This is a genomic window from Marinomonas mediterranea MMB-1 (assembly GCF_000192865.1).
Classification (GTDB): Bacteria; Pseudomonadota; Gammaproteobacteria; order Pseudomonadales; family Marinomonadaceae; genus Marinomonas; species Marinomonas mediterranea.
The window spans coordinates 2709542-2824884 of sequence record NC_015276.1 but is presented as its reverse complement, the minus strand read 5'-3'; the positions used below and the strand labels follow the sequence as shown (position 1 = coordinate 2824884).

The following is a 115343-nucleotide window of genomic DNA, read 5'->3' as shown; positions in this document are numbered from 1 at the left end:
AGTCCATACGTCGATGAGCGCGAGATAGATAATTGGGATTTATCGTCCGCTAGGGCAAACTCAGCACGAAAGATTATTGAGGAGGGGGGCGTCAGTGATAAGAGAATGGCGCAAGTGATCGGCTTGGCAGACAGCATTCCGTATAATCGATTTGATCCAACCAGTGCTGAAAATCGACGTATCAGTATTACACTTCTCACGGATGATGCTTACAAAAGAATGCTTGATATTAACCGGCGGAATTTTGGTGATCAATTCAACCAAAATGATTTGCATCTATCGCCAGAAGATGTCTTTTAAGTAAGAAGAGTAAGTAAGAAGAGCACGGCCTCCCTGATGCTTAAGGGAGGCCGCTAAGATATACAAAGCTGTTATCGTTGGGTTAAGTGTTGAAAAACTTAAAACGCATCGTTATCTCTAATGGATTGTCTGACCCGCAGGTAGCTTTCAAATCTATGAGCGGAAATCTTACCCTCTTCGAGCGCTTGTCTTATGGCGCACCCAGGCTCTTTTTCGTGTGAGCAGTCTCTAAATCGGCAATAACCAAGATGGGGGCGAAACTCAATAAAGCCTTCTAACAACTCGTCTTCCGATATATGCCACAAGCCAAACTCTCGAATTCCAGGGGAATCTATTAAGTCGCCTCCTGATGGCATGTGGAAAAGTCGCGCCGTCGTCGTCGTATGAGTGCCTTTCTTTCTTTTTTGTGACAGCTCACCAACACTGATTTCAATGTCGGGTAGCAAGGTGCCGATCAGAGAGGACTTTCCGACGCCAGATTGACCGACGAAAACGCTGACTTTATCTTGAAGGAAATCGTATAACTCAACCATTCCTTGGTCGCTTTTTGTGGATGTACGAATGATTCGATAGCCTAACTCTTCATAAGTTGAAAGCAAAGAGCGTAACTCAGGTTGTTTGTCATCGTCGATTAGATCGCACTTGTTGAGTAATATAACGGGCGGTATTTCGACGGTTTCAGCAGCAACGAGGTATCGGTCAATTAAGTTTGCATGTGGAACCGGTTCTGCGGCAATAACAATGACAATGTTGTCGATGTTGGCTGCAACAGGTTTAAGACGGCCATGCATATCAGGGCGCTGAAGTAGCGTGTTTCTGTCCTGTTTAGCGACAACAACCCCACCTTCGGTATGTTTTGGTCGCCAAACGACTTTGTCGCCTGTGACAAGCTGACCTAAGTTAGCTCGAAGGTTACAGCGTGTAGAGACGCCCGAATATGGCGCAAGTGTTCCTTCCACTTCGACTTGAGTGCCAAAATGAGAAATGACAATGCCCTCTGTTTCCGGCCCTAAGTCAGAAGATTGTAGCGTCTCTTCTGCTTTATCTGCTCGCTTTTTAGTGCGTTCAGCACGCTCTTTTTGAATTCTTTCTATTCGCCAAGTTTGCTGTTTAGTAAGTTTTCGCTTCGACATTCTAATTTTATGCCCATAATATTTGGCGCATAGATTATAATGCTTAGCATTGATAATAAAGGACTTCGGCAATCTATGAGCTATAGCGAAGAAAATTTAGTGTGGATTGATCTGGAAATGACCGGACTTGATCCAGAAATGAACACAATTATTGAAATTGCGACCATTGTTACTGATAAACATCTCAATGTATTGGCTCAAGGGCCAAATTTGGTTGTTCATCAAGACAAGGGGGTGATGGATGCGATGGACGAGTGGTGTACGACACATCATGGGCAGTCCGGGTTAACACAGCGTGTATTGGACTCTGCCATTACGATGGAGCAAGCGGAGCAGGAAACGATCGCGTTCCTTGAAAAATACTTACCAGCGGGGAAATCCCCTATTTGTGGTAATAGTGTTGGACAGGATCGTCGTTTCTTATACAAATACATGCCTCGTTTAGAAGCATTTTTTCACTATCGGTATATTGATGTGAGCACGCTTAAAGAGTTGGGGCGTCGTTGGAAACCCGAAGCGCTCGATGGATTTACGAAAACGGGCGCGCATTTGGCGTTGGACGATATTTTGGAATCGATTGGTGAATTGAAACATTACCGGAAAACGTTGTTTGGTATGGAATAACGTTTGTTCCGTTTTAACGCCAAGCTAAAATGCTTGGCGTTATCAAAATAATACGCCGCGCTTGTGTCATTCCTTCCTACTGGTTATATCCAATGAAAAATATATCAGAGCTGCTAACCCCTGTTTTCGATTTGCCTTCTATTAGAGCAATAGAGCAAGCTTCTTTTTCTTCGGAAGGGGGTAGTTATCCGATGATGGAGCGGGCGGCACGCGTATTATTTCATCATATCTCTAGACGTTTTAAAGAAGTTCAGACATTCACTGTGCTGTGCGGTTCTGGAAATAATGGTGGCGACGGTGCTCTGCTTGCTGTTTTGCTTGCGAATGCTGGGCTAACGGTAAGGGGATTGGATTTAGCATCGAAAGAACGTTCAGGAGACGCAAAAAAAGCGTGGGCGGCTTTGCTGGCATCTGATGTCGAAGTCTTTGTGTCGAACACTCTTGATGACGACACCTGCTTTAACGGAGTAATAATCGATGCGATGCTTGGGATCGGCGGCAGCGCTTTTTTAAGCGGAGAGTTTGAAAGAGTATGTCGCTGGGTCAATAAAAGTCGTCAAAGTGGTGCAAGAGTCGTTGCAGTCGATTCTCCAACGGGGCTAGATGTTGCAACAGGTTTGGCTGATCCAAATACTGTTGTCGCGGATGTGACCGTTACTTTTATCCGAGATAAACAGGGTTTCTATATTAACCAAGGATTGGTTTGTGTTGGTGAGGTGATCTGCGAGCGTCTGGAAAGCGTAGATTTATTGGCTGAGAAGGGCGATAAATTAGTAGGAGCGGTGGGGGCTTTATGGTTTGAAGCTTCCGATGTTAGATTGTTGTCGCCGTGTGCTCGATATCCTGTTTCTCATAAGGGGAGCTATGGGCATATTTCTGTCGTTGGCGGTGATGATGGTTATGGCGGTGCTGTGATCATGGCAGCGTCAGGCGCAGCGAGAACAGGAGCGGGTACCGTCAGTGTATTAACGCGCGATAATCATATCGCTCCTGTGCTAGCTCGAATACCATCTGTTATGGCTGTGACGCCAGATGGTGAGGATATTAAAGGAACGCTGCGGAATCTAGATTCCGTATTGTTGATTGGTCCAGGGCTTGGTCGAAAGCAATGGGGCGAAGCGTTGTTTCAGCAAGCGTTAGAACTCACACATCGCAAGGTATTGGATGCTGACGCTTTGCATTGGCTGTCACTCAATCCAATAGCATCATTTCGTGGTTTGGTGGTACTTACACCGCATGTGGGCGAGGCGGCTAAATTACTTGATACGACTCCAGATGGGGTTAGCGGGGATTTGATCGGTTCGGCGAAGGCTCTTAGCCAACGATATGGTGCCATTGTCGTGCTCAAAGGTGTATCAAGTGTTATCTCTGCGCCTGATGGACGTACGGTGATTGCAGGGCGTCCTTGTCCCGGTTTGGCTAAAGGCGGTTCGGGAGATGTGTTAAGTGGCATGGTGTCCAGTTGTTTGGCTTATTACCAGAACCCATTTGAAGCGGTGGTTATCGCGGTCGCTTGGCATAATGTCGCGGCGCAAAAAGCGTCTCAAGAATTGGGAGAGATACATATGCAGCCTTATGAGCTATTGGATTATTTGCGGTTGTCATAATCAGTGTGACTGCTTACGAATGTAATATTACTTAAAATATGCTTGGTTAACGTCTTTTGAACTAATAATGTTCAAAAGCAATAAACTTCAAATTATCAAGCTTTAAAATACTAGGCCGCAAAAATACGAATATCAGGCTTTAAACTGACAATAATGACGGAAGCGTTCGCGCATCGGTGTGCGTAGGAAAGGTAAAATATGATGGTTGAAAAAGAGATATACGGCGAAGAGGCAATGGAATTGTTTGGTGAGCAATTGGCTTCTAGTTTTCAAGAAGGTGGTGTTGTTCATTTAAATGGTAACCTCGGGATGGGCAAAACAACGCTTGTGCGTGGCCTCTTAAGAGGGATGGGTTATATCGGACCGGTTAAAAGTCCCACATACACAATCGTCGAACCTTATGAATTAGAGGTTGCTGATGTGTTTCATTTTGATCTATATCGAATTGGTAATGCTGAAGAGCTTGAGTACATGGGGATCCGCGATTACTTCAAAGAGGGGGCGCTTTGTCTTATTGAGTGGGCTGAAATGGGGGAAGGGGTGCTTCCAGAGCCTGATGTAGTGATTCATTTGGCGCTTTTGCGTCAGGGCAGAAAGGTGGTGGTAGAGCCGAAAACTGCGCATGGTGAAAAAAGCGTTAATGATGCGCTAAAGCAAGCGGGCTAAAACAGTACGAGATTTAAGGCGTTGAGCTATTTTTTCTCAAAGGTTATAGTGTGCAGATATAGTGGCTAGCCTTTTGATATGTATAATACTTTTCGCATTAAATCTGTTGTTTGTTTCGTACTGGCGTTGTTTTTCTCAATGTCGGTCTATAGCGCTTCTGTTAAAGATATTCGAGTTGCTCAGCAAGATGGGCTGACTCGTCTTGTATTTGAGCTAGATTCAGAGGCGAATCATCGCCTTTTTTTGCTTTCTAGTCCTGATAGGGTTGTGTTAGATCTTGAGTCGATCGGCTCTCTCTCAAGTAATGTCAGCAAAAATCTTTCGAAACTCTCCTCGGATATGATGCGCCGACTTCGATATGCTAAGCGCGATCAAGGTGCGAGGTTTGTCATTGATTTAAATGGCAAGGTTAAAGCGAAAAGTTCCGTCCTCTCCAAAAATGCTAAATACGGCCCCAGAATACTCGTTGAGTTAGAGTATGGTAAAAAGAAGCCTGTTAAGGTTATAAAAAGTGTATCGACCATTGAAAACGCCAAACGGGATATTGTTGTTGTTATCGACCCGGGTCATGGTGGAAAAGACCCTGGCGCATTAGGTAAATACAAAGTTCGAGAAAAAGACGTTGTCTTATCAATTGGTAAAGAGCTCGCTAAGCGAATTAATCAGGTTAAAGGTTTTAAAGCGGTTTTAACGCGCTCGACAGATGTCTATCTAAAATTACGTCAACGAACTAAGGTTGCACGTGAAGCAAATGCCGATATCTTAATCTCTATTCATGCCGACGCCTTTACGAAATCAAGTGCGCGTGGTGCGTCTGTCTGGGCGTTGTCTCTCGGTGGTAAAACGTCTGAGATGGGGCGTTGGCTAGCACAGCAGGAACAATCGTCCGACTTGGTTGGCGGTATCTCACTTGATGACAAAGATCAGTTGTTGGCAGAAGTATTGCTCGATATGTCGATGAATTCGACTATTCAAATGAGCCTAGATATTGGCGAGTCAGTTTTAGCGAAAATGACGCGCGTTGCTAAGCTGCATAAAAATACGGTTCAGCAAGCTGGTTTTGTTGTTCTCAAGTCTCCTGATATCCCTTCTTTATTGATTGAAACAGGGTTTGTTTCAAATCCGACAGAGGCTAAAAACCTTTCTAGTCGAACCTATCGTAAAAAATTAGCGCAAGCGATCTCAAAAGGGGTGATTGATTCATTCTCATCTAATCCACCTGAAGGGACGTATCTTGCATGGAAGCAAAAGCGAAAAGTAGGTCATACTTACACGGTTAGCAAGGGAGATACCCTTTCTGAAATTGCTAGGCGTAATCAGGTTTCGCTAAAAGCACTTCGCGCGGCCAATACGCTTAAAAATGACGTGATTTGGATAGGGCAAAAGCTTAAAATCCCCGCTAGCTAATCGATTCTAAGCACGCTATCGTGATTTGTTCTAATACTCTGTTCCCGTATTAGGCACTATTTTTTGTAATCGTCATGAATCAAACTATTTATATTTACTTAGTGCTTATGTTCAATGCTCAGGTTGAGCGGTGCTTGCATCGCTTTCCCTAATTGACCTTCTATTAGTTTTTCAAAACTCTAAAAAACAGCATATGTTTTCGATATTAGGACCTAAAAATGGCCAGAATTAATTTGCTCTCCCCTAGGCTGGCGAACCAAATAGCGGCTGGTGAGGTGGTAGAGCGCCCTGCATCTGTCGTAAAGGAGCTGCTGGAGAACAGCTTAGATGCAGAGGCGACTCAGCTTGACGTTGATATCGAGCAAGGTGGCGTTCGCCGCATGAAAATTCGAGACAATGGTCGTGGTATTGTTAAGGACGATCTTTCTCTGGCGATGAGCCGACATGCGACGAGTAAAATTTCGACATTAGATGATCTTGAGGCTGTTCAGACCCTTGGTTTTCGGGGGGAGGCACTGGCGAGTATTAGCTCTGTTTCACGAATGCATCTCACGTCAAAGGCGTATGGCGAGGATGAGGCGTGGCGTGTTGAGGCAGAAGGCAAAGATATGACCACTGCCGTTCGACCAGCATCGCACCCGGATGGGACCACAATAGAGGTTCGGGATTTATTTTTTAATACGCCCGCTCGTCGCAAATTTTTAAGAACAGAGAAAACAGAATTTAATCACTTAGAGGAAGTTGTTAAGCGACTTGCTCTAAGTCGCTATGATGTGGGCTTTCGGCTCAGTCATAACGGAAAGCAAGTGTATGATTTACGACCAGTAACTGACCAGCTTCATGCTGAGCATCGCTTGGGTACGTTGTTAGGTAAGAAATTTATTGAAAATGCCCTAACGATTGACGTGGAGGCTGCGGGTCTTCGATTGTGGGGATGGATTGGTTTGCCCACTTTCTCTCGATCTCAGGCTGATCTTCAATACTTCTTTGTGAATGGGCGTGTGGTTCGGGATAAGTTGGTTGCCCATGCAGTAAGGCAAGCTTATCGAGATGTTCTTTATAATGGGCGGCATCCAACGTTTGTCCTGTATTTGGAATTGGATCCTGCGACGGTTGATGTGAATGTTCACCCTACCAAGCATGAGGTGCGCTTTCGGGATGGCCGATTAGTGCATGACTTTCTTTTTAGTCGTATCCATAAAGTCATTGCGGATGTTAGGCCCGAGAGTGGTGAGGCGCCGACTCAAATAGGAGGTGCGCCTGATGCAGAGGTTGCATCCATGCCCACTCAGCAATCGCGTATGGCATTTCAACGTGAGCCGCAAAGTGCTGCTGGTGGCGTCCCGTGGGGAGCGCCAAATAATAATCCAGTCGGAGGGGAGCAGGTTCGAGGACAGCTAGAGGGTTTGAGGCAATTAAATGAAAATGCGAATCAAGCACTCGGAGTGGTTGGAGGCGGTGAGATTCCTCAGGGAATAGACCCGCTTACCGGCGAGATACTTGAGTTAGCTTCTAATTCCTCTATGCCCCGTGTGGAGACTGAACAAACTTTCTATCGTCAAGAAGGCGATAATGGTCGACGTTTTGAGGAATTGGTGTCGGAAAGCGATGCGCATGATATGCCTCCTCTCGGTTATGCTGTCGCTCAAATTCACGGCGTATACATACTCGCAGAAAGTAGTGTTGGTTTGATTGTGGTCGATATGCATGCTGCACATGAGCGTATCGTCTATGAGAGGATGAAAAACGCGTTTTATGCGAAAAGCGTTCCGAGTCAGCCTTTGTTGGTGCCGATTAATGTTACGGTCTCTCAAAGTGAGGCTGATCTTGTGGAAGACAGTCAGTCTGTTTTCGAAGCGTTTGGTTTTAAAGTCGAGCGCACCGGTGTTGAAAGTGTCATGGTGCGAGAAGTGCCGATTATTTTGATCAATGGCGATGTTGAAAATTTAGTGCGTGATGTTGTTAGTGATTTAACGGTCAATGGCGCGACCGACTTATTGGAAGCGCGGGCGAATGAACTAATGGCGAGTATGGCCTGCCATGGTGCGGTGAGAGCCAACAGGAAGTTGACCATCGCTGAGATGAATAGTCTTCTTCGAGATATGGAAGTGACCGAACGAAGTGGTCAGTGTAATCATGGACGTCCAACGTGGACTCAATTAAGTATGTCTGACTTAGATAAATTGTTCTTGAGGGGGAGATAGCGTGGATAAGCCGAGTGTTGTTTGTTTGATGGGGCCGACTGCTTCTGGAAAAACGGGCTTAGCAGTTGAACTTGCAAGTCAGCACAATTACGAGATTATTAGTGTCGATTCGGCATTGGTTTATCGAGGAATGGATATAGGGACCGCAAAACCGGACCAAGAGACGTTGCGTATTGCTCCGCATAGGCTTATCGATATTATTGATCCAATTGAATCTTATTCCGCGGCGGACTTCGTACAAGATGTAGTGAAAGAAGTGTCGGATATCGTAGCGGCAGGGAAAAAGCCGCTCTTGGTTGGTGGAACCATGATGTATTTTAATGCTTTGCAAAAGGGATTGGCGGAGATGCCGCAAAGCAATGAGGCTATAAGAGATGAAATTGAGCAAGAAGCTCGGGATTATGGGTGGGAGCACTTGCATAAAGAGCTGTCACGTATTGACCCTGAGTCCGCTAAAAGAATACACCCAAATGATCCCCAGAGACTTCAGCGTGCACTTGAGGTCTATCGTGTATCTGGGAAAACGATGACAGAATTGTGGGCGAAGCAAGAACCACAAAAGTTGCCATTTAATATGATTAATCTGGCGGTTATGCCAGATGAACGTAGTATTTTGCATAGACGTATTGAAGAGCGCTTTCATCAAATGATGGACCTCGGGTTTTTGAATGAGGTTGAGGATCTATATCAGCGTGGCGACTTGACGTTGGAGTTGCCGTCGATTCGATGTGTCGGTTATAGACAACTTTGGCAGTATTTGGAGGGTGAAGATTCTCTCGATGATGCTATTTTTAAGGGGATAGTGGCAACTCGACAGCTCGCTAAAAGGCAATTAACTTGGCTTAGAGGGTGGGAAGATTTGGCTATTTTTGACAGTTTATCTAAAGATCTTGTTGGACAGACCTTGAAATACTTAGAAAGCAGGATTATATAAGGGAAATTGAGAGAGAATTGGTGTACTATCTACTATATTGTTTTACCAAGAATTAAATTCTAATTATTTCGCAAGCTTAAGGAGATACCGATGTCAAAAGGGCAATCACTACAAGACCCTTATTTAAACGTTCTACGCAAAGAACGAGTGCCAGTTTCAATTTTTTTGGTAAATGGCATTAAATTGCAGGGACAGATTGAGTCATTTGATCAGTTCGTGATTTTGTTGAAAAATACTGTTAGTCAAATGGTATACAAACACGCTATCTCTACCGTTGTCCCTTCCCGTACAATCCGTATACCGTCTACTGATCAGGCGGAAGATGCGGCTGAATAGTTTGACTGCACGCAGTTGAACTGAGGAAAGAGAATTTGTTTTTTGAACGCCCTGATAGTGGTGAAATTGCCGTTTTAGTTCATATCGATTTTTATGATCAGGCAGAAAAATATGGGCCGGAAGAGTTTATAGAGCTTTCTATATCTGCTGGTGCTGACCCTGTTGCTGTTGTAGTAGGGTCGCGACAGCGTCCAGACCCCAAATACTTTATCGGCTCAGGTAAGCTTGAAGAGATAAAAGACATTGTGCTTCGAGAAGAAGCGCAAGTCGTTCTTTTTGATCATGCTTTATCTCCTTCCCAAGAAAGAAATCTAGAAGCTCACCTTAATTGTAGAGTGCTTGATCGTACTGGATTGATTCTCGATATCTTTGCTCAAAGAGCTCGAACTCATGAAGGTAAATTGCAGGTTGAGCTAGCCCAACTCCAACACATGTCGACTCGCCTTATTCGAGGCTGGACTCACCTTGAAAGACAGAAGGGTGGGATTGGTATGCGTGGACCAGGTGAAACTCAGCTTGAAACAGACCGACGTCTTTTGCGAGAACGTATAAAAACAATCCAGAAACGTTTAGATAAAGTTAACTCTCAAAGGGATCAGAGCAGACGTTCACGATCTAGATCTGCAATGCCAACGGTGTCTCTGGTTGGTTATACAAATGCTGGAAAGTCGACGTTGTTTAATAAAGCGACAGGTGCAGAAGTGTATGCTGCTGATCAGCTGTTTGCGACGCTAGATCCTACGTTGAGGCGATTAGAGGTAGAGCAAATTGGTTCTGTTGTGTTAGCAGATACCGTTGGTTTTATCCGTCAGCTTCCGCATAGGTTGGTTAAAGCGTTTCAAGCGACGCTAAAAGAATCATCTGAAGCCGATTTGCTACTTCACGTTATTGATTGTGCTGACATTGCTCGTGATGACAATATCAAAGAAGTGGATGCTGTGCTTGAGGAAATTGGCGCTAGTGAAGTGCCAACTTTGAAAGTTTTTAATAAAATTGATGCACTTGCGACGGGCGAGCCTCGTATAGATAGAGATGAAAACGGAAAACCTTATCGCGTTTGGGTTTCCGCAAAAGAAGGTTTAGGTATTGACCTTTTGCAGCAGTCTATTGCGGAGTTGGTAGGCGAAGATATTATTAACGATAAATTGATAATTTCTTCGGACCAAGGTCGATTTAGAGCTATGCTGTTCGAGCAGGGTGCTGTTCGGTCAGAGGAGTATGATGAGCATGGGCGATCTGTATTGGAGGTCTCCTTGCCGAAAAAAGATTTTATGCAGTTGCTTGCTAGAGCAGGGATCTCTGAAGAGCAAGTAATGGCGGCTTAAAAGTAGTCAGAAAAACTCAGTGGTATAGTGAGCGGAACGGACTGCTTTTTTTGATATAAAAATAACTTTACGAATTATCATTAGAACCATTATGGAGATGTATTATGGCCTGGAATGAACCGGGTAATAACGACAATGACCCATGGAATCCTGATAAGAATCGCAACTCCCAGCAGGGTGGGCGAGATCAGGAGCCCAATAACGACCCTTGGGGGCGTCCAAACGGTGGTAAAGAACAATCACCACCAGATTTGGATGAAGCGTTTCGCAAGCTTATGGATATGCTTGGGGTTAAAAAATCTAATCGCGGGGGCGGTTCGTCGGGCGGCGATGGCGGCTTTTCTGGTAAGGTGAGCGGTGGTTTACTGGCGATCCTTATTATTGGCTTGCTCGCTGTTTGGGCTGCGTCCGGCGTTTATCAGGTTGATCAGCAAGAACGTGGTGTGGTGCTTAGATTAGGTAAATACCATAGTACGGTGATGCCTGGTCTACACTGGAACCCTCCTATGATTGACAGCGTTTCTAAGGTAAACGTCACTAAGGTACGTTCTCATGATCACAAAGCGTTGATGCTTACGGTAGATGAGGCAATCGTTGAGGTCGGCGTATCGGTTCAATACTCTGTAGAGAACCCGAAAGATTTTCTTTTGAATGTTCGTACCCCCGAAGAGTCTCTATCTCAAGCTGTTGAGAGTTCATTACGTCACGTGGTGGGTAGCTCTGAGATGGATCAGATTTTAACGGAAGGTCGTGAGTTATTGGCAACGGAAGTTAAGGTTAGATTGCAAGACTATATAAATGCATATGGTACTGGCTTGCTGATCTCCAAAGTGAACGTTGAAAATACGCAGGCACCTGAGCAAGTTAAAGAAGCGTTTGATGATGTTATCAAAGCGAAAGAAGATGAGCAGCGTGTTCGAAATGAAGCTGAATCTTATGCAAATGGTATCATTCCTGAAGCGCGTGGTAAGTCTCAGCGTATTCGTGAAGAAGCTGAGGCGTACCGATCTGAAGTTGTTGCTAGAGCTGAAGGTCAGGCAGATCGTTTTGATCGTTTGTATCAAGAATATGTTAAAGCACCTGCAGTAACTAAGCGAAGATTGTATCTTGAAACGGTTGAGACGATCTATAAAGACGCAAATAAAGTTGTAATCGATGATGATGGCGGTAACAACATGATGTATTTGCCTTTGGATCAAATTCTTAAAAACCAAAACTCGGCAAACCCTATCTCAGGTAGTTTAAATTCTGATGACATTAGCAGCTTAACAGATCAAGTGTTAAACGAGTTGCGTATGCGTCAGGGTTCGTCGGTTCGTAGGGAGGGGAGAAACTAATGAAAGGTTCATCTTTCGTAGTATTATTAGTCGCATTGTTAGCAGTGTTGATTGGTTCGCAGACTCTCTATGTGGTTAAAGAAACAGAGCGCGCGGTTGTTCTGAAATTCGGTGAGATTGTCGAGGCGGATGTTCAGCCTGGTCTTCACTTTAAAATTCCGGTGATGAACGATATTAAAAAGTTTGATGCCAGAATCTTAACGATGGATTCGCGACCTCAGCGTTACCTAACATTGGAGAAGAAAGCTGTAATTGTTGATTCCTATGTTAAGTGGAAGATTGCGAATGTTTCTAAGTTCTATCAGGCGACGTCTGGTGATGAATTTGTTGCAAACCGAGTCTTGTCATCTCGTGTAGACACAGGTCTTAGAAATCAGTTTGGTGAGCGTACTATGCACGAAGTTGTGTCTGGCGAGCGTGACGAGTTGATGACAGAGTTGCGAGACAACCTAGATGAAGTCGCTAAAAATGAACTTGGTATCACGATTGTCGATATCCGTGTTAAGAAAATAGACTTGCCGCCTAATGTAAGTGAGTCTGTTTATCAGCGTATGCGCACGGAGCGTGAGCGTGAAGCACGTGAGCATAGATCGAAAGGTCTAGAGCTTGCAGAGGGTATTCGAGCGGATGCAGATCGCCAGAAGGTCGTTTTGGAAGCAGAAGCTCAACGTGATGCTGAAATGATTCGAGGTGATGGTGATGCGCAAGCTGCTGCTGTATACGCTAAGGCGTATACGCAAGATCCAGAGTTCTTCGAATTCTATCGTAGCCTTCAGGCTTACCGAGAAAGTTTTAGTAAAAAGGGCGACCTATTTTTGCTAAAACCGGACAGTGAGTTCTTTAAGTATCTGAATGGCGTTGATGGTGTTACGAAATAGCATGTTAATGTAATTTGAATCGCGTTTCTCCTGTTCGTTGTTGGGAGAAACGTGATATTATTATGCAAACCGGGTATAGCCCGGTTTTTTAATGGTCATAATAAAGAGAGTCTATGCAGGAATTGTTGCAGTCGCTACTCGTCGGAATCAGTTTATTGTTGATTGCGGAGGGTATTTTGCCGTTTATAGCGCCAAATATATGGCGTGAAATCATGGTGAGAGCGGTCGCGAGTTCTGATATGAATTTGCGCATCATAGGTGCTGTTAGTATGTTCCTTGGGTTGATGCTCCTTTTATTGACTCGAAGCTAAGAGGATACAATTTAATGGCACTAGCGGATCGTTGGTTACTTCCGGATGGAGTAGATGAAGCTCTTCCTGAGAAGGCGGCGCAAATTGAACACCTTAGAAGAAGTCTGCTTAACCTCCATGAGAGTTGGGGTTATAAATTAGTCATTCCCCCCCTTATTGAATATTTGGACTCGCTATTAACTGGCGCTGGTTCTGATCTTGAAATTGAAACCTTTAAAGTAATCGATCAGTTGTCGGGTCGCCTTATGGGGATACGTGCGGACTTTACTTCTCAAGTGGCTCGTATTGATGCACATTGCTTGAAAGAAGAAGATATACAGCGCCTAAGCTACAGTGGTAGCGTGCTTCGTACCGTTCCAGCAGGTCTTGATGGTACTCGAAGCCCTATTCAGCTTGGTGCAGAGTTGTATGGGCATGGCGGTCTAGAAAGTGATCTAGAAATTTTATCGCTGATGCTAGAAACATTGCGTGTTGCTGGGCTTGAGAAGCTTGTGCTTGATATCGGCCATGTTGATATTGTCCGTGGTGTGATTGAAGCAGCAGGCTTGAGCGAGGCCGATCAAGTTAAGTTGAGTGAATTGTATAAGGCGAAGGATTTGCCTGAGTTAGAGGTTTTTGTAGCTCAACTAAATGCAACTGATAGAGTTAAGTCTTGGCTAACAGCATTACCTCGCTTGTGTGGTGGTGTTGAGGTGTTGGCTAAGGCTAGTAGTGTATTGGATGGCGTTAGTAAATCTGTTTCTGATGCGATTGATATGCTTAATCGTGTTGTAGAAGTGGTGAAATCGCGTTTCCCTCAAATCGGTCTGCATTTCGATCTAAGTGACTTGGTTTCTTATAGTTACCACACTGGTTTAGTGTTTGCCGCTTATCAACCGGGACATGGTAATGCCATTGCGCGTGGTGGTCGATATAATAATATCGGTGAAGTGTTTGGACGCTCTCGTCCTGCTACTGGTTTCAGTACTGATCTTAAAACCTTGGTGTCTTTGTCTCAGCCGAATGTTGAGCAAAAATTACGTGTTTTATCGCCAGTGGTTAGTAGTGCTAAATTGTGGGATAAACTGAACAAATTGCGTCAAGAAGGTTATCAAGTAGTAGAGCAGCTTGACGATGATGTTCGTGTTGAAAAATTTGATTTTCAGCTTGTAGATGTCGATGGAGATTGGCAACTGCAAGCGGTAAGTAAATAGATTTTTGTATAAGATTATTCTTAAGTGAGACCTTTAAAAATGGGTAAAAATGTCGTAATTCTGGGCACTCAATGGGGTGATGAAGGGAAGGGTAAGGTAGTAGACCTTCTTACTGAAGATGTTGCTGCGGTTGTTCGATTCCAAGGTGGTCACAATGCTGGTCATACACTTGTTATCGACGGTAAGAAAACCGTTCTTCACCTTATTCCGTCTGGCATCTTGCGCGATGGTGTTCAATGCATTATCGGTAATGGTGTTGTTCTTTCTCCAGCTGCGCTTAAAAAAGAGGTGGACGAACTTCTTGAGCAAGGTATTCCGGCTGTTGAGCGTCTAAAAGTAAGTGCAGCGTGTCCTCTTATTCTTCCGTATCACATCGCTCTAGATCAGGCGCGTGAAGTTGCTAAGGGAGAGAAAAAGATTGGTACAACAGGTCGTGGTATCGGTCCTGCGTACGAAGATAAAGTAGCGCGTCGTGCAATTCGTGTTGGTGATTTGCTTGATCGCGAGCGCTTTGAGAGTAAGTTGAAAGAGAACCTTGACTACTACAACTTTATTCTCGAAAACTACCATCAAGCGTCTCCTATTTCCTATGATGAAGTGTTTGCAGAAGGCCTAGAAATGGCTGAGTTTCTTCGTCCTATGGTCGCAGATACGATTGGTTTATTGCATGATCTGCGTAAATCAGGTGCGAACATTATGTTTGAAGGTGCACAAGGCTCGTTGTTGGATGTTGATCATGGTACTTATCCATATGTTACATCCTCTAATACAACGGCTGGTGGCGCGCCTGCTGGCTCCGGTTTTGGTCCACTTTACTTAGATTATGTTCTCGGTATTACAAAAGCTTATACAACGCGCGTAGGTTCTGGGCCTTTCCCAACCGAGCTATTCTGTGATAATGGACAACGTTTGGGTGAGCGTGGGCATGAGTTTGGTGCGACAACGGGTCGATCTCGTCGTTGTGGTTGGTTTGATGCGGTTGCGTTACGTCATGCAGTTCAAATTAACTCTGTATCCGGTATGTGCTTAACGAAGCTAGATGTATTAGATGGCTTTGAAACGATTAAGGTATGCATAGGCTATACTGATCTAGAAGGTAAGCCTGTTGCTGGTTCGCTTGTAGACAGTGAGGGCTATGAGCAAGCGAAACCTGTCTATGTAGAATTGCCTGGTTGGACTGAGTCTACTGTTGGTGCTGAAAGCTTTGATGTGTTGCCGAAGAATGCACAAGACTATATTAAGTACCTAGAAGAGCAAGTGGGTGTGCCGGTTGATATTATCTCGACTGGTCCTGATCGTAATGAAACGATTGTTATGCGAGACCCATTTAAGCAGTAAGCTTACTTGCTATTTTCTTTTTAGAGTTTTAAGTTCTTTAAAAAAGCCCAGTTCACTAATGAACTGGGCTTTTTTTGTTGGGGTGTTCCGTCCTGAAATAGGTTTACACCTAGGAGACCTATTTTAGGACGAGACAGGGGGGTGGGGTGCGAAGTGTGCTTTATAGCTATCGCAATTTTAGAGCAAACTCTGCCACTCGTTTGCCTTGAGCTTCGCAAAGAAGTTGCTCATCGAGGGTAAGGTTGCTTTCACTGGTTGACTTCGCAAGATGGCTCGCGCCATATGGCGTGCCCCCGCTCATTGTTGAGATGAGTGATTTGTTTTTATATGGTAAGCCAAGCCATACCATACCGTGGTGAAGTAATGGTGTCATGATGGATTGGATTGTCATTTCGTGGCCACCATGCATGCTGCTGGCGCTGGTAAATGCACCAGCAGGTTTGTCGCAAAGCTGTCCGCTCATCCATAGAGTGCTTGTTTGATCTATTAGATGCTTAACTGGTGCGGCCATCGAGCCAAAGTAGGAGGGTGATCCGATAAGTAAGCCTGAACAGCTTGCAATGTCGTCGAGCTCGACATACGGGTGGCCAGACTCAGGAAGTTCAGCATCGATTTGCTCACTGGTCACCGATATATTGGGTATCTGTCGTATTCGAGCTTCGATGTTGCCTACTTTATTGACGCCTCTGGCGATGTATTTAGCCATGCTTTCTGTTGATCCATGGCGGCTGTAATAAGTTATTAGAATGTAAGGAGTTGTCATTTTCTTAGCTAAAATAATTCCAAGACTTGTTCTGGTGGTCGCCCAAGTGCTGCTTTTCCATTGTGAACAACGATTGGGCGCTCAATGAGCTTAGGGTTTGAGGCCATCGCTTGGATAAGCTTGTTGTTATCATCTTCGTTTTTTAGATCAAGCTCTTTATAAATGCTTTCTTTCGTTCTCATGAGGTCGCGTGGTGCGAGATTAAGCATGTCGAGCAGTTTTTGGATGTCGACTGGGCTTGGAGGTGTCTCTAGGTAAAGCTCAATTGAAGGGGTGATGCCTTTCTCTTCTAGTAATTTCAGTGTTTCTCTGGACTTGGAGCATCTTGGGTTGTGATAGATTGTTGTCATGCGTCTCTCTTTGAATTGTAGTGTGGTTCTTAATGGTCGTCTATTGGTCGCTTTTGTTTCCGAACAAAATTGGCGCTTAGTAGTTATAGCCAATGCTTAGGTGGGTGAAGTTGATACCACTGTTTTCGTCGTAAATATCGTTGTTGGAATAGTGTTGAAAGTGAAGCGATATTTCCCATTGATCTTTTTTTCCTAATTGCCATCCAGCGCCTAGATAGTTATTGAACTGCAATGGGCCGCCCATTTCTTTGTCGCTGATGTTTTCGTTTGACATGATAGATAGGCCGATGCCTGTGTCAATAAAGTCGAAAATAGGGAGGTCGTCGCCGCTCCATCGAAAGACTGGCAATAGGTCGACGACATTGCTCGTATCCGCATGTGAGAGGCTGAAACCATCTTGCCATTTGGAGTAGCCAATTTGGAGGCTGGGCGTTATTTGAAAGTCATCGGATAGATAGGTGGACTTTTCAGCATACCAGCGGGCTGAATAACGCAAAAACAGTACATCACCGCTCGTGCCTGATTCAACGAGCATTGTGTCTGCATTTAGTGCGTTGGTTAAATAAGCTGCTGTTGTTGCGGCGATCATTCCTGATCGCCATAGTGCTGTTTCATTGGCCATTACCTGCGTTGTTACACTGCTGGTGATGGCGAAAAACAATCCAATCTTAGTTAGCTTGAAGGACCTTTCTAATAAATTTAACTGCTTCATCTTTGGGTACATCTTCACCTTCGCCGGTTTTTCGGTACTTATATTCTAAAGAGTTGTTTTTTAATCCTTTGTCACCAACAACGAGGCGATGCGGGATTCCTAATAGCTCACAATCTGCAAACTTAACACCTGGACGTTCTTTTCTGTCATCAAGTAGGACATCTATTCCGAGCTGTTTTAGTTCGTTGTACAAGTGATCGCACTCGTCTCGAACGGCCTCTGACTTATCGTAATTCATTGCGATAATGGCAACGCTAAACGGTGTAATGCTCTCAGGCCATAGAATGCCTTTGTCATCGAAGTTTTGTTCTATTGCTGCAGCGACGATACGAGAAACTCCGATACCGTAGCACCCCATCCACATGGTTTGTGCTTTGCCATTCTCATCTAGTACAGAGGCTCTGAGTGCTTCTGAGTATTGTTGACCTAGCTGGAAAATATGACCAACTTCAATGCCACGTTTTATGACGATATGACCTTCTCCATCGGGTGATGGGTCGCCTTCTACGACATTTCGAATGTCCTTTGTTTCGAAATCTGTTATGTCTCTGTCCCAGTTAAGGCCTGTGACATGATAATCATCCTTGTTTGCACCAGCGCAGAAATCGGAAATTACAGCGGCTGAACGATCAACAATGACCCTTATGCCTTTTTCTTTCAACCCCTGTGGCCCAATAGAACCTGGTGTGCAACCAATTGAATCAACGATGTCTTGTTCGGTGGCAAACTCAAAAGGCGATAAAACGCCGTCAATTTTTTCAACCTTAACTTCATTGATGTTGTGGTCGCCGCGTAGAACAAGTGCCACGATGGTTTCGCTTTCGTCGGGACCTTGACCTTTAACAAGCATCGTTTTGACTGTTTTCTCCACAGGAAGTTTCAAGTAATCGGCCACTTTCTGGATTGTTTTGCAGTCAGGCGTAAACTCTTCCGAAACTTCTTGTGTCGGTGTGTCTGGTGATTTTTTGGAGCAAACTGCCTCAGCAAGTTCGACGTTAGCAGCAAACTCTGATGAGTCACTGAATGCAATATCGTCTTCGCCGGATTGTGCTAACACGTGAAACTCATGAGAGTACGCGCCGCCGATGCTTCCTGTGTCGGCTTGAACTGGACGATAGTCGAGTCCTATGCGATCAAATACATTGCAATAAGCTTGATGCATTACGTCATAAGTTTGCCGCAGAGAATCTGAGTTTGAATGGAAGGAGTAAGCGTCTTTCATGATAAATTCACGAGAACGCATAACGCCAAAGCGTGGTCGAACTTCGTCACGGAATTTAGTTTGTATTTGAAAGAAATTGATAGGAAGCTGTTTGTAGCTGGTCAATTCGTTACGCGCAAGCTCAGTGATGACTTCCTCATGTGTGGGGCCTAAGCAGTAGTCGCGATTATGGCGGTCTTTCATGCGTAGAAGCTCAGGGCCGTATTTTTGCCAGCGTCCCGATTCTTCCCAAAGTTCGGCTGGTTGTACACCAGGCATCATAACTTCAAGTGCGCCAGCTTTTTCCATTTCGTCACGAACAATATTTTCCACCTTTTTTAAAACGCGTAATCCGGTGGGTAGCCAAGTATATAGGCCTTTTGATATTTGGCGGATCATTCCGGCCCGAACCATAAGTTGGTGGCTGGTAACAACTGCATCAGTTGGTGCATCGCGAAGTGTGGAAAAAAGGTAATTGCTAGCTCGCATGATATTATTTATCTTCTCTTAAAATTCTGTAAATTAGCCCGCAAAGCGAGGTTCAACTAAGCCGGTTGCGTCTACGTTTAAAGCAAAAATTCCACCGGCGTTCGGGAATTGCTCTAGTTCCTCGTCACTTTGTGCTGCCCTGCAAGTTGTAACATATAAGGTTTTCATGTCTGGCCCGCCAAATGCACACATTGTTGGAAATGTTGCGGGGACGGGGTATTCTGCCAAAATCTGGCCTTCAGGGCTAATTTTTACGACTCTTTGCCCTTGATATAGTGCAGACCAGTAGTTGCCTTCTGTATCCATCGCAGCGCCATCTGGGCGACCTTTTCCTCTTGGGAATTCGATGAACGCCTGTTTGTTTGAAGGCGTACCAGTTTCAACGTCGTAATCAAATTTATAAACAACGTGATTTGGCGTATCGGAGTAATACATAGTCGTATTATTTGGTGAAAATGCTAACCCATTTGAGGTCCAGGCAGCCTGATCTAAAACAGTATTGGAACCATTTGAAAATTGATGTAGGGCGCCCAGAAATGCATCTTTGGGTGCGTACATGGTCCCTGCAAGGAAGCGGCCTTTTGCGTCGCAGCGCCCGTCATTGAATCGCGTTGTGCTCTGATCGTAGTCGGCTTTCCAGTAAGTCGAAAGCGGCCCGTCGAAAGAGTCAAACGTATATATGCCCGAACGAAATGCAGCGATAAATCCACCGTCATTAGTTAATGAGAAGCAGCCGATCTCTTCATCGAATTGTCTAGACTTTGTTTTATTCGTCTCTGGGTGGAACGCGTTTAATGTAAATGAATCGATATCAACAAAGTAAAGTGTTTGGGATTGTTCATCCCATCGAGGACATTCAGCAAGTTTCGCTTTTGCATCCAAAACGCATTGCATCTCAGGCATACTGACTCCAAGTTCTCTGAGTGAAAAACTATTAAAGGTGCTATAGTGCTTATGAAAGACAGTGTTGTAAATAGGTAAGTAGAAACATGTTTGAGCTTGATGAAAGATTGGCGAACGATTCAGTGCTGGTTGGGCACTTATCTTTGTGTGAATTGAGAGTGATTAATGATGCTCAATTTCCATGGTTTATTTTAGTGCCAACAAGAGCTGGGATAAGTGAAATCTATCAGTTAACAGAGGAAGATCGTGCCAGTTTGATGGCAGAAAGTTGCCTATTGGCGGAGGCAATGCATGACTCTTTTTCCGCCGATAAGCTAAATATTGCCGCCATTGGTAATAAAGTGTCACAGCTTCATCTGCATCACGTAGCTCGATTTGAATCTGATGCTTGCTGGCCAGAGCCAATTTGGGGGAAATTACCCTCAATTCCGTATGAAGAATCAGAGTTGGCTAACATTTTGCAAAAGATTAGAACATTGCTAGAGAGTCATTTACGAGTGACCGAAGCTAGCGGAGAACTTTATTATTAAACTCAGTTTCGAGATTCTTATAGTTACCTAAATAGTTGCCTAAATCTTCTTCACGATGGGTATAGGGACGAGATATATGAATATGCGTCGACGAAAAAAAGCAATAAGCAAAGTTATTAAGCTGCTGAACTTAGCAACCTCATCTAATGTTACCGAAGCACAGATGGCGTTACGTCATGCTGAAGCGTTAATTCATCAAAACGGCTTAAATCAGGGGGAAATCCCAGGTCATCAGTTGTGTGATCGGATGATGCTTTATAAGGTGAGTTGGAACGGTAATCCTCTGCATGCGCGCGCTAAAGAAGATGTGGCTCGTTGTTCTGCTGGATCTGTATATTCTCGTCGATTTTCTGAAAAGCCGTTTGACTCCGGTCGATCTTACGCTAACGCCAAAACAATTTTAGACGATGTTGCTGAGGTCGAGCTCACTGAGGGCTTTGAAGACGCTGACGATTGCGGGAGTGATGAGTCTTCCAGAATGACTAAAGGCGATCAATACAAAGAGAATATCAGTGTTGCGGATGGCGTTAATCGCGATCAGGATAAACTTTTTGATGCGCATATTCACTGTTATCTGCAAATCGTTGAGAATCTGAACGCGTCAAATACTCAGACGTTTGAATCGACTGAACATGATGTCGAAGATGTGCAAGCTCAAATGAAAGAGACTTTAAGTAACGAAAATATGGAAACGATTATTGTGGACGACATTGTTAGCGGTCCTAAAGAAAACGTTAGCAAACCTAAGGAAAGTGGCACCAGTAAGGGCTTTACCTATGATGACGTTAGTGCTCAACCTCATGATAATGTGATCGATGCAGCCAGTGCGTTTCGAGCTCAGGCTGCGAAATTTCAAGATACACTTCGCAATCAGTACTCTTCCAGCAATCCTGACCTTCCGTTTGAAGAAGACGAATATTGGAACAAGGTGAGTGATCGTTTGTTGGACTTCGATGAAGTTTCTGTTCTAACGTCCATGGAGGAAATTGGAACCCAGCTTACGTTGGCGAAAGAGTTGTTATCTCAAAAAAGAAATGAACGAGCTGAAATTGAGCAAGAAGAGCTTCAAGAGCGAGCTGAGCGAGCGCGTATCGAGCAAAGCTTTGAGGAAGCAATCGAACGAGCATTTAGGGCTCGAGCGAAAGCCTACGAAGCGTGGGAAGCGAGTCAGAATGAAGTGCGGATGACTTCATTGCGTGCGGAGCAAGAAGCTCAGCAAGGCTTTGAGGAATTACAGTCGAAGCTAGATGAGCAACGTAACTCTTATAAGCAACATCTTCAGTTAAAAGAAGATTATTGTGCTGCTAAGATTATGCATGAGTTAAGGAATGCGCTCTCAAATGCCGCTAAGGGTGGTGAGGCTGCTATCAATGCGTACGATAAAGTAACCGAGTTGTTGCATGAAAACGCGTTATCGTTGCGCGATTTAGAGTTCTCAGACATCAAGAATAAGAGCTTGTTTATCCGTCTATTGGAGCGAGAGACCGCGCTTATTGAAAATGTAGATGAGCGTGAGCGTTACACTGAAGAGATGCTTGATAAATTCTTGTTGGTAAGTCGAGCGGCGAAAGAAAATAAGTTTTCTGAAAATCCAGTGCAGCAAATAGAGCGATTGCTGAAAAGTGTTGCTTCGTCCAATCAATATGAAGGTCAAAAAATAATCGAGCAGTCGATCCGTTTGATGGAGCAATATGGTGTCAGCGTTAAAGATTTGGATTATGGGTGTATCGCCAAATATTCCGTTTTTGTTCGGTTAATAAATTGGGAAGCTGAGCAGATTTCGTCATTAAAAGAGCGTGAGAAGTTTACTGCGTCGATTTTAGAAGAATACGTTCAATATTCTGTCGCAGGGCCTACGTTGAATGAAGATTTGAATGGTACTTCCAATAATAAATAACGATTCTCGTTTTTATTTATAAGTGATGAAAAGCCTGTTCTCCTTGAAAACGGGCTTTTTTGTGTCGAAAAATGGTCATTTATCTCGTGAATGGGCTATATTTCTTCTGAAAATTAAGTGCAGCTCTTTCTTTGCTGCGATGCATCTTTTACCATTCTCGCACTAAAATAAACATGATACTCAGCAGGAGAGAGGCATGAGCATTATTAAAGAAGATGATCTGATAGATAGCGTTGCGGACGCATTGCAGTTTATCTCTTATTACCATCCTATCGACTTCGTTAAAGGCGTTCATGACGCTTACGAACGTGAAGAGAGCCAAGCAGCGAAAGATGCAATGGCTCAGATTTTAATTAATTCACGTATGTGTGCTGAAGGGAAGCGTCCAATCTGTCAGGATACTGGGATCGTTACGGTTTTTGTTAAAGTCGGTATGAATGTCCAGTGGGAAAGCACTAAGAGTGTGACGGATATGATCAACGAAGGTGTGCGTCGAGCGTATTTGCACCCTGATAATGTTTTGCGTGCCTCTATCTTGGATGATCCAGCAGGTGCACGTAAAAATACCAAAGACAATACGCCAGCCGTCATTCATATGGAGATTGTTCCTGGCGATACGGTAGAGGTTCATGTTGCTGCAAAAGGCGGCGGTTCGGAAAACAAATCCAAGTTGGCAATGCTGAACCCTTCCGACTCAATTGTAGAGTGGGTTAAGAAAACCGTTCCTACAATGGGAGCTGGTTGGTGTCCGCCAGGTATGTTGGGTATTGGTATTGGTGGTACTGCTGAAAAAGCGATGGTCATGGCGAAAGAATCCTTAATGGAGCCAATCGATATTCATGAGCTTAAAGAGCGTGGACCACAAAATAAAGTAGAAGAGCTGCGTTTAGAGATCTTTGATGCCGTTAATAATCTTGGTATCGGTGCGCAAGGCTTGGGTGGTCTGACGACCGTTCTTGATGTGAAAATCATGGATTATCCGACTCACGCCGCATCTTTGCCTGTTGCAATGATTCCTAACTGTGCGGCAACTCGTCATGCGCATTTTGTATTGGATGGAACGGGTGCGGCTGATCTAACACCTCCTTCTTTAGACGATTGGCCAGATATTACCTGGGAAGTCGGCGAGTCTGTGCGTCGTGTGAACTTGGATGAGATTACTCCTGAAGAAGTTCAAAAGTGGCAACCTGGCGAGACCGTTTTGTTAAACGGCAAAATGCTAACTGGGCGTGATGCCGCTCACAAAAAAATGATTGAAATGATGGCAAATGGCGAAGAGTTGCCAGTTGACCTAAAAGGCCGATTTATTTATTACGTTGGCCCTGTTGATCCAATTAAAGATGAAGCAGTGGGGCCAGCGGGTCCGACAACGTCTACCCGCATGGATAAGTTCACGCACACGATGTTGGAAAAAACGGGCTTGCTAGGGATGATAGGTAAGGCGGAGCGCGGTCCGGTTGCAATCGAGGCAATTAAAGAGTTTGGTGCGGTCTATCTCATGGCAGTAGGTGGCGCAGCTTATTTGGTCTCTAAAGCGATTAAAAAAGCCGATGTGGTAGCATTCCCAGAGTTGGGTATGGAAGCGATCTATGAATTTGATGTTGTTGATATGCCTGTAACGGTTGCAGTGGATTCTAAAGGAACATCTGTTCACCTTACTGGGCCAGCTGAGTGGAAAGCTCGTATCGAAGCGCAGACGATCGAAATTAAATAATCGTTTTTCGTGTTTTTGAGTGTTTAAAAAGCGTGGCCTTTGGTCACGCTTTTTTTATGAATGCTAGAAAATACATAATAAATTTTTCCTTAATCGTAAAGACATTGAAAAGGAGGCTCGGTTTTTGATTTGACTGGGTTACCATGGTCTTTACATTTGAATTGTAAAGAAGAAAGGGTTGCGCCCATGGTTAAATTATTATTAGCGGATGATGATGCTCGCTTATCGGAGCTGGTTAAAGAGTACTTTGATGGTGAAGGTTACGAAGTAACGCATGCATGGAATGGGCGAGAAGCACTTGATTGCATGGCTATGGAAATGCCTGATATTGTGATTTTAGATGTGATGATGCCTGAGCTGGATGGCTTTGACACATTGAAACATATTCGCGCAAAAAGCAGTGTCCCAGTCATTATGTTAACGGCGAAAGGTGATGACATTGATCGAATTTTAGGGCTTGAGATGGGGGCGGATGATTATCTCTCTAAGCCGTTTAATCCAAGAGAGTTGTTGGCCCGAATTAAAGCAATTCTTCGACGTGCAACTCAAGAAAAAGACGACGACCCCATGACAGATATAGATATGTCCGGTGTGCTACTGCGTCGAAAAGATCGTACTGTTCACGTTACTGGGGAGTTGGTTGAGTTGACGACATCAGAGTATACCCTTCTGGAATGTTTGCTTATGGTGCCTGGGCAAGTGCTGACAAAGCAGGAACTATCCGAGAAAGCGCTTGGCCGAAAGCTGACCATGTATGATCGCAGTCTTGACATGCATATTAGTAATTTGCGTAAGAAAATTGGTAACTTAGAATCTGGAGAGCCTAGAATCAAAACCGTTCGCGGTGTGGGGTATATCTTTGTAGATTCGACGGATAAGAGCTAAACATACAGGAATGAAGAGTACTTTTTTTCGCGTCTTTTTGGTTGTTCTGCTCTCTAATATTGTTGTCGTAGCGATTGGTTTTTCATTTGTCTACTGGATCGAGCAAAGTGATCGTATTTCGGATGAGCATCTTGCTGAAATTGGTGTGGAGCTTGTGCATTCATACGAAGAGGAGGGTGCCGATAGCCTTAATGCTAAGGTGCGTCAGGTTGAGAGTGAATTAAATGGTCGAATTTACTTGTATGAAGAAAATGGTCGTCCACTTTTGCGTCCTTTACCTAGAGATTTTAGAGAGCCTCCAGAGGATTCGTTGCCAAATCGAGGGTGGTCTGACGAGCAGGGGAGGGAGCCGCCAGATAGGCCTGGACGTCCATTAGCTGACTTTGCAAAAAGTCAATTTGTTCAGGTTATAGGGTCGAATAACGCGCAGTACCTATTGATATATCGCTCTCACCTTGAGCCGCCTCCGCTCGCTCCAGCGGTCATTTTAGGTTTTTCTTTACTTGGGTTATTAGTTTCAAGTGCGATACTGAGTTATTGGTTGCTTTCCCCTTTGTTGGGCTTGCAGAGGACCATTCGTTCGCTTGGTTTCGGTGAAACAGATGCGCGAGTAGAAGGGAGCTTGCTTAAGCGTCACGATATGATCGGCAATCTTGCCCGAGAGTTTAACGACATGGCTGAGAGGGTTGACTCTTTGTTAAGTTCTAAAGAGCGATTAATGCGAGATGTATCTCATGAACTAAGAACGCCATTGGCAAGAATCGAAGTGGCATTAACCATTGCTGAGGATAAGCATGGGCAAGAGGTTCAGCAAAATTACCTTGATCGTATTCGTAGGGAGTTGCATGAGCTCGATGAATTAATAGGTCAAGTATTGACGCTTTCTCGTTTAGAGGCTTCTTCACTTAAAAAAGAGTCCATTGCGTTTCAGTCTTGGCTTGATGAAATAATCGATGATGTTAGTTTTGAAAGTCAGTTAAAAGGGATAGTGATCAAGAAAGAAGGGGACTATCCCGCAGAGCTGGTAGGGGATTCGTTGCAGTTACGGCATGCGTTAGAGAACGTGCTTCGCAATGCGTGTTTTTACTCTGGAGACAATGGAAGCGTGAGGGTGGCGACCGAAGTGGAGTCTGGTTTTGTTGTGATCTCTATTGTTGATTCAGGTCCCGGCGTTCCGGACGAGATGCTGGAAAAAATATTTCACGCTTTCTTTAGGTCGTCATCGGCTCGGGAATCCAATACCGGCGGGTATGGTGTTGGGCTTACGATTGCTAAACGAATCGTGCAGGCTCATGGTGGCACGATCTCTGCTCATAATTCTGAATCTAGTGGTTTGGTTGTGGTGTTTCGGCTGCCCTTAACCTGAAATTAGTTGAGCTTTTTACGTTTTTTCTTGCATTTTTAAATTTAATCGTTAAGATGCGCTCCGCAAGCTGGCCAGGCAGTCGCCGCCTTTTTTAAAGGGGGAGGAAAGTCCGGGCTTCGCAGGGTAAAGTGCCAGGTAACGCCTGGGGGGCGAGAGCCTACGGAAAGTGCAGCAGAAAATAAACCGCCTAAGCAGTTCGCTGCCGGTAAGGTTGAAATGGTGCGGTAAGAGCGCACCGCATGACTGGTAACAGTTCATGGCTTGGTAAACCCCACTTGAAGCAAGACCAAATAGGAACTCATTGGTGTGACCCGCACTGAGTTCGGGTAGGTTGCTAAAGACGTGCAGTGATGTACGTATTAGATGAATGGCTGTCCACGACAGAACCCGGCTTATCGGCCAGCTTGCACACTTTTCTTTTCGTTTTTATTCTTGTCGCGTTATCTCTGAATTTTATAAATTTTGTCAAAACTCCCTTATTTCAACGCTATTCGGTATGGCGTCTCTAGATGCGCTATTTTTTCTCTCCTATATAAATAAATCGAATGTTTTTTGCTCAAACAAAAACCACACCTTCTGTCTGCTCATGTTTAAACATTGGATAACTGCAATTTTTTGTATTTCACGCGATTTTTTTTAACCATTTTTTCTAAAAAGTGTTAAATTGTGGGATATAGTGTCGATAAGTGGGGTTGAAGGTCGTGTTTCGTGGAATTCATCAGATAAGCGTTGATGCAAAAGGGCGAATGTCTTTGCCTGCACGCTTGCGTGATGAGTTAGTAGACGAAGACGATAATCACGTTGTTATAACCATTGATCCGTCCTCTCGTTGTTTGTTGCTGTATCCGTTGGATGAGTGGGAGCAAATACAAGAGAAGCTTGATCGACTGCCCAGTTTTCAGCCTCAAGCGAGGCGGTTGCAGCGTTTGCTCGTGGGGCATGCAACAGATTTAGAAATTGATAAAGCAGGTCGAGTGCTGTTACCCGCACCGCTGCGTGATTTTGCCAAGCTGGAGAAAAAAGTGACGTTGCTTGGGCAAGGTAAAAAAATTGAAATCTGGAGCCTTGAGGAGTGGGAGTCTCAACGAGACGAATACCTATCTGAAGCGGCTTTAGAAGATTTTCAACTAGACAATATGATGGATATCTCTTTATGACGAGCAGTGAACACGAACATATTAGTGTCATGCTAGATGAATCAGTAGAAATGCTGGTTACTAATGAATCGGGTCAATACGTCGATGGGACGTTTGGTCGTGGGGGGCATACCCGACTGGTCCTTTCTAAATTGAGAGATGGCAAGTTACTAGGGTTTGATAAAGACCCTGTCGCAATTGAATTTGGTAGAAAGCTCGAGGCGGAAGATTCGAGGTTTGAGATTGTCCAAGACAGTTTTGCCAATATGCTCGACCACATTCCGGCGGTGTTTGGTACAGAGAAAATTGACGGCATCATGATGGATCTTGGCGTGTCTTCTCCGCAACTGGATGATGCGGAGCGAGGGTTTAGTTTTATGAATGATGGTCCGCTTGATATGCGGATGAACCCAGATCAAGGTATGAGTGCAGCAGAATGGATTGCGGTAGCGGCCGAAAAAGAAATTGCTGATGTTATGTATCAATATGGTGAGGAACGTTTTTCTCGTCGAATTGCTAAAGCAATATGCGAAAAACGGCTTGAAGCGCCCATTACAACGACGGCTCAGTTGTCGAAGATCGTTGCGGAGGCGAACCCAGCTTGGGAGAAGGGTAAAAACCCGGCTACAAGAGCGTTTCAAGGGATTCGAATATACATCAATAACGAACTTGGGGATTTGGAAAAAGGGCTTGAGGTTGCAGCGGATTCTCTGAAAGTGGGCGGGCGACTTGTCGTTATCAGCTTCCATTCGCTCGAAGATCGAATCGTTAAGCGGTTCATGAAAAAAATGTCTAAAGGTCCTGATCTGCCAAGGCATTTGCCGATCCAAAATGCGCACCTAGACATTAAGTTTAAGACAGTTGGCAAAGCGACCAAGCCGTCGAAGGATGAAGTGACTAGTAATGTCCGTTCACGAAGTGCAGTGCTGCGTGTATTGGAGAGGACTCGTGACTAAAGAGCGATGGCTATTGTTGTATGTGCTAGCGGTCACGCTGGTTGTCGCCTTTGCCATTGCATTGATTGTTCAGGTTTATGAATTTCGAAAGGATTTCTCCTATTTACAAAGCCTTAAGAAAGAAGAAGTGAATTTAGAAGTTGTGTGGGGGCAGTTGCTTTTAGAGCAAAGTGCGCTGACCCAGCCAAGCCGTCTAGAACAGGCGGCAGTAAAAGAACTAAATATGCATGCCCCAAGTCAAAAAGAGCTAATTATTGTTAAACCATGAATGAAAGTAACGGGCATTTTAGGCCCGATAAGTGGCGAATATATTTTATTTACCTGATCGCGGCGGTTCTCTTTGCTGTTGCGGGCGGTAGGTTGTTTTATTTGTCAGTCGTAAAAAAGGATTTTTTACAGAATCAAGGTGAAATTAGGGCTGTTAGAACAGTCTCCATACCTGCTACTCGTGGCATGATCCTTGACCGTAACGGCGAGCCTTTGGCCGTTAGTACACCTACTTGGACTATCATCGCGAACCCACGAAAGCTTTGGGAGCTTGAGCAAGACCCGAATGCGAAAACAACCCCTCAAACTGAAATGGATCGACTTGCTAAAGTGACAGGGTTAGGTCGCTCTTGGTTGCAAGAGAAGTTTGAGGTGAATCGAAATAAAGCGTTTATGTATCTGCGTCGTCAAATCCCCCCTCAGGATGCGGATGAAATTATGGCAGCTAACGTGGTTGGGGTGAGTAAAAGAAAAGAGTACAAGCGTTTCTACCCGTCGGGTGAAGTGACTTCTCATGTCGTTGGCTTTACCAATATTGACGATGCGGGGCAGGAGGGACTCGAGCTTGCCTATCAGTCTAGTTTGCAAGGTACTCCAGGTAAAAGGTCCTATCTGAAAGATCTTAAAGGCAATGAAATATTGCGTATAGGCCAGGACGTTTCCGAGCACCCTGGGGAAAATATTGAGCTCAGCATTGATCTTCGTCTTCAGTATCTTGCTTATCGAGAATTAAAAGCAGCGGTGACTCAAAATCGCGCGGCTTCCGCGTCAGCTGTTATTTTAGATGTAAAGACGGGTGAGATTTTAGCGATGGTTAATCAGCCGTCGTACAATCCAAATGATCGATCAAATATAGAGTACGATCAGCTGCGTAATCGTGCGGTTATTGATCTGTTCGAGCCAGGCTCAACCATGAAGCCTTTTACGATCTCAGCGGCGTTAAGGTCGGGGCAGTACACGACAGAGTCGATTATTGATACTCACCCGGGCTATTTGCGCTTTGGTCGGCAGACGATTCGTGATTTGGGGAATTATGGCAAAATTGATTTAGAGACCGTGTTGGTTAAGTCCAGTAACGTTGCAACGTCGAAAATTACTTTGTCGCTTCCACAGGATACGGTGTGGAATCTTGATTATGAATTGGGTATCGGTTCGCCCGTTGGAATTGGTTTCCCAGGAGAGTCGACAGGGGTCTTGCCATCTAGGCCAAAGTGGCACCCCGCAGAAATTGCAACCTTGTCATACGGTTACGGTTTATCGGTTAGTGCGCTGCAGCTGGCTCAAGCCTATATGGTACTTGCCAATGATGGCTATAAAGTGCCAGTAACACTATTGAAACAGGAGTTGCCTTTAGATGGTAGGCAGGTGTTGCCGCCAAGAGTAGCGAAGTCCGTTGTGAAAATGCTGGAATCGGTTGTTGAGCGAGGATCTGGTAAACGAGCTCGTATTCCTGGTTATCGTGTAGCAGGGAAAACAGGAACCGTGCATAGGGTTGGGTCTAAGGGTTATGAGTACGATCAATATAATGCCATCTTCGCTGGTATAGCCCCAGCATCAGATCCTAGGTTGGCGATGGTGGTGATAGTCAATGACCCTAAAGGGCGAAAATACTACGGTGGCGAAGTCGCTGCACCTGTGTTTTCTCGGGTTATGGAAGGAGCCTTGACGACCCTAAATATTACGCCTGATTTGCCAGAAGGGCTTCGTGAAGTCCGATTGGAGCCTAAGGTGCCTTATCGATTGGCTCAAGGGGGATGATAGGATGTTTTGGCTTGAACAATTTGAACGCTACATCGACCATACAGGTGAGCGGGTAGATGTAAATTATCCGTTTATCCAAGTAAAAACAGATAGTAGAAAAGTGTCCTCTGAGACACTTTTTGTCGCTTTGCCCGGTGTGTCGAGTAACGGTTGGGATTATTTGTCCTTAGTCGCCGAAAAAGGCTGCCGCTATGCCGTAGTTCCTACTTATGTAGCGAAGGGGTTAATAGCATCAAATTCAACGGATCTTAATATTATTGGTTCGGACGATGTGTATGCGCTGCTTTCGTCTATCGTGAAAAAAACGATTGGCTCGTTTCCATCACACTTAATTGGTGTAACAGGAACAAATGGCAAGTCGTCAGTTTCTTATTATATTGCACAGCTTGCGGACGCTATGGGCTTAAGTGGTGCGATTATTGGCACTTTTGGTGTTGGTAAGTTGAATAACTTAGAAAGTGCAAAGCAAACGACGCCAGATGTATTGACGATGCTTAAAACCTTGGCTCAGTTTAATCAAGACGGAGTTGACTTGGTTGCTTTTGAAGCCTCGTCTCATGCGCTCGATCAAGATAGAGTGGCTGGGATAGAAATAGACACAGCGGTATTTACAAATCTCACGCAAGACCATCTTGACTATCATGGCACGATGGAGAGTTATGCCACAGCTAAGCGCAAGCTGTTCCGTTTAGATACTCTGAAGCACGCTGTTTTTTGCAGCAAGTCTGATTACTGCAACTTTATGGCTGAAGATTCTAAAGGCGATAAGTCTTATTATGGGGAGCGCCCATCGGACGACTTTGTTATTCGTGATGTGACTTATCATTCGTTGGGGTGTTCATTTCTATTGCTGACTAAGTCTGGTCATTATTCTGTAGAGTTACCTTTAATGGGTGAGTTTAATGTCGATAACGCTGTTGCTGCGCTGGCTTCATTATGGCCTCTTTTTGATGATAAAGTGGCATTAATTTCGTCCTTAACGAGTCTTAAAGGGGCGCCGGGTCGGATGGAAAGAGTGACGCTTTCTGAAGGGGCGAATGTCCCTGTTGTCTTGGTGGATTATGCGCACACGCCTGATGCTTTGAGTGTTGCTTTAAAGGCGCTTGCTGTTCATTCAAAAGGACCAATTACCTGTGTGTTTGGTTGTGGTGGTGACAGAGACAAAGGTAAACGGCCTGAAATGATGCGAGCCGCTCTCGATCTGGCTGATAAAGTTGTGTTGACCACGGATAATCCCCGCTCTGAGATTCCGAGTGAAATTATGCAGGATGCATTGAGTGGCGTTGCTGAATGTGAGCGTCAGCGGGTAATTCTGGATGAAGATCGTCGTAGTGCTATAGAGTTCGCTATTGCGACGGCGTCGATAAATGAAATAGTGCTCGTTGCAGGAAAAGGGCATGAGACTTATCAAGAGATTGGCGGCGTCAAATCTCATTTTGATGATAGAGAAGAGGCGCTCAATGCGCTAAAAAAATATGCTCAAAGAACTTAAGTTATCTCAGATTGCAGATATTTGTGGCGGCACTCTTTTCGGAGAGGATGCATGTGTTATTGATGTGTCTACCGACTCAAGGGATGATCTTTCTAATAAGCTTTTTCTTGCTTTGCGCGGTGAGAAGTTTAACGGCCATTCCTTTGTAGATAAGGCCATTGATCAAGGTGCTTCAGGTGTTCTTGTCGATGTCGATTCGGGTGTGTCGTTAGAGCCTCGGATTGTCGTTCATAATACGCTTCTTGCTTATCATGATATTGCGCGTTTTTTGCGGGATGCCTTTCAAGGTCGCGTGTTTTCGATAACTGGCAGCAATGGAAAAACGAGTGTAAAAGATTGGTTGGCGCAGTCATTAGAGGATTTTGGATGCGTTCTGAAAACACAAAGTAACTTTAATAATCACATTGGCGTTCCAAAAACGCTGATTCAAATAGAGAATAACCATCAATTTGCTGTTGTTGAGGCGGGCACAAGTTTCCCTGGTGAAATCTCTATTTTGTCTAAGACTATTCATGCTGATGTTGTGATAGTAACCAATGCGAGTGGCAGTCATTTAGAAGGCTTTGGTTCTACCAAAGCGATAGCGGAAGAAAAAGGCGATCTGATTACATACTCATCTCTTTATTCGAAAGTGATCTTGAACTTTGATGATCCCTTCTTTGAATACTGGAAAGGGTTAACAGGAAAGCGTGAGTTCTTTAGTTTTTCACTTTCTGATGCCAGTGCAGATCTTTATGTTTCTGATTTGGATTTAGGGGCGAGTGAGTCTTCGTGTATCGTGCACTTTAGAGATCAGTCCTCTTTGGTTACCATTCCTGCTCCCGGAAAGCATCAGGTCTACAATGCGCTTGCGGTCATCGGCGCCTTGATGCACGTTGATGTCCATTTTATTGATGCTCTAAATAAGGTATCGAAGGCTGTTCAAGTTAAAGGAAGAATGGAATTTGGCTTGACGAAAAATAACGCTCTTCTTATTGATGACTGTTACAATGCCAGCCCAACGTCTGTTGAGGCTGCAATTGATGTTCTTTCGATGCAAAAGCCCATTAAAAAATGGTTGGTTTTAGGTGCTCTTGGAGAGTTGGGTGATCAGGAAGAAAGTATTCATCGCGGGCTTGGGAAATATGCCGCGGAAAAGAAAATAGACTGTGTGTTAGCCGTCGGGCCCATCGCTGGCTTAGCGGTAGATGAGTTTAAAAAAGTGGGAAGAGAAGGGCGTGTTTACGCATCAAAAGAAAGTCTCGCACAGTTTCTGTTAACTCTGAATAATGAACACGCTGTTTTGGTTAAAGGCTCGCGCTCAGCCAAGATGGACGATATTGTAAACGTAATAAAAATCTAGGAATTGTCCTAAAATGCTACTTTTTTTAACCGCTTACCTAAGTAAGTATTTCACCTTTTTTTCTGTCTTTAATTACCTTTCATTAAGAGCAATCTTAGGTGTTTTGACAGCTCTGTTTATTTCTTTATTGATCGGAAAGCGTGTGATTCGTTTGCTGCAAACATTGCAGATTGGTCAGGCGATACGTTCAGATGGGCCGCAGTCACATCTGAGCAAGGCGGGTACGCCAACAATGGGCGGCGCGCTTATTATTTTTTCCATTAGCATTAGTACCTTGCTTTGGGGTGATCTAACCAACGAATATATATGGATCGTGCTCTTAACGACGCTTGCGTTTGGTTTAGTTGGGTGGGTGGATGACTACCGTAAAGTGGTTGAGAAGAACCCTCGTGGTTTACCTGCGAAGTGGAAGTACCTTTGGCAGAGTGTTTTTGGGCTAGGCGCTGCGCTTTATTTATATATGACGGCCTCAACCCCAGCAGAGACGTCACTAATTGTTCCTGTTTTTAAGGATGTTGCTATTCCTTTAGGGGCATTTTTCGTTGTACTCACATACTTCGTTATTGTGGGTACCAGTAACGCTGTTAATTTAACGGATGGCTTAGACGGTTTAGCCATCCTACCAACTGTTTTAGTGGGCGGCGCTTTAGGTGTATTTGCCTATCTAACAGGTAATATCCGATTTGCTGATTACTTGTTGATTCCGTACGTTGAAGGGACAGGCGAAATCATCGTCTTTTGCGCCGCTTTGGTCGGGGCGGGGTTAGGTTTTCTTTGGTTTAATACCTATCCAGCTCAAATTTTCATGGGCGATGTGGGTGCTTTGGCATTAGGGGCTGCACTAGGAACGATTGCGGTGATTGTTCGTCAGGAGCTGGTTCTGTTTATTATGGGTGGGGTGTTTGTGATGGAAACGGTGTCCGTGATATTGCAGGTTGCTTCATATCGCTTAACGAAGCGCAGGATTTTTCGTATGGCTCCCATTCACCACCATTTCGAACTTAAAGGCTGGGCAGAACCGAAAGTAATTGTTCGGTTTTGGATTATTACTGTTTGCTTAGTGTTAGTCGGCTTTGCAACGTTGAAAGTACGTTAAGAGGTTCGATATGGGATTGATTGGATCTGATCGAGTTCGGGCTGTTGTTGGATTGGGCAAATCCGGCGTTTCTTGCGTCAAATTCTTAGCGCAAAAAGGTCTTGATTTTTTTGTGGTGGATTCTAGGGAGAACCCACCTGGTCTTGATGAAATTAAGGCGTTCTGTGATGAAGATAAAATATTCCTTGGGTCGCTTGAGGCTCTGACCAAGTTGGGTGTGACAGAATTATTTGTTAGTCCTGGGGTGGCGCTTTCGAATCCTGTGCTTAAAAAGTTAGCGGAGCAAGGTGTTGAGATGCGAGGGGATATCGACTTATTTGCTGAATATGTTGATGCGCCTTTTATAGCGATAACGGGGTCCAATGCAAAAAGTACAGTCACTACGCTCGTCGAATATTTATTGAAATCCATCGGCAAAGCGGCAATAGCGGGCGGTAATATTGGCCGTCCGGCATTAGATACTCTTTCTCAAGAAGCCGATTACTATGTGCTCGAGCTGTCCAGTTTTCAATTGGAGACGACGCACGCGCTTAAGGCCGATGTCGCTTGCATGCTTAATGTGAGTGAGGATCATATGGATCGCTATGATGATCTGTATTCTTATCAACGGGCAAAGCAGAGAATATATCGAGGATGCAAGTCAGCGGTCTGCAATAAACAGGACATTCTCACTGCGCCTCTTTTGTCTCAGGATACCCCTGTTAGAGCCTTCACTACAGGTAGTCCAGATCTCAAAGAATTTGGCCTTCTTCCTGATGATAAGGGAGTGTGGTTGTCTAAAGGGGTTAAGCCGTTATATCACTCCTCAGAAATCGCATTAAAAGGAACCCATAATCTCGCAAATGTATTAGCAGCTTTGTCTATTCTTGATTTGCTCGGTGTGGATATTGAGCTTCCGGCAGTTGCGCAAGGGCTGTATGAGTTTAAGGGATTGCCTCACCGTTGCGAGACTGTAGCAGTTGTTAATGGGGTGACCTACATAAACGATTCGAAAGGTACGAATGTTGGGGCCACATTGGCGGCGTTAAATGGATTAGGTGACTTAAAACGACAGAACATAATTTTGATTGCAGGGGGTGAGGGGAAGGATGCGGACTTCTCCCCGCTCTCTCAGCCTATTGATAAATATGTAAAAAGAACCATTTTGTTTGGTAAGGATGCGGACCTTATTTCAACGTCTATTTCAGATGTCTCTGTGTATAGTCTCGTGGGTGACCTATCAGAAGCGGTCGCTTTGGCTAAGAGCGACGCAAAAGAAGGGGACATCGTATTACTTTCTCCAGCATGCGCAAGCTTTGATATGTACAAAGGATTTGAAGCACGCGGAGAGCATTTTGTGGAGCTAGTAAAAGCGCTATGAAGATCCAATTGAGAGACATATTCGAGCCGCTCTCGGCGAATCATATGGCGAAAGTGGACCTATGGTTTGTTATGTCTCTCATTGCTATATTGGCTCTGGGTATTGTGATGGTGGCCAGTGCTTCAATATCAGTGTCTGAGTCTATTCACAATACGCCGTATTTTTTTATGGGCCGCCAGATACTCTATTTAATTCTTGGTGTTTCATTTGGCTTTATGATGTTGCAAATTCCGACGCAGAACTTGCAAAAGTGGGGGATACTTTTGATGCTTCTGTCATTGGTATTGCTGGTTTTGGTGCTCGTACCTGGAATAGGTAAAACGGTAAACGGTAGTCGTCGTTGGATTAACCTGATTGTTTTTAATTTGCAGGCGTCCGAGGTGGCAAAAGTTTGCATGGTTGTATATGTGTCTGGTTATCTTGTACGTCGTGCAGAACGAGTTCGAGAAAACCTGATTGGTTTTGCCTTGCCCCTGTTTCTAACCTCCCTTTTTCTGATCTTTTTACTTATGGAGCCGGATTTTGGAGCATCGGTCGTATTGATCGGTACTGTTATTGCTCTTCTGTTTATTGGGGGGGCTCCTGTTTATCAATTTATTGCTATCGTCATTATGGCTGTCTTGGTTATGGCAGGGTTGGCGTTGTCGGAAAGTTATCGAGTTAAGCGTCTTATGAACTTTGTCGACCCGTGGGCGGATCCGTTTAATGATGGCTATCAGTTAAGTCAGGCATTAATTGCCTATGGTCGAGGTGAGTGGTTTGGTCTAGGTCTTGGAAATAGTGTGCAAAAGCTTAGCTATTTGCCTGAAGCTCATACGGACTTCGTTTTTTCAATTTGGGTTGAGGAAATGGGGTTGTTAGGTGGGGTTGTGTTGCTCAGCTTATTTGCTTTGATGCTGTCGAGGATCTTTAAAATAGGTCACAGAGCATTGATGGGGGCGCGTCCGTTTGCTGGTTATATGTGCTTTGGCTTTGCCATTCTGATACTCGCTCAAGTCATTATCAATGTGGGTGTGAATACAGGCTTTCTTCCTACGAAAGGCTTGACGTTGCCTCTTATCAGTTATGGTGGCAGTAGCTTGATCATTACATTGGGGTCATTGTTTGTGGTTGCCAGAGTCGATATAGAAAATAAATTGGCATCTAAAGGTGGTGAGAGTGAAGAGCGGAAGCGTAAGTCTGATGAATCAATTGACGATGGTGAGGCGCTAGCGTGAGTCAAGGAAAAACAGTTGTTATTATGGCTGGTGGTACGGGTGGACACATATATCCCGCTCTTGCCTGTGCGAAGCATTTTGAAGCGTTGGGTTATAATGTTGTGTGGCTTGGATCGAAAGGTGGGATGGAAGAGACTATCGTTCCCGATCAAGACATTCCTTTGAAGACGATTTCTATAAAAGGTGTTCGAGGAAAGGGGTTAGTTGGTTTGTTAAAAGCGCCTTTTCAAGTGCTACACGCAATAGGTCAGGCGATCGCTATTTTGCAATCATTAAAACCGTCTGTGGTACTCGGGATGGGAGGCTTTGTTGCCGGGCCAGGTGGTGTGGCAGCTAGATTGCTTGGTATCCCTCTTGTTATTCATGAGCAAAATGCGGTTGCAGGGACGACCAATAAGTTATTAGGTAAAATTGCTTCGTTACGGCTTCAAGCATTTGAAGGTGCTTTGCCTTCTGCTATTACAGTGGGAAACCCAATAAGAAGCGATATATTGGAGCAGAAAACTAGACCCGTTCGCTCAAATGACTCTGGACCATTGAAATTGTTGGTCGTAGGGGGAAGTCTAGGGGCGCAAGCGATTAATGAGCTGATTCCTAGATTGTTATCTGAATGGTCTGGCAGTGAAAGACTTGATGTTTGGCATCAAACAGGCAAAAGAAATATCGACGATGTCCGTAAGCTGTATTCTGATTGTGGAATAGAGCAGGCGAGAGTTGAGCCCTATATTGATAATATGGATCATGCGTATTATTGGGCTGATATCGTTGTCTGTCGTTCTGGTGCTATGACGGTGAGTGAGCTCGCTGTCGCGGGTTTGCCTTCTATTTTGGTTCCGTTTCCTTTCGCTATCGATGATCATCAGACCGAGAATGCAAAACACTTATCAAAAGTGGGTGGGGCTTTTTTAATGCCTCAATCCGAGTTTGATGTTAACTCTGTAACAGATTTGATTCGCTCAGTTGTAGCGGACTCAACAAAATTGAAAAAAATGGGTGAGGGCGCAAAGCAGTTGGCTCAACCTGATGCGACTCGAAATGTCGTGTCGCACTGTTTAAGGTATGCAAAATGATGATTGAAAGTAAGTTCCAATACGATATCCCAGCAATGCGTCGAATTCAAAAGGTGCACTTTATCGGCATTGGTGGTGTTGGTATGTGTGGTATTGCTGAGGTTTTGCATAACCAAGGTTATCGAGTAACCGGTTCTGATATAAAGACAAGTTCTACGACTCAGCGATTAGAGGATATGGGGATTTGTGTATACATAGGTCATAAAGAAGAGAATGTGTTCGATGCTCACGTTATTGTGGTTTCAACTGCCATAAATGAAGAGAACCCGGAAATCAAATGGGCGAAAGAGCATCGTATTCCAATTGTGCGTCGAGCAGAGATGTTAGCAGAGCTAATGCGTTACCGACATGGTATTGCGGTGGCAGGTACCCATGGGAAAACGACGACAACAAGCTTGATGTCCTCTATTTTGACTGCAACGGGTGATGCCCCTACGTTTGTGATAGGTGGGAAGTTAACAAGTGCAGGAACAAATGCGCAGTTAGGCAGTAGTAAATACCTGGTGGCGGAAGCGGATGAGAGTGATGCTTCGTTTCTGCATCTTCAGCCGCAAACGGTTATTGTGACAAATATCGATGAAGATCACATGGATACTTATCAAGGCGACTTTGAACAAGTTAAGCGCACATTTATTGAGTTTATCCATAACTTGCCTTTCTATGGGTTGGCTGTTCTTTGTATTGATGATGAAAATGTTCGTTCGATAATGCCTGAGCTAAGTCGCCCCGTTTTAACTTACGGGATAGAAGAACAGGCCGATTTTTATGCCACAGATATTAAGCAGTCGGGCCGTTACTGTGAGTTTATGGCGCATCTTCCAGAGGGAGAGCCAATTCGTATTCGTTTGCCAATGCCTGGTAAGCATAACGTTTTGAATGCGTTGGCAACAATTGCCGTTGCGACTGATTTGGGTGTCGCCCCAAATGTTATTCAGGCTGGTTTAATGGGTTTTGAAGGGGTTGGGCGACGGTTTCAAGAACTTGAGCCGCTTGTTTTGTCTGATGGTGGCAAGGCAATGTTCGTGGATGATTATGGTCATCACCCTAGTGAAGTGTTGGCGACAATTAATGCAATACGTGATGGCTGGCCAGAGAAGCGTTTGGTAATGGTTTATCAGCCACATCGCTATACACGTACCCGCGACCTCTATGAGGACTTTGTTCGAGTCTTGTCGAAAGTAGATGTTCTTATTTTGCTTGATGTGTATTCCGCGGGTGAGGCGATCATAAATGGGGCGGACAGCAAGTCTCTTTGTGGCAGTATTCGTATGCGAGGAACCGTCGATCCTATTCATGTTCGCGATGACGGAGAATTGCAGTCTATTTTGTCGAACGTATTGCGAGATGATGATTTGCTGATCACTCAAGGTGCTGGGAATATCGGTGTGATTTCTCGCAAACTTGCTGCGACGGGAGTAGTAAACTAATGCTTTTGAAAGACGCTAGAATTGCGGTGTTGTACGGAGGTCGGTGTGCAGAACGAGAGGTGTCCCTAGAGAGTGGTGGGCTAATCTTAAATGCTCTAAAGCAGAAAGGTTATGATGCGTTTGGGATTGATTTATATGGTGCTCGACATGATCGAAACCCTATTGATCAGCTGCGCGCCGAACCATTCGATATTGCTTTTATCGGATTGCACGGTGGTGAAGGCGAGGATGGTCATATTCAGGCGCTTCTGGATTTGATGTCAAAACCCTATACAGGGAGTCGTCAGTTAGCTTGCGCATTGGCGATGGACAAACTGATGACTAAAAAGTTATGGAAGGGGCTTGGGATTCCGACACCGGATTATATTGCTGATGCAAGTGATGTTTCAGTTGAGTGTGTTGAAAGGCAGTTGTCATACCCCGTTATAGTGAAGCCGTCACGCGAAGGTTCCACGATTGGTATTAGTAAGGCGGACAATACAGAGCAGTTAATGCAGGCGCTTCGAGATGCGCGTGAGTATGACTCCGAAATACTTGTGGAAGAGTTTATAGAGGGGCCTGAATTTACCGTTTCGATTATCAATGACGAAGCATACCCTGCAATCGGTCTCAAACCGTCAGAAGATCATCAGCTGTACGATTACGAAGCAAAATATTTGGCGGATGATACCGAATATCGATTGCCTTCTGGTTTGAGTGACGATGATGAATCTCGGTTGAAAGCGTTGTCTCTTGATGCTTATTTAGCTGTTGGGTGTAAAGGTTGGGGCCGTGTTGATGTTATGCGTCGTAATAACGGCGACTTTTCCGTGCTTGAGGTAAATACCTCTCCTGGAATGACGTCTCATAGTTTAGTGCCAATGGCGGCTGCTCATGTCGGTATCAGCTATCAAGATTTAGTCGAAAAAATACTGTGTTCTGCTTGGGATTCAGTGGGGAGTATCTGAGAAAATGCGTTTAGCGGCCTTGCTTGGGGCGATTTCTTTGATTGTGTTCGCTATTTTCCAAGGGGAGCAAGATAGTTCACCTAATGAGCGCTGGTTTGCTGTCAAAAAAATAGAAATTGAAGGTCGGCTGATCAATGCTAAGCGTCAAGAGTTAGAAATAGCTTATGATGTATTGTTGGGTGAAAGTTTGCTAACTCTTTCGCTGTCGCAAGCAGAGACGGTTGCAGTGTCTCCTGAGTGGGTCGCCAGTGCGCGCATTCGAAAGGTATGGCCGGATAAAATTGTGGTTGAGGTGAAAGAACATCAACCGATCGCTTATTGGAATTCGAGGCAGATAGTCACCTCGAATGGAGAGGTGATTTCTCCTCGTCATGGCGAAACTTTGCCGCTAGCGAATTTGAAAGGTCCTGATTCTAGTAGTCAGGTTGTTTTGGATCAGTTTGGTCTTATGAGTCAAATGCTATCAAACTCGTCATTGAGAATAAAAGAGCTTGTACTGGAGAAACGTGGTGCATGGAATATCAAGTTTCAAAATGATGTGTATGTAAAACTCGGGCGAGACAAGGTTTTAGAGCGTTTACAGCGGTTTATTGCCGTGTATAAAAGTGATTTATCAGGTAAAATAGAGAATGTTTTGTCTGTTGATGCTCGGTACCCTCATGGGGTGGCGGTACAATGGAACGAGAAATTATGAATTTGGCTCGCTTGTTGCTTGAATATGAGCATAAAAGTTGCGATTTAGCGATAACTAGGAAGGTAGAATGATAGTTGGCTTAGACGTTGGTACATCAAAAGTAACTTGCATAGTAGGTGAGGTACTAGGTGATGGAAACGTTGAAATTGTTGGTATAGGTACTCAGCCTGCTAAAGGGATGAAAAGAGGCGTTGTTATCAATATTGAATCTACCGTTCAGTCTATTCAAAGAGCGGTAGAAGAAGCAGAGTTGATGGCGGGGTGTAATATTCACTCTGTCTACGTTAGTGTGGCTGGGAGTCATATCCGTAGCCAAAACTCTCACGGTATTGTTGCAGTAAAAGATGGTGAAGTTCAAAAAGAAGACATTGAACGTGTCATTGATGCTGCTCAAGCTGTTCCTATTTCTTCTGACCAACGCCTTCTTCATGTTCTGCCACAAGAGTTTCAAATTGATTCGCAGGAAGGTATACGAGACCCTTTGGGTATGTCTGGTGTGCGCCTTGAGGCCAATGTTCATTTGGTCTCGGGGGCTGCTAATGCTGTGATGAACGTCGAAAAATGCATCAAGAAATGTGGTTTGGGTGTTGATGGCGTTATTTTGTCTCAACTTGCTTCCAGTGATACTAGCTTAAGCGAAGACGAAAAAGAGCTTGGCGTTTGCCTTGTTGATATTGGTGCTGGAACGTCTGATATTGCCGTTTGGGTGGATGGTGCTTTGCATCACACTTCTGTTGTTCCTGTTGCAGGCGATCAGGTTACCAATGATATTTCTATGGCTTTGCGTACGCCAACGGTACATGCTGAAGATATAAAGATTAAATATGCCTGTGCGTTGTCCTCGTTGGCTTCTACCGATCAAGTGATAGATGTTCCGAGCGTTGGGGATCGCCAGTCGAGGTCTATTTCTCGTCATGCATTAGCGGAAGTTGTTGAAGCTCGCTACGAAGAAATTTACCAACTTATCTATGATGAGTTGCAACGTAGTGGTTTTGCGGAACGAATACCTGCAGGGGTTGTCGTAACTGGCGGCACTGCGTTAATGGAGGGTGCTGTTGAGCTCGCGGAGCGTATCTTTGATATGCCTGTTCGGCTAGCGACACCAACGAATGTTAAAGGAATCTCCGAGATTGTCGATAACTCTATGTATGCGACAAGCGTTGGTTTATTAGCAAATGGAAGTGCTGAAATGGATGATATGGTTGCCGAACCGTCAAGTGTTTTGCGGGCCGGAAGTAGTAGAAATACACAAGATGTTAACTCTGATGAGACCAAGCCGTCTTTCAGTGCAACGAAAGCTTGGCATAAAGTAAAAGATTGGTTTCAAAGTTATATTTAATGATTGTCATTTTTGACAGCAGATTTTTAGGAGCGCGTCGCCCATGAATGTGTTTGATTTAGCAGATGAAAATTTATCCGACAACGCTGTAATCAAGGTTGTTGGAGTTGGTGGTGGCGGTGGCAATGCCGTGCGTCATATGTTGGAAAACCAGCTTGAGGGCGTAGAGTTTATCTGCGCTAATACGGATTCTAAGGCTCTGATGGGGCTGGATTCTGGAATTACATTGCAGCTTGGTACCACGGTGACAAAGGGGCTTGGTGCGGGAGCGAACCCTTCCGTTGGCCGTGATTCTGCATTAGAAGATCAAGAGAAAATTACTCAGCTTCTAACGGGTGCAGATATGGTATTTATTACGGCTGGTATGGGTGGTGGCACCGGAACGGGAGCTGCACCTGTCATTGCTCAAGTTGCACGAGAATTGGGGATTTTGACTGTTGCCGTTGTGACGAAGCCGTTTCCATTTGAAGGGCGTCGCAGAGCTAAGGTTGCAGATGCGGGGCTTCAAGAGCTACGTGAGAATGTTGACTCGCTTATAACCGTTCCGAATGAGAGGCTGCTGCCTGTTTTAGGTAAGAATATTTCATTACTTAAAGCGTTTGGTGAAGCGAATAATGTTTTGTTCAATGCTGTTCAGGGTATTACCGACCTTATAATGAGACCTGGTTTGATAAACGTCGATTTCGCCGATGTTAAAACAGTGATGTCGGAAATGGGGATGGCAATGATGGGAACGGGGTCTGCCATCGGAGAAGATCGTGCGCGTGTTGCTGCGGAAGCGGCAATACACAACCCTTTGCTTGAAGATATTAATCTTAAAGGTGCTCGTGGCGTATTAGTTAATATCACGGCAAACGAAGAGGTGGGCTTGTCTGAGTTTACCGAAGTTGGTGGGATCATTGAGGAGTATGCGTCAGAAGATGCAACGGTTGTTATTGGTTGTGCAATTGATCCGACTGTAGAAGATGAAATGCGGGTCACGGTAGTTGCTACGGGGCTAGAAGGGCAAAGTGCTAATGTTGAGATGAAATCCGCAGTGGGTGATGTGTCTGCGGTAAAGCCTTCAGTAACTCAGTCTGCGCCTTCTGCATCTAACGCATCAAAGCCAGCTGTAGAAGCGGTGGCTAAGCCAGTTGTAACGTCTTCTGCTGTTCAGAAGGATGACGTTTCTTCTGAGGAGTCGCAGGTTAAGGCAAACGATAAGAGTTTAGAGTCCTCTAAAGGGGCAGATGATCAATTATCGTATTTGGATATCCCAGCGTTTTTGCGTCGTCAGGCTGATTGATTTGCGTAAAAAATACGTAATTAATCATCTTTGAATTGTATAAATTTTAGTTAGTTGATAACATTCTCATTAATTAACTATCTGTAATGAAATTGTAGGAAAATAATGGTACGTCAGCGCACACTGAAAAATATTATCCGCGCTACTGGGGTTGGCTTGCACTCTGGTGAAAAAGTGTATTTGACGCTCAAACCAGCGCCAGTCAATACTGGTATTGTGTTTGTTCGGACTGATCTTGAGCCACCGGTAGAAATAGTTGGCGATGCGCGTGCTGTTGGGTCGACAAATTTTGCGACAGCGTTGTGCTCTGACGACGTTAAAGTAAGTACGGTAGAGCACCTAATGTCTGCGATGGCGGGATTAGGTGTAGACAATGCTTATGTTGAGGTGAGTGCAAGTGAGATTCCTCTAATGGACGGAAGTGCTAGTCCATTCGTGTTCTTGCTGCAATCTGCTGGTCTTGAAGAGCAAAGCGCACCGAAAAAGTTTATTCGTATCACCAAGCCGATTCGAGTAGAGGAAGGGGATAAATATGCCATCCTTGAGCCTCATTCTGGCTTTAGGCTGACTTTTACGATCGATTTTGATCATCCTGCTATTGGTGAAGATGTTCAGAATACCTCGATTGATTTCTCTACAACGACTTTTGTGAAAGAAATCAGTCGTGCTCGTACGTTCGGGTTTATGAAAGATCTTGAGTACTTCAAAAACAATGATTTGGCTCGTGGCGCTAATATGGATAACGCCATTGTTCTTGATGACTTTAAAGTTCTGAATGACGAAGGATTGCGTTATAGAGATGAGCTAGTGCGCCATAAGGTTTTGGATGCGATTGGCGATTTATATCTACTAGGACATAGTTTGATTGGTGAGTATAAGGCTCATAAATCAGGGCATGCTCTAAATAATAAGCTACTGCTAGCTTTGCTTGAGCGTCAGGATGCGTGGGAATATGTTTCATTTGAAGATGAGGCTCAAGTGATGCCCATTTCATTTGTAGAGCCTGTTGCTGCGAATTAACTGATTGTAAATTAAGCATTTAGTTGTTTATACACAAAAAAGCCAGACAAATGTCTGGCTTTTTTGTGTATATATGCTTGTTATTTCATGTTTTGCCCCACATTACCATGTTAAACTCTAACCACTATAAATTTAGCGACGTTGAAATAAGATGCTAGGAACAGTCATTAAGAAAGTTATCGGTACAAAGAATGACCGAGAAGTTAAAAAATACAGAAAAGTTGTTAATCAGATCAATCAGCTAGAAGAGCGCTACTCTGCTTTTAGTGATGATGAGTTAATGGCGCAAACATCCGACTTTAGGTCGCGCTTAGAGAAAGGCGAGACCTTGGGCTCCCTGCTTCCTGAGGCTTTCGCAACCGTTCGCGAAGCGAGTAAGCGAATCATGGGTATGCGACATTTTGATGTTCAGCTGATTGGGGCAATGGTTCTCAATAATGGCTCAATAGCAGAAATGCGCACGGGTGAAGGTAAAACACTTGTTGCTACTTTGGCTGTATACCTTAATGCATTGACTTCGAAAGGTGTTCATGTCGTTACAGTCAATGATTATCTAGCAAAGCGTGATGCTAACTGGATGCGCCCACTGTACGAATTTCTCGATCTAAGTGTCGGTGTTGTCTATGCTGGGCAAGAGAAGGAAGAAAAGCGAGCGGCTTATTTGAGCGATATTACCTATGGCACAAATAATGAGTTTGGCTTTGACTACTTGCGCGACAATATGATCTTTAGAATGGAGGACCGCGTTCAGCGTGATCTTCATTTTGCTGTGGTTGATGAAGTTGACTCTATCCTAATCGATGAGGCAAGAACGCCACTTATTATCTCTGGAGCTGTAGAAGACAGTTCTGAGCAATATAAAAAGATTAATCAGCTTATTCCATTGCTTGTTAAGCAAGAGGAAGAGGGTGATGAAACGGGTCACTACACCTATGATGAAGCTCAGAAAAATATCGAGCTTACCGAAGACGGGCATCAGTTTGTAGAGGCTTGGTTGGTAGAGCAAGAAATGCTGCAGGAAGGCGATAGTTTGTATTCTGCATCTAATTTGGCGCTGCTGCATCACGTGCATGCTTCTATGCGAGCTCATGTTATTTTCAAAAAGAACGTTGACTATGTTGTTCAAGGTGGTCAAGTCGTTATCGTGGATGAGCATACGGGTCGAACTATGGCTGGTCGTCGTTGGTCTGAAGGTATACATCAGGCTGTCGAGGCAAAAGAAGGTGTCGCTATCCAGGCAGAGAGTCAAACACTGGCTTCGACAACATTTCAGAACTATTTCAGGCTTTATGAAAAATTGTCTGGCATGACTGGGACGGCAGATACAGAAGCTTATGAGTTTCAGCAAATTTACGGGCTGACTGTTGTGGTTATTCCGACGAACAAAGTGGTTCAACGTAAAGATCACAATGACTTGATCTATATGTCGACCCAAGAGAAGTTCGAGGCCATCGTTAAAGATATTGAGGTCGTTGTAAAAGAAGGGCGACCAGTATTGGTCGGTACTGCTTCTATTGACTACTCTGAGCTGCTTTCTGGATACCTAAATAAAGTAGGTATTGAGCACAATGTATTAAATGCTAAACACCATGAACGTGAGGCTGAAATCGTTGCAGGTGCAGGTCGTTCCGGCGCGGTGACAATTGCGACAAACATGGCGGGTCGTGGTACTGACATCGTTTTGGGCGGCAACCTACAGACGGAGTTGGCGGAACTTGGTGCGGACGCAACAGAGGCGCAAATTGAGGCTGTTAAGTCTGATTGGGAGTCTAGACATCAGGCGGTATTGGCTGCAGGTGGGCTACATATTATTGGTACAGAGCGCCACGAGTCTCGTCGTATTGATAATCAGCTTCGTGGTCGAGCGGGTCGTCAGGGTGATGTCGGTTCATCTCGCTTCTATTTGTCGCTTGAAGATAACCTGATGCGTATCTTTATGTCTGATCGTATTAAGAAAATGATGCAGGCACTGGGTATGGAAAAGGGCGAGGCGATAGAGCACAAAATGGTCTCTAATGCCATTGAGAAAGCTCAGCGTAAAGTGGAAGGAAGAAACTTTGATATTCGTAAGCAGCTTCTTGAGTACGATGATGTTGCTAACGATCAGCGTCAAGTAATTTACACTCAGCGTTATGACATGATGTCATCTGATGATTTGTCAGGTGCAATTGAATCTATGCGTGAAGAAGTGGTGGCTGGGGTTATCGATGAGTTTATTCCGCCTCAAAGCATGTTTGATCAATGGGACCTGGACGGTTTAGAAGAAAAGATCAAAAACGAGTTTGGACTTGAGCTTGCAATTAAAGCTTGGGTGGAAGCCGATAAGAAGCTTTATGAAGAGCCTTTGCGTCAAAGAATTCTTGATGGTTTTATAGAGGATTATAAGGCGAAAGAAGAGGTTGCAGGTTCTGATTCAATTAGAGCATTTGAGAAGCAGGTCTTGTTGCAAGTACTCGATACATTGTGGAAAGAACACCTCCAAACAATGGATATGTTGCGCCAAGGTATTCATCTTCGCGGTTATGCTCAGAAAAACCCTAAACAAGAATATAAGCGTGAATCATTTGAGTTGTTCCAGAATTTATTAGAACAAATTAAATACGAAGTTGTTCAGATTACTGCTCGCGTGCGAGTGCAGTCTCCAGAAGAGGCGCAAAAAATAGAAGAGGCTAGGCAGCAGCAAGAAGAGCCGTTAAAAATGAGCGCTCAGCACCAGCAAGCGGCGGCTTTTGGAGAAGGTGCTTCTTCCGCTTCAGAGCAACAGTCTGAAGTTCCGAAAGTTGGCAGAAATGAGTCTTGCCCATGTGGCTCAGGAAAGAAATATAAGCAATGTCACGGACGTTTGGTATAAGGAGGGAAATATGGCTGTAGGTTTGGGTTCTTTTCCCGCTATTCCGAATATCAGTGGTGTGCGTTTCGCTGTCGTTGAAGCAGGGATAAAAAAAGCGTCTCGTAAAGATCTTGTTGTTTTTGAGATTGATAAAGGGGCGAGCGTAGCAGGCGTTTTTACGCAAAATGCTTTTTGCGCAGCGCCAGTTCGTTTGTGTCGTGAGCACTTGTTGCAATCCGTTCCGAGGTATCTGGTTATTAATACTGGAAATGCCAATGCTGGAACGGGGAAGCGAGGTTATCAAGGTGCGTTATCAACCTGTGAATCATTGGCATCTATTGTTGGGTGTAAGGTCTCTGAGGTACTGCCGTTTTCGACAGGTGTGATAGGAGAGCCGTTGCCAACAGATAAAATTGTCGATGTGCTACCTAATGCGTTGGCATCATTGGATTACGGTAATTGGCAGGATGCCGGTGAAGGTATTATGACGACAGATACGCGACCTAAAGGCGCGTACCGTCAATTTGAAGTTAACGGAAAACATTATACTGTCGGTGGGATCTCAAAAGGGGCGGGTATGATTCGTCCTAACATGGCCACTATGTTGGGCTATGTTTTTACTGATATTTCAATTGATCAGAATGTTTTGCAAGACCTTCTGAAAAAAACGACAGATAAAAGCTTTAATCGCATTACTATAGACAGCGATACCTCTACAAATGATTCGTGTATTGCGGTGGCTACTGGTGCAGCGGGCAATGAAAAAATAACGAATATTCAAACGGAATTGGGTCTGGCTTTTGAGCAAGCTTTTACTGAGGTAATGCAGGAGCTTGCTCATGCTATCGTTCGAGATGGTGAAGGTGCGACAAAGTTTGTGACGGTTCAGGTGGTTGGGGCAAAATCACAAGAAGACGCTGCTTTAGTTGGCTTTGAAATTGCCCATTCTCCCCTTGTTAAAACGGCGTTATTTGCTTCTGATCCGAATTGGGGGCGTATCCTTGCTGTCGTTGGTCGTGCGCCTATTGCTGATTTAGATGTTGATCGTGTGAATATTTCACTTAACGGATGCTTAATTGTTTCTGAAGGTGGTCGATCTGATGGCTACACGGAAGAGTTAGGTCAAGCGGCCATGAATCCAGAAGAGATTACAATTGTAATCGATTTGGGTGTTGGTGAATGTAAAGATACCGTTTGGACGACCGATTTGTCTCATGAGTACGTTACGATCAATGCGGAATACAGAACGTGAAGCAAGTAGAGGTTTCTGCAGGTATTATTAAGCGAGGAGATCGTATTTTTCTGGCATTCAGAGACGAAGCGCAGCATCAAGGAGGGTTGTGGGAGTTTCCTGGAGGCAAATGCGAAGCTGCTGAGTCCTCTTATGATGCGTTGTGTCGTGAATTGTTAGAAGAGTGTGGTATCACGGTGGGTTCCGCAGAGCTGTTTAAAGAAGTGCGTCATGATTACGGCGATAAGCTTGTCGTGTTGTATTTCTATCTGGTTGACGATTTTAAAGGAGAACCAACTGGAGCTGAAAACCAACAGGTTTCTTGGTTTGATTTGAAAATGTTGGCTGAGTTGGATTTTCCAGCGGCCAATCAGGTTATCGTTGATGAGTTGATAGAAGCTTATTGTTAAAGAGTTAGTTTTATTTGTGGCCCTATATTTTAAAAAGGAAGCATTTGCTTCCTTTTTTTGTTCTTGTTGATTATGCGGTTAACACTTAACCAAGCAAATTGTGTAAGAGTGTCTTTATTGTCGTGGGAGTAAATGTCTTATCGCAAAGAGCGTCGACATCACCTTTTGCGATATTGGAAAGCTGGGGGGTATCCGCGTCTGAGCTAACCATTAATACAGGGATGTGAGAATGGTTCGATGACGTTTTTACATAGTTTGCGAGTTCAACACCGTTCATTTCAGGCATATTGTAGTCTGTGATTATCAGGTCGTATGTATTTTCTTCGAGGAGTTCGAGGGCAGCGCGGCCATCGTCTGCACGGTCTATGAACATTATTCCCATTGATTGGAGTGTACGAGAAATGTGTTTTTGTGCCATATTGCTATCATCAGCGATTAGCACTTTTAGCTCTCGAGGGTCGAAAAATTCTAATTCTATTTCTTCTTCGTTGTTTAGATCTAGGGTTGCTTTGATGGCTGTATCTAAATCATCACGAGAGAATGGTTTTGGTAAGATGGCGAGTAGTCCGTTTTGTCGAAGATATTCAAGTGACTCCCTTTTTCGTTCGCTTGAAACCAGCATAAACGGAACGTCAGCGGTGCTTGGTGTTGTTCTAATGAAATTAATGACATCGTCCGCTGTGCCGTCTTCAAGGTACATTGAAGAGATTACTAAGTCGGGAGTGTGCATTGCTAGTGTATTCGAGGCTGATGCTACGTTGTCGGCTACATCAATGTCCGAGACCCCTGATTCGCGCAGTGCGTTAACGATAATTTTCTGTTGAGCTTTCGACGGCTCTATTAGGACGATTGATAGCTCTTGTGCATCTGCAATCAGTTTCATTTTGAATAAGTCTCTCATGTTTACATCAGTATTAAGAATATCAATGTTCGGTGTGGAAGCCTGTTACAAAATGTAGTCATTATCTTTAGTAAATGATACCTATTGTTATCTTTAGGCTTGCTTCAAGTTGGCTTTTTCGTTCGTAAATGGATAACAATCATCTTCGATAACAGGTTATACTTTAGCGTTTAGATTTATTAGTTTTTGGAGAGCAGATGGCGACGGCTAGTGCATGCCATATTTTGGTTAAGAGTAAAGCAGAAGCTGAACAGCTGAAGGAGCGTCTAGATAAAGGCGAAGATTTCCACAAGCTTGCTAAAAAGCACTCTCTTTGTCCTTCTGGAAAAAGAGGGGGAGACTTAGGGGAGTTTCGTAAGGGAGAGATGGTGTCTGCCTTTGACCGTGCGGCGTTTAAAGGGCCTTTGTTAGCAGTGCAGGGGCCAGTTAAAACCCAATTTGGTTTCCATCTCATAAAGGTTCTTTATCGAAGTTAAAGCCTAAATTCAGATAATAAGTGCGACACTGCAAGACAGGTTTAGAAGAAGCCAACTGCTGAAGTTGGTGCGCTTCTTTTCACCACAAAAACAAGCAGTACAAACATGAATTATCAGCAGTTGACTGAAGGGAAACGATACCAGATTTCCGCTCTTTTAGAACAAAAAATGTCAGTGTCTGATATCGCTAATGCCATTAAGTGCCATAAAGACACGGTTTATCGTGAATTCAGGCGTAACAAGCAAGCGAAGCACTATTGCCCTAAGGAAGCACATACTCTTTGTCTAACAAGACGAAAGAGGTCTGCAAAGTATCGAATACCAACAACGATCAATTATATACGGACTCTTATTGAGTTTGACTGGAGTCCAGAGCAAGTATCTAACGCATTGAGACTATGTGGAGTTCCAGTCAGTCACGAGTGGATTCATCAGTACATTCATGATGATAAAAGGCTCAACGGAACACTTTACCGACACTTAAGACAGGGTCATAAGCGCTATCGGAAAGGCAAACGAACAAAAGATGACGTCATAAAGAACGCTGTATCCATAGAAGATCGTCCTGATATTGTCGATACGCGAAAACGTTTTGGGGATTGGGAGATAGACACGGTTTTAGGTAAAAGTGGAACAGGCTCGATTGTCACTCTACTTGAGCGAACGACGCGTTTTTACTTGATAAAGAAAGTGAATTCAAAGTTTGCCATAGATGTTGCCCAAGCGACAATAGAGTTATTAATGCCCTTTAAAGATCACGTGCATACGATTACAGCAGATAACGGTAGAGAGTTTGCTCATCATGCGAAGGTTGAAGAAGCGCTGGATGCAAAAGTCTATTTTGCCTACCCTTATAGTTCTTGGGAGCGTGGCGCGAACGAAAACAGTAACGGCCTTTTAAGGCAATGTGTGCGGAAAGGAACAGATTTAAGAGAGATTGAAAAGGACGTCATTCACTGGGCGATGACACGTATCAATTATCGTCCAAGAAAGTGTTTAGGGTTCAAGCAGCCAGCAGTCGTATTTAAAGAGATGTGCTTAGCGGCTTGAAATGAAAAGTGTCGCACTTCAAACTTGAATTCAGGAGTGTCTAAGTGAAAGTGCGGACATTAAACTGTAGAAACCAAAGTATAGGAAAGGTTATGGCAATTACTAAACTAAATGAAAATTATTGGGTCTCTCCTCAACTTACGCTAAGAGATATTGAGACTGCGGCTTCTGACGGTGTGGAATTGATTATTAATAACCGCCCAGATGGTGAGTCGGAAGATCAGCCTCTGTCTAGTGATTTGGCTAAAAGAGCTGAAGAGCTTGGAATGCAGTTTGTTTCTAATATGTATGATTTTAAGACGCTGACTCAGCACCATGTTGATGTTCAGGGTGAGTCAATTGCGTTAGGTAAGAAAACACTTAGCTTTTGTCGCACCGGAACGCGCTCTTCTGTTCTTTGGGTGTTGTCTGAAGTCAAACTGGGTGGGGATTATTCTGATTTGCGCCAGTTTGTTGAGGCAAAAGGTTTTGATTTGTCTCGATGTGAAGCGGCAATGAGTCAATTTGCTTAAATCTGTTGCTAGTAGAATGAGAGTGAGTTGTAGGTCGTAAAGCAGCTCGAAACGTGATTTTTGTGCGCCGTAGTGGGTGTTTTTTACTAGGTATTGGGAGAGTAAATGGTTAGTCGCCCTTCGTTGGAAACGGCAACATCTGCAGAGCCGGATAAGTTTGTTGAGCCACTTGAGCTTGGAAAGCGTGTTAAGGAAATACGGTTAACAAAGGGTTGGACGTTAGAAGAGGTGAGCCAAAGGACGGGCATTGCCCGCTCGACTTTATCAAAAATTGAAAATGACCAAGTGTCTCCTAGCTTTACTATTGTTCAAAAATTGATAAAAGGGTTGGGGATGGACTTGCCTCAACTGTTTGTCGAATCTTCAGATCAATCTATTGCTGGTAGGCGAGATATCACGCGCAAAGGCAAAGGGGAGCCTCACCCTACCTCGACCTATGAGCATGAACTTTTAAACTTTTCTATTAGCCGTAAAAAAATGGTTCCTTTTAAGACAAGGGTGCGAGCTAGATCTATTGAAGAGTTTAAAGAATGGATTCGGCACGATGGTGAGGAGTTTTTGCTGGTATTGTCAGGTACAATAAATTTTTTCTCTGAGTTTTATGAACCAATTGAATTAAAATTTGGGGACAGTGTGTATTATGATGCAGCTATGGGGCACATGGTTGTATCGGTGTCTGAGGAAGATGCGGAGATACTTTGGGTGGTTGCTCGTTAAGTATTTTTGTGTGTTTCAGTATCGTCGTATGAGTATTATAAATAATTTGAGTGAAGTGAAAAAATGAGTGGATGGAGTACAAGTAGTTGGAGATCTAAGGTAGCGCTGCAACAGCCTGAATACCCTGATCAAGAGAAGCTAAATTCAGTTGAGAAAACCTTATCAGGAATGCCCCCTCTTGTTTTTGCTGGAGAAGCAAGGCAGTTGCGCCGTAATCTGGCGAAAGTCGCAAATCGAGAGGCTTTTTTGTTACAGGGCGGAGATTGCGCTGAGAGTTTTGCGGAGTTTCACGCGAATAATATCCGCGACACTTTTAAGGTTATGCTTCAGATGGCTGTTGTCATGACCTATGCTGGTAAATGTCCTGTAGTAAAAGTTGGGCGTTTGGCAGGGCAATTTGCTAAGCCACGATCTGCTGCATCAGAAACTGTTAATGGTGTGGAGCTGCCGAGCTACCGCGGTGATATTATTAATGGTATTGATTTCACGTCTGAAGCGCGTATTCCGGATCCTGAACGTTTGGTGAAAGTCTATAATCAGAGTGCGGTTACAATGAATTTGTTGCGTGCTTTTGCTCAGGGTGGTTTTGCTGATTTACATCAAGTGCACAAGTGGAACTTAGACTTTTTGAAGGTAAGTCCAGCTGGTGCTCGTTATCAAGGGATTGCGGATAAAATTGATGATGCATTGCAGTTCATGGAAGCGTGCGGAATTGGTGAGGGTGTTAGTCAGCTAAAAGAGACCGATTTCTACACATCTCATGAGGCCTTGTTGTTGCCGTATGAGGAAGCTTTGACTCGTCAAGATAGCCTGACTGGTGAGTGGTATGACTGTTCTGCACACATGCTTTGGATTGGAGATCGTACGCGCCAAGTAGATGGTGCTCATGTTGAGTTTCTTCGTGGTGTACAAAATCCAATTGGTCTTAAAGCTGGCCCATCAATGGACCCTGAAGACTTAATTCGACTGTGTGATATTCTGAACCCGAATAATATTCCAGGACGTCTAAATATTATTGTTCGCATGGGGGCGGATAAAGTGGCTGATGGCATGCCGAAACTCATTCAGGCCGTTCAAAAAGAAGGTAAGCATGTTGTTTGGAGTAGTGATCCGATGCATGGAAATACCTTGAAGGCGAGCACGGGCTATAAGACTCGTCGAGTGGATGATGTGTTGCGTGAAGTTCAGCAGTTCTTTGAAGTTCATCAGGCGGAAGGCAGTTATCCTGGTGGTGTGCATTTCGAAATGACAGGTCAAAATGTGACTGAATGTGTTGGCGGCGCATTCCAAGTAACTGAAGCTGATTTGGCAGATCGATATCACACTCATTGTGATCCAAGATTGAATGCGGATCAGTCTTTAGAATTGGCGTTTATGATTTCGGAAACGCTTAAAAAGGCTCGCGCTTAATCGGTATTTAAATGTTGAGTGCAAAAAAGCCAGCTTATTTTAAATAAGCTGGCTTTTTTGGTGTTATGTCGTGTTTCGGTTAGCCTTTCTTTCTTCTGAAAGCAGAGGTTGCCGTTTTGGATGTGATGTCGATTTTTGCCATAATCATCGCCATCTCTTCTGCCTGTTCTTGCTGGGCAGCTTTTAGTTTGTCTTCTCTTTCTTTCTTAGCTTGCTTTTCAGCTTCTTTCAGCATTCTTTGTAGGCTGGCTGAGCTCGCTTTTGTACGCTTCACCTGTGTCACTTCTGACGGTTTTTTTGGATCGCTAGCGGTTGCTGTGGTTGGTGTGTCCAGTCGGTCTTCCCCAATAAGCTCACCAAAGAAAGACTTTGCGCTAGGTGTTGGTTCTGGTTTCTCTGGAAGATCTATTTTTTTTGTGGCAGCGGCTTTACGGCCACCTCTAGCGGTCTTTTTAACAGGTTCTGCTGTTGAGTTGCCGCTGGTGTCGAACATCGCTTTTTTGCCGAAGTCGAACGTTTTTGCTTTGACAGAGCTTTGGCCAATTTTGTAGCCGCGAAGGCTTTCGCCATTGTAGATTGAGACATAGTCTTTTTCTAACTCGTAAAGCTCTTCTTTGTCAGATGTTTCGAATAACTCTTCAACGACAAAGGCATCTGGACCGCTTGCGCGAATGTCTTCGTATAGAGGGTAGGTTAAGTCCTCATCTGCGGAGGCCTCAACATACTGCTCGAAACGTTGGAACCCGCTGTTGAAAGACGTTCCAATATAATTTTTTCCGGTAATCGTGTTAGTAATCTTAAAAACGACCAAGATCGTTGCCTCTAAATTAACTTTTTAATAGCAAATAACTCCCCAAACCATCTTGGGTAAAGATAGTAGAGAGAGAGGTTCTAGTTATGTGGTTTAACGTTTGACGATAAGGTTTAAGCCGTCACGGACATTTAAGTGTACGTTTTCGACTCGCTCGTCGTTAAGAACGCGTTTATTTGCAGCATCGACTGCAATATCGCTGTTCTCAATGGGTTCTAAAACGCGTCCTTGCCAGAGTGAGTTGTCTATTACAATAAGTCCGCCTGAGCGAACTAGTGGGACAACAGCCTCGTAATAATTTAAATAGTTTCGTTTGTCTGCATCAATGAATACAAAATCGAAATTGCCGGTTAGCGACTGTATTGTTTCAAGAGCAGGGCCAAACTTAGCTTGAATTTTATGACCGTAAGGGCTGCGGTCAAAAAAACGTTGCGCAAATTCAATTGCTCGAGGGTTGGTTTCACAGCAAATGAGTTCTCCGTCGTCTGCCATCCCTTCTGCAATAGAAAGGGCTGAATATCCTGTAAACATGCCAATCTCTAGCGCTCTTTTAGGGCTGGCGAGTTTAGCGAGAAGTTTCAGGGTTCTGCCGACGGTTTTTCCAGACAGTTTATTTGGATAGCCCATGTCTGAATGAGTTTTTTCTATCAATTCAACTAGTAGGTCTGGCTCAGATTGTGTTGTATCTGAGCAGTAGTTGTCTAAAAGAGAATGATCCATAGGGCCTTTGAGCTGATTGTTTGTGAAACGGCCGTCATTTTACCTCGGGCGTAGAGAAAGTCCATGCCTAAATTGTAGAAAAAAAGATTGATTTATTTGCAATATTTTGCCGCTATTTGGTTGATTGCTTAAGCTAATGGGGTTCGCATGTTTTGACAAAAAGTGTTACTTTATATCGCTCAAAATTCCATGTGCTCTTTGGTATGGAGCACCACTGACTCCGATAGGGGAAAAAAATGCCTGTAATTACATTGCCGGATGGCAGTCAACGTACTTTTTCAGAGCCTGTAACATTAATGCAAGTTGCCGAGGATATCGGTCCCGGTCTTGCTAAAGCCACCGTCGCTGGAAAAATCAATGGTGTACTTGTAGACGCCTGTGAAGTTATTAGTGAAGATTCAAATGTGAGTCTTGTGACGGGGAGGGATGAGGAAGGTCTCGAAATTATTCGTCACTCATTTGCCCATTTGGTTGGTCATGCTGTTAAGCAGTTGTATCCAACGGCTAAAATGGCAATCGGCCCAGTCATCAATGAAGGTTTTTATTACGACATTGCGTTCGAGCGTCCGTTTACTCTTGATGATATGGCGGCGATCGAGAAGCGTATCGCTGAATTGATCAAAAAAGATTACGATGTTGTTAAAACAATGACACCGATTGATGAGGCGCGTAGACAGTTTGATGAGCGCGGTGAAAGTTACAAGGTTCAGCTTATCGATGATATGGACGAGTCTGTAACAGAAGTCGGTTTGTATCGTCATGAAGAATATATGGATATGTGTCGTGGGCCACACGTTCCAAATACCCGTGTTCTTCGATACTTTAAATTGATGAAACTTGCTGGGGCATACTGGCGAGGAGATTCAAATAATGAAATGCTTCAGCGTGTGTATGGCACGGCTTGGTCTGATAAAAAAGAGTTGAAAGCATATCTGCTTCGTATAGAAGAAGCTGAAAAACGAGATCACCGTAAGTTAGGTAAAAAGCTAGATTTATTTCATGTTCAGGAAGAAGCGCCTGGCATGGTGTTTTGGCACCCGAAAGGCTGGCGATTATATCAAGCTGTTGAGCAGTACATGCGTCAAAAACAGCTTGATAATAACTATCAAGAGGTAAAGACACCTCAGATAGTTGATAGAGTTTTATGGGAAAAGTCTGGGCATTGGGGTAAATACCAAGAGAACATGTTCACGACCCATTCCGAGAACCGTGATTATGCTGTTAAGCCGATGAACTGCCCTTGTCATATACAGGTATACAATCAAGGCCTTAAAAGCTATCGCGATCTGCCGTTTAGAATGGCTGAGTTCGGCTCTTGTCACCGCAATGAGCCTTCAGGCGCTTTGCACGGTATAATGCGGGTTAGGAACTTTGTTCAGGATGACGGACACATTTTTGTGACCGAGAATCAGATTCAATCCGAAGTGTCAGAATTTATTAAGTTACTTCACGAAGTCTACGCTGATTTTGGTTTCGATAATATTATCTATCGCTTGTCTACGCGTCCAGAACAGCGAGTCGGTTCGGATGAAGTCTGGGACAAAGCTGAAAAGGCATTGGCTGATGCGCTTGATGTTGCTGGGCTTGAATGGGAAGAGTTGCCAGGCGAAGGTGCATTCTATGGGCCGAAAATAGAGTTCTCGTTAAAAGATGCTATTGGTCGTGTATGGCAATGTGGTACCATACAAGTTGACTTCTCAATGCCAACTCGTTTGGGCGCGCAATATGTGTCCGAAGATGGTTCTCGTCAAACACCTGTTATGTTGCACCGCGCCATTGTGGGCTCATTAGAGCGCTTTATTGGTATTCTGATTGAAGAGACAGAAGGTTCGTTCCCTCTTTGGTTGGCTCCAGAACAGGTTGTGATCATGAATATCACAGATCGCCAGACTGAATACTGTGAGAATTTGGAAAAAACTTTAAATTCTAATGGGTTTAGAGCAAAACTAGACTTGAGAAACGAGAAGATCGGGTTTAAAATTCGCGAGCATACTCTTCAGCGTATCCCTTACTTAATTGTTGTTGGTGATAAAGAAGTTGAAAATGGCAAGGTGGCTGTTCGAACTCGTTCGGGCGAAGACCTTGGTGTTATGAGTGTAAATGAATTCGAAGATTTGCTTCGTGATGAAGTTGCTCGTCGTAGTCGAAAATAATTAATGGAGATAGAGCCATAAAAGGTAATATGAATCGTGGGCGTAATAGCAAACAGCAGCGCCCTCAAATCAACGAAAACATTGCAGCTACCGAAGTGCGCTTAATCGGTGCTGACGGTAATCAAGTGGGTGTTGTTTCGATTGAGGAAGCACTAGATGCCTCTCGCGCTGCGGCACTAGACCTAGTGCAGATAGCAGATTCAGATCCGATTGTTTGCAAAATCATGGACTACGGCAAGCACGTTTTTGAGCAGAAAAAAGCAAAAGCCGCTCAAAAGAAAAACGCGAAGCAGATCCAAGTTAAAGAAATGAAGTTTCGACCAGGGACGGAAGAAGGGGATTATCAGGTAAAACTCCGCAACCTGATACGTTTCCTAGAAGGTGGAGATAAGGCTAAAGTATCTTTACGATACCGCGGTCGTGAAATGGCCCATCAGGAGCTTGGCATGCAACTTATGAATCGAGTCGCTCAAGACTTAGAGGAATATGGTGTAGTTGAACAAGCTGCGAAAATGGAAGGTCGTCAATTGACGATGGTGCTGGCTCCCAAAAAGAAGAAGTGATTTGAGTCTGAAAAGACAGCAAAATCATATTTAAATTAACGAATGCGAGAGTGGTTTTACCATGCCAAAAATTAAATCAAACAGTGGCGCAGCTAAGCGCTTCAAACGTACCGCTAACGGTTTTAAACATAAGCAGTCTTTCACTAGTCATATTTTGACGAAGAAATCGACTAAGCGTAAACGTCAACTTCGTTCTATGAACCAAGTTGCAGCGTGCGACAAACCATTGATCGTTCGTATGCTTCCATACGTTTAATCGTTTATAAAAATTTCGTCAATTAATTAGTTAAAGGGTTTATATTATGCCTCGCGTAAAACGTGGTGTTCAGGCTCGTCGCCGTCACAAAAAGATTTTAAAGCAAGCTAAAGGTTATTACGGTGCTCGTAGCCGTGTGTTTCGCGTAGCGAAACAAGCGGTTATCAAAGCAGGTCAATACGCTTACCGTGACCGTCGTCAGCGCAAACGTCAATTCCGTGCACTATGGATTGCTCGTATTAACGCTGCGGCTCGTATCAATGGTCTATCTTACAGCCGCTTTATTGCTGGCCTTAAGAAAGCTTCTATTGAAATTGACCGTAAAGTATTGGCTGACTTGGCCGTATACGAAAAAGAAGTTTTTGCAGCGATCGTTGAAAAAGCGAAAGCTAGCTTGGCTTAATTTCTGACGTAGTGCCTGAAGTGACACTTACTTGTAATTTAGGTGTCACTCATAGCAGTCTTTAATAGGGGAAGAGCTAAGCTCTTCCCCTATTTTATTTTTTGGAGTATGAAATGGAGAACCTAAACCAGATTCTAGCCAACGCTCTCGAAGCTGTGGCGGCGTCTGATAGCGAGTCAGCACTAGATGACATTCGTGTTAAGTATCTAGGTAAAAAAGGCGAGCTTACAGCTTTATTAAAACAGCTTGGTAACGTTGCACCTGAAGAGCGACCAAAATTTGGTCAGCTTGTTAACGAAGCTAAAGCTCAAGTGCAAGAGAAAATGAATGAGCGCAAGGCATCGCTTGCTAAGGCTGCACTTGATATAAAACTTGCAAGTGAAACAATTGATATCTCGTTGACTGGTAAAGGGCAGGACGTAGGTGGATTGCATCCTGTAACGAGAACAATGGAGCGCATTGAAAACTTTTTTAAAGGAATTGGTTTTGATGTGGCGTCCGGGCCTGAAATCGAAGATGACTATCACAATTTCGAGGCGCTAAATATTCCAGCGCATCACCCTGCAAGAGCTATGCAGGACACTTTCTATTTCGATCCTACTACGGTATTGAGAACGCACACGTCGCCTGTACAGGTTAGGACAATGGAGCAATCTCAGCCTCCGATTCGTATTATTTGTCCTGGTCGCGTTTACCGTTGTGATTCTGATCAAACGCACACGCCTATGTTTCATCAGGTTGAGGGTTTGCTGATCGATGAGAATATATCTTTCGCTGATCTGAAAGGAATTTTACAAGAGTTTTTGAATGCTTTCTTCGAAGACGATCTGAAGACGCGTTTCCGTCCAAGCTATTTTCCATTTACCGAGCCTTCAATTGAAGTTGACATTATGCGCACCAATAGCAAAGGCGAAGAGTCTTGGTTAGAAGTGTTGGGCTGCGGCATGGTGCACCCTAAAGTATTAGAAATGTCTGGAATTGATTCAGAAAAATACACTGGATTTGCATTCGGTATGGGCGTTGAGCGCTTTGCGATGTTGAGATATAAAGTCGACGATTTGCGTATGTTCTTCGAAAATGATTTGCGTTTTTTAGCGCAATTTAAATAATCGGTCTGAGGAAGAGAGATGAAATTCAGTGAAAATTGGCTAAGAGAGTGGGTCAATCCAGAAATATCTACCGATGAACTTGTTGCTCAGGTAACAATGGCGGGGCTGGAAGTCGACGAAGTAGAGCCAGTAGCAAGCGACTTTTCAGGGGTTGTTGTTGGCGAGATTTTAGCAGCAGAAAAACACCCGAATGCAGATAAATTGCAAGTTTGCCGTGTTTCTGATGGCTCGGAAGAGTTTCAGGTTGTGTGTGGCGCGCCAAATGCACGTGCAGGGATCAAAATTCCATTCGCAAAAGTAGGTGCTGTTCTTGGTGCTGACTTTAAGATTAAGAAAGCCAAATTACGTCAGGTTGAATCCTTTGGTATGTTGTGTGCTGCCGAGGAACTTGGTATTAGCGACGATAACGACGGGTTGTTAGAATTGTCTAACGATGCGCCTACTGGAACAGATATCCGCGAATATTTGGGCTTAAACGATGCGATTATCGATGTCGACTTAACGCCTAATAGAAGTGATTGTCTGAGTATCGCTGGTTTAGCTCGTGAAGTTGGTGTTCTCAATAATACGGACTTGTCACCTGTTGTTATCGAACCTTCAAATGTTGAGGTTGACGATACATTTAGCGTTAAGGTTGAAGCATCTGAGGCTTGTCCTCGCTATATTGGCCGCGTAATTAACGGCGTAAATGTTGCTGTTCAAACGCCGCTTTGGATGTCTGAAAAGCTGCGTAGAAGTGGTATCAGAACCATTGACCCGATTGTTGATATCACCAATTACGTGATGCTTGAGTTAGGTCAGCCAATGCATGCATTTGATTTGGCTAACTTAAATGGGTTTGTGGTTGTGCGTAATGCGACACAAGACGAAAAAATCACCCTGCTTGATGGGCAAGAGATAACACTTCGTCCAGATACGCTGATTATTGCGGATGAAGTAAGGCCGCTTGCAATGGCAGGTATCATGGGTGGTGAGTTGTCAGGGGTAAATGACAGTACTCAAAACATTTTCCTAGAATCTGCTTTCTTTGCACCCATCGCGCTAGCTGGAAAAGCCCGTTCATATGGTTTACACACAGACTCTTCTCACCGATTTGAGCGTGGCGTGGATGCGACATTGCAGCAAAAAGCAATAGAGCGAGCAACCGCTTTGATTGTTGAAATCGCTGGCGGTAAAGTTGGGCCTTTAATTGAAGTGGCTAACGATGCTGACTTGCCAAAGGCAAATCAAGTAACGCTACGACGCAAGAAATTGGATCAATACTTAGCGATTGCTCTTGAGCAATCACAAGTAACTGAAATCTTAACTCGTTTGGGTATGGATTTAATCAGTGTGTCGGACACCGAATGGGTGATTGCTGCGCCTTCTCATCGATTTGATATTGAAATCGAAGCGGACTTAATAGAAGAAGTTGCTAGAATTTACGGTTACGACAATCTGCCTTCTTCTATGCCTACTGCGGCTGTTAACTTCAAGCCGGTTACTGAGACAAAAACCCCGATTCAATCTGTTAGAGCAACGCTAGTTGCTAATGGGTATCAGGAAGCGGTAACGTATAGCTTTATCGATCCGGTTCTTAGTAAACAGTTCTGTCCTGATATTACGCCTGTGCCGTTAGAGAATCCCATTTCTTCTGATATGGGGGTGATGCGACCGAGTTTGGTTCCTAGTCTGGTTAAAACGTACCTGTATAACCAAAATAGGCAGCAGACCCGAGTTAGATTGTTTGAGGCAGGGCGACGTTTTATAGGTAGCGTTGATAAATTGGCAGAGCTTGATCAGCAAGAGCGTATTGCAGGTCTCATTGCGGGCTCGTGCTCTCCTGAAGGTTGGTATCATAACAATGAGAGTGTTGATTTTTATGATATTAAGGCTCATGTGGAGGCGCTATTTGAGTTAAATCAGGGGCAGGTTCCAGCATTTGAGCGTGCAGATGTCGTTTATCTTCACCCTGGTCGATCTGCAAAAGTTCTGATTGATGGTAAGGAAGTCGGAGTCTTAGGTGAGCTTCACCCACAGTTCGCGAAAGACCTTGGCATTAATCAAGCTGTGTATATTTTTGATCTTGAGCTGGACGCTGTTTTGTCTGCCCAATTGCCTCAATATTCAGCGGTATCTAAATTTCCTGAAGTGCGTCGAGATTTAGCGTTAGTCGTTGATCGTCAAATTCCTGTAAGTGCTTTAGAGTCGATTGTGGCTCAATATGCGGGTGAGGCCTTCCAAAAAGTGGCTGTTTTTGACGTTTATCAAGGTCAAGGTATTGATGAATCTAAAAAAAGTGTTGCTTTGGGCTTGACGTGGCAGCATCCTTCCCACACTCTTAGTGATGAAGAAGTGAACAAAACGGTTGATCAGATAGTATCTGCATTAGCTGAAGAACTTGGGGCTGTTATTCGAGGGTAAGCTTATGGCATCGTTGACTAAAGCGGATCTAGCGGAAAACCTTGTTGAAACTATAGGTTTGACCAAGAAAGATGCAAAAGATCTGGTAGAGGGGTTTTTTCAGGTAATACGAGAGTCTCTAGTGGATCGGGAGCAAGTGAAATTGTCAGGTTTTGGCAATTTTGAGGTGCGTGAAAAGAGTCAGCGACCTGGCCGTAATCCAAAGACCGGAGAAGAGATCCCAATCACTGCTCGCACGGTGGTTACTTTTCGACCAGGTCAAAAGCTAAAGGCTAAAGTTGAAAATTACATGCAAGAGTGATTGAGTTAAGCACAAGCTCAGATACAAAAAAGCCAGGCTATTAAAAGCCTGGCTTTTTTGTATCTGAGCAGTCGTTTTTTTAGCGTGTTACTGGATTGTGTGTGTTTGAGGTGAAAACAGACTTTCAACCGCTTTTTTCAGTGTGCTGCTGATGTGCTCAGATCTTAGCAATACCCAGAGCGGGGAGTTTGTTTCGGGGTGCTGAGTTAGCTCTCCGACGATTTGTTTGAACCCTAACCAGCCGTCTTCTCTGTGTGCAAGTTTTTCCATAATGACTCTTAGTAAGGCTGGTTCTTTAGATAGCCAATGAGGGCATTTAGCGGAGAGGGCAGTTAATAAGTGGATGTGCGTATCGTCGCAGGATGAAATATCGCCAATAGCTTTAAAAAGCGCTAAATTTAGTGGAGCGGATAGATCGCCACTTGAAAGAGCTCGAACGTAGCCTGCTAGAACCTCTGGCCGCTCTTCTAGGGTTGCTATGCTTTCAATATCAGATGATAGAGAGCTTGAAAGAGAGTGATGCTCTAAGCAATTACAAAGTGCCATAGAAAGTGGCAGAGGCGCTCGCTTTATCGCATTTGCAATGAGTGCTTCTGTGCTGGCTTCGGCGTGACGTGCCGCCAAATCAGCGATCCCTTGAAGACCTAGTTGACTCCATGTGCCGTCCTCGTCAGGAAGGTTTTGCGATAAATACGTTTTAACGTCTTCATAATAGAGCGAGCTTGGTTGATTGAGTGCACACGCCATAATAGCGTGGAAGTTGGCCATGCGCTCTTGATCGGGTTTGAATGCGTATGGGTTGTCTTCTAGGGCTTCGTTTAAACCTTGTTCCGTTCCTTTGTTCAGTATTCTATCAACAATGGATTTTATAAAGTGATCTCGTGTTCCTAGGTTTAAGGCGCCTTTTTCATCTATGGGGAGGCGAATAAACCAAATGACAGAATCGTCAGCCTTATTTTTCGAATCCTTAGGTAATAAAGCACAAGCAAGCCAGGCATGTTTTTGAAACGGGTACGGGTAAGCCTGTTGCTTCTTATCGAATTGAATAACTTGCTGAGGTGTTAGCTTTTGAACTCGTCTACCGATATCAAAGTAAGTAACGTGACAATCTACTAAATTGAAGAGGTCGCTTAAAGATTCTATTTGATTCATTGTTAAACCGTGTTGAGGTAATCGCTAGAGAGGTTATAAATAAATGCACTGCACGTCTGCCTTATTCGGCTTCATAAAGAATAGGTATTTGTGTCAGTATGCTTATTCGTAAGTTCTCTTGATTGTGTATAAAATGTCGATCAATTATATATGTTTTAATTGGAGAATTCAGTGGTAGTTGATATAAAACGTTACCATGATCTAGCGGATCTAGTGCTTGATTTAGAAGTGCTAATGCGTGAATCTGGGGCTTGGGAATGCCCTGTACCGACAGACGAGGCTTTGCAAAGTACGATTCCTTTTGCTGCGGATAGCATGGCGTTTAATCAGTGGATTCGATATATCATGGTGCCAAGGTTTAAAGTGATCATAGAGGACGGAGGGGTGTTACCTCATTCTTCTAATATTGCTGACTATGCAAGTGAAGCCAATTTAGAAATTTCACAGGAAGGTCAGCGTAAAATTGTGCATTGTATTCGCATGATAGATCAGCTCCTAAATCAGCGAATGTCATAAATGGTCAATAAAAACTTAATCGACGATCTTAGATGGGTTCTTCAGTTCGAGACAATCAATGATGCGATGAACTTGGTGGACTATCGCATTCAAGATTGGGACGCTCAACTAGAAAATTTATCTAATAACAGAACGTTGATTGAAGACGCTTTTTCTGAGGTTAAATCTCACTTTTTAGGAACCTATTTTGAGGTTCTGTTTTCATTTGCCATTCGCCATTTCACAACACTGGAAGTGATCTGTGAGCATGAACAAATCCACCTGTCCGGGCGCACGCTAGGGGAAGTGGATTTGATTGTAAGGACGCCTCAAGGTGAGTTTATTCAGTTTGAGATCGCAATAAAGTTCTATCTGCAAAGGCCGGATTTGGTGCCTCATGATTGGATCGGTCCAAATAAAAATGACAGTCTTTATAAGAAAACTGAGCGGGCGCTGACTCATCAGCTAACCATTTTGAAAACGGATGAAGGTATAGAGTGGTTAAAAAGCCGCTCTTTACCCGTGGTGGAAAGAACGGAATTGCTGGTTTTTGGTCGTTTATTTTACGACTTTTTAAATCGGCATCGTCATCATTCTGATGCTGTTTGGATTAGATTCGATGATTTTTGTCGAGCTGCATTTTCATCTCTCGCGATTGCTAAAAAACCGCATTGGCTGACACATGCTGAGGACATGGAATACATAGATCACAGTGAGTGTTGCTTGTATTTAAAAGAGTGCTTCACTACCGACAGCCGCCCTGTATTATTTGCTGTTTATGACGAATTCATGATAAACGATGGAAATAAATGGGTTTTTGTTGTGCCAAACGCATGGTGACGCTTGAAAAGTGAGGCTGATTCAGGCATAAATTTACTTTCGCTGTAAATATTTGGTATTGATGTCCGATCTATTCTTTATAAACACAGAATCGCGTGAGGCTGCCCGCTGGCTAATTGATGTATCTAAATCATCTATTTGTTGGTCTAATCGTTCGGCAAAGGCGCTTTTTTCGACAGAGATTTCGAAGGATCGATTGTTAAACTCTCAGCTCAAGAATGCACTAATCGATAAGGTGCAGGCACTCACGTCCCTATCACCTGAACGCGAAGAGAATCTGTGTTGGGTTATTAAATGCCAAGATGGACGTGTTTTGCAGTGTATTGGTCATCGTGTACATCTCGGGCCAGGTCATTTAGGTGTAAAAGTAGAAGCTCGTGAAATGACATCGCTTGTTGATATGGGTAGCGGACAAACTATTGGCTCAGTTGATGATGATGAACCTTATGCCCATTTAGATGCGTTTAACCTTTCCTACTTTCGCTTTGATATAACCGGTAAATGCCTAAGGCAAAGTGCTCAAGCTCTTACGCAATTTGAAAACGTTGAAGAATTTAAAGATTTGTTTGCGGTGTCTGCTATGGCGCCATCTGTCTTTGGACAATTGCTGACAAAAGGGCGAATTTCGACCGATGTTAGATTTTTAACGAAGACAGGTATTCACTGGTGTCATATTGAAGGTTATAAGGAATCTGCAGGCGATTCGTTCTATCTTCAAGTAACAGACAAACAAGATATACGCTTGGCAGAAGCAGAGCTATATCGTTTGAAAAACTACGATTCGTTAACGCGTTTACCTAACCGAGAGTCTCTTTATTTAAAGCTAGACTCTCAGATAGCCAAAGTGGCTCAAAAAGACCAAAGTTTTGGCCTACTGTTTATTGACCTAGACGGCTTTAAGACGGTGAACGACTCATTTGGACACCAAGTTGGAGACGAACTTCTGTGTGGTGTGGCCCGTCGAATCCAAGGTGTGCTTCCGAGAAATACTCAGTTATTTCGCTTAGGCGGAGATGAGTTTGCGATTTTGGTTGAAGACATTCTGAATGACTCGAATTTGATTGAGGTCGCTCAGGATGTTGTCTCTGTCAGCGCGCAGCCCTATCCCGTTGAAGATTTGGAAATGCTTGTGACTGCAAGTGTTGGAATTTCAAAATATCCAGATCATGGAAAAAGTATCGATGATCTCCTAAAAACCTCTGCATCCGCTATGTGTCGTTCAAAAGCGTTGGGTTACAACAACTTTTGCCTGTACGACAATGGAATGAAGCAAGATTATCGTGCACAACTGACCTTAGGTGGCGCTCTTAGAAAAGCCATTGAAGAAGAGCAATTTGAGCTTTATTACCAGCCAAAAATTCGATTGTCCGATGAACTTACCGTTGGTGCCGAAGCGCTGATTCGTTGGATTCACCCTGAGCACGGTATGATTCCACCGGATAAGTTTATTCCTATTGCAGAAGAGACTGGCTTGATTCTTCCATTAGGTGAATGGGTTATTAAACGCGCTTGCCATCAGTTGAAAGAGTGGCGTGAAGCAGGGCATCCGCCAATTAGTCTGTCTGTTAACTTGTCAGGTCGGCAGTTTATGCAATCGGATTTGGTTGAAATGGTCAGAGCGACGTTGGCCGAGACTGGCGTTGATCCAAAGTATCTAGAGTTAGAGTTAACCGAAAGTATGCTGATGGCCGATGCTCAGCAGACGATCGAAAAGCTACACGGGTTTAGAAAACTTGGTTTGACATTGTCAATTGATGATTTTGGTACTGGATATTCCTCTCTCGCTTATCTTAAAAAATTCCCTATTCAGACGTTAAAGATTGACCGTTCTTTTGTTAGTGATCTTGGAATCGACGCAGATGATGATGCCATTGTGAAGGCAACTATTGCGATGGCTAATAGTCTAAATTTGAAAGTGATAGCGGAAGGTGTGGAAAGTCGCTCTCAAATTGATGTTTTGAACGATTACCAATGTGAAGAAGTGCAAGGCTATTTATTCGCAAAACCGATGAATAATATAGATTTCTCGTCCTATTTAAGTGCTCAGTCTCAAAACCAATATGATTTACTCGCACCTGTTCATTAGTTTTGATAATCGGTGCGGTTCGCACTAGAATAGCGCCCATTCTATCAGTCAGCTGGAGCGCAAGTGACGCTTTTTAATAATTTAGTCTGCCCACTTGATCAAGAGGAACTTGAGCAAGACGGCAGATCTCTACGTTGCCCGGATGGGCATGTCTACGATATTGCCAAGTCCGGTTATGTTAACCTGCTTCCTGTCCAGAAAAAACATTCTAAAGACCCCGGTGATTCTAAGGAAATGGTCGCATCGAGAAAGCAATTCCTTGATACCGATGCTTATTTACCTATTATAGAAAGTCTCCATTCTTTTTTTCTGAATGGTCAAGCGACGCATTCTGTTTTAGATGCAGGATGTGGAGACGGCTACTATTTGTCCAAATTGATTGAGGCGAATCAAGCTAATGAAAAGTCTGTAGCAGGGTTTGAGTGCACGGGGATTGATATCTCTAAATGGGCCATAATCTCTGCAAGTAAGCGTACTAAAGCTGTTTCTTGGGTCGTCGCGAGTAATGCGAACATTCCGTCTAAAAATGAATGTTATGATAGTGTGTTATGTGCTTTCGGTTTCCCGGTTTTTTCAGAATTTCACCGAGTTCTTTCCCCATCGGGGAAGCTTGTTTTGGTTGAGTCCGGGCCGAACCATTTGATTGAACTTCGTAAAATCCTATATCCGACGATTAAGGATTATCGTCAAACGTACTCGTCAGGTATTGAAGGTTTTCAGTGTGACCAAGAGAAAAAAGTAACATTCGAGTTCCAATTGGAATCCCAAGAAGCGATTGCTCGCCTACTTAGTATGACCCCGCATATGCATAAAGCGCCTTACGAAGGCCGCCAGAAAGTGTATGAATTAGATAGATTAACCTTAACTGCGGATGTCGTGATACGCAGTTTTACTAAATGCTAGGTACTAGAAATGTCCAGTAAGTTACCCGAATTATTTGAAAAGAACAGGCAATGGGCCGCTAAAGTAAATGCGGAAGATCCCGATTTTTTTGAAAAGTTATCAAAGCAGCAAAAACCTGAGTACCTTTGGATTGGGTGCGCAGATTCTCGTGTGCCAGCCAATCAAATTGTAGATTTAATGCCAGGCGAGGTGTTTGTTCACCGAAATATCGCAAATGTTGTGGTTCACACAGACTTAAACTGTTTGTCAGTTATTCAATTTGCCGTAGATGTGTTGAAGGTTAAACATATTATGGTTGTTGGGCATTACGGTTGCGGTGGTATCAAAGCGGCGATGGATCAAGCAGAGCATGGTTTAATCGATAACTGGTTGAGACATATTAAAGACGTTTATCGTTTGCATAAAGAAGAGGTAGACGCGATCGAGGACGACCACGAGCGCTTCGATCGTATGTGTGAGCTGAATGTTATTGAACAAGTTGCCAATGTCCGCCAAACCAGTGTGGTTCAAAGTGCATGGAAAAATGGTCAGGAGCTGCATGTTCATGGTTGGTGTTACAGTATTAGCAACGGCCATATTAAGGACTTAAATGTCACTAGCTCGAATAACGAGGGGTAAAAAGTGTCGAAGGGCAGGGTAATCCGTCTAGCATGATATTAAGTCGCCAACTCGCAAGGAGAGATGGCGACTTAATAAATAGACTTACAGACTGTGATTTTTAGCAATCACTGTTGCGCAGCCCGCAATGGTTGAGCGAAGCCATATATGGCCGGGATCGTGTTGCAATAAGGGGCTCCAGAGCATCTTAAGTTCAACCGGCGGTATATCGAAAGGTGGCGGTACCACCTTAACTTTCGCGTTGTCTGCAACCAGTTTGGTTGCTAGAGAAGGCAGTGTCGCAATTAACCCCAGCTGCTCTGTTGCTCTCATGGCAACGTTGTAGTTACGCGTAAATAGACGAATATTTCTTTTATGGCCTAGTTCCGCTAATGTTCCGTCTACCCACCCTAATTTCTGAACCTCTTCTGGCTGTACTCCAACCCCAACGCCGAAGCCTGTTTTACTCACCCAGACATGAGGAAGTGCGAGGTATTTATCGAGCGTAAAATCTTCGATAATGTCCGGTTTGTTGGGTACAAGGCATGAAAAGTTGTCAATCCAAACAGATTTCTGATGGAAAGATTGAGGCAGTGTTTCGAATCGATTTATGACTAAGTCGACCTTGCCTTTTTCGACATCGTGAAAGCTGACATCACTGGGGTTCATTACGTCGAGAATGACATTTGGTGCTTCCGCTTGAAGCTTTTCCATCAAAGGTGGGATCAGAGTCGCTTCTGCGTAATCACTGGCCATAATCCTGAAAACACGTGAGCTGGATTCAGCGTCGAAGTTTTGACCTAGATGTAATACTTCGTCAACGCTTTGTAAGATAGCTTGAACCTTTGGCTGCAATTGTATAGAGAGCGCCGTTGGCATCATTCCATCACTGGTTCTGACTAGCAAAGGATCATGAAAAAGGTCTCTCAGTCGTCTTAGGCCATTGCTCATTGCAGGTTGTGTGATGCCTAGCCGATTGGCTGCATGGGTGACGTTTTGCTCGCGTAATAAAGAATCTAGATAACGAAGTAGGTTTAAGTCAATTTTGTCTAATTGCATAGTTGGTCCGAGTGCTCCCACGGCAGGAGGGGTTCTAGCGGTAGAAACTCGTTTAAATAATCAGTCTCAGGAGGCAAAATGATACTGTATTTTGCCTGTTAATTGAATCGTTCAACTAAAATGGTGAGTATTTGTGATTCGTTAATACATTTATAAGGTCAGTGTTTTCAATACTTCATAGCAGGCGCCCATCGTATGATAGTCGGTTTTACCAGCAGGACTTTTGTTGTTGTCGTACTGTGCATTATTTTCATCAAGTATTCGGTACCAGGCGCCAAATGTATGATCGATCATATGATTCCAGCTAAACTCCCAAAGTGTTAAGTATTGCTTATAATACGTCTCATCCTTTGTTGCTTTGTATAATAGCCAAGCCGCGGCAAACGACTCCGCTTGTACCCAGAAATACTTATCTGGATCGCAAACTGTGCCGTCTGGTGCATAACCATAATGCAGTCCACCTTTTTTGGTGTCCCAGGCTTTTTTATAGGCAAGGTCGAACAGGTATTTTGCTTTTGGTAGATACCAATTTTCAGGGGATCGTTTGTCTAGCATGAGCAACAGCTTGGCCCATTCCGTTTGGTGCCCAGGTTGGAACCCCCAAGGCCTGAATAGATGCTTAGGGTCGTTTTTATTGTAGTCCCAGTCTATCTGCCAATCATTGGTGTAATGCTCCCACACTTCGTTAGAGTTCGATAGACTTGCTTGTTTTTGACAGATATTCTTTGCTAGCAACTTTGCTCGGTCTAAGTACTTTGGATTCTGTGTGGCGTCGAAGGCTGACATGAGTGCTTCGCACATATGCATGTTGGCATTTTGTCCTCGATAAGGGCTAACGGTTTTCCAGTCGCTGCTTATCTCGTCTAGATACAGTCCATGCTTGTTTTCCCAGAAATGGGTTTCTAATAGGTCATATGTTACTTCTATCCACACTTCGGCCTCAGAAAGGCCAATTTGCAATGCGTTTGAGTAAGCTAAAATAACAAATGCGAGCCCATAGCAATGATTTGTTTCGTCTAGATTTGTGCCGCCGTCAAGAAGCCAAACATAACCACCAGATTGCGATTGATGTCGTTGTCTTAGATACTGTATGCCGTGAACGGCAGCGTGTTTGTATTCCGCGATATTAGTATGTAGGTATGCTTGTGCAAAATTAAAGATAAAGCGGGTGCTGCTGACAAGGTGGCGAGTATTGGGGTCGTATACGCTTCCGTCATCTTTGAAAAATTGGAAAAAGCCGCCTTCAGGGTCAATGCAAGTGGGGAAGTAAAAGGCCATTGTTTTTTCAATGTGCGCCTCTAAAAATGTCTTAGAGTCAAATGCAGGGTAAGACATGTGTATTGCTCCCTATTATGTATGGTGTTTATTGTTATGTTTATTTTGCATCATAGCGCTTAGACTGATTAAATCAATTAAGTTTATTAATTATTGCAAAAAAATTTGAGTTAGAGTTTATGATGAATCTTATTGGCAGTACTTCCGAGCGTAGCCGTTCTTTTAATGAGAGGGTGGTTTTACAGCTGATACGCCAGTACCCAGAAATTTCGCGACAAGAGATTGCATCCTTCACTAAGTTAAGTGCACAGACTATTTCAGTCATTACGGCGTCCTTGATCGATAAAGGCTTCATTATTTCTTCTGGTAAAGTGGAAGGAAGGCGAGGGCAGCCGCAAAAGAAACTGGTGTTGAATGGCGCGGGAGCCTACGGTGTTGGAATAAATATAGATCGTGATTTTATCAGTGTCGCCTTGATTAATTTTGGGGGTGAGCCGATTTTTCAGAGAGAAGAGCGAGTTTCATTTCCTCAGGAAAAACACGCGAAAGCGATTGTTTGCGAATTCTTGAGCGAGGCTGCCGATTTCTTAGGTCAAAATTGGGATAAAGTTCGAGGCATCGGCGTATCTCGGCCTGACTACATGGAAGAGTGGATCGAACAGCTTGGCATAAACTCAAAACAAAGGAATGTTTCTGTTGGTTTAGAGTATTGGAGTAACGATGCGTTTGAAGTGTGGCTAGGGCATAAATTTGATCTACCTGTTTTACGCGAGAATGACGCTCGTGCCGCAGCTATGTGTGAATTGTTTTTTTCCACTCCACCGCTAGAGCATGTTTTTTATTTGTATATCTCTACGGCGGTTGGTGGGTGCATTGTTGAGAAAGGGGAATGTTTAGAAGGAGCATCGGGGGCAGCTGGACAGTTTGGATTGTTGTACACTAAAACGGGCAAATACGGTGAGCGGGTGCTAGAGGCGCTTTCGCTAACGTCTCTTCAGCGCTACTTGGTTTCTAATTGCAACACGACATTTGATAAACTCAATATGCTGAAGGACACGAACTTGATTCATGAGTGGGCGACAAATGTTGTTGAGGATTCAAGGCACGCTTTCACGGCGTTGCTGGCGTTGATTAACCCGAGTGAGATTAGGGTAGGAGGGCGCATACCTACCTGGATGATCGAACCATTTGCTTCAGCGCTCTTTACGATGTTGGAGAGCGAGGTCGTGCTTAACACACCGCGTGTTGTACCAGCGAATTATACAAACTACTCTGGTGCATCAGGGGCCGCAGTGCTTCCACTATACGAGATGTTTGCGCCTCAAACGTCGATTTTGACTTTGGAACAGTAATCAACCATTAAGCCCGAGGGTGTATGCGTTTAGCGATTCAATGCGAAGATAGAATAGGTATGGTTCATGAGGTGCTTAAGTTGTTTGCACCGCATCGAATAGACATGCGTTTGATTGAAGTCGATACCGCGAGGCGTTGTCTATATATCGGTTTTCCTGATATCAAGTTTGATTCATTGCAACAGCTTTTGGCTGCGATCCGTCGACTAGAAGGGGTTGAGGATGTGAAGCTTGTTCGCTTTTCGTCTTCGGAAAGAGAAAAAAACACACTTGCGCAGATTTTAGAAGCGTTGCCAGATGGTGTAATAGCGATCGATTTAAAAGGCAATGTGACGATGGCAACAGAATTGGCCGCAAAAGACCTCGGTGTTTCGTTGGGTGAGCTGATGAATAAGCCTCTAAACTTATTTATTAAAGCGATAAATTTCTCGAAGCTAAGCGGTGCCGACATGAAACGTGGGATTACTAAACGTATTCGTGTTCATCGAAAATCCCTTCTTATGGAGTTGCAGCCGATAAAAGTGTCTACCGAGAAAGAAGACATTTGCGCTGGCGCGGTTATTCACCTTAAGTCCGAAACAAGAATAGACCGTCAGTCGGAAAGGTTTAGGTATGGGGCGAACGAGTTTAAGTTAGAGCAATATTTTCAAAGCGATATGGTATTAAGTTCGACCATGGGGGCGTGCCTTATTCAAAGTAAGCGTTTTGCGATGTTGAATACACCACTTATGATATCTGGTGAAACCGGCTCAGGTAAAAACTCTATCTTAAATTCCATTATTGAATACTGGAAATCACACGGCTACGAAGAAACGCAAGTACATAAAAGAGCGGCGGTTTCCTTTCAAACGCAAGCAGATTTGCAGTTGTTTCTATTAGCGCCTGGTTGGCTAATTATAGAGGGAATAGAGGGGTTGAATGACACTGCTCAGGCTCAGTTAGCGCATTGGATTGAGACGTCAAAATTCATAGTAGAAGACGATCATGTCTATCGGAGGTTGGTGGTATTAACGTCTTTTTCCAGTCACTACTTTCGAGAAGAGAGCTCGTTCAGTTACGAACTTTACTTGCAGTTGTCGCAACAAAATATTGACGTTCCCTCGTTAAGGGATCGGCTTGATGACATTGAGGGTGTTGCAAACGAAATAGTAAAGCAAGTATGCGGACATCTTAGGGTGGATTCCGTTTCTTTAAGCAGTAGTGCCGTTACTGCTTTAAAAATGTATGACTGGCCGGGGAACATTACTGAGCTAAAAGGCGTTTTATATTCGGCGGTGGCCTCGACAGAGCGCTCAGAGTTGGTTGCCGAAGATTTCAATCTTTTTTCAAGTTCCAAAGGACGGCAGTTAGAGTTAGTGGATAACTCATTAGATAAAACGATTAAAGAGTGGGAGGCGGAACTGCTTCGTAAACTCTATCCCCAATATCCAAGTACAAGAAAGCTGGCAAGTGCACTTGGGTTAAGTCACAGTGCTGTTGCGAACAAGTTGAGGGATTATGCCATAGGTAAATAAATGGAGCGCATTAGGAAAAATTAACCGGAAATAAAAAGCGGCCTAACGAAAATTAGGGGAGAGTTCAGGCATTATCATTGGCGTGCTTAGTGAATGATAATGCCTAAAGAAATCTTAGCGAGGATAGCGACTACGGTTACGTGACTTTTGTGCAAGTAGACGATCTTTTTCTTGTTGCTCTCTATCAAGTTTCAATGGTTGTAATTTAACTTGAGGTCTCGCGAAATGCTGGACTAGCTTACTAGACATCGCGCCTATCAAAATAAGTGCGGCTGCGAATAAAATCATTTCTACCATCTTGGATTTCTCCGTATTTTCTGTCTCACCCTAATCATGGCTCAAACCGACGAAAGGGTAAAGTAACTTTTGTTGTTATTAAGTAAATGGGTACTGTACTTCTGTTTTCAACCTATAGGCTAAAATAGTCTCTTAAAAAGTGCGCAACGCCATCCTCGTTATGATGCCCAATGACGTCAGTTGCACGTGATTTTACGTGTGGCGCGGCATTGTGTGGTGCGAATGACGCGTCGGCATAGTCAAACATAGATAAGTCGTTATCGCCATCTCCAAAGGCTAAGACTTTGGTTGCCCCCAGTTCACTTTTTAGTGTGTTAATAGCAGAACCTTTACAGGCGTCTTGGTGGTGAACATCGATCCAAAAGGTATCTTTATTGTATACGCCGCCGCCACAATACGCTTTTAGCTCATTTTGATTCTCTAATGAGGTAACGACAGAGACGGCTTGTTGCTGAGAGCCAAGCGCGCTTATATTTGTTGCAATATCATCGAACGCCATTTCTTGGATAGGGTGGAGGCTTAACTCATCGTGTTTACCAAGTTCGTTTTCGATCAGATCACTTAAAGGACTTGTTACCGGAGGGTGGTAGACTTTATGTGTGCCATCACGGGTAATGCAAAATATAAATGGTGTAACACTAGCAAGCTCGAACTGAGTTAAAGCGTATTCGACAGACTCTTTAGTGAGGGAGGTTTGATGACGATATTGCTTCTTTAATGGGTGCCACCACTCGACACCATTTTTAAATATCATCCACTCTTGAAAATTATGTTCGACGAGACACTTTCGCGCTGCCAGATGTGTGCGCCCCGTTGCAATGGTATAAAAAATTTTTTTATCACGCATTGCTTCGAGTGTTTCTAATGTAAATGGTGATAGAGCCTGATGTTTGTTTAGTAGAGTGCCGTCTAAATCGAAAACCACTAACTCCATATTACACCTTCTTTTTAAATCTATGATGAAGGCAGCTTTCCAAGGGCCGCTGCCTTCGTGAGGTATACTTACTCTTTATTGAGAGTTTGATACTAACGCTGTCGTTGAGAACGCAACACCTTCCCAGCCATGCTTTATAAATTGGCGTATATTCTGATGGTCGTCGCCCTCTGGGTTTTCGAGGACATCAACTCGGTAATAATCACCGAATAGGTTTAGCGTTGTTGCTTCATCAAATTGGTTTAATTGAGCAAAAAATAAAATTTTGCACGAGCCATTGTTCTGCCCTTCTTCGTTAATTTGAGCGCCATTCTGAAACTTAACGGGAGTGAAACTGTAATGAGTGTCGATGGTGTTTATGACATCTGAAAAGGCGGTTTGCTCAGGTTGTTGTTTAAATTGAGCGATTTTAGCCGCAAGTTGTTCTAGCATGGTTTTCTACCTTGTAATCTAAAGTGCTTGTAAAGCAGTATGGCTTAAAATAAAGCACAAAATGTATGCGGCTTTTGCAGGTATGTCAAAGTCTCTCGCATGTTTAAGCTATGATGTACGTGACTAATAAGGAAAAAGACCGTAATCGCATCATTTTGCCAAACTTTGTTATGGATCTTAATTAAGATATTGGCAAAGCAGCGACCAAGTTTACTTTCGTTAAGCCCGATTTGGCATTAGTTGAATTGTTAGTCGCCCCTAGGATATTAGAATAATGAATCAGAGCTGATATGTTAAAGTTTTTTGAACGTTGGATTGCACCTTACCCTGAACACCAAGCACAACATGCCCCTAAGAATTTATTTGAATTTTGTCGCTTTTATTCGAAAGGCGTCGAAGTCCCCCTTCTTTTAATGTCGGTGTTGACGGCTTCTTTGGCCATAATGGAAGTTGTGTTGTTTGGGTTTATGGGGCAGTTGGTCGATTGGCTGGTCAACTCCAATCCAGACACCTTTCTAGAGGATGAAGGCGGCCGTCTTATTGGCATGTCTTTACTTATTTTGGTTGGGATGCCTGTGGTCACTTTTTTGCATTCGGCCATTGTGCATCAAACGCTGCTAGGCAACTACCCGATGCGTGTGCGCTGGTTGGCGCATCGATATTTGTTACGCCAAAGTCTGAGTTTCTTTCAGGATGAATTCGCAGGGCGCCTTGCAACAAAAGTAATGCAGACATCGCTAGCGGTCAGAGAAAGCGTTATGAAGTTGCTCGATGTGCTGGTGTACATCTTAGTGTATTTCATTGCGATGTTGGTTTTGATTGCGAATGCAGATTATCGTCTTATGCTGCCTATGCTTGGTTGGTTAGTTTGTTATGTTTCGATCCAGCTGTATTTTATTCCAAAGCTAAAGAAAGTGTCCGAAGAGCAGGCGGATGCCCGATCAACCATGACGGGGCGGGTTGTCGACAGTTACACCAATATATCGACTGTAAAGCTGTTTTCGCATACCAGCAGAGAGTGGGATTATGCTCGTGACAGTATGGATGGTTTTCTTAAAACGGTTCATAAGCAGATGCGATTGGTAACTGGGGTCAATGTTAGTGTGCAGCTGTGTAATTACTTATTGGCGTTTGTGATCGCTGCGGTTGCTATCTCGCTTTGGTTAGGTAGTGCGATTGGTGTGGGTGCGATTGCTATTTCAATTAGTTTAGCGTTGCGCTTAAACGGCATGTCTCAGTGGATAATGTGGGAAGTCGGTTCGTTGTTCGAAAATATCGGCATGGTAGCGGATGGAATGGGGACTTTGTCGAAGCCGCTTATGGTGCAGGATAAAGAAGGCTCAGAGCCTATCTCGGTCACAAAAGGCTCGATTGATTTCGACCAAGTTTGTTTTCACTATGGGAAAAAAGATAAAAAAGTCATCGAGGCGCTTAATTTTTCTATCTCTGCAGGAGAAAAGGTCGGGCTTGTTGGGCGGTCTGGCGCAGGAAAGTCGACCATTGTGAATTTGTTGATGCGTTTCTATGACGTTGAATCGGGTGATATTCGAGTTGATGGGCAAAATATAGCGGATGTTCGTCAGGACTCACTTCGTCAGATGATCGGTGTTGTTTCGCAAGACACTTCTTTATTGCATCGCTCAGTGAGAGATAACCTGCTGTATGGAAAGCCTGATGCTTCAGAAGAAGAAATGATCGCTGCCGCAAAAAAAGCAGAAGCGCATGAATTTATTTTGGAGCTCACTGACCCATATGGAAATACGGGTTACGATGCGATGGTAGGAGAGCGGGGTATTAAATTGTCTGGCGGACAGCGACAACGGATTGCGATCGCTCGTGTGTTGCTTAAAGATGCCCCGATTCTTGTCTTAGATGAAGCGACGTCTGCTTTGGATTCTGAGGTCGAGGCTGCGATTCAACAAAGCTTATATCAACTAATGGAAGGAAAGACGGTTATCGCCATTGCACACCGCTTATCAACCATTGCTGCGATGGATCGGCTGGTTGTGCTAGACGAGGGAAATGTCGTAGAGCAAGGCTCACACGAAGAGCTCATAGACTATAAAGGTATATATTCAGCACTGTGGGTGCATCAAACGGGTGGTTTTCTGGCAGATACTGTGGAATTAGAGGGTAAGGAATCGCCTTCCATGGCACTTAAATAACCTTTAAGGAGTGGCTTTAATCTTTGGGTCGCGTCGTTTTATTTGCTAGCCACATAAATTGATATGGCATGAGCGTGACTTGTGCCATTTGGTCTTCATAGCGTTGATCGCTCACAAGATCTGTCCAATCCTCGGTTGCTATCAGGTTTAGTTCGGATAAATTGAAGGTTTGGGGCTGATCGGAAATATTGTAAACGGCAAATAGACTTTGTCGTCTGTCTATACTCTGACGCCAAAACGCGAACAGTTCATCACCCATATGCAATACGTATTGTGTCGCATTTGGGTGGAATGCCGCTTGTGCTCGGCGAATTTTCATTAAGCGGCTCATCGCTTCAAACACTTTTTTGTGATGCGTATTAGTATTTAAAGCGTGTTCCAATTCCTCCATCTGCCAAATGTGACGATTAATAGAGCGAAATTGTCCCGTGTTACTGACCCTTTCGTGATCGTTTTCTGTTCCAAATAGCGAATGGATGTAAAAGGCGGGTACACCTTCGAGAGCCATTTGAACGCCTGCAGCACACAAAAAACGCGCAAATTGCCATTGGTCTGGCCCATGTAAAACAGAGCCGCTAAGCGCATTCCAGAGGCTTATATTTATTTCATACGGCTTCGCCTCGCCTTCTGGGGTAGTTCGGGAGCTGACTTTGCCACCAAACTTTTTCATTGTGCCAATCAGCGTGTCGATTTCCCATTCTGATAGCAATCCCTCAGTTGGTCGCAAACCAATGCCGTCGTGCGATGCAACAAAGTTCAGATAAGTTGTACCTTGTTGAGCAGGCGGCATGCCCATAAGCCAGCTTTTTAGGTGCGAGCAGTTGCCAGTCACTAAGGTATTGATCAGGAGTGGTGGTAAAGAGAAGTTGTAGATAAGGTGAGCTTCGTTAGCATTACCGAAATACGTAAGGTTCTCTCTGTTGGGAATGTTTGTTTCAGTGATAATGACCGAATCTGGTGCCCAATGTTCGATCATCAGTCGTAGAAGTCGAATCATTTCATGGGTGTTGGGTAAGTTTATGCAATTGGTGCCCGGTGTTTTCCAAAGAAAGGCGACGGCGTCTAGCCTAAACCATCGAATGCCTTTTTCTAAATAAAGTCGAATGATTCTGAGAAACTCTAACAGTACTTCTGGGTTCTCAAAGTTTAAGTCGATCTGATCATGGCTAAAGGTACACCAGACATGTTTTATACCGTTTTTTGTTTGGACTTCACGCAATAGGGGGGAAGTGCGAGGGCGAACAACATTGCTCAGGTCTGATTGAGGGGCTGTCTCATAAAAGTATTCGGCACCCGGCGAAACTCCTGCTTTGTAGTTTTCAAACCACATACTTCGACTGGAGCAGTGGTTAATAACAAGGTCTCCCATTACTTTGAAATCTTTCGTGATGTTTGAGATGTTCGTCCAGTCACCGCTTGAAGGGTTGACCGTCGTATAATCCATGACACTAAAGCCGTCATCTGAACTGTAAGGGAAGAAAGGAAGAAGATGTACGGCTGAAATGCTTTCACTAAGATTGTTCTTTACGAACTTATGTAGCGTCTCTAGCGGCGTGGACTCTTCTGAGCGCAGTGTATCCGCATAGGTAATCAACATGATGTCCGATTGATCCCATAAGTTCTTATGCGGTCTCGGAGGCTCCGAATTTGCGTCTAAATGGAATGTCGTTAGACAGTTTCTCGCAAGTTCACTAGCGTCGAGTTTTGGGTAAAGCGTTTGCAAATGCCCCGTAAGGCGTTGTTCTAAGTGTGAAGGAGCGCTTGAGTCCATAAATCTGCCTGCCGTTCTTTACATGGATGTTTCAATCAATTGGCATAGATAGATAAGAAGCAAGACTAAGTCTTGCTTCTTGAGCCAAGTTAAATGTTTGGGTTTATGATAAGAATTTAGATCAAAGTATTGACTACTTTGGGCCAAACTCATCCATATCTTTTTCAACTGCGATTGCAAGCTGCTTTAAGACACCAGGAAAGGCGCTCATTACACGATTCCAACTTGGTATAAAAGGCGCTTCCATTGGGTTGTCCAAATACATGTTGCCCGCTTTCATAATGTTGCTTGCGAAAAGTTCAACTGCTTGCTCTTCCATGTGAACGTCTAGTTTTAAGCCGTTGATTTCAGCATCGTTACGGTAAGTTTCGATGAAATCAAGCGCAACTCGATAATACGTCGCTTTAATTGTCCTAAAGGTTTCCTGATTAAAAATGATGCCATTCGTGGCAAGTTTTCTAAAGATGGCTTTGGTAATATCAATGGACATCTTCGATAAACCGCCATCATCATTGTTCGCAGAGAGATCTTGGTGTTTATGATCGTAGGCGTCCGCAATATCAACCTGGCAGAGTCTATTTGTGGAGTAGTTGCGGTACATTTCACTGAGTACACCGATTTCTAATCCCCAGTCACTGGGTATACGTAGGTCGGTCATGACGTCTCGGCGGAAAGAGAATTCGCCAGCAAGAGGGTAGCGATAGCTGTCCAAATAATCTAAGTAATCTAGATTGCCAAATACTTTTTTTAGAGAGTAGAGTAACGGCGTTACGAGTAAGCGGCTTACACGGCCATTCATTTTACCGTTTGCGGTGCGTGCGTAAAAACCTTTACAAAATTCATAGCTAAAATTTGGGTTGGCGACGGGGTATATTAGCCTAGCAAGTAGCTCTCTATCATAGGTGACGATGTCGCAGTCATGCATTGCAACGGATTCTGCTTTGCCCGCTGCAAGGTTGTACCCCATACAAAACCAAACGTTTCTGCCTTTACCTGGGTCGGTTGGAGAAAGGTGTTCACCTTTAAGTACGGAATCAATTTCTCTTAGTCGCGGACCGTCATTCCACAGTACTTTTGTTTTTTGAGGTAGAACAGAAAAGAACTCCAATGCATGTTTGTATTGTTCTTCGGTTGCTCTGTCTAAACCAATGATAATTTCAGAGAGGTAAGGTACCTTTTTAAGGTGTTCTATTATATTGGGCATTGCCGCTGTTTCTAGTTCTGAGTATAGGCACGGCAGTATTAGTGACATCGGGCGTGCTTCTGCGAACTCACACAACTCTTTTTCGAGTTCTTCCAAAGGGCGGTTGGCCAAATTATGTAATGTTGTAATGATCCCGTTTTGGTAAAAATCACCCATATGAAGCTCCTAGTTATATAAGTCACCTTAGATGTGACTTAGTCAAAGTGTGTTATTTTTTTAAGTCGATTTTGTGTTTACATTATTTTGGGTTGTGATTTGCCTGCTGTTATTTAGAGGTAGCCTTCTTGCATGAGGGCCTTGTTAACGGCTTCTGTCCAACCATTAGGTCCGTATTGCTTTGTCAGCCAAGCATCAGCTCTATTGGGGATTTCTGGCGGAGCGTGTACTGGCGAGCGAATCACGACGGCAATTTCAGCTGCGGCTAACATGCCTACGTCGTTTTCTCCGTCGCCCAATGCCATCGTTTTAGTTGATTCTGTTGCTGTGCATTGATTGTATTGCTCGGTAAGCCAATTCATGGCTTTCGCTTTGTCGCAGTGTCTCCCCATTACATGGGTAAATCTTCCACCTCTTTGAACTTGTAGATCAAATTTTTCTAAATCGTTCTTGAAGGTTTCTAGATTGGTCTCAGAGTCATTCCATACCATGGGTTCTGTAAATTCCCTCTGCATTGCTTGTATTGCTTTTTCGACAGAGAGGCCGGTGAGGTTGACAATATCTGAGGACGTCATGTCACTAAATCGAGCAAATTCGTATTCTTGTTTCTTTGAACTTGTGATGTCGATGAGGGCTTTTCTAGGTGGCCCCATGGCCTTGCGCCAATAACTCCCACAATCTTCTAACTCTTCTTCTATCGACAGGTCAGTGCCTTTTGGGATGTAAATGGCAGCGCCATTCTCAACAATAAATGGGTCGTTATGTTTCAGCTCTGTTCTTAAATTGAGTAGTTCGGCGAACGTTTTGCTTGTGTTAAGAACACAGGGGATTTTGAGGGCCTTTAAACTTTCAAGTGTGTCTTTAGCTGCTTCAAAGCTATAGGTATGGTGATCTAACAACGTTCCGTCAAGGTCTGAATAAATGACGAGTCTAGACATGTTGGTGGAGCAAACTGCCAATAATTGCTGCTCTAAAAAGGGGCTAGTTTACTCTTTCCTCCTTATTGAATGCGATCTTGCCGCTTAAGCCACGGTTTGCAGATATTAAAGATCATCTGCTTGTGATTCACTTTCCGTCTGCAAATGTAGTGCCAGTCGAGTTCTCGGTGGTAATCAATCTTTGCTTTTCTGTGAGTTATCGTCGGGTATTCGTCTGTTTGTCGGTATTTGCTTATAAGAGTCTAGCGCGAAATATCGGGCATTATTGTGACAGCATGAAAAGGTAAAATGGTTAATTTTAGTTAGTGCTATGGTTTATTTTGGTGCGAGTGTGTCCTTGTGATACGTTGTCTTGTGTTTTTATGGTGCGTTAAGGGTTTTGTTACGCTTGAGCGAAATGTTCTGTAATGGAAAGGGTTTGATAGAGAGTTATATTGTCTTTTTTTTAGTGTGTAGTGGATCCGACTATTTTCGTTTTTTGTTCTCCTCATTTCGGTGTGCCTACAGTATGATGATTAGAATAAAGTTTTGTTTTTTTTTATTTTTCAAAGCTTTATTCTGATATTTAATTTTTAATGGAGAATGATTTTGTATTTTGGTTGTGTTTTTGCGCTAAGAAAACACAGCTGATGTATGATCAAATGTAGTGAAGCAAATGACTGACCATGTAAAGACAGTTCAAATTCCGTCGATAAAATCGCTAGATGATATCTTGCCACGTGAGCCTCTCTTAATGATGGGAGCGGGCCCTGTTCCCATTCCAGAGAGAGTAGCGAGAGCCAATTCGGTCGTTATAAATCATTTAGGCGCGGTTATGGCCCAAGTGATTGATCAAGTGAAGTCGATGGCGCGCTATGTTTTCCAAACAGAATCGCCTTGGGTGATTGGCGTTGCGGGCCCTGCCTCGGCAGCGATGGAAATGGCGGTTGTTAATTTGCTGTCTTCAGGTGACCGCTTCTTATGTATCAACAATGGCTTTTTTAGTAGTCGTATGGGGGAAATGGCCGAGCGTGTTGGTGCGGATGTGCAGACCTTAGATGTGCCTGTCCATTGTGCTGCCGACCCTGATGAGGTTGAACGAGCGATTGAAGCTTTTCAGCCAAAAGCCATTAGTTTGGTGCAAGGTGAAACCTCCAATACTGTGTTTAATCACTCTTTAGAGGAAATCGCTAAAAGAGCAAAAAAACATGGTTGTTTGGTGATTGTTGATGCTGTTTGTACACTCAGTACAATGCCGTTAAAAATGGATCAGTGGCAGGTTGATGTTGTGATTACAGGTGGGCAAAAGGGGCTTTCTTGCATCCCTGGTGTGTCGCTGGTGGCGTTTTCTGATGAGGCATGGGGCACTATTCAAATGAGAGAAACGGTGCTGTCTCATTGGTGTTTTGATGTCAAGTTGGCGGAGAATTTTTGGCACAAGCATGGATACCATTATACTGCACCAGTATCTGGGATCATGGCATTGCATGAAGCGTTAAAGTTAGTATGTGAAGAAACGCTTGAAGGTCGGTTTGCGCGTCATGAACGTTGTTCTAAAGCGCTTCAAGCGGGTATCGAAGGGATGGGGCTGGATCTTTTTATTGATCAGGCTTCGCGCTTGAACTCTGTGGTTGGTGTAAAAATACCGCATGGTTTATCAGCGGCAGATATCTGCACGCATATTTCTTCTGTCTATAAAGTGGAGATTGCGGGCTCGTTCGGTCAGCCTATTGTCCGAATTGGTCAGATGGGTGAACAATGTCGAGAGCATAACCTTTTTAGAGCCTTACATGCTTTCGGTAGTACGATGAGGGACTTGGGGGTGAGCGTTGATCAGCCTCTTGGAATGGCGCACCTAGAAGCGGCATTGCAATCTCGATAGTGAATGGCGCCATGTAAATAAACAGCATGGCGCTATTTTTACCTCCTTTCTTTGCTCTTTTCCTTTTTGTCTTTTTTGCCGCGATTTATTTTCTAAAAATTAGCTGGGGCTCTTTATTCTGTAGCCTTCTTTTTGAGTAGTAGTGCTGGGGTGGTGGCGATTAATGCGCCGCATGTGATTAGCCCGCAGGCGACCCATTGAAAGATCGTTAACGGGTTGTTTAGCGCTAAGGCTAGCCATATGGTAGAGAGTGCGGGTGCCATGTACGAAAGTACGCCTAAGAGTGAAATGTTGCCGTTTTTCACGCCGAAATCCCAGCAAAAGAAGGCGATGCCGACAGGACCTATTCCCAATGCAATAATGGCTTTCCAAGGAAGGGGCGCAAGGTCGGTGTTCGGTTCCAATAAAGCGTGGGCCACGCCTGAAAGTACAGCCGTTATTATGCAGTACCAGACGACTGCGTTAGACGGTATGTGTTTTAGCCTCCCATTTAATACCGAGTAACTTGACCAAATGATCGCACACCCCAGTGCTGCGATGTAGCCTTTGAATTTATCTGTGGGTATTGCATCTTCGCTGCTATGAGTATTGAGAATGATTAACCCTGTGCCAATCAATGCAATAAAAGCGCCCGCCAAATGGCTTTTTTTAAGGGTTCTTAGGGCTAATCCATTAATGATGACGATGAGTACTGGCCACAAATAAGCAATCAGCCCAGCGTCCACGGCGGGAGCGTGCTGAAACGCATAGAAATATAAATAGTGATAAAAGAAGAACGCGGCGCCGCCCAATAACATGATTTTTTTGGGTGTGTTTTTCCAAGACGACAGTAGCTCTTTTTTGATCGAGTAATTGACGAGAAATATAATGGATGCGACCCCAAACGTTAAGCTTAATAAAAACAATGGAGGGGTCTCGCTTGATTGCGCTGTGAAGAGTGCAAGTGTGCTCCAAAGGAGTATTGCGATTGTGCCAATAGCGGTAGACGTGAGCGTTGAGTGGGTCATGGGTTAAATACAAACTTTGTGGATTAAAGTGGGCTTATTCTCGATGTTTTTCTCTTGCTTGGCATGGGCAAAAGTTTGTTTGATGTGTGCATTTTTTGTTTATTATTTAAAACTACGCTACGAAAGTGTGTTTTTAGATCGATTGGTTTTCTAAAGGTTAACGAGTGCTTTTCTATTTGAATGTTGATTGGCTCTTTGGAGAGGTGTTGCGAACACGTTTGTATATTCTGGCTAGAGAGGTCGGATCAGGTAGGTTTAATGTAAATGCCAGTTCATCGAGCGTCTGATGTGGATCTGAAATAAGTAATTGCTCAATTTTGTCCGCCAGCCTCGATTGTTGGAATTGTTTCGGTGTCGTATTGGCGTGTTTAATAAAAAGAGAATGTAGCGCGCTGTGGCTAATATGCAGTTGTTCGGCTAACGCTTTGATTTTGATATTCGGCGTATTTGAAAGTATCGATTCCGCTTTTTTAAACAGTTGTGCGCTGCGTGTCAGTTTAGTTTTTGGTAGCGGGAGTAATAATCCAAGCAGAGCTAAGCTCGTTTCAAGTTTGTGTTCTTCGACGGATGAATGGGAAGATAGATGTTTAAGGAATGGCAATAGCTGTAGAGTTTCAGAAGTCAAGTTAATAAAGCTTGATTGCACTTCGGCTTCGCTGTCCCACGATGGAATATTGTTAACGACAATGCATTCATTCTGTTTTTGAGCGTAATGGTGGTGTTTTTGGGTTTGCGATATGAGAGCAGCGGACCCTTTTTCGATAATCGATTGACGTCCATTAACCTCTAGCTCTAATGATCCTGAGAATGGAATCACAATTTGGGTGTGATGGTGTGCGTGAGGGTCGCCGGTTCCTGAATAGCACAATGTTTCTAATTTGCTTCGTTCCACGCTTTTGGCTTTCTCTAGGGGGAGAGGGAATTTAAGTTTACATTAACTTTCCTGTATTTAAAGCTGAAGAGTTTGCTAAATATAGTTGCGATCCGTGTAATTATATGGCGTTATCGCTATATTGTTTTCGTTAACTCATGTTTTTGGATATTTATATGATTAAACAAATGTGTGTGTTATTGGGTTTTGTTCCTGTTTTGTTACATGCTCAAGATCTGGTGTTGACCGATAAAGAAGGGAATGTTGTTGAGAATGCGGTGGTGTCGTTGTTGGACCTTGAGGCGAAAACGCCTGATGCTATCGAAATAATGGATCAAAAGCATAAGCAATTCGTTCCTCATTTATTGGTTGTGCAAAAAGGTCAAAAAGTGGCGTTTCCAAACAGTGATGATATACGTCATCATGTGTACAGCTTTTCACCGATAAAGCCCTTTGAAATCCGACTTTATCAGGGTGAGCAACCCCCTCCGCCAGTCGAGTTTGATGAGTCTGGTTTGGTAGTGTTGGGATGCAATATACACGACGACATGATTGGTTATATTTATGTGGCTGATAATCACCCCGCAATGCTTACGAATGACAAAGGTGTTGTATCTATTCCAGGCTCTTACCGAGGTAGATTAGGGGTTTGGCATGAGCTTCTTGAAAGTGGGGATTTAGAGATGAAAGCATACGGAGACGATTGGAAGCAAGGTTCAGCGCTGTCTATTAATTTGTTGCCATCATTTGAGGATGACTTATAGATATAAGTATCGCTTTTATTTATTGTGCTCCAGAATGCCGTTGTGGCTTTGGAGCACAATAAAGCAAGTTATCTCAATATAAGTAGTGGGATTTTGCTTTCTGAGATCATCTTATTGGTATTGCTACCGACAAAAAACTGCCTCACTTTCGAATGGGCATAAGCTCCCATTACTAATAACTCAATATTATTATCCCGCTTATATTGGGTGAGTATTGGGTAGATCTCCCCGTTAAGTAGTTGTGCTTCGACTTCGTAGCCCTCAGATGCTAATAAACTCTTAGCAGTCTCAATTTTATCTCTCTTATCTTCGTTTGCTTTAGTGGCGACCATGACTAAATGGCACTTTAGTCCTTTTAGGAGCGGGCTTTTTATAATTTTGTTGATGGCATTGTCTGCTGCTTCTCTCCCATCGTAGGCGATCATAAAATTAGTGGGTGCGCTAAAGTTGTCGGGTGTCACCAGAATAGGAGAGTGCAGGCGTCGAGCAGATGTCTCGACATGAGATCCAATTGCGTGTTTTTTGTTTTTACGTATTTTATCGCACTTTCCTAGAACGACGAGTCTAATGGTGTTTTCGAGCTCTATAAGGCTGTCAACAATATCGCCATGTCGTTGGATCGTTTCGATTGGACTTGAGGTGACTAGTTCAGCTTTGCTTTTCGCTTCTTGTAGTAAGACCTTTCCGCTTTCAGAAGCGAGCTTTGCTCTTCGCTCGTCAAGCTCGGTTAATTCGGATAATAAGTGTTCGCGAGAACTGAACCCAATCGCGCCTGAGAGGTCAGATTTTACGCTGCTATCAGGTCTTTCGATGGTGTGTAACAGAGTCAGTGGGGCTTCCAGTCTCGCTGAAGCCCATGCAGATGCTTTAATAACATCCTTTGTTGTTTCTGACTCATCAATTCCCGCGAATACTTTTATCATTTTTATTCTCCAGTTATAGAGCTATGAAGCTTAAGGTGCTATGACGCTTTAATGGCCGCCCATTAATTTCTCTACTTCTTCAGGTTTGTCATGAATGCCGAATTTGTCAACCACTGTCGCGGTCGCTTCATTCATTCCTATGATGTCTACTTCAGCGCCTTCTCGTCTAAATTTGATAACTACTTTGTCTAATGCTGAGACGGCAGTGATGTCCCAAAAGTGTGCTTCAGAAAGGTCGATGGTGACGTGTTCGATGACTTCTTTGAAATCGAAGCTGTTTGTAAATTGCTCTGATGAAGCAAAGAATACCTGACCAATGACTTTGTAAGTTCTTTTATTGTTGTTGGGCTGATCTTGATCATCTTTCACAACCATGAAACGGCCAATTTTGTTGGCAAAAAACAGTGACGCTAAAAGCACGCCGACAAAAACGCCTAATGCTAGGTTGTGTGTGGCGACGACGATCGCGACAGTGGCAAGCATGACAACATTTGTTGAGATAGGGTGATGTTTTAGGTTTATGATTGAATCCCAAGAGAAGGTGCCAATAGACACCATTATCATAACGGCAACTAACGCAGCCATGGGTATTTGGCTAATCCACTCGTCTAAAAATACGACCATTATAATGAGGAGAGTACCCGCTATAAAAGTAGACAGTCGGCCGCGTCCGCCTGATTTAATGTTAATGACGGATTGACCGATCATTGCACATCCTGCCATTCCTCCAAGTAAGCTAGAGCCAATGTTGGCGATGCCTTGTCCTTTACATTCGCGATTACGATCGCTTGTTGTATCTGTTAATTCATCAACAATGGTTGATGTCATCATTGATTCTAGTAGGCCAACTAATGAAAGGCCTAGAGAATAAGGAAGGATGATCCAAAGTGTTTCTAAGTTAAGTGGAACTTCAGGCCATAAGAAGATAGGTAGTGAATCAGGGAGGTCTCCCATATCGCCCACTGTACGGATGTCTAATCCAACAAACATAGCGAATGCGGTTAATAGGACAATACAAACCAGCGGACTCGGGACGGATTTTCCGATCACGGGTAAGTATGGGAATAAGTAGATGATTCCTAAGCCTGCCGCTGTCATTGCGTATACATGCCAAGTTACGTTTGTAAGCTCCGGCAATTGGGCCATAAATATCAGAATGGCTAGTGCATTAACGAATCCTGTTACGACGGACCGAGAGACGAAGCGCATTAGGCTTCCAAGTTTCAAATAACCTGCGAGAATTTGAAAAACGCCGCAAAGCAAGCTTGCTGCTAATAAATACTGAAGTCCGTGTTCTTTTACAAGTGTCACCATTAAGAGTGCCATTGCGCCCGTAGCGGCGGAGATCATGCCGGGGCGGCCACCCATGAATGAAATGATAACGGCAATACAGAAAGATGCGTAAAGACCTACCTTGGGGTCTACCCCCGCAATAATCGAAAAGGCAATTGCTTCGGGAATTAGAGCTAGGGCGACAACTGTGCCGGAGAGTGTGTCCCCCTTTATATTAGAGAACCACTCTTTCTTCATTGTATCTATCATGGGTTACCTTAAGTTGGATAGGCTGTGAGTTCAATGCCAAGTCGAAGCTAAAAGGTGAGTTTAAACACCTTTATCATCACGAGCTTGGTAGTGAACTACATAAAGAAATCTACGTTTTATAGATGTCTATAGTTTGAGTTTGCGGGTGATTATAGATAGTTAGCAATTTATAGGCAATTTTGATGAGAAATAGTTTTTTGTAACTGGATGTTTGGTTGTTATACAGAGGGTTACATTTAGTCACACTAAGTTCTTTGATATGTACCAAGGTACAATAGAAAGTCTTGACTGTTGCTACTAGAGTGGTCAATAGACAAAATTTTTTATTTGTAGGGTAAGTAAAATGAGCGACAACCAAGTTTCTTTCGCAACGTTAGGTAATGCTGTTGGTTTTGTAACGCAAGTATCAGGGACTGTTAAAGTTCAATCTATTGATGGACAAGAGCGGATCATAAAAGCAGGAGACCCGATATTCTACGGGGAAACCGTCGTTGCTGTAGGGAATGGTAGTGCAACCATTGAGTTTGTTGATGGCACGCAGATTGTTGTCGCTAACCAGTCTGTCGTTGAGATTACAGACGAAATTTTTAGTTTTGATAATACCGATGCAGAGTTAGTAGCCGATTCAACCTCTGAAGCGGATGCTCTACAAGAGGCTATTCTGGCGGGTCAAGACCCTACCTTGATTCAAGAAGCGCCGGCAGCTGGTGAGGAAACAGGTGCAACTGATGAAGAGCAGCGTGTAGATGTCTCGGTTGATCGTAACGACGATACTTCATTGCCTACTTTTGGATACGATACTGATAATGATCGATCTGTTCTAGCTGGTGGTGGTACGACTGGGGGGCAGAATTATTACGGTACTAGCTCTTATGATGTGCCAGAAACAGCTCAATTTGGGCTTTCAGGTGGTTCTGGGGCAGAGGGTGCGCCATCCGATATAAAGTCAGCCCAATTCGTTGATAGCTATGTAAATGGCGTTACATATGTAACCTCAAGTGGGTTGTCAGGTTTGACTGGCGATCAAGGGGATGATGGGAGCTTTGCATATCGGGAAGGTGATTCAATTACATTTTCTGTTGGAGATGTGATTATCGCCGAATTTTCATCAGATCTTGTTTCTAACGGTTTGCTTTTCTTGCAAGATATAGCGCAGACGGATCTAGGTGATGTTAATGATAACTATGTCGAAAATATGGCGATTTTCTTGCAAGCCATTAGTGATGGTTTACAAGATAGTAATTCTGGTGATGGGGTTTTAGAAACCAATGACATCATTAATATGCCTGATGGAAATTCTACTATTACAATTAGTGAAGATATGCGTGAGGCTTTTGAAGGCTACTCGTTAAATCTTTCAGAAGCTGGTAAGCAGATGCTATCTGATGCATTGGCTAGTGTTAATATCGAGTTTACTAGAGATAGTGAAACTGAGGATGGGTTAGGAGTCAATACTTTTGAGACGGCAGCAATGTCTCATGTGGTGGACTCTACTGTTGAGCTTGCTGGCGATAGGGTTCCAGATGAGTTTGATGCTCGAACAACTGATGAAATTGATGTTCCAGGTGGTGTAGTTACCTATAACTATAATGAATTAGATGGTGAAATTACATTTAGTGTATCAGATCTGCTTGAGGGAGCGACTGCAAATCAGGTAGTGGAAGACAATCTTGTGATAAAAGATGTCTCTCTTGCTGCTGGTTATGAAAATATTGGTGAGCTGATTGATAATGGTGATGGTACTTATAAAATCATTTTGAATGAAGGTGTTGATCAATATGATTTAGAGGGATTATCTCTGAATTATACTGCTCAAGATTGGACAGCAACGCAAACTATTACTTCCGCTACATTAGATACATACAAATCCCACCTGTCTACTGATGCTGAAAGTGTGACGGAAGGCGATGATTACGCTCAGTTTACTTTAACTAGTTCATTAAGTTTTGACGAAGATCAAACGCTAAAAATTACGCTCACTAGCGAGAATATGAGTGAGGCGCTGGGTAAGCAAATAGCGGAGTATGCTGATGATTACAGTATGCCAATTGAATATTCAGTAGATGGTGGTGAGACCTGGATTTCTGTTGATTTGGACTCGGTCGAGTATCAAGAGGGTGGAGTTGTTTGGCCTACGTTTAGTGCAACTTTACCAGCAGGTTCGACCTCAATTGAGGTTAGGGTTCCTATCTTTGATGATGTTGCAGTTGAGGGAACTGAATATTTTAATGCAGTTGTAACTGGAGATAATTTTTACGACGAAGAGATTGAATTTGCAATCGAAGATAATGATTCTGTTGCTGAAGAGCTGCCAACTATTTCAACCGATTACGTTTATGCTGTTGAAGGGCAGGAATATGCAGAGTTTACAGTCAGTCTAAGTGAAGCTGCTGATGGAGATGTCTCCGTTGATTATTCTATGGTTGGAATTGGTGCTACGTTAGATGAAGATATTACTGACTATACTGGCACTATTGTTTTTGCTGCTGGAGAAACTACAAAAACGATCCGGATTCCAATTGTAGACGATACTGAAGTAGAAGATGTCGAGATGGCGTTCCTCACATTGTCAAATGTAGAGGGTGGCGCGGTAATTGGGGATGGGCAAGGATCTCTTCGTCTTTTTGATAATGACTCTGATGCGACGTTAGATGTGAATCTAACAATTGATTCGATTGCTCAGGACAACGTTATTGATGCAGCAGAATTTCAAAGTGGAAGTGTCGTTATAACTGGTACTGTATCGGGAGATAGTTATGATCTTGCGATTGTTACTCTCACTATTAATGGGGAAGTGTATACGGCTAATATCGGTTCCGATAATACGTATTCTTTGACTGTTGATACTGCGGATCTTCAATCGGATGGGGATTTAACTGTAGATGCTCAGGTTAATGTTTACAATTCTGATAGTGGGCGAGGTGAGGCGTCAGCAAGTCAATCTTATACTTTTGATTCCTCTCCTTTGTCTATTAATCTTGATGTTGACCCAATTACTGATGATTCTATTCTCAATGCTGTCGAAGCGGGCGGCGATGTAATTGTAACTGGCTCTGTGACTGGTGATGAATTTGATTCCGGTACCGTAACGCTCACAATTAATGATACGGAATACACAGGTGCAGTAACGAATGGCCAGTTTTCTATCTCTGTTGCTGGTTCTGACCTTGAAGCGGATTCGGATAGTCTTGTTGATGCAACGGCTTCCGTATCAAATGCAATTGGTCAGTCTGGGGGGGGAGCGTCTACTGAAGCGTATTTTGTGGACACTACTGCTCGCGCAACCGTTCGCGTTGATTCAATTACATCTGATGACGTTATTAATTCCCAAGAGGCGGGTGCAACCATTACGGTAACGGGTCGTGTTGGCTTCGATGCGGGTGCTGGTGATACCGTCTCGATGGAAATCAATGGCACAACTTATACCGCCGTTGTGCAAACGGACAGTACTTGGTCTGTGGATGTTGCTGGTTCTGATTTGGCGGCGGATGCTTCGTTTGTTGCCAGTGTATCTGGTCAAGATGATGCAGGTAACCCTTATTCAGCCTCAACGACATCAACCCATACGGTTGATACTTCTATTGCAACGCCTTCTATTTCGTTTGAAAGTACGGGGGATGATGATGTTTATAATGCCGTAGAGCTTGGTGATGATGGTACGGTCACTGCGACTATCTCTGTTACTGGCTCAGAAGTAGGTGATACATTAACGTACAGAGTAGGTGATGGCGAAACGATTACCGTAACATTGACGGCGGATGATATCGCTAATGGTGTGACGGTTGAAGTACCTCCGCAGGTGACATTAACAGCTAGTTTATCTGATGACGCTGGTAATACTTCTGATGAGGTGAGTGACCACCCAATGTCTGCGGATGTCTCTGCGGATTCCGGTACTGTTACGGTTAACGATATCACAGAAGATGACGTGATTAATGCGGCTGAGGCTGCAGGTACGGTGTCTGTAACAGGTGATGCAATAGGCGGTGATATTTCAGAAGGTGATGTTGTTGCTTTAGAAATCAACGGAACCACTTATACAACGACAGTCGGCCCAGATGGTTCTTGGTCTGTCGATGTGGCGGGTTCTGATCTTGTTTCGGATACAGAGTTTGATGCGGTTGTTACGTCTTCTGATGATGCAGGTAATACCGTTGAAAGCGTTGGTAGCTCGACTCATACAATTGATACATCCCCTCTTGCTATAAACTTAGATATTGATCCAATTACTGATGACTCTATTCTGAATGCAGCAGAGGCGGGTAGTGATGTAACCGTAACGGGTTCTGTTACGGGAGATGACTTTGATACCGGTACGGTAACGCTCACGATTAACGGTACGGAATATACTGGCGCAGTAACGAATGGTCAGTTTTCTATCTCTGTTGCTGGTTCAGACCTTGAGGCGGATTCGGACAGTCTTGTTGATGCAACGGCTACCGTTTCAAATGCAATTGGCCAGTCTGGGAATGCAACTTCTACAGAAGCGTATTTTGTTGATACTACCGCTCGTGCAACCATTCGTGTTGATTCAATTACATCGGATGATGTTATTGATGCAGAAGAAGCAAATTCAACCGTGTCAGTAACAGGGCGTGTTGGTTTTGACGCTAGTGCTGGTGACACAGTTACGATGGAAATTAACGGCACTACATATACGGCAACGGTTCAAGCGGATAAAACATGGGCCGTTGATGTGGCTGGTTCCGATTTGGCTGCGGATACTTCTTTTGTTGCAAGTGTGTCTGGCCAAGATAGTGCAGGCAACCCTTATTCTGCGTCTACTACCTCGACTCATACTGTTAATATTGTAACTGGAGACACTTCTCTGAGTCTAAGTGCGACCGATTCGATCACCGAAACGGGTGGTGTGGTGACTTACACGGCGACCTTGACTAATGCAGCACAAGGCGAAGTGACGGTTACCCTAAGCAATGGTGAGACGATCACGATTGCAGATGGCGAAACTCAAGGCACGGTGGATGTCGTGGTCGCGGCAGACGAAGATGTGTACGTGGATGCGGACAGCATCAGCGCGAGCATTAGCGGAGCGACAGGCGGCAACTTCGAGAACTTGGTGGTTGATAGCACGCCAGCAACGACTCAAATCACAGATACCACAGACGATACGACGGTTAGCCTAAGTGCGACAGGTTCCATCACGGAAGCTGGCGGCACAGTGACTTACACAGCGGAATTAACGTCAGCGGCTGAAGGTGATGTGACGGTTACCCTAAGCAATGGTGAGACGATCACGATTGCAGATGGCGAAACTCAAGGCACGGTGGATGTCGTGGTCGCGGCAGACGAAGATGTGTACGTGGATGCGGACAGCATCAGCGCGAGCATTAGCGGAGCGACAGGCGGCAACTTCGAGAACTTGGTGGTTGATAGCACGCCAGCAACGACTCAAATCACAGATACCACAGACGATACGACGGTTAGCCTAAGTGCGACAGGTTCCATCACGGAAGCTGGCGGCACAGTGACTTACACAGCGGAATTAACGTCAGCGGCTGAAGGTGATGTGACGGTTACCCTAAGCAATGGTGAGACGATCACGATTGCAGATGGCGAAACTCAAGGCACGGTGGATGTCGTGGTCGCGGCAGACGAAGATGTGTACGTGGATGCGGACAGCATCAGCGCGAGCATTAGCGGAGCGACAGGCGGCAACTTCGAGAACTTGGTGGTTGATAGCACGCCAGCAACGACTCAAATCACAGATACCACAGACGATACGACGGTTAGCCTAAGTGCGACAGGTTCCATCACGGAAGCTGGCGGCACAGTGACTTACACAGCGGAATTAACGTCAGCGGCTGAAGGTTGATGTGACGGTTACCCTAAGCAATGGTGAGACGATCACGATTGCAGATGGCGAAACTCAAGGCACGGTGGATGTCGTGGTCGCGGCAGACGAAGATGTGTACGTGGATGCGGACAGCATCAGCGCGAGCATTAGCGGAGCGACAGGCGGCAACTTCGAGAACTTGGTGGTTGATAGCACGCCAGCAACGACTCAAATCACAGATACCACAGACGATACGACGGTTAGCCTAAGTGCGACAGGTTCCATCACGGAAGCTGGCGGCACAGTGACTTACACAGCGGAATTAACGTCAGCGGCTGAAGGTGATGTGACGGTTACCCTAAGCAATGGTGAGACGATCACGATTGCAGATGGCGAAACTCAAGGCACGGTGGATGTCGTGGTCGCGGCAGACGAAGATGTGTACGTGGATGCGGACAGCATCAGCGCGAGCATTAGCGGAGCGACAGGCGGCAACTTCGAGAACTTGGTGGTTGATAGCACGCCAGCAACGACTCAAATCACAGATACCACAGACGATACGACGGTTACGTTGACAACCAGCGATGTGAACGAAGACGCGGCGAGCGTGACCTTCACAGCGACCTTGTCGAATGCGGCTGAAACCGAAGTGACCATCACCACGGATCAGGGCGACATCGTGATCGCGGCAGGCGAAACGACTGGCACCTTGGTGGTTGATATAGATGAAACAGATATATCTAATGGAAGTATATCTAGTTCAGTTGAAAGTGTTTCAGGAGGCAACTTCGAAGCCGTGGACTTCAGCTCAGCGACCGCGACGGCACAGATATTCGATATTACTCCAACTGAAGCGCCAGGTGTAACCATCACAGAAGATGCGAACGACGATGGTCTTATCAGTGCGGCAGAGCTTGATGGTCAAGTGAACGTGACGATCTCTCTAACCGATACTGGTGCGCTTGAAGGCGATACTTTGACTGTGAACGGCACGGACATTGTATTGACAGCGGCTCAGATCACAGCAGGTGAAGTGTTGACGGCGGTCGATGCGCCAGCAGAAGGCGCGACGTTAACTGTCGAAGCAACTATTACGGATGCAGCAGGTAATGTCTCTGAACCAGGCACAGACAGTGCGGTACTGGATACTACGGCAGCGGGTGCGCCAGGTGTAACCATCACAGAAGATGCGAACGACGATGGTCTTATCAGTGCGGCAGAGCTTGATGGTCAAGTGAATGTGACGATCTCTCTAACCGATACTGGTGCGCTTGAAGGCGATACTTTGACTGTGAACGGCACGGACATTGTATTGACAGCGGCTCAGATCACAGCAGGTGAAGTGTTGACGGCGGTCGATGCGCCAGCAGAAGGCGCGACGTTAACTGTCGAAGCAACTATTACGGATGCAGCAGGTAATGTCTCTGAACCAGGCACAGACAGTGCGGTACTGGATACTACGGCAGCGGGTGCGCCAGGTGTAACCATCACAGAAGATGCGAATGACGATGGCCTTATCAGCGCAGCAGAGCTTGATGGTCAAGTGAACGTGACGATCTCTCTAACCGATACTGGTGCGGTAGAAGGCGATACTTTGACTGTGAACGGCACGGACATTGTATTGACAGCGGCTCAGATCACAGCAGGTGAAGTGTTGACGGCGGTCGATGCGCCAGCAGAAGGCGCGACGTTAACTGTCGAAGCAACTATTACGGATGCAGCAGGTAATGTCTCTGAACCAGGCACAGACAGTGCGGTACTGGATACTACGGCAACAGCCGGTACGGTGACGGTTGACGACATCACAGCAGACGATGTGATCAATGCAGCCGAAGCGGCTACTACAGTGTCTGTAACGGGTAACGCAACAGGTGGTGACATCAAGTCTGGCGATACCGTTACTCTTGAAATCAACGGCGAGACTTACACAACGACAGTCGGCGCAGATGGCTCTTGGTCTGTGGGTGTGGCAGGTTCTGATCTTGCAGCGGATACCTCGTTCAATGCGGTTGTGACGTCTAGCGATGATGCAGGTAACACAGTCGACTCCATTGGCTCGTCAACTCATAGCGTTGATTTGACATCTAATGCGAGCATAGATGTTGACATCATTACACCGGATAAGATTATTAACTCATTCGAGTCTGCAGAGGGTGTGCTTGTTCCTATTACAGGTTGGGTATCTGGCGACGCTCAGCCTGGTGATACAGTTACAATTACCTTAGATGGCGTTGAAATCGGCACAGCTCAAGTCAGCGAAGAACAGGATGATCAAGGTCGATACTTATATGAGGTTGATGTTCTAGGGTCGGATCTAGCAGGCACGAACTTAGCTAACCCGTTTATTACAGCTACCGTCAGTGGTACTGATGAAGCGGGTAACTCTTTCGAAGCGAGCAGCACTGAAATTTATAAAGTTGATTTGTTTGCTGATGTTGATGCTTTTGTACAAGACCCGAGCGGTGATTCAATTATTAGCTTCGACGAGCAAGGTAACGTGAAAGTTGGAGGCTGGGTTGAAGCTGGAGGTGATGTTCAGTCTATTACGATAACTGACTCCGAAGGTAATCAAGTTACGATTACGGAAGGTATTTCTACAGAAGATGATAGCGGTTACGTGTATTTTGAGTCTTTGGTTGATGTTGGCTCGTTAACTGATGGAACACTCAATATTGTTATCAACGTAACAGATGGCGCTGGAAATGAAGGACAGTCTGAAACATTACATATTGAGAAAGACACTGGTATTGCTACACCATCAATCTCATTTGAAAGTACAGGAGATGATGATGTTTACAATGCCGCTGAGCTTGGTGACAACGGAACGGTTACGGCCACTATTTCGGTAGCGGGTTCTCAAGTGGGCGACACCCTAACTTACAGCGTCAACGGTGGCGCTAGTGTGACAGTGACGTTGGATCAGGATGACATTGATAACGGTGTTGCAGTTGAAGTGTCTCCAGAAGACTCGATTACTGCGACAGCATCTGATACAGCAGGCAATACGTCTACTCAAGCAAGCGCAACGGCACCGGCTGCTGACTCGGACATTGCGACACCAACTATCTCTATTGCAGGCGACATCAACGAAGATGGTGTGTACAACGCGGTCGAGCTTGGCCAAGACGGAACAGTTACTGCAACTATCTCGGTAACAGGTTCCCAAGTGGGTGACACCTTGACTTACAGTGTCGATGGTGGCTCTAGTGTGACGGTGACCTTGGATCAAGACGATATTGATAATGGCGTTGCCGTTGAAGTGTCTCCAGAAGATACAATCATTGCGACTTTGTCTGACGAGGCTGGTAACACTTCCGATTCAGTGAGTGCAACGGCGTTGGCTGCAGATACAGAGGTTGCGACGCCAACGATCGCTATTGCAGGCGATAGTAACGAAGATGGCGTTTACAACGCAGAGGAGCTTGGTGAAGACGGTACGGTCACGGCGACTATTTCAGTCACAGGTTCTCAAGTGGGTGATACCTTGACCTACAGCGTCAACAATGGCGACCTGGTTACAGTTGAACTAACAGCAGCCCTAATCGACAGCGGCATTGAAGTTGAAGTGTCTCCTGAAGACACCATCACAGCGACTTTGTCTGATGAGGCTGGTAATACGTCGGATTCTGCTAGCGCAACTGCATTGGCTGCGGATACTTCAGTAGAGCCTCCAGTTATCACTAATATTACGGATGACTCAGCGGGCTCTGATTACTCAACAGTAACATTACATGGCACGGGTGAAGCCGGTGCAACGGTTACGTTGTGGGTTATTGCTAATTCAACAAATAGCGGTAATGACACTCAAACTGGCGAATATACTGAGCTGTCAGAAGTAACGACGACAGTATCTGAAGATGGTACATGGTCTCTGGATGTCTCGAACTTAAGCGATGTTCCAGTTAACGACAATGAATTCTTTAAAGCGGTACAAACAGACGAAGCTGGTAATACCAGCGACTTCTCTAATACTGCTCACTATTGGCATGGAACATGGAGTGGCATCTCGGCTGAAGCTGACGATGATTATGTTATGACCGGCTCTGGTAATGATTCAATTACCATTAATTCGGATGATGTTAACAACGCATTGACTGTAGATGGTGGGGCGGGAACAGATACTGTTATCTTCAAGAACTTCGATGCTGATCAAGCGACTTTTGTACTTGATGATAATGGCAATCTACAAATTACTCGTGGGGATACGAGTGACGTTGTGCTGCTTATTGATGTTGAGAACGTGAAAATTGATGGAACTACCTATACGGTTGATGAACTCTTTACGCCGATTGTTGAAATTACTGAAGATACAAACAATGATGGATACATCAGTAGTTCTGAGCTTTCAGGCGAGATAAATGTTTCGATTACATTGCCAATAGGTGCACAGGAAGGTAACACGCTTACTGTAAATGGCGTTGCGATCACATTAACTGCAACGCATATCGCAGCGGGCCTTATTTCGACAACGGTATCAGAGCCAGCAGAGGGAGAGACGGTAACAGTCACTGCAACGCTGACTGATAATCAAGGAAATGTTTCTGAGAGTGGGCAAGATTCCGCAATCTTGGATACCTCTGTAAGTCAGCCTACTGTTTCGATTGACTCAGATAGTGATACAGGCTCTTCTAATACCGATGGTGTTACGAATGATACTACGCCAACATTTAATATCTCTGGTATTGATGCTGATGTGTCGTCTGTTGAGTTATTTGATGGCACTAATAAGCTTGGTGATGCTCAGTTTGTTGACGGAAACTGGACGTTCACTCCATCCTCTGAAATGGCAGATGGAAGTCACGATATCACCGTAGTGGCGACAGATGCGGTTGGTAATATCAACAGCTCAGAGACCTTAAGCATTGATATAGGCGGTATTTCCGCTCAGGATGAGACGGTAACTACTGAAGAAGACAATGCGATTACGATTGATGTTCTTGCAAATGATTCTGATCTCGATGGCGATGCATTAAGTATTGATGCTGCTGAGTTAACAAGTGGCCAAGGTTCTGTTGAGATCGTTGACGGTAAGGTTGTATTCACGCCTGCTGCGAACTTCAATGGCGAAGCAACAATCAGCTATACAGTGACTGATAGTAACGGTGAAACTGCTACCGCAGAGACAACAGTAAATGTCACCGCTGTTGACGATGAAACTGTCTTGACACTGAATGCAGTGGAAGTAACAGAAGATTCAACCGTCGCGGGTGATACGGTAGCGACCTTCAGCGCTTCTGATGAAGATGACACAGTAACCGTTGGCTTCACACCAGGTACGAACGACGATGGCTACTACGCAATTGACGGTACGAACGTTGTTCTTACGCCAGCAGGTGAAGCCTACCTAGATGCCGGTAACGAGTTACCAGAAATCAGCCTAACCACAAGTGGTTCTGATACAGATAAGACAGCGACGGCGACTCCGACAACGAACCTAGTGGATGATGAAACTGTCTTGACACTGAATGCAGTGGAAGTAACAGAAGATTCAACCGTAGCGGGTGATACGGTAGCGACCTTCAGTGCTTCTGATGAAGATGACACAGTAACCGTTGGCTTCACACCAGGTACGAACGACGATGGCTACTACGCAATTGACGGTACGAACGTTGTACTTACGCCAGCAGGTGAAGCCTACCTAGATGCCGGTAACGAGCTTCCTGAGATCAGCCTAACCACAAGTGGTTCTGATACAGATAAGACAGCGACGGCGACTCCGACGACGAACCTAGTGGATGATGAAACTGTCTTGACACTGAATGCAGTGGAAGTAACAGAAGATTCAACCGTCGCGGGTGATACGGTAGCGACCTTCAGCGCTTCTGATGAAGATGACACAGTAACCGTTGGCTTCACACCAGGTACGAACGACGATGGCTACTATGCAATTGACGGTACGAACGTTGTTCTTACGCCAGCAGGTGAAGCCTACCTAGATGCCGGTAACGAACTTCCTGAGATCAGCCTAACCACAAGTGGTTCTGATACAGATAAGACAGCGACGACGACTCCGACAACGAACCTAGTGGATGATGAAACTGTCTTGACACTGAATGCAGTGGAAGTAACAGAAGATTCAACCGTAGCGGGTGATACGGTAGCGACCTTCAGTGCTTCTGATGAAGATGACACAGTAACCGTTGGCTTCACACCAGGTACGAACGACGATGGCTACTATGCAATAGACGGTACGAACGTTGTTCTTACGCCAGCAGGTGAAGCCTACCTAGATGCCGGTAACGAGCTTCCTGAGATCAGCCTAACCACAAGTGGTTCTGATACAGATAAGACAGCGACGGCGACTCCGACGACGAACCTAGTGGATGATGCGTCCGAGTTAACGGCAGATTCGAACTCTGCGCAAGAAGATACAAGTATCACAGTATCAAGCGCGAATGGAGTGCTAGCGAATGACTCTGATGAAGATTCAGTACTCGAAATCGCGTCTTTCTCAGTTAATGGACAAAATGCATCCGCCGGTTCAACGCTTACTATTGCAGGTGTGGGGACGCTAACAATCGAGGCAAGCGGCGCGTACGAGTTCACTCCGGTCGATGACTGGTCTGGCACGGTTCCGCAAGTGACCTATACGACCAATACAGGCTCAGATTCGACGCTTGATTTGAACATTACGCCAGTTGCTGATGCACCGAGCCTGACAGTAACACTCGGTGATGCGACCTCTGGTGGCTCAACGGATACAACGTTAGATGCGAACAATGTAAGTGACTTAGGTAAAAATACGAATAACGAAGACGTTGAAACGAGAACGTTTGACTTCGGCAGTGAGAATGCAGGTAAGACAGTTACCTTGTCTTTCGACTCTGTCATTTCTGGTGGTTGGGAATCTAGCGGTACGTATGCTGATAGTTATGAAGTCTCTTCAAATGGTGAGTTGCTAGAAAGCTTTACCTATAGTCAGAGTAACGGCAGCAGTCAGTCGCAAAGTAATACCTATACAGTCCAATTGGACAGTGATGGTAAAGTTGCCATTGAATTTAATGTCGACAGCACTGGATCTGATGAAGAAGTTGATATTTCTAATATCCAAGCAACATTGACTTCGAGTAGTGATACGTTATACCCACTTACTATCTCTGCTGCTCAAACAGATGCAGACGGTAGTGAGACATTGACGTATAGCATTGCTGCATTGCCTGATGGCGTGACGCTACAGGATCAAAATGGCGATACTATTGAGCCTAATCAAGACGGTAGTTACACCTTGGTTGAAAGTCAGCTAAGTGGTCTTAATGTCGCTGTTGAAGAAGATGTTTCGACTGACGTCGATATTGCGGTTACTGTAACGAGCTCGGAAGGTGGTTCTAGCGCTGTAACGACTGAGACAGTAACAGTACCTGCTGGCAACGATGCTCCAACCATCGAGTTGGAGACTGGAGCGGATTCTGTATCGGTTTCCGAAGAAGGGTTGGCAGAAGGTAATGCTGATACAACAGGCAATACGGATTCAACCAACACTGTTACGGCAACAGGAAACTTTACGGTTTCCGATGAAAATGACGATTCGCTGACTGTTTCATTGGTCGCTCCAACGGGCTCGTACACATCAAATGGCGAAGCCATCGTGTGGAGCACGAACGATGAGGGTGATCTAGTTGGTTCTGCAAATGGCGAAACAATATTAACGGTTTCTCTTGGAGACGTAACAAATGGATCAGGTAGCTACACAGTTACCTTGTCTGGATCTCTGGACCATTCAGATACTTCGTCAGAAGATGTTGAAAGCATTCAGTTTGGTATCAAAGTATCAGATGGAACAGAAACGACTACTCAGAGTGTGACGGTTAATGTTGAAGATGATGCACCTGATTCTGTTACGACAACAGCCTCTTTAGAATTAGGGAACTCGGCAGCGTCTAGCTTTGCGGTTTCGTCCATCGAAGGTGGGTTGACATCGAGTAGTTTCACGAGTGCCTATAATTCAAATACAGATCAAACGAATACGGATAGCGATAGCCTAGTTGATGTTGTTGAGTGGGGTGATAACCACGATACGAGCAAATATAGCCTGTCTGATTCGGCTGATCAAAGCGAAGAATCAGTAGGCGAAAACTTTGTTATTGGCGAATTTACTCATGTAAATAAAGAGGTCAGTTCTTCATACAGTACGCTTGATACAACAACAATGACTTATACATTCGATATTGTCATCGATGGCGTAACTAAATCAGTAACCTTAGAAGTCGAGTTGGATCATACTGAGACATCTAATAGTGGCGGCTCGGATGCGGATACGGTTGTGATGGGCACCTTGCCTTCAACACAAGTTGAAGTGAACGGCGTTACCTATGACGTGTCACTGAGTGGATTTAAAGAGTCGTCTGGTAATATTGTGACAAGTTTGTCTACGGCTGAAAATGCGAGTCAAACCGCTTCTGTTGTCGCCAATGTTAGCGTGGCTTCTGGTAGTTCTGAGAGCAATGATGTATTGACCGGAACTCTTACTGTTGATGCTGGAGCGGACGGTGGAGCGGTAACGGCTGCAACGACCGAAGATACAAACGGTACCTTGGTTGTAAACGCGGATGGTAGTTATACCTATACGCCAAGTGAGACACTAACGTCGTCATTGGGATCTGGTGAAACTACGACTGTTTCTTACAGCTACAGCGTGGTTGACTCTGATGGTGATACGTCAACCAATACGTTAGAGATTACTGTTACTGGGTCTGAAGCAACGACGAGTACTAGCTCAGGACTATCTGCCGAGTTCTATAACTACTCAGGATATGGAGATTACGGCAATACGGATTCTATATCAGAAGCAGTAAGCATAATTTCTGATGCTAGTGAGCCAAATGCAACCTTTGTTGCGACTGAGGTTAATTATACTAAGAGTGATGGCGATCTAGGCGCATGGGGTAATTTAGAGGATTGGATTGGGGACGATTCAAGCTCGTTGACCTATAACGATCAGCAGCATACCGGTGACGCGGTTGTAAAAATGACGGGGTCGGTATCTCTAGATGCTGGAACGTATACAATCAAAGTCACTGCGGACGATGGCTACCAAATCAAAATTGATGGTGAAGTGGTTGCTGTTTACGATAGCAACCAAGGTACGACATCTCGTTACGCAACTTTCACGATTGATGATAGCGGTACTCATGATATTGAGATCGTCTACTGGGATCAGGGTGGTCAATACACACTAGCGGTCGAGTTAGCAGATGAATCTGGAAACTACGAATACCTAGGTAGTGATGCGTATCCAACATCTCATGAATCTTCTTCAACGGTTACGGATACGGGGTCCGATTCTGATTCTTCGACTGTCGTTGACGGGACGGATGTTGATTCTTTAGAAGATCGTATTAACGAGATCAATGATATTGATCGAGTTCAATCGAAACATGGCTCTATACAGGGAAGTGACGCGGATGAAGATCTACGTGGTTACGGTGGCGATAATTGGAGCTCTAAAGACTACATCGATGGTGGAGATGGCGATGATGTATTAATCGGCGGAGGCCATAAAGATACGTTAATTGGTGGTGACGGTGATGACTATCTGTTGGGCGGTTTGACGACTGGAGAAGACTGGAAGACCGATACCTTGACTGGTGGAGAAGGCGACGATGTCTTTATCTTGACAGATCATGGTCAAGCCAACGGTTGGAATGACTATGCGGATGACTTGATCACCGACTTCAACGCAGCAGAAGATTCGTTGGATCTTACCGATATCCTAGATGGATTGGATGACGCTCCGAATAGTAATGCTGATACGGATGCTATTTCAGACTTCTTGAATCAGCATGTAAGTGTTGAAGACGGAGCAGTGAAGATCGATGGCAATGATGTTGCAACCTTTGGGGATGATTCTGATTTTGATTCAAACCAAGATGGATCTGTTACGTCGAGTGACTCTGTAACGATTATCTTTAATGACCAAGAATACGTCATTAACATTGATGGTTAGAGTGTTTCATTAGATATAAAAAAACTGGTGTTCGAGTAATCGACACCAGTTTTTTTTGGTCATCTCATTCTAATTTTGTATTACAGCCGTTTGCATTTTGTCCATTGCGTTGAGAGCTTTTTGACACTGTCTTGGAGAACACACTAGTCGTGCAAAAGGTCTCACTTTATTATTCCAATAGGGCAGCTGACGCCAGTACCACCAAGCCCACAATAACCGTTAGGGTTTTTATGCAAATATTGTTGGTGATATTCTTCTGCATAATAGTAGGTAGAGAGCATTTCTATTTCGGTTGTAATCGGGCCGTATCCCGCTTTGTCTAACTCCGCTTGATAGCGCAATTTGCTTTCGTTTACCGTGTTTAAGTCTTCAGCATTAGAGGTGTAAATAACAGATCGGTATTGGCTGCCGATATCATTACCTTGTCTCATACCTTGTGTAGGGTCATGACTTTCCCAAAACACTTGCAGAACCGTTTGAAGAGAAGTGATGTTCTTGTCAAAGACAACTCTAACCACTTCAGAGTGACCTGTGCGGCCGGAGCATACTTCCTCATAGGTTGGGTTAGGGGTATAGCCTCCTGCGTAGCCAACGCTTGTTACAGTGACGCCTGGAGTATTCCAAAATTTTCGTTCTGCGCCCCAAAAACACCCCATGCCAACGATTATTTCACCTTCGTTATTATGTAAAGGGCGTTTGAGCGCTTCTTGGTTAATCGCACTGATCCCAGATATCTCAATTTCCGACGTTCTGCCGGGCAAAGCGTCGCTTTCTGAAACCATTGTCGATTTTTTCAATTTATCTTTTGTAAAGAACATGTTTTATATCTCTATAAAGAATAAGGACTTAATTATAGGTGCTGACTGACACTTTACATAACCTTACTAGGAGCTACATCTACTTGCAAAAATCATCCTGTAACGACTAGCGCGTAATACTCAACGCGTTACACTTTTAAGTGTTACATGTGAGAACCACTATTATGGTAGATATGTTGATATTTTGGGATGAAAGGGAGTCACCCATTTCTCTCCAACACTTTATTGAAAGGCTTCGAACAGAGCTGTTTGGACTGGGCGTTGACGCTCATTTCATTGCTCTTGCTAATGAGCACGACCCTAAAAATGGCAGACTCAAAGCGAGTATGCGAGGCTTACTCGATTACGTTGTAGAGTTAGGTCCAAAAAGGCTACTGTGTTTTGGTTCCCATCCTTCCGTGCTCGGAAGATTAATTCAACCCGCACTTAAGTGTTCGTTGCATACCAATCAACTGCCTATGAGTATGGATAAGAGTTCCAAGAAGAAAGTGCGTCTTGAACCTGTTGCGCGTTTTCTATTGGGAGGCGATATTTGGACTTCAGACAACTTATCATCAAACTATATATTTTGTGATTCGGAAGATATGAGTGATGAGAGTACGGCGGTCGGCCTTGTCTTAGAAGATGATCGATTTAACCTGTATGAAAGCCAGTTAGAAAAGGTCGGATTAACCGTTTCTACGTTTTCTAAGAAAAATATATTTGAAAACTATCAGACGCAACTGAAACACGTGGGTCTATTGATGATATCCAGTGAAGTTGACCCTGACGGTAAGTTAATTGATATTGCTAATGCATTGGGAAAGCCTGTTCTGCTAATCAGTGAATTCGGTGTTGCGCTTGGAGTCGAAGACGGAGTGAACGGTTGGGTTACTTATTCAGCGACCGAACAAAGACTGTTGCAGTGCTTGGTTAATTGGAAAGGAATGTCTTCTGATGCCAGAAGAGTATTGTCTCAGTATTCGAAGCGCCACCAATCAAAACGATCGGGAATAAGTAAGTACTTTTCTCAATTCGACCTGAAAAGTCATAAAGAATTGAATTCATTTCAAAAAATCTCTTGACCTCTAATATTACTTCCCTATAATACGCACCTCGTTGACGCGGGATGAAGAAAACTTGGTAGTTCGGTAGTTCGGTAGCTCATCGGGCTTATAACCCGAAGGTTATCGGTTCGCTTTCTATTTAAAGTGGCGGCTCCCGCAACCAATTTTAGTATTAGATGTTATCAGTTTATTTTTCCAGAAATAAACAGTGACTGAACTAAAAACTGATCGTCAACGAAGTGAACTCAAGTATTGAATGTTTGCGCAAATAAATTTGGCGCGGGATGGAGCAGTCTGGTAGCTCGTCGGGCTCATAACCCGAAGGTCGTCGGTTCAAATCCGGCTCCCGCAACCAATTTAAAATTGACCAAGGTCATCGGTTCGCTCTCTACTTTAAGTAAGTGGCTTACGCAAGCAGCATGTAAAGGCAAAAGCCATATTGTAGTTCACATGATAAAAGCGATTTACGAATGTAAATCATATGTCGCGGGATGGAGCAGTCTGGTAGCTCGTCGGGCTCATAACCCGAAGGTCGTTGGTTCAAATCCAGCTCCCGCAACCAATTCGAACAGTAGGAAGAATTGGTGCATTTTTTATCAGTTACAGCGTATATCTTTTATTGAAAATAGATATTTAGGCGCGGGATGGAGCAGTCTGGTAGCTCGTCGGGCTCATAACCCGAAGGTCGTCGGTTCAAATCCGGCTCCCGCAACCATTTCAAATATCTAGAATCAATGTAAGAGTCGTACTTGTTATTCCCATAATAGGTATTCAGTCGCGGGATGGAGCAGTCTGGTAGCTCGTCGGGCTCATAACCCGAAGGTCGTCGGTTCAAATCCGGCTCCCGCAACCAATTTAAGATCGACCAAAGTCGTCGGTTCACTCTCTTCAAAAATAAGCGGCTCCCGCAACCAATCTAAGATCGACCAAAGTCGTCGGTTCATTCTCTTCAAAAATAAGCAGCTCCCGCAAGCCTTTCAACTATCTAGAACCAATGTAAAAGTCGTATCTGTTATTCTCATAATAGGTATTCAGTCGCGGGATGGGGTAGCCTGGTAGCTCGTGGGGCTCATAACCCGAAGGTCGTCGGTTCGTTTTCTATTTAAAGTAAGCGGCTCCCGCAACCAATTTAAGATCGACCAAAGTCGTCGGTTCACTCTCTTCAAAAATAAGCGGCTCCCGCAACCATTTCAAATATCTAGAATCAATGTAAGAGTCGTACCTGTTGTTGCCATAATAGGTATTCAGTCGCGGGATGGAGCAGTCTGGTAGCTCGTCGGGCTCATAACCCGAAGGTCGTCGGCTCATTCTCTTCAAAAATAAGCAGCTCCCGCAACCATTTCAAATATCTAGAATCAATGTAAGAGTCGTACTTGTTATTCCCATAATAGGTATTCAGTCACGGGATGGAGCAGTCTGGTAGCTCGTGGGGCTCATAACCCGAAGGTCGTCGGTTCGTTTTCTATTTAAAGTAAGCGGCTCCCGCAACCAATCTAAGATCGACCAAAGTCGTCGGTTCACTCTCGTCAAAAATAAGCGGCTCCCGCAACCATTTCAAATATCTAGAATCAATATAAAAGTCGTATCTGTTATGCCCATATTAGGTATTCAGTCGCGGGATGGAGCAGTCTGGTAGCTCGTCGGGCTCATAACCCGAAGGTCGTCGGGCCTTTTTTCAAATCTTGAAAAAAAACATAAAATATAAGAAACTCTCGCTGTTCTGTCTCTATATTTAACTATTCTGTATTGTTTGATATATCGACTTACTTCTTGTATCGAAGTTGGAGAGAGCTTTAAAAATTATCCGTTGATAAAACTTCTCAGCCTTTGACTTCATTTTCACGATCAAATAATAAGGAATGTATCAATGAAACTCGTTGTTGCTTCACTAATGTTATGCCTTTGTACTGCATGCTCTAATCTTAATGTGGATAAAAATTGGAAATCAAATTTCGTTAAAGATGTCGCTCGTAATAGCGCCGTACAGCAGTGTAATGAATATCCATCAATGAGTCGTCAGTATGAGGAATGTGTTGAAGAAACGAAGGAATTTTACAATAAACATCAGGGGAATTGAGCGAGGTTTGAGCTAATGAAACGAGAACGAAAAACGCCAGCGGGGACGCTGGCGTTTGTGTATTCGGTTATGAGTACGTTGGTGCGGTCGCTCTACACCCTAAAGGTTAACCGCGATGCCTTCGTCGAAGCCTAGCATGATGTTTAAGTTTTGCACGGCAGCGCCAGAGGCACCTTTGCCTAAGTTATCAAGCTTGGCGACGATCACGCCTGATTGGTTGTCAGGTGCGCTTAATACAGACAGTTCGACGTTGTTTGTATTGTCGACACCATGAGGTGTCAAGAATGGCGCTGCGTCATCTGCAATCAGGTTAAGCTCATTTACAGCCACAAACGCTTCGTTATCATACGTTTCGGTTAATTTTGCGTGTAGCTGCGCCATCGTTGTGTCGCCCTCTAGGTGCATAGGGAGGAACGTCAGCATGCCTTGACGGAAATCTCCCACACTTGGGGCGAATATCGGTGCTTTTTCTAGACCAGACCAGACTTTAAGTTCTGGTAGGTGTTTGTGGTTAAAGTTTAAACCATAAGCACCGAATACAGGCGCATCGTTGCCGTTTTCGTAGCGGTCAATCAATGCGTTGCCGCCACCGCTGTAGCCAGAAACCGCATTGATGGAGTAGTTTCCATTCGCAGCGAGTAAGCCTGCTTCTACCAAAGGTTTTAATAGAAGAATTGCGCCTGTTGGGTAGCAGCCTGGATTTGACACAAATTGAGCATCTGCGATCTTAGCGCGCTGGCTGACGTCCAGTTCTGGTAAGCCGTATACCCAGCCATCCGCAACACGGTGTACCGAGCTTGCATCTAGAATTCGGCAGCCTTCTTCTTTTGCTAGAATGACGCTGTCTTTTGCTGCTTCATCAGGTAGACATAGCACGGTCACGTCGGCTTCTTTCATCAGGCGACGCTTTTCTTCTACGTCGCGCTTTTTAGCTGGGTCAATGCTGATAATTTCAATATGTGGATGGTTAAGGAGACGGTCTCTTACTTGAAGACCTGTCGTGCCTGTTTCGCCATCAATAAATACTTTTTTCACAACCTGTTTCCTTAGATATAGCAAAGCTCAATGCGAAATTTCGACATTGAGCTGGGGTATCAACTTTCGTTTAGCGTTTAAACTAAGTTTAAAGCATCGTGAGGTGAGTATATAGCGCGAAAGTTAAAAAATTAGCCAAGTGCTTGGCTTACTAAAGCATACTGACGTGTTTCGTCGTCTCTTGTTGGGGACTCACCGCGTACCATTTCAACAACGGTATCAACCTGTGGAAGCCCAACCTCTGCTAACCATGCGCTTAGGCCGCTGTTTGCAGGAATGTCGATACGGACAAATTTGCTCTCAAGTGCATTGATCCAGTATTGGATTAGGCTTTTTGCCAAGTCTGTGTCTCTTGCGGTGACAGGGCCTATCGCATGACCTCGGCCAAATGGTCGAGCCATTGCAAAGCCTGTGATCTCGCCATTCTCTTCGATAACAACGGCGTCACCGAAGCTCATAACGTCTTTGATCATCGCACTTCTTGCGATCCCGCACGCTTTTTCCGTTAGCTGAATGACATTCGCATAGTCGTTTTGGTCGACTGAGCGAAGCGTTTTTCCGCCTGATAAGGTCACAGGGCTCGTTTTTTCTACGATGGCTTGATGCTGATACACTTCACCTGTTGCTTTAAAACCGAAACTTTCGTAAAGAGGTTGGCCTGATGGTGTGGCGAATAGGATGACGTTTTTCTCGTCGCCAATATCATTGAGTACTTGGTTCATTAGCTGTCTGCCAATGCCACGGCCTTGCTTTTCAGGAGAGACGATTACCATACCTAATGACGAATATTGATCGCCATGGCTCCAGCATAAAGCGGTGCCAACGGTTACGCCGTTTTCTTCGGCGACAAATGAGTTACCTAAACGCATCACCATTTTCCAATCTTCAATACGATGAGGCCACTTTACGATCTGCGATAACTCGTAGGCGATAGGAAGGTCTTCGTCTGTCATTGGTCGATAGAGGATAGGCGAATTGGTTTGTGAGGATGTGTCTTCGGTTTTGTCTTGAATAAGTGTCATATGGATCTCCTGAAAGCGAGATGGTAAAGGTTGTAATGGACAGATGACAATGCCTAAAGTGAGCGTTGGATTCTGCTCAGGCAGTGTGAATAATCAATAGTTTGGTTATCGAAGAGGCGAAATACTAGGACGTTCTTGCCAGCGAATAAACTGAATTAGAAAACGATATTGATGGCAAAAAAGTCCCTTTTTTTATTTGAATTATGCTGAATGCCTTTGTGCACACAGCATAATATGTTGGTATGAAAATCTATCCTACTTCCTAAACTTGATGCTTAACTTAGTGCTTGGCTTGCTAAGGCATAGCAAGTGACATCTCCTTGATGAGGTTCAAACTGGTCGTTTGTCATCGTTGTAACGGTATCGTATTCCGCTAACCCTGAGCGAATCAGGTAGTCTTTGAATGTGCCAGTTTGTTGTGAGGTATCGACGCGCAAAAAGGTGCCAGAGTGACGGCTTACGTGTGGTGCTGTGAGCGCAATCGCATCGTCATTATTGGTTGCTACAATGGGGCCAACAACCTGTCCTCTCCCAAACTTTCTACAGAATGAAAAGCCTTCAATGCTTCCTGATCGGACCAGCACGGTTCCTGTCGCATGTTCTAAGATTGTATTAATGACGTTGCTGCGGTTAAGTCCGAAGGCTTTAAAATCGAGTGCCAATATCGATTCGAGGTCATCTGCTTCCATGTCTCGAATTTGGGTATCGGCTGGAGCAGGTACGCCAACACTCGGTGTGGCAATACCTTGATGTTGATAGATTTTGTGTATTGGACGAAAAGACAGCGATTCGTAAAGTCGATAGGCTGCTTTAGTAGAGTTGAGTAGCACATGACGACCTGAACATTCACGCATAACGTGTTTCATTAACCATCGGCCAGCGCCAAGTGTCTGTAGTTTTGGTGAGGTGATTAGCATGCCGATTGTCACGAAATCATCGCCATAAGGAAACCACATTGCCGATGCAACAATCCGACCGATGGGGTCACACCCAACGAAACCTTTACCCCCCAATGATAGCAGCAGTTTCCAATCATTAGGGCGATGAGGCCAACGAACAGCTACGGAGAGTTCGTGTAATTTATCAATGTCTTCTTCGTTGAGTTCGCGAATTGTTAGCTCATAAGTTTGGAGACGCTTGGATGTGTCAGCTAGCACCTTTGTAGTCCTCAATTGTCCATGCCTATTCAGCAATATTTTGTCATCGTGAGTCTCTAATTTCTACTAGATTGAAGTGCCAAATATGCATTCGGCATGAACGCGTATATAAGCAACAAACAAAGTGTGGTTTGTATCGCGCGCTGGCTTTTCAACGGCATAAAACGCTGACAAGTCCTGCTTAAAATAGTACCCAGAGTCAATTTTATTGTGAAAGCGCTTGTTCGAACTCATTGTCGCTTTGAGTTTTACGCTTTTACCGACATTGTCGACAAGCAGAGTGGAGAATACAAAATGTTGTCGTTTAATCCTTCAGAGGTTCGAATTCCAAACAGTCATTTTATTGGTGGTATTGCCGTTGATGGCGGTACGGGAATCGATGTTAAACGTCCTTCGGACAATCAGTCGTACGCATCCGTACCGAATGCGACACCAGATTTGGTAGATCAAGCGGTGGAAAATGCTTATAGAGCCTTTAAGGAAAGTGGTTGGGCCGATCTTTCGCCACGCGACAGAGCAAAAGCGATGAAGCGTTGGGCAAATTTGATTGAAAATGATGTGAATACCTTAGCTCAACTTGAGTCTGTTGGGTCGACACGTCCAATCAGTGCTGCGGTTAATTGGGATGTGCCTTTTTGTGCAGAAGGCATCCGGTTCTATGCTGAATATGCCGATAAATGTGGCGGTGAAGTGATCCCAACACAATCAGATCATCTTGGTATGACGATTACGGAACCTTTAGGTGTTGTTGGGGCCATTGCGCCGTGGAATTTCCCACTTGTTATGGCGTCTTGGAAAGTGGCACCAGCGATCGCAGCAGGAAATGCTGTTGTTTTAAAACCTTCCGAAATGACGCCGTTTAGCGTCGTGAGATTAGCAGAGTTAGCAGTAGAAGCTGGCATACCGCCAGGTATTTTTAACGTCATTCAAGGTGATGGTTTGGTCGGGGATACACTGGCAAGACACCCTATGATTTCTAAAGTGACGTTTACTGGATCAACACATACCGGCGCGCTTGTTATGACCGCGTGTGCTCAGTCAGGTACCAAACCTGTCACACTGGAGCTGGGTGGTAAGAGTCCTCAACTGGTGTTTGATGACATTAAAGATATCGATAAAGTTGCCCGTCGTATTGCAGGGGCGATCACAACGAACTCGGGTCAGGTTTGTGTGGCGGGATCTCGTCTGCTGGTTCAAAGCGGTGTTGCAGAGCAGCTTATTGAGCTTATCTCTTCGGTATTCGAAGAGCAAATTGCACAATCAACATGGCAAGACCAAGCGACACTTTCTCCTATTATTTCTGCTAAAGAAGTCGACAGAATCGACAGTGTCGTCCGCAAAACAGTCGAGGAGGGCGCAAACCTTTATACAGGTGGTTGTCCTTTGGAAACCGCTGATTTCTCTGCTTTCTACAAGCCGACTATTTTGACCGATGTCGATATGAGTATGGGTGCGGTAAGAAACGAAATATTCGGTCCGGTTTTGTGTGTTGAGACATTTGAAACGGACGATGACGCATTGTCATTGGCATCTCATCCTTCCTACGGTTTGTCTGCGGGCGTTCATACAGCAGATCTAAATCGCGCGATGCGAATGGTTAAATCATTGGATGCAGGTACGGTTTGGGTAAACCGATATGGGCGTAGTTGGGATTTCGCGATCCCAACAGGCGGATTTAAGAGCTCAGGTATTGGTAAAGATTTAGGGCGTCAAGCGTATGAGGCGAATCGTCGAGTTAAAAGTGTCTTGATCGATTTCTCTGAATAGAGCGTTCGAAGAGGTACTCGGAATTTTGTGCCGAGTGATAAGTGAAATTCCACCAATCATGCGCTTGCCATCGCACAAATCACACTAAAACGGCTGTTGAATGGTGTTGTAATAGTTTCATAGCCCGTTAAAACGTCGGCGTTAAAAGAATCAAGAATAGGGCGCTTTATCGCGAAATATAAAGCGCTAATTGGAGTAAATAGAATGAGTGAGTTAAACCCTAAGTACATTACGTTTGATTGCTACGGCACATTGATCAACTTTCAAATGGGGCCGACTGCCCGCCGCGTCTTTGAGGATCGTATTCGTCCCGAAGATATGGATCAATTTGTTAAGGACTTTTCCGCGTATCGACTAGACGAAGTGTTGGGTGATTGGAAGCCGTACGACCAAATCGTATGCAATGCGGTACAACGTACTTGTAAACGTTGGGGTATTGAATACCGCGATGACGAAGGCATGATTTTTTACAACGCGGTTCCTACATGGGGACCACATCCCGATGTTCCAGAGGCGCTTGCGCGTCTAGCAACGAAATACAAGTTGGTTGCGTTAACGAACGCAATGGATGTTCAAATTCCACACAACATTGAAAAGTTAGGGGCACCATTTCACGCCGTTTATACCGCACAGCAAGCACAATCTTACAAGCCACGCATGAAAGGCTTTGAATATATGCTGGAGCAATTGGGATGCGGCCCAGAGGATTTACTTCATGTGTCTTCTAGTTTGCGTTACGACTTAATGACCGCACATGATATGGGTATCAAAAACAAAGTGTTTGTTAACCGTGGGCACGAGCCATCGACGCCATTCTATGGGTATCACGAAGTGAAAGACTTGGCTGGCTTAGCGGACTTGCTTGGCGTTTAAGGTGTTTGTGCAGGTTGTGTTTACCTGCAACGAATAAAGCAGATTAACGTATGTTAGCACCATAAATAGAGATAGGAAGGGTAATGAAGTTAAGTTCCTACTGGTTAGACTCAGTAAGCTCCTTTTCGAAAGGCGAGCAAGGTTCTGCGATAGGTCAGTACGATGTCGCTATTGTTGGTGCTGGTTATACAGGGTTATCGGCGGCGGTTGAGCTGGCGAAACAAGGCGTCTCCGTTGTTGTATTTGAAGCAGGAACGGTAATAGGGGAAGCTTCTGGTCGCAACGGTGGACAATGTAATGCAGGGCTTGCTCACGACTATGGTGCGCTGGCCAGTAAAATTGGGAAAGAGAAAGCAACGGAGTTCTACCAAGCGTATTTGGCTGCCGTAGATACCGTTGAACAGCTCGTTACCGAAGAAAATATTGATTGTGATTTTTCTCGCAATGGTCGCTTAAAGTTGGCTGCGAAGCCAGCTCACTTTAGTGCTTTATCGCGTGCTCATGATCGATTAGTGAAAGACGTTGATCCAAATGTAAAGCTGCTTAGTGCGGAACAAGTGCGTGAGGAAACAGGTACCGATCGTTTTTATGGCGGGTTACTGCAA

92 protein-coding genes, 7 tRNA genes and 1 other RNA gene (2 of these 100 running past the window's edge) are annotated in these 115343 nt (G+C 44.4%); 74 read left to right on the top strand and 26 right to left on the bottom strand.

Features of this window, described 5'->3' with window-relative positions:
• On the top strand, positions 1–300 hold the 3' portion of the coding sequence (locus MARME_RS12850; RefSeq protein ID WP_013661692.1) for a flagellar motor protein MotB. The gene continues 603 nt to the left of window position 1, outside the view; 300 of the gene's 903 nt are visible here — the last part of the coding sequence; its start codon lies beyond the left edge, outside the window; its stop codon occupies positions 298–300.
• Between the two features lie 98 nt (positions 301–398).
• On the opposite strand, the gene rsgA is transcribed toward MARME_RS12850, so the two are convergent.
• On the bottom strand, positions 399–1433 hold the full coding sequence (gene rsgA / locus MARME_RS12845; RefSeq protein ID WP_013661691.1) for a small ribosomal subunit biogenesis GTPase RsgA: 1035 nt from the start codon (positions 1431–1433) through the stop codon (positions 399–401).
• A gap of 75 nt (positions 1434–1508) precedes the next feature.
• Between rsgA and orn the strand changes: the two genes are divergently transcribed.
• The 13 genes from orn to MARME_RS12780 all read left to right on the top strand — a co-directional run bounded on the left by orn (position 1509) and on the right by MARME_RS12780 (position 15593).
• Positions 1509–2057, top strand: a complete 549-nt coding sequence (gene orn, locus MARME_RS12840) for an oligoribonuclease (protein ID WP_013661690.1) — start codon at positions 1509–1511, stop codon at positions 2055–2057.
• 92 nt (positions 2058–2149) lie between these two features.
• The gene (locus MARME_RS12835; RefSeq protein WP_190273404.1) at positions 2150–3664 is read left to right on the top strand and encodes an NAD(P)H-hydrate dehydratase; all 1515 of its coding nucleotides are present in this window, start codon (positions 2150–2152) and stop codon (positions 3662–3664) included.
• Between the two features lie 198 nt (positions 3665–3862).
• On the top strand, positions 3863–4330 hold the full coding sequence (tsaE, locus tag MARME_RS12830; protein ID WP_013661688.1) for a tRNA (adenosine(37)-N6)-threonylcarbamoyltransferase complex ATPase subunit type 1 TsaE: 468 nt from the start codon (positions 3863–3865) through the stop codon (positions 4328–4330).
• A 78-nt stretch (positions 4331–4408) separates the two neighbouring features.
• On the top strand, positions 4409–5737 hold the full coding sequence (locus MARME_RS12825) for an N-acetylmuramoyl-L-alanine amidase (protein ID WP_013661687.1): 1329 nt from the start codon (positions 4409–4411) through the stop codon (positions 5735–5737).
• 218 nt (positions 5738–5955) lie between these two features.
• Positions 5956–7941, top strand: coding sequence for a DNA mismatch repair endonuclease MutL (gene mutL, locus MARME_RS12820; protein WP_013661686.1), 1986 nt, complete (start codon positions 5956–5958; stop codon positions 7939–7941).
• A gap of 1 nt (position 7942) precedes the next feature.
• The gene (gene miaA / locus MARME_RS12815; protein WP_013661685.1) at positions 7943–8875 is read left to right on the top strand and encodes a tRNA (adenosine(37)-N6)-dimethylallyltransferase MiaA; all 933 of its coding nucleotides are present in this window, start codon (positions 7943–7945) and stop codon (positions 8873–8875) included.
• A gap of 90 nt (positions 8876–8965) precedes the next feature.
• Positions 8966–9211 carry an RNA chaperone Hfq gene (hfq, locus tag MARME_RS12810; protein ID WP_013661684.1) on the top strand — a complete coding sequence of 82 codons (246 nt, stop codon included), beginning with the start codon at positions 8966–8968 and terminating at the stop codon, positions 9209–9211.
• Positions 9212–9246: 35 nt separating this feature from the next.
• Positions 9247–10536: a ribosome rescue GTPase HflX gene (gene hflX / locus MARME_RS12805; RefSeq protein ID WP_013661683.1), complete on the top strand. Its 1290-nt coding sequence runs from the start codon at positions 9247–9249 to the stop codon at positions 10534–10536.
• 104 nt (positions 10537–10640) lie between these two features.
• A complete protein-coding gene (hflK, locus tag MARME_RS12800; RefSeq protein ID WP_013661682.1) occupies positions 10641–11873 on the top strand; it encodes an FtsH protease activity modulator HflK in 1233 nt (410 codons plus the stop codon).
• Positions 11873–12751: a protease modulator HflC gene (gene hflC, locus MARME_RS12795; RefSeq protein WP_013661681.1), complete on the top strand. Its 879-nt coding sequence runs from the start codon at positions 11873–11875 to the stop codon at positions 12749–12751. Before hflK ends, hflC begins: the two co-directional genes overlap by 1 nt.
• Before the next feature lie 113 nt (positions 12752–12864).
• Positions 12865–13062 (top strand): DUF2065 domain-containing protein, encoded by a 198-nt coding sequence (locus MARME_RS12790; protein WP_013661680.1) that lies wholly within the window; start codon positions 12865–12867, stop codon positions 13060–13062.
• A 14-nt stretch (positions 13063–13076) separates the two neighbouring features.
• Positions 13077–14255: an ATP phosphoribosyltransferase regulatory subunit gene (locus tag MARME_RS12785; RefSeq protein ID WP_013661679.1), complete on the top strand. Its 1179-nt coding sequence runs from the start codon at positions 13077–13079 to the stop codon at positions 14253–14255.
• Between the two features lie 39 nt (positions 14256–14294).
• On the top strand, positions 14295–15593 hold the full coding sequence (locus MARME_RS12780; RefSeq protein WP_013661678.1) for an adenylosuccinate synthase: 1299 nt from the start codon (positions 14295–14297) through the stop codon (positions 15591–15593).
• 166 nt (positions 15594–15759) lie between these two features.
• On the opposite strand, the gene wrbA is transcribed toward MARME_RS12780, so the two are convergent.
• The 5 genes from wrbA to MARME_RS12755 all read right to left on the bottom strand — a co-directional run bounded on the left by wrbA (position 15760) and on the right by MARME_RS12755 (position 20011).
• Complete coding sequence (gene wrbA / locus MARME_RS12775; protein ID WP_013661677.1) at positions 15760–16356, bottom strand: NAD(P)H:quinone oxidoreductase; 597 nt, start codon at positions 16354–16356, stop codon at positions 15760–15762.
• Between the two features lie 8 nt (positions 16357–16364).
• Positions 16365–16706, bottom strand: coding sequence for an arsenate reductase (glutaredoxin) (gene arsC, locus MARME_RS12770; RefSeq protein WP_013661676.1), 342 nt, complete (start codon positions 16704–16706; stop codon positions 16365–16367).
• A 76-nt stretch (positions 16707–16782) separates the two neighbouring features.
• Complete coding sequence (locus MARME_RS21515; RefSeq protein ID WP_049787777.1) at positions 16783–17418, bottom strand: acyloxyacyl hydrolase; 636 nt, start codon at positions 17416–17418, stop codon at positions 16783–16785.
• A complete protein-coding gene (locus tag MARME_RS12760) occupies positions 17375–19108 on the bottom strand; it encodes a proline--tRNA ligase (protein WP_013661674.1) in 1734 nt (577 codons plus the stop codon). The genes MARME_RS21515 and MARME_RS12760 overlap by 44 nt, the downstream gene beginning before the upstream one ends.
• Positions 19109–19141: 33 nt before the next feature.
• Positions 19142–20011, bottom strand: coding sequence for an SMP-30/gluconolactonase/LRE family protein (locus MARME_RS12755; protein ID WP_013661673.1), 870 nt, complete (start codon positions 20009–20011; stop codon positions 19142–19144).
• Positions 20012–20097: 86 nt separating this feature from the next.
• Between MARME_RS12755 and MARME_RS12750 the strand changes: the two genes are divergently transcribed.
• From MARME_RS12750 to mutT, 25 genes are all read left to right on the top strand, one after another.
• Positions 20098–20541, top strand: coding sequence for an HIT domain-containing protein (locus MARME_RS12750; RefSeq protein WP_013661672.1), 444 nt, complete (start codon positions 20098–20100; stop codon positions 20539–20541).
• Between the two features lie 76 nt (positions 20542–20617).
• The gene (locus MARME_RS12745; protein WP_013661671.1) at positions 20618–22438 is read left to right on the top strand and encodes a DUF2786 domain-containing protein; all 1821 of its coding nucleotides are present in this window, start codon (positions 20618–20620) and stop codon (positions 22436–22438) included.
• Positions 22439–22634: 196 nt separating this feature from the next.
• Positions 22635–24152 (top strand): fumarate hydratase, encoded by a 1518-nt coding sequence (locus tag MARME_RS12740; protein ID WP_013661670.1) that lies wholly within the window; start codon positions 22635–22637, stop codon positions 24150–24152.
• Between the two features lie 186 nt (positions 24153–24338).
• Positions 24339–25037, top strand: a complete 699-nt coding sequence (locus MARME_RS12735) for a response regulator transcription factor (protein WP_013661669.1) — start codon at positions 24339–24341, stop codon at positions 25035–25037.
• Positions 25038–25047: 10 nt separating this feature from the next.
• Positions 25048–26403, top strand: coding sequence for a HAMP domain-containing sensor histidine kinase (locus MARME_RS12730; RefSeq protein ID WP_013661668.1), 1356 nt, complete (start codon positions 25048–25050; stop codon positions 26401–26403).
• A 63-nt stretch (positions 26404–26466) separates the two neighbouring features.
• Positions 26467–26814: RNase P RNA component class A (rnpB, locus tag MARME_RS21735), an RNA gene on the top strand.
• A 290-nt stretch (positions 26815–27104) separates the two neighbouring features.
• Entirely contained in the window at positions 27105–27560 is a 456-nt protein-coding gene (gene mraZ / locus MARME_RS12725; RefSeq protein WP_041648660.1) for a division/cell wall cluster transcriptional repressor MraZ, read from the top strand.
• Positions 27557–28495 carry a 16S rRNA (cytosine(1402)-N(4))-methyltransferase RsmH gene (gene rsmH / locus MARME_RS12720; protein ID WP_013661666.1) on the top strand — a complete coding sequence of 313 codons (939 nt, stop codon included), beginning with the start codon at positions 27557–27559 and terminating at the stop codon, positions 28493–28495. Before mraZ ends, rsmH begins: the two co-directional genes overlap by 4 nt.
• Entirely contained in the window at positions 28488–28763 is a 276-nt protein-coding gene (ftsL, locus tag MARME_RS12715) for a cell division protein FtsL (protein WP_013661665.1), read from the top strand. Before rsmH ends, ftsL begins: the two co-directional genes overlap by 8 nt.
• A complete protein-coding gene (locus MARME_RS12710; protein ID WP_013661664.1) occupies positions 28760–30520 on the top strand; it encodes a peptidoglycan D,D-transpeptidase FtsI family protein in 1761 nt (586 codons plus the stop codon). Before ftsL ends, MARME_RS12710 begins: the two co-directional genes overlap by 4 nt.
• 4 nt (positions 30521–30524) lie before the next feature.
• Positions 30525–32015, top strand: a complete 1491-nt coding sequence (locus MARME_RS12705) for a UDP-N-acetylmuramoyl-L-alanyl-D-glutamate--2,6-diaminopimelate ligase (RefSeq protein WP_013661663.1) — start codon at positions 30525–30527, stop codon at positions 32013–32015.
• The gene (locus MARME_RS12700) at positions 31999–33357 is read left to right on the top strand and encodes a UDP-N-acetylmuramoyl-tripeptide--D-alanyl-D-alanine ligase (protein WP_013661662.1); all 1359 of its coding nucleotides are present in this window, start codon (positions 31999–32001) and stop codon (positions 33355–33357) included. The genes MARME_RS12705 and MARME_RS12700 overlap by 17 nt, the downstream gene beginning before the upstream one ends.
• Positions 33358–33370: 13 nt before the next feature.
• Positions 33371–34453 (top strand): phospho-N-acetylmuramoyl-pentapeptide-transferase, encoded by a 1083-nt coding sequence (mraY, locus tag MARME_RS12695; protein ID WP_013661661.1) that lies wholly within the window; start codon positions 33371–33373, stop codon positions 34451–34453.
• A gap of 10 nt (positions 34454–34463) precedes the next feature.
• Positions 34464–35813 (top strand): UDP-N-acetylmuramoyl-L-alanine--D-glutamate ligase, encoded by a 1350-nt coding sequence (gene murD / locus MARME_RS12690; protein ID WP_013661660.1) that lies wholly within the window; start codon positions 34464–34466, stop codon positions 35811–35813.
• A 44-nt stretch (positions 35814–35857) separates the two neighbouring features.
• Positions 35858–37030: a putative lipid II flippase FtsW gene (ftsW, locus tag MARME_RS12685; protein ID WP_223294977.1), complete on the top strand. Its 1173-nt coding sequence runs from the start codon at positions 35858–35860 to the stop codon at positions 37028–37030.
• Positions 37027–38100: an undecaprenyldiphospho-muramoylpentapeptide beta-N-acetylglucosaminyltransferase gene (gene murG / locus MARME_RS12680; RefSeq protein WP_013661658.1), complete on the top strand. Its 1074-nt coding sequence runs from the start codon at positions 37027–37029 to the stop codon at positions 38098–38100. The genes ftsW and murG overlap by 4 nt, the downstream gene beginning before the upstream one ends.
• Positions 38100–39527: a UDP-N-acetylmuramate--L-alanine ligase gene (murC, locus tag MARME_RS12675; RefSeq protein ID WP_041648657.1), complete on the top strand. Its 1428-nt coding sequence runs from the start codon at positions 38100–38102 to the stop codon at positions 39525–39527. The genes murG and murC overlap by 1 nt, the downstream gene beginning before the upstream one ends.
• A complete protein-coding gene (locus MARME_RS12670; RefSeq protein ID WP_013661656.1) occupies positions 39527–40474 on the top strand; it encodes a D-alanine--D-alanine ligase in 948 nt (315 codons plus the stop codon). The genes murC and MARME_RS12670 overlap by 1 nt, the downstream gene beginning before the upstream one ends.
• Before the next feature lie 4 nt (positions 40475–40478).
• Positions 40479–41168, top strand: a complete 690-nt coding sequence (locus MARME_RS12665; protein WP_013661655.1) for a cell division protein FtsQ/DivIB — start codon at positions 40479–40481, stop codon at positions 41166–41168.
• 67 nt (positions 41169–41235) lie between these two features.
• Positions 41236–42507, top strand: coding sequence for a cell division protein FtsA (gene ftsA, locus MARME_RS12660; RefSeq protein WP_013661654.1), 1272 nt, complete (start codon positions 41236–41238; stop codon positions 42505–42507).
• Between the two features lie 43 nt (positions 42508–42550).
• On the top strand, positions 42551–43792 hold the full coding sequence (gene ftsZ, locus MARME_RS12655; RefSeq protein ID WP_013661653.1) for a cell division protein FtsZ: 1242 nt from the start codon (positions 42551–42553) through the stop codon (positions 43790–43792).
• A gap of 105 nt (positions 43793–43897) precedes the next feature.
• Complete coding sequence (gene lpxC / locus MARME_RS12650; RefSeq protein WP_013661652.1) at positions 43898–44812, top strand: UDP-3-O-acyl-N-acetylglucosamine deacetylase; 915 nt, start codon at positions 43898–43900, stop codon at positions 44810–44812.
• A 151-nt stretch (positions 44813–44963) separates the two neighbouring features.
• A complete protein-coding gene (gene secA / locus MARME_RS12645; RefSeq protein ID WP_013661651.1) occupies positions 44964–47663 on the top strand; it encodes a preprotein translocase subunit SecA in 2700 nt (899 codons plus the stop codon).
• Between the two features lie 10 nt (positions 47664–47673).
• A complete protein-coding gene (gene argJ / locus MARME_RS12640) occupies positions 47674–48894 on the top strand; it encodes a bifunctional glutamate N-acetyltransferase/amino-acid acetyltransferase ArgJ (protein WP_013661650.1) in 1221 nt (406 codons plus the stop codon).
• Positions 48891–49283, top strand: a complete 393-nt coding sequence (gene mutT, locus MARME_RS12635) for an 8-oxo-dGTP diphosphatase MutT (protein WP_013661649.1) — start codon at positions 48891–48893, stop codon at positions 49281–49283. The genes argJ and mutT overlap by 4 nt, the downstream gene beginning before the upstream one ends.
• Before the next feature lie 85 nt (positions 49284–49368).
• On the opposite strand, the gene MARME_RS12630 is transcribed toward mutT, so the two are convergent.
• Positions 49369–50166 carry a response regulator transcription factor gene (locus MARME_RS12630; protein WP_013661648.1) on the bottom strand — a complete coding sequence of 266 codons (798 nt, stop codon included), beginning with the start codon at positions 50164–50166 and terminating at the stop codon, positions 49369–49371.
• Between the two features lie 215 nt (positions 50167–50381).
• Between MARME_RS12630 and ppiC the strand changes: the two genes are divergently transcribed.
• The 5 genes from ppiC (at position 50382) to MARME_RS12605 (ending at position 54349) form a co-directional block, all read left to right on the top strand.
• Positions 50382–50660: a peptidylprolyl isomerase PpiC gene (gene ppiC / locus MARME_RS12625; protein ID WP_013661647.1), complete on the top strand. Its 279-nt coding sequence runs from the start codon at positions 50382–50384 to the stop codon at positions 50658–50660.
• Positions 50661–50765: 105 nt separating this feature from the next.
• Complete coding sequence (locus tag MARME_RS12620; RefSeq protein WP_013661646.1) at positions 50766–51710, top strand: IS30 family transposase; 945 nt, start codon at positions 50766–50768, stop codon at positions 51708–51710.
• 92 nt (positions 51711–51802) lie between these two features.
• Positions 51803–52222 (top strand): TIGR01244 family sulfur transferase, encoded by a 420-nt coding sequence (locus MARME_RS12615; RefSeq protein ID WP_013661645.1) that lies wholly within the window; start codon positions 51803–51805, stop codon positions 52220–52222.
• A 105-nt stretch (positions 52223–52327) separates the two neighbouring features.
• Complete coding sequence (locus MARME_RS12610; protein ID WP_013661644.1) at positions 52328–52939, top strand: helix-turn-helix domain-containing protein; 612 nt, start codon at positions 52328–52330, stop codon at positions 52937–52939.
• 63 nt (positions 52940–53002) lie between these two features.
• On the top strand, positions 53003–54349 hold the full coding sequence (locus tag MARME_RS12605; RefSeq protein WP_013661643.1) for a class II 3-deoxy-7-phosphoheptulonate synthase: 1347 nt from the start codon (positions 53003–53005) through the stop codon (positions 54347–54349).
• A gap of 79 nt (positions 54350–54428) precedes the next feature.
• Here MARME_RS12605 and MARME_RS12600 read toward each other — a convergent pair whose 3' ends face one another.
• Together MARME_RS12600 and MARME_RS12595 are read right to left on the bottom strand one after the other, a co-directional pair.
• On the bottom strand, positions 54429–55160 hold the full coding sequence (locus MARME_RS12600; protein ID WP_013661642.1) for a GIY-YIG nuclease family protein: 732 nt from the start codon (positions 55158–55160) through the stop codon (positions 54429–54431).
• A gap of 93 nt (positions 55161–55253) precedes the next feature.
• Positions 55254–55880, bottom strand: coding sequence for an O-methyltransferase (locus MARME_RS12595; RefSeq protein ID WP_013661641.1), 627 nt, complete (start codon positions 55878–55880; stop codon positions 55254–55256).
• Between the two features lie 236 nt (positions 55881–56116).
• Here MARME_RS12595 and thrS point away from each other — a divergent pair, with 236 nt between their 5' ends.
• The 7 genes from thrS to MARME_RS12560 all read left to right on the top strand — a co-directional run bounded on the left by thrS (position 56117) and on the right by MARME_RS12560 (position 63068).
• Positions 56117–58033 carry a threonine--tRNA ligase gene (gene thrS / locus MARME_RS12590; RefSeq protein WP_013661640.1) on the top strand — a complete coding sequence of 639 codons (1917 nt, stop codon included), beginning with the start codon at positions 56117–56119 and terminating at the stop codon, positions 58031–58033.
• A 29-nt stretch (positions 58034–58062) separates the two neighbouring features.
• Positions 58063–58596, top strand: coding sequence for a translation initiation factor IF-3 (gene infC / locus MARME_RS12585; RefSeq protein ID WP_013661639.1), 534 nt, complete (start codon positions 58063–58065; stop codon positions 58594–58596).
• A gap of 61 nt (positions 58597–58657) precedes the next feature.
• On the top strand, positions 58658–58852 hold the full coding sequence (gene rpmI, locus MARME_RS12580) for a 50S ribosomal protein L35 (RefSeq protein ID WP_013661638.1): 195 nt from the start codon (positions 58658–58660) through the stop codon (positions 58850–58852).
• A 46-nt stretch (positions 58853–58898) separates the two neighbouring features.
• A complete protein-coding gene (gene rplT, locus MARME_RS12575) occupies positions 58899–59255 on the top strand; it encodes a 50S ribosomal protein L20 (RefSeq protein WP_013661637.1) in 357 nt (118 codons plus the stop codon).
• Positions 59256–59368: 113 nt separating this feature from the next.
• The gene (gene pheS, locus MARME_RS12570) at positions 59369–60364 is read left to right on the top strand and encodes a phenylalanine--tRNA ligase subunit alpha (RefSeq protein ID WP_013661636.1); all 996 of its coding nucleotides are present in this window, start codon (positions 59369–59371) and stop codon (positions 60362–60364) included.
• An 18-nt stretch (positions 60365–60382) separates the two neighbouring features.
• Positions 60383–62767: a phenylalanine--tRNA ligase subunit beta gene (gene pheT / locus MARME_RS12565; RefSeq protein WP_013661635.1), complete on the top strand. Its 2385-nt coding sequence runs from the start codon at positions 60383–60385 to the stop codon at positions 62765–62767.
• A 4-nt stretch (positions 62768–62771) separates the two neighbouring features.
• The gene (locus MARME_RS12560; RefSeq protein ID WP_013661634.1) at positions 62772–63068 is read left to right on the top strand and encodes an integration host factor subunit alpha; all 297 of its coding nucleotides are present in this window, start codon (positions 62772–62774) and stop codon (positions 63066–63068) included.
• Between the two features lie 87 nt (positions 63069–63155).
• Here MARME_RS12560 and MARME_RS12555 read toward each other — a convergent pair whose 3' ends face one another.
• The gene (locus MARME_RS12555; RefSeq protein ID WP_013661633.1) at positions 63156–64220 is read right to left on the bottom strand and encodes a DUF3549 family protein; all 1065 of its coding nucleotides are present in this window, start codon (positions 64218–64220) and stop codon (positions 63156–63158) included.
• A 171-nt stretch (positions 64221–64391) separates the two neighbouring features.
• On the opposite strand from MARME_RS12555, the gene MARME_RS12550 reads away from it, so the two are divergent.
• From MARME_RS12550 to can, 5 genes are all read left to right on the top strand, one after another.
• Entirely contained in the window at positions 64392–64736 is a 345-nt protein-coding gene (locus MARME_RS12550) for a YqcC family protein (RefSeq protein WP_013661632.1), read from the top strand.
• Complete coding sequence (locus MARME_RS12545; protein WP_013661631.1) at positions 64737–65555, top strand: DUF1853 family protein; 819 nt, start codon at positions 64737–64739, stop codon at positions 65553–65555. It begins immediately after the preceding gene.
• A 61-nt stretch (positions 65556–65616) separates the two neighbouring features.
• Positions 65617–67641 (top strand): putative bifunctional diguanylate cyclase/phosphodiesterase, encoded by a 2025-nt coding sequence (locus tag MARME_RS12540; protein WP_013661630.1) that lies wholly within the window; start codon positions 65617–65619, stop codon positions 67639–67641.
• Positions 67642–67704: 63 nt separating this feature from the next.
• Entirely contained in the window at positions 67705–68544 is an 840-nt protein-coding gene (locus MARME_RS12535; protein ID WP_013661629.1) for a putative RNA methyltransferase, read from the top strand.
• A 9-nt stretch (positions 68545–68553) separates the two neighbouring features.
• Entirely contained in the window at positions 68554–69162 is a 609-nt protein-coding gene (can, locus tag MARME_RS12530) for a carbonate dehydratase (protein WP_013661628.1), read from the top strand.
• An 84-nt stretch (positions 69163–69246) separates the two neighbouring features.
• On the opposite strand, the gene MARME_RS12525 is transcribed toward can, so the two are convergent.
• On the bottom strand, positions 69247–70200 hold the full coding sequence (locus MARME_RS12525; protein ID WP_013661627.1) for a LysR family transcriptional regulator: 954 nt from the start codon (positions 70198–70200) through the stop codon (positions 69247–69249).
• Between the two features lie 150 nt (positions 70201–70350).
• Positions 70351–71535, bottom strand: a complete 1185-nt coding sequence (locus MARME_RS12520) for a D-mannose isomerase (RefSeq protein WP_013661626.1) — start codon at positions 71533–71535, stop codon at positions 70351–70353.
• A gap of 119 nt (positions 71536–71654) precedes the next feature.
• On the opposite strand from MARME_RS12520, the gene MARME_RS12515 reads away from it, so the two are divergent.
• Positions 71655–72827 carry an ROK family transcriptional regulator gene (locus tag MARME_RS12515; RefSeq protein ID WP_013661625.1) on the top strand — a complete coding sequence of 391 codons (1173 nt, stop codon included), beginning with the start codon at positions 71655–71657 and terminating at the stop codon, positions 72825–72827.
• Positions 72828–72850: 23 nt separating this feature from the next.
• Positions 72851–74341 carry a TyrR/PhhR family helix-turn-helix DNA-binding protein gene (locus MARME_RS12510; RefSeq protein WP_013661624.1) on the top strand — a complete coding sequence of 497 codons (1491 nt, stop codon included), beginning with the start codon at positions 72851–72853 and terminating at the stop codon, positions 74339–74341.
• Positions 74342–74455: 114 nt separating this feature from the next.
• Here the strand turns inward: MARME_RS12510 and MARME_RS12505 are convergent, their stop codons facing one another.
• The 3 genes from MARME_RS12505 to MARME_RS12495 all read right to left on the bottom strand — a co-directional run bounded on the left by MARME_RS12505 (position 74456) and on the right by MARME_RS12495 (position 76004).
• A complete protein-coding gene (locus MARME_RS12505) occupies positions 74456–74638 on the bottom strand; it encodes a hypothetical protein (RefSeq protein ID WP_013661623.1) in 183 nt (60 codons plus the stop codon).
• 112 nt (positions 74639–74750) lie between these two features.
• Positions 74751–75572, bottom strand: a complete 822-nt coding sequence (locus MARME_RS12500; RefSeq protein WP_013661622.1) for an HAD family hydrolase — start codon at positions 75570–75572, stop codon at positions 74751–74753.
• Positions 75573–75647: 75 nt separating this feature from the next.
• Entirely contained in the window at positions 75648–76004 is a 357-nt protein-coding gene (locus MARME_RS12495) for a HopJ type III effector protein (RefSeq protein ID WP_013661621.1), read from the bottom strand.
• Between the two features lie 290 nt (positions 76005–76294).
• Here MARME_RS12495 and MARME_RS12490 point away from each other — a divergent pair, with 290 nt between their 5' ends.
• A complete protein-coding gene (locus tag MARME_RS12490) occupies positions 76295–78169 on the top strand; it encodes an ABC transporter ATP-binding protein (protein ID WP_013661620.1) in 1875 nt (624 codons plus the stop codon).
• Positions 78170–78185: 16 nt separating this feature from the next.
• Here MARME_RS12490 and MARME_RS12485 read toward each other — a convergent pair whose 3' ends face one another.
• The 3 genes from MARME_RS12485 to MARME_RS12475 all read right to left on the bottom strand — a co-directional run bounded on the left by MARME_RS12485 (position 78186) and on the right by MARME_RS12475 (position 82238).
• The gene (locus MARME_RS12485; RefSeq protein ID WP_013661619.1) at positions 78186–79940 is read right to left on the bottom strand and encodes an alpha-amylase family glycosyl hydrolase; all 1755 of its coding nucleotides are present in this window, start codon (positions 79938–79940) and stop codon (positions 78186–78188) included.
• Between the two features lie 133 nt (positions 79941–80073).
• Entirely contained in the window at positions 80074–81300 is a 1227-nt protein-coding gene (locus MARME_RS12480) for a glycosyltransferase family protein (protein ID WP_013661618.1), read from the bottom strand.
• A 113-nt stretch (positions 81301–81413) separates the two neighbouring features.
• Complete coding sequence (locus MARME_RS12475) at positions 81414–82238, bottom strand: HAD-IIB family hydrolase (protein ID WP_013661617.1); 825 nt, start codon at positions 82236–82238, stop codon at positions 81414–81416.
• 655 nt (positions 82239–82893) lie between these two features.
• Between MARME_RS12475 and MARME_RS12470 the strand changes: the two genes are divergently transcribed.
• A complete protein-coding gene (locus MARME_RS12470) occupies positions 82894–84099 on the top strand; it encodes a pyridoxal-phosphate-dependent aminotransferase family protein (protein WP_013661616.1) in 1206 nt (401 codons plus the stop codon).
• A gap of 113 nt (positions 84100–84212) precedes the next feature.
• On the opposite strand, the gene yddG is transcribed toward MARME_RS12470, so the two are convergent.
• Complete coding sequence (yddG, locus tag MARME_RS12465) at positions 84213–85106, bottom strand: aromatic amino acid exporter YddG (RefSeq protein WP_013661615.1); 894 nt, start codon at positions 85104–85106, stop codon at positions 84213–84215.
• Positions 85107–85278: 172 nt separating this feature from the next.
• Positions 85279–85998, bottom strand: coding sequence for an AraC family transcriptional regulator (locus MARME_RS12460; protein WP_013661614.1), 720 nt, complete (start codon positions 85996–85998; stop codon positions 85279–85281).
• Between the two features lie 155 nt (positions 85999–86153).
• On the opposite strand from MARME_RS12460, the gene MARME_RS12455 reads away from it, so the two are divergent.
• Complete coding sequence (locus tag MARME_RS12455; protein WP_013661613.1) at positions 86154–86741, top strand: methylamine utilization protein; 588 nt, start codon at positions 86154–86156, stop codon at positions 86739–86741.
• A 68-nt stretch (positions 86742–86809) separates the two neighbouring features.
• On the opposite strand, the gene MARME_RS12450 is transcribed toward MARME_RS12455, so the two are convergent.
• Both MARME_RS12450 and MARME_RS12445 read right to left on the bottom strand, forming a co-directional pair.
• A complete protein-coding gene (locus tag MARME_RS12450; RefSeq protein WP_013661612.1) occupies positions 86810–87664 on the bottom strand; it encodes a universal stress protein in 855 nt (284 codons plus the stop codon).
• 48 nt (positions 87665–87712) lie between these two features.
• Positions 87713–89206: a SulP family inorganic anion transporter gene (locus MARME_RS12445; protein WP_013661611.1), complete on the bottom strand. Its 1494-nt coding sequence runs from the start codon at positions 89204–89206 to the stop codon at positions 87713–87715.
• Positions 89207–89549: 343 nt separating this feature from the next.
• Between MARME_RS12445 and MARME_RS21510 the strand changes: the two genes are divergently transcribed.
• Together MARME_RS21510 and MARME_RS12435 are read left to right on the top strand one after the other, a co-directional pair.
• Positions 89550–95039 (top strand): retention module-containing protein, encoded by a 5490-nt coding sequence (locus MARME_RS21510; RefSeq protein WP_013661610.1) that lies wholly within the window; start codon positions 89550–89552, stop codon positions 95037–95039.
• A gap of 1 nt (position 95040) precedes the next feature.
• Positions 95041–104943, top strand: a complete 9903-nt coding sequence (locus tag MARME_RS12435) for an immunoglobulin-like domain-containing protein (RefSeq protein ID WP_013661609.1) — start codon at positions 95041–95043, stop codon at positions 104941–104943.
• Positions 104944–105104: 161 nt separating this feature from the next.
• On the opposite strand, the gene msrA is transcribed toward MARME_RS12435, so the two are convergent.
• Positions 105105–105761 carry a peptide-methionine (S)-S-oxide reductase MsrA gene (msrA, locus tag MARME_RS12430; RefSeq protein WP_013661608.1) on the bottom strand — a complete coding sequence of 219 codons (657 nt, stop codon included), beginning with the start codon at positions 105759–105761 and terminating at the stop codon, positions 105105–105107.
• A gap of 149 nt (positions 105762–105910) precedes the next feature.
• On the opposite strand from msrA, the gene MARME_RS12425 reads away from it, so the two are divergent.
• The 8 genes from MARME_RS12425 (at position 105911) to MARME_RS12395 (ending at position 108298) form a co-directional block, all read left to right on the top strand.
• A complete protein-coding gene (locus tag MARME_RS12425; RefSeq protein ID WP_148231029.1) occupies positions 105911–106825 on the top strand; it encodes a hypothetical protein in 915 nt (304 codons plus the stop codon).
• Between the two features lie 260 nt (positions 106826–107085).
• A tRNA-Met gene (locus MARME_RS12420) sits at positions 107086–107162 on the top strand.
• 130 nt (positions 107163–107292) lie between these two features.
• Positions 107293–107369 (top strand) — tRNA-Met (locus MARME_RS12415).
• Between the two features lie 76 nt (positions 107370–107445).
• Positions 107446–107522 (top strand) — tRNA-Met (locus MARME_RS12410).
• Positions 107523–107583: 61 nt separating this feature from the next.
• Positions 107584–107660: transfer RNA gene (locus MARME_RS12405), tRNA-Met, on the top strand.
• A 183-nt stretch (positions 107661–107843) separates the two neighbouring features.
• Positions 107844–107934: transfer RNA gene (locus MARME_RS22150), tRNA-Met, on the top strand.
• Between the two features lie 122 nt (positions 107935–108056).
• Positions 108057–108146, top strand: a tRNA-Met gene (locus MARME_RS12400).
• A 61-nt stretch (positions 108147–108207) separates the two neighbouring features.
• Positions 108208–108298 (top strand) — tRNA-Met (locus MARME_RS12395).
• A 685-nt stretch (positions 108299–108983) separates the two neighbouring features.
• Here the strand turns inward: MARME_RS12395 and argC are convergent.
• From argC to MARME_RS12375, 3 genes are all read right to left on the bottom strand, one after another.
• A complete protein-coding gene (gene argC / locus MARME_RS12385) occupies positions 108984–109919 on the bottom strand; it encodes an N-acetyl-gamma-glutamyl-phosphate reductase (RefSeq protein ID WP_013661604.1) in 936 nt (311 codons plus the stop codon).
• Between the two features lie 131 nt (positions 109920–110050).
• Positions 110051–110941, bottom strand: a complete 891-nt coding sequence (locus tag MARME_RS12380) for a GNAT family N-acetyltransferase (protein WP_013661603.1) — start codon at positions 110939–110941, stop codon at positions 110051–110053.
• A gap of 275 nt (positions 110942–111216) precedes the next feature.
• Complete coding sequence (locus MARME_RS12375) at positions 111217–112098, bottom strand: GNAT family N-acetyltransferase (RefSeq protein WP_013661602.1); 882 nt, start codon at positions 112096–112098, stop codon at positions 111217–111219.
• A gap of 294 nt (positions 112099–112392) precedes the next feature.
• Here MARME_RS12375 and MARME_RS12370 point away from each other — a divergent pair, with 294 nt between their 5' ends.
• The 3 genes from MARME_RS12370 to MARME_RS12360 form a co-directional block, all read left to right on the top strand.
• Entirely contained in the window at positions 112393–113865 is a 1473-nt protein-coding gene (locus MARME_RS12370) for an aldehyde dehydrogenase family protein (protein ID WP_013661601.1), read from the top strand.
• A gap of 204 nt (positions 113866–114069) precedes the next feature.
• Complete coding sequence (locus MARME_RS12365; RefSeq protein ID WP_013661600.1) at positions 114070–114738, top strand: haloacid dehalogenase type II; 669 nt, start codon at positions 114070–114072, stop codon at positions 114736–114738.
• A gap of 83 nt (positions 114739–114821) precedes the next feature.
• A protein-coding gene (locus MARME_RS12360; protein ID WP_013661599.1) for an NAD(P)/FAD-dependent oxidoreductase crosses the window boundary here: on the top strand, positions 114822–115343 show its beginning. The gene runs 756 nt beyond the window's last position; the window shows 522 of its 1278 coding nt (coding positions 1–522); the start codon lies at positions 114822–114824; its stop codon lies off the right edge, out of view.

Bases quoted from the DNA above. Each gene is read 5' to 3' on its own strand.
- rsgA (WP_013661691.1), bottom strand. From the start codon at position 1,433: ATGTCGAAGCGAAAACTTACTAAACAGCAAACTTGGCGAATAGAAAGA.
- orn (WP_013661690.1), top strand. From the start codon at position 1,509: ATGAGCTATAGCGAAGAAAATTTAGTGTGGATTGATCTGGAAATGACC.
- MARME_RS12835 (WP_190273404.1), top strand. From the start codon at position 2,150: ATGAAAAATATATCAGAGCTGCTAACCCCTGTTTTCGATTTGCCTTCT.
- tsaE (WP_013661688.1), top strand. From the start codon at position 3,863: ATGATGGTTGAAAAAGAGATATACGGCGAAGAGGCAATGGAATTGTTT.
- MARME_RS12825 (WP_013661687.1), top strand. From the start codon at position 4,409: ATGTATAATACTTTTCGCATTAAATCTGTTGTTTGTTTCGTACTGGCG.
- mutL (WP_013661686.1), top strand. From the start codon at position 5,956: ATGGCCAGAATTAATTTGCTCTCCCCTAGGCTGGCGAACCAAATAGCG.
- hfq (WP_013661684.1), top strand. From the start codon at position 8,966: ATGTCAAAAGGGCAATCACTACAAGACCCTTATTTAAACGTTCTACGC.
- hflK (WP_013661682.1), top strand. From the start codon at position 10,641: ATGGCCTGGAATGAACCGGGTAATAACGACAATGACCCATGGAATCCT.
- hflC (WP_013661681.1), top strand. From the start codon at position 11,873: ATGAAAGGTTCATCTTTCGTAGTATTATTAGTCGCATTGTTAGCAGTG.
- MARME_RS12790 (WP_013661680.1), top strand. From the start codon at position 12,865: ATGCAGGAATTGTTGCAGTCGCTACTCGTCGGAATCAGTTTATTGTTG.
- MARME_RS12785 (WP_013661679.1), top strand. From the start codon at position 13,077: ATGGCACTAGCGGATCGTTGGTTACTTCCGGATGGAGTAGATGAAGCT.
- MARME_RS12780 (WP_013661678.1), top strand. From the start codon at position 14,295: ATGGGTAAAAATGTCGTAATTCTGGGCACTCAATGGGGTGATGAAGGG.
- wrbA (WP_013661677.1), bottom strand. From the start codon at position 16,356: ATGACAACTCCTTACATTCTAATAACTTATTACAGCCGCCATGGATCA.
- arsC (WP_013661676.1), bottom strand. From the start codon at position 16,706: ATGACAACAATCTATCACAACCCAAGATGCTCCAAGTCCAGAGAAACA.
- MARME_RS21515 (WP_049787777.1), bottom strand. From the start codon at position 17,418: ATGAAGCAGTTAAATTTATTAGAAAGGTCCTTCAAGCTAACTAAGATT.
- MARME_RS12760 (WP_013661674.1), bottom strand. From the start codon at position 19,108: ATGCGAGCTAGCAATTACCTTTTTTCCACACTTCGCGATGCACCAACT.
- MARME_RS12755 (WP_013661673.1), bottom strand. From the start codon at position 20,011: ATGCCTGAGATGCAATGCGTTTTGGATGCAAAAGCGAAACTTGCTGAA.
- MARME_RS12750 (WP_013661672.1), top strand. From the start codon at position 20,098: ATGTTTGAGCTTGATGAAAGATTGGCGAACGATTCAGTGCTGGTTGGG.
- MARME_RS12745 (WP_013661671.1), top strand. From the start codon at position 20,618: ATGAATATGCGTCGACGAAAAAAAGCAATAAGCAAAGTTATTAAGCTG.
- MARME_RS12740 (WP_013661670.1), top strand. From the start codon at position 22,635: ATGAGCATTATTAAAGAAGATGATCTGATAGATAGCGTTGCGGACGCA.
- MARME_RS12735 (WP_013661669.1), top strand. From the start codon at position 24,339: ATGGTTAAATTATTATTAGCGGATGATGATGCTCGCTTATCGGAGCTG.
- MARME_RS12730 (WP_013661668.1), top strand. From the start codon at position 25,048: ATGAAGAGTACTTTTTTTCGCGTCTTTTTGGTTGTTCTGCTCTCTAAT.
- rsmH (WP_013661666.1), top strand. From the start codon at position 27,557: ATGACGAGCAGTGAACACGAACATATTAGTGTCATGCTAGATGAATCA.
- MARME_RS12710 (WP_013661664.1), top strand. From the start codon at position 28,760: ATGAATGAAAGTAACGGGCATTTTAGGCCCGATAAGTGGCGAATATAT.
- MARME_RS12705 (WP_013661663.1), top strand. From the start codon at position 30,525: ATGTTTTGGCTTGAACAATTTGAACGCTACATCGACCATACAGGTGAG.
- MARME_RS12700 (WP_013661662.1), top strand. From the start codon at position 31,999: ATGCTCAAAGAACTTAAGTTATCTCAGATTGCAGATATTTGTGGCGGC.
- mraY (WP_013661661.1), top strand. From the start codon at position 33,371: ATGCTACTTTTTTTAACCGCTTACCTAAGTAAGTATTTCACCTTTTTT.
- murD (WP_013661660.1), top strand. From the start codon at position 34,464: ATGGGATTGATTGGATCTGATCGAGTTCGGGCTGTTGTTGGATTGGGC.
- ftsW (WP_223294977.1), top strand. From the start codon at position 35,858: ATGGCGAAAGTGGACCTATGGTTTGTTATGTCTCTCATTGCTATATTG.
- murC (WP_041648657.1), top strand. From the start codon at position 38,100: ATGATTGAAAGTAAGTTCCAATACGATATCCCAGCAATGCGTCGAATT.
- MARME_RS12670 (WP_013661656.1), top strand. From the start codon at position 39,527: ATGCTTTTGAAAGACGCTAGAATTGCGGTGTTGTACGGAGGTCGGTGT.
- MARME_RS12665 (WP_013661655.1), top strand. From the start codon at position 40,479: ATGCGTTTAGCGGCCTTGCTTGGGGCGATTTCTTTGATTGTGTTCGCT.
- ftsA (WP_013661654.1), top strand. From the start codon at position 41,236: ATGATAGTTGGCTTAGACGTTGGTACATCAAAAGTAACTTGCATAGTA.
- ftsZ (WP_013661653.1), top strand. From the start codon at position 42,551: ATGAATGTGTTTGATTTAGCAGATGAAAATTTATCCGACAACGCTGTA.
- lpxC (WP_013661652.1), top strand. From the start codon at position 43,898: ATGGTACGTCAGCGCACACTGAAAAATATTATCCGCGCTACTGGGGTT.
- secA (WP_013661651.1), top strand. From the start codon at position 44,964: ATGCTAGGAACAGTCATTAAGAAAGTTATCGGTACAAAGAATGACCGA.
- argJ (WP_013661650.1), top strand. From the start codon at position 47,674: ATGGCTGTAGGTTTGGGTTCTTTTCCCGCTATTCCGAATATCAGTGGT.
- MARME_RS12630 (WP_013661648.1), bottom strand. From the start codon at position 50,166: ATGAAACTGATTGCAGATGCACAAGAGCTATCAATCGTCCTAATAGAG.
- ppiC (WP_013661647.1), top strand. From the start codon at position 50,382: ATGGCGACGGCTAGTGCATGCCATATTTTGGTTAAGAGTAAAGCAGAA.
- MARME_RS12620 (WP_013661646.1), top strand. From the start codon at position 50,766: ATGAATTATCAGCAGTTGACTGAAGGGAAACGATACCAGATTTCCGCT.
- MARME_RS12615 (WP_013661645.1), top strand. From the start codon at position 51,803: ATGGCAATTACTAAACTAAATGAAAATTATTGGGTCTCTCCTCAACTT.
- MARME_RS12610 (WP_013661644.1), top strand. From the start codon at position 52,328: ATGGTTAGTCGCCCTTCGTTGGAAACGGCAACATCTGCAGAGCCGGAT.
- MARME_RS12605 (WP_013661643.1), top strand. From the start codon at position 53,003: ATGAGTGGATGGAGTACAAGTAGTTGGAGATCTAAGGTAGCGCTGCAA.
- MARME_RS12595 (WP_013661641.1), bottom strand. From the start codon at position 55,880: ATGGATCATTCTCTTTTAGACAACTACTGCTCAGATACAACACAATCT.
- thrS (WP_013661640.1), top strand. From the start codon at position 56,117: ATGCCTGTAATTACATTGCCGGATGGCAGTCAACGTACTTTTTCAGAG.
- infC (WP_013661639.1), top strand. From the start codon at position 58,063: ATGAATCGTGGGCGTAATAGCAAACAGCAGCGCCCTCAAATCAACGAA.
- rpmI (WP_013661638.1), top strand. From the start codon at position 58,658: ATGCCAAAAATTAAATCAAACAGTGGCGCAGCTAAGCGCTTCAAACGT.
- rplT (WP_013661637.1), top strand. From the start codon at position 58,899: ATGCCTCGCGTAAAACGTGGTGTTCAGGCTCGTCGCCGTCACAAAAAG.
- pheS (WP_013661636.1), top strand. From the start codon at position 59,369: ATGGAGAACCTAAACCAGATTCTAGCCAACGCTCTCGAAGCTGTGGCG.
- pheT (WP_013661635.1), top strand. From the start codon at position 60,383: ATGAAATTCAGTGAAAATTGGCTAAGAGAGTGGGTCAATCCAGAAATA.
- MARME_RS12560 (WP_013661634.1), top strand. From the start codon at position 62,772: ATGGCATCGTTGACTAAAGCGGATCTAGCGGAAAACCTTGTTGAAACT.
- MARME_RS12555 (WP_013661633.1), bottom strand. From the start codon at position 64,220: ATGAATCAAATAGAATCTTTAAGCGACCTCTTCAATTTAGTAGATTGT.
- MARME_RS12545 (WP_013661631.1), top strand. From the start codon at position 64,737: ATGGTCAATAAAAACTTAATCGACGATCTTAGATGGGTTCTTCAGTTC.
- MARME_RS12540 (WP_013661630.1), top strand. From the start codon at position 65,617: ATGTCCGATCTATTCTTTATAAACACAGAATCGCGTGAGGCTGCCCGC.
- can (WP_013661628.1), top strand. From the start codon at position 68,554: ATGTCCAGTAAGTTACCCGAATTATTTGAAAAGAACAGGCAATGGGCC.
- MARME_RS12525 (WP_013661627.1), bottom strand. From the start codon at position 70,200: ATGCAATTAGACAAAATTGACTTAAACCTACTTCGTTATCTAGATTCT.
- MARME_RS12520 (WP_013661626.1), bottom strand. From the start codon at position 71,535: ATGTCTTACCCTGCATTTGACTCTAAGACATTTTTAGAGGCGCACATT.
- MARME_RS12515 (WP_013661625.1), top strand. From the start codon at position 71,655: ATGATGAATCTTATTGGCAGTACTTCCGAGCGTAGCCGTTCTTTTAAT.
- MARME_RS12510 (WP_013661624.1), top strand. From the start codon at position 72,851: ATGCGTTTAGCGATTCAATGCGAAGATAGAATAGGTATGGTTCATGAG.
- MARME_RS12505 (WP_013661623.1), bottom strand. From the start codon at position 74,638: ATGGTAGAAATGATTTTATTCGCAGCCGCACTTATTTTGATAGGCGCG.
- MARME_RS12500 (WP_013661622.1), bottom strand. From the start codon at position 75,572: ATGGAGTTAGTGGTTTTCGATTTAGACGGCACTCTACTAAACAAACAT.
- MARME_RS12495 (WP_013661621.1), bottom strand. From the start codon at position 76,004: ATGCTAGAACAACTTGCGGCTAAAATCGCTCAATTTAAACAACAACCT.
- MARME_RS12490 (WP_013661620.1), top strand. From the start codon at position 76,295: ATGTTAAAGTTTTTTGAACGTTGGATTGCACCTTACCCTGAACACCAA.
- MARME_RS12485 (WP_013661619.1), bottom strand. From the start codon at position 79,940: ATGGACTCAAGCGCTCCTTCACACTTAGAACAACGCCTTACGGGGCAT.
- MARME_RS12480 (WP_013661618.1), bottom strand. From the start codon at position 81,300: ATGGGTGATTTTTACCAAAACGGGATCATTACAACATTACATAATTTG.
- MARME_RS12475 (WP_013661617.1), bottom strand. From the start codon at position 82,238: ATGTCTAGACTCGTCATTTATTCAGACCTTGACGGAACGTTGTTAGAT.
- MARME_RS12470 (WP_013661616.1), top strand. From the start codon at position 82,894: ATGACTGACCATGTAAAGACAGTTCAAATTCCGTCGATAAAATCGCTA.
- yddG (WP_013661615.1), bottom strand. From the start codon at position 85,106: ATGACCCACTCAACGCTCACGTCTACCGCTATTGGCACAATCGCAATA.
- MARME_RS12455 (WP_013661613.1), top strand. From the start codon at position 86,154: ATGATTAAACAAATGTGTGTGTTATTGGGTTTTGTTCCTGTTTTGTTA.
- MARME_RS12450 (WP_013661612.1), bottom strand. From the start codon at position 87,664: ATGATAAAAGTATTCGCGGGAATTGATGAGTCAGAAACAACAAAGGAT.
- MARME_RS12445 (WP_013661611.1), bottom strand. From the start codon at position 89,206: ATGATAGATACAATGAAGAAAGAGTGGTTCTCTAATATAAAGGGGGAC.
- MARME_RS21510 (WP_013661610.1), top strand. From the start codon at position 89,550: ATGAGCGACAACCAAGTTTCTTTCGCAACGTTAGGTAATGCTGTTGGT.
- msrA (WP_013661608.1), bottom strand. From the start codon at position 105,761: ATGTTCTTTACAAAAGATAAATTGAAAAAATCGACAATGGTTTCAGAA.
- MARME_RS12380 (WP_013661603.1), bottom strand. From the start codon at position 110,941: ATGACACTTATTCAAGACAAAACCGAAGACACATCCTCACAAACCAAT.
- MARME_RS12370 (WP_013661601.1), top strand. From the start codon at position 112,393: ATGTTGTCGTTTAATCCTTCAGAGGTTCGAATTCCAAACAGTCATTTT.
- MARME_RS12365 (WP_013661600.1), top strand. From the start codon at position 114,070: ATGAGTGAGTTAAACCCTAAGTACATTACGTTTGATTGCTACGGCACA.